Source organism: Nocardia sp. NPDC051981, assembly GCF_040680715.1.
Taxonomy (GTDB): domain Bacteria; phylum Actinomycetota; class Actinomycetes; order Mycobacteriales; family Mycobacteriaceae; genus Nocardia.
The window spans coordinates 57,224-169,841 of the sequence record NZ_JBFAXK010000006.1; the positions used below are offsets into that span (position 1 = coordinate 57,224).

Consider the following 112,618-nt stretch of genomic DNA (forward strand, 5'->3'; position numbering starts at 1 on the left):
GCCCTGCGCGAACGAGCGTGGACTCTAGAACAGGTCGCCGCGCATTCTCTCAGGGATTACTGGCAGACTGTGTGGGAAACGCACCCAACCGACCACTTACTAGGGGCTGACTTCGACGATGGACCTTCTGCTGCCGCTACTGCTGGTTGCCCTGCTCATCCCGATGTTCCTCGGTGTCCGCCGTCAGAAGCGGGAGATGTCGAAGGTCACCGAGATGCAGGACAGCCTGAAGGTCGGCGACCGGGTCGTCACCACGTCGGGGCTCTTCGGCACCGTGGTCGAGCTCGATGACACCACCGTCGATCTGGAGATCGCCGAGGAAGTCGTCACCACCTGGCTGCGGCAATCGATCCGCGAGGTGCGCAACGACGACGACGCCACCGAGGACACCACCGCCGAGACCACCGAAGCCGCGTCTTCGAACGGCGTCGCCGACGATCACGTCGCCGCCCCCGAAGCCGCCGACGACGCGCCGCGGCTGACCAAGGACTGACATACTCCGCGCCATCGGCCGCACCGGATTCCCGGCGGCCGGTGGCGCTGCGGTGTGTGCCCTGCTCGTTCCACCTTCGAATCCGCCTAGGAGATAAGTACTGTGCCACCTTCTCAGGGAACGGCGCACCCGTTGCGTCTGCTCGGCATCTACGCCGCGCTGGTGGCTCTGATGTTCGGCCTGATCTTCTTCACCGGGGACAAGCACCACACCCCGAAGCTCGGCATCGACCTGCAGGGCGGTACCCGCGTCACCCTGACGCCTCGCACCCCGGATGGCGGTAAGCCGAGCCAGGACAGCCTCAAGCAGGCACAGAACATTATCGAGCAGCGCGTGAACGGTCTGGGCGTGGCGGGCTCCGAGGTCGTCATCGAGGGCGACAATCTGGTGATCACCGTCCCCGGTGCCGATGGCGCACAGGCGAAATCGCTGGCGACCACCGCCAAGATGTACTTCCGTCCGGTGGTGCAGAGCGCCCCCGCGCAGGCGGGTAAGCAGGCCCAGCAGCCGCAGCAGACCCAGCCGCAGCAGCCGCCGAGCGCGACGCCGACCGAGACCACTCCGGCCACGGCCGAGGCTCCGGCCCCCACGACGACCGGCGAGGCCCCGCAGAACCGGGTGTTCCCGGCACAGGCTCCGACCACCCCGTCCGCGCCGCCGTCGACGCCCGCGCAGCCGGGCGGCCAGCAGCAGACCGCGCAGGAGATCGCGGCCGCCAAGGCGGCCCGCCAGAGCACCGACCAGAACGCCCAGCTGCAGGCCATGGCCACGCTGGACTGCTCCAAGCCGGATCCGTTGCAGGGCAACGACGATCCGAACCTGCCCCTGGTGACCTGCAGCACCGACGGCACCACCGTCTACCTGCTCGACAAGTCCGTGATGGACGGTACCGAGATCAAGGACGCCTCCGGCGTGCTGCAGCAGGCCCAGTGGGTGGTCAGCCTGCAGTTCAAGTCCAGCGGCACCGACCAGTGGGGCAACCTCACCAACAAGTACGTGGGCAAGCAGATCGCCTTCACCCTGGACTCCCGCGTGGTCTCCGCGCCGGTGATCAAGGAGGGCGGCCAGTTCAGCGGTAGCACCGCGATCTCGGGTCCGGGCATCAATGCCAAGACCTCCAAGGAGCTGGCGAACACCCTGAAGTACGGTTCGCTGCCGCTGTCGTTCGGTACCTCCGAGGCCGAGACGGTCTCGGCGACCCTCGGCATCTCGTCGCTGCACGCCGGTCTGATCGCGGGTGCCATCGGCCTGGTGGCGGTGCTGCTGTACTGCCTGCTCTACTACCGCATGCTCGGCTTCCTGGCCGGTTTCTCGCTGCTCGCGGCGGGTGTGGCGGTGTACGCGCTGATCGTGTTGCTCGGCCGCTGGATCGGCTTTACCCTCGACCTGGCCGGTATCGCGGGTCTGATCATCGGTATCGGTATGACGGCCGACTCGTTCGTCGTCTTCTTCGAACGCATCAAGGACCAGATGCGGGAGGGTCGCAGCTTCCGGTCCGCGGTCCCGCGCGGCTGGCAGCGCGCGCAGCGCACCAACCTGTCCGGCAAGACGGTCTCGCTCATCGCCTCCGCCGTGCTGTACGTGCTGGCCGCGGGCCAGGTGAAGGGCTTCGCCTTCACCCTCGGTGTCACCACCGTGCTCGACGTCGTCGTCCTGTACCTGGTGACGTCGCCGCTGATGATGCTGGTCTCGCGCTCGCCGTTCTGGGCGAAGCCGTCGGTGAACGGCCTGGGCGCTATTACAGAGCTTGCACAGGAACGCAAGGCTACCGCCGGCGTCCTGGTGAAGGAGGCGTGATCATGGCCAAGTCCTCTCCCGTCGTCGTGGATTCCGACTCCGAGCTCGACTACGAGGCCGTGCCGACAGGCAAGCGGCACAGCCTGTTCGAGCGGCTCTACACCGGTACCGGTGGTTTCGAGATCGTCGGCAAGCGCAAGGTGTACTACGGCATCGCGGCCGCGCTGATCGCCATCGCGGTGGCCAGCATGGTGTTCAAGGGCTTCACCCTGGGCATCGACTTCGCGGGCGGCTCCCGGATCCAGCTGCCCGCCTCCGACAGCGTCACCACCTCGAAGGTGGAGGATGTCTACCGGTCCACGCTCGGCCACGACCCGGTCACCGTGCAGAAGGCGGGCTCGGGGTCCTCGGCGACCATCCAGATCCGTTCCGACACACTGAGTGCCGAGCAGGCCGACAAGCTGCAGACCGCGCTGTTCGACACCTTCCATCCGAAGGACTCCAACGGCCAGGCCAGCCGCAATGCCATCAGCGTCGCCGAGATCAGCGGGACCTGGGGTGGCCAGGTCACCAAGAAGGCGCTGCTGGCGCTGGTGGTGTTCGTCGGATTGACCACGCTGTACATCGCGATTCGCTTCGAACGCGACATGGCGTTCGCGGCGATCGGCTCGCTGTTCTTCAACCTGATCGTCACCGCGGGCATCTACTCGCTGGTCGGTTTCGAGGTGACACCGGCGGCGGTCATCGGTCTGCTCACCATCCTGGGCTATGTGCTCTACGACAACGTGGTCGTCTTCGACAAGGTCGAGGAGAACACCCGCGGTGTCCTGCACCTGACCAAGCACACGTACGCGGAGAAGGCGAACCTGGCGGCCAACCAGACGCTGATGCGCTCGATCAACACCACCGTCATCGGCATCCTGCCGATCATCGGCATGCTGGTGGTCGCGGTGTGGCTGCTGGGTGTCGGCACCCTCAAGGACCTGGCCCTGGTGCAGCTGGTCGGCATGATCGTGGGTGGTTACTCGTCCATCTTCTTCGCGGTGCCGGTGCTGGTGACGCTCAAGGAGACCTGGGGTCCGGTGGCCGCGCACACCAAGAAGGTGCTCAACCGCCGCTCCGGCGGCGCGAAGGCGCGGGTGGGCGCGGCGGCCGCCGAGCGGGCCGTCGCCGCGGGCCGCGGCGCCGACGCCAATGGTTTCGGACGCGATCACGCGCCGCGCAGTCAGAGTGCCGGGGCGCCGCGTCCCGGAGCCCGGCCGACTGGGAAACGACAGCAGCGACGGCACTGAGCGCAGGGGGTGCGACCGTGAAGCAAGACCACAGGGTTATGCGCCGGACCGCCGTCTCGCTGGTGGCGGGTGCCCTCGCCGCCGGTGCGCTGGCCGGGTGCTCCAGCAAGAATCAGGTCCCCTCGATCGGGTACGGCGTGGACGCGGTCGTCGCCAGCTACAACGGCGGCAGCACGCTGGGCGCGAACAGCGGTGCGGCCGCGGTGTTCTCGCGGGTGCTGACCGGGTTCTTCTATACCGGGCCGGACGGGCAGCCGGTGGCCGACACCGACACCGGCACCGCCAAGGAGGTCCCGGGCGACGCGCAGACCATCCAGTACCGCCTCGCTCCGGAGGGCGTCTACTCCGATGGCGTGGCGACCTCCTGCGATGACCTGGTGCTGACCTGGGCCGCGCGCAGCGGACGATTCACCAAGGCCGGTCCTGGCGGGCCGGTGCCACTGTTCGACGCCGCGAGCACCGACGGCTACCGCGATATCGAGCGGGTGGACTGCCAACCCGGATCCAAGGACGCCACCGTGGTGTTCCGGCCGGGCAAGCACTATTCGGCGTGGAAGACGCTGTTCAATGCCACCGAGCTGATGCCCGCGCACGTGATCGCCGCGCAGGTGAAGATCCCGAGCGTGGTGACGCCGGTGCAGATCGGGGATCAACCCACCCTCGAGCGCATCGCCGACTTCTGGAACAACGGCTGGAAGCTCGCCCCGGGCAAGGTGGACCTGACACTGCTGCCGTCCTCGGGGCCGTACCGGATCGACTCGTTCGGTGACAAGGACGGTCTGGTGCTGGTCAAGAACGAGAAGTGGTGGGGCAATCAGCCCCGGACGCCGCGGATCGTGGTGTGGGACCGGCACTCCGACCTGAAGTCGAAGGTGTCGGACAAGTCGATCGGCGTGCTCGATGTGGGCGCCGGGTCGCTGGGCGATCTGAGCCTGGGTGGGTTCCACAAGCAGAATCTGCCCGGCCGCGGGGTCGAGCAGCTGGTGCTGGGCACCGGCGGGGTGTTCGGATCGGCGGACGCACGCCGGGCGTTCGCGCTGTGCGTGCCGCGGCAGGCGCTGTTCGACAAGTTCGGGCACCCGGGCTACGACGTCAAGCTGGGGCTGGGTGCGAGCCTGCTGAATTCCCGGACGGTGCAACAGGATTCGGTGTACTACTCGGCGATCTCGGGTGCGGGTGACAAGTACAAGGGCGGTGACGGCACCGCCACCCAGGCCGCGGCCACCTCGGGTGTCCAGAACCAGACCGTGCGCATCGGCTACGTCAAGCCGGACGAGCGGCGCGCGGCCACGGTGACCGCCATCGCCGACGCCTGCAAGGCCGCGGGCATCACCGTGGTCGACGCGGGCGCACCGGATTTCACCGCGTCGCAGCTCACCGACGGCAAGGTGGACGCCATCCTGGGCGGCACCGCCGGCATGCCGGGCCCGTCGGGTTCGCTGACCGGCACCGACGCCATCGCGTCGCTGCGCACCGGCGCGGGGCTGAATTTCGGCCGGTTCGGCAACGGCCGCTACGATGCCATCGCGGATCAGCTTGCGGCCGAGGACAACTCGGGCACCGTGCTGAACCTGCTGACCGAGCAGGAGAACCTGCTCTGGAGCGAGATGCCGTCGGTTCCGCTGTTCGCCGCCCCCCGCACCATCGGGTTCGGTGACGGTATGGAGAACGGCATCGCCAGTCCCACCGAGGCGGGAGCGGGCTGGAACATGGATCGCTGGGTGCTGAAACGGTGAGAGCCGTGGTGGCGTGGTGAACGAGGAGTGGGTGCGGATGAGCAAGCACGAGATGCTGGAGACGGCCGAGGTGGCGGGAGAGCGGGCCGCCCGCGCGGAGGCCGCGGTGCAGCGGCTGACCCGCTGGCGTGACGACTTCCCGACGCCGGGAGTGCGTTTCGCGGATCTGTCCCCGGTGTTCGCCGACTCCGAGGGCTTCCGCGCGGTGCTGGACTGCTTGGCGGCCTGCGCCCCCGACGCCGACCTGGTGGCGGGTGTCGACGCGCGCGGCTTCCTGCTGGGCGCGGGCGTGGCCGCCACGCTGGGCACCGGCGTGATCGCGGTCCGCAAGGCGGGCAAGCTGCCGCCGCCGGTCATCTCGCGCGAGTACACCCTCGAATACGGTTCGGCGGCACTGGAGATCCCGGCCGACGGCATCGATCTGAAGGGCCGTAAGGTCCTGCTGCTCGACGACGTGCTCGCCACCGGCGGCACCCTCGCCGCGGCGGCCGAGCTGTTCGCCGCCGCCGGGGCCGAGGTGGTCGCGGCGGCGGTGGTGCTGGAGCTCGGCTTCCTCAAAGGCCGTGAGCGCCAGGGTGATTACCCGCTGACGTCCATCGTCGAGCTATGACCGGTCACCTCCCCGCCCCGATGGCCTGACCGATCAGGGCCTGCACCGCGGTGGGGAGGGATCTTCCTTCTGTGCCACGACAATGTCGGCCGAACCGTCCCGGAGAAGGGTGGTCGCGGTCTCTGTGCGCGGGCTCAGGGTTGATCGGCCGGATTTGGCGGAATGACAGGCCGGTCCGGTGGTGGCGGCTATTCGCTCTGCTGGATTCATTTGCCCCGCGAAGGGATTCGGTCGCGGCAACAATGTACCGGTGAGTAACCCACCCGAGGATCAGGCCGCGTTCGCGGAATTCCTGGCGACCCACCTGTCCGAGGCCGCGCGGCAGATCCTGGCGGCGGTGGTGCGCAGCGTCCCGGATTACGAGCAGTTGCCACGGGATCTGCTGGAGCGGGACGTGATCCATCGTGCCGAGGACAATCTGCGGCTGTTCGCGCGACTGCTGGGGGACGGGCGCGAACCCCAGGCGGGCGATCTGGACGACATGATCGCGGCCGCGGTGCGCCGGGCGCGCGAGGGCATCCCGCTGGACGCGGTGCTGGCGGTGTATCACCAAGGGGCGCTGGCGGCCTGGAACTTCCTCACCGCACAGGCGCGGACCGAACACGAGCGGGAGGAACTGCTGCGGGCCGTGCCGCAGTTGCTGCGGTACCTGGGCGTCGTCATTCCGGGCGTGGCCGGGTCCTATCTGCATGAACGGCAGGACCTGCACTGGGAAGAGCGGGAAGCCAAACGCGCTCTGGCGCAAGCATTGTTGCAGGGCAAACCGGCCGAACTGCTGGCCGATCGATTCGGGATCGCGCTCGGCGGCTACCACGTGCTGGCGCTGCGGACCGCCGGCCCGGCCGCCCCGGTGGGCGAGATGCGGCCCGCCGCAGGGGACGGCGCGCGGCTCGCCATGCGCGTGATCCACGGGGAGGTCGACGCGCTGTCACCGCTGGCACTGACCGTGCTGGAGCGGGCCGGGGGCTGGGTGCTGGTGCCGGTGAGCGAACCGGCCGCCCGGGTCGATGCCGCGGTCGCCCGGATCGCCGCCGCCGCGGGTGGCCCGGTGATAGCCGGGACAGCCACCGCCGCAACGGTTTCCGAGATCCCCGGGCGCGCCGAGGAGGCCGGGGAGATCGCCCGGCTCGCCCTGGGACTGGGACGGCCGACCGGTGTGTACCGCATGGCCGACCTCGCCCTGCAGTACCAGTTCGCCCGCCCCGGCCCCGCCCGCGCCTGGCTGCTCGGCCTGCTCGCGCCCCTGGCCGAGCATCAGCACCTGATGGCGGCCCTGCGTGCGTATCTGGCCTGCGACCACAATCGCGTCGCGGCCGCCGAGTCGCTGGTCGTGCACCGGAACACCCTGAACTACCGCCTGAACCGCATCGCCGCCCTTACCGGATACGATCCCGGCCGCTCCGAGCACACACCCCTGTTCTCCGCGGCTCTCACCGCGTTCGATCTGTCGGCCGCAGGCCTCTAGCGGGCAACGACCCGGGCGACGAAACCGGTGACCACCAGCCAGAAGACCGCGGCCAGGCCGTAATTCAGGATGGTGTCGACGTTCGGGCTACCGGTGTGGAACAGGCCCGGGAAGAATAACGCGAGAGGTTCGGCGAGCCCCTTGATGAAGACGAAGAACTTGTTGGACTGATCCGCGTTGAGGATCAGCATCAGGATGTAGACGCCCTCGACGAGGGCGAACAACGTGCCGACGCCGCTGATGATACGAGCGGCGTGGACTTCATTGCGGGCGACGTACGGCATATCAGGGGGATGCCCGCTGTATGCCTGTTGAAACAGACACGCAGATCCGTGAAACCGTGTGTCCGCCATGGCATGATGTCCGGGTGATCACCGCGGCGGCCGGGAGCGTTCGGGCGTGAAGCCCAAAGTCCTCGTAGGTGGGGCGGTCGCCCTGGTGCTGGGTCTGCTGACCCTCGTCCTCGTCATCATCCTGCCCGCCAGCGAGACCAGTTGCGGCCCGGGCACACCCAGCGTTCCGGCCGTCACCTCGGCCCGCACCGAACCCAACTGCCCCAGCACCGGCGCGCCCGTCGAGGCCGGTCTGCAGGAGGGTGCGCTGCGCGTGCTGCGCTGCACGGTGGCCCACTTCGGCATGATGGACATGCGCGGCGTCGTGAACGACGATTCCGTCCCGGACCTGAAGGCCGGGCGCTCGGTGGAATTCATCGTCGGCGCGGACTCGGGCAAGGGCGACGCCATCGTCTCGTTCCTGCAGCAGAACGCCGCCGCCTTCCGGGTCGACTACCTGATCTGGAAGCAGCGCAGCTGGACTCCGGGCGCGGCCGCCGGCACCGAGTGGAGCCCGCTCGGCGACCGCGGGGACGTCGCCCGCAATCACCTGGACCGGGTCCAGGTCACCATCAAGGACGCCGCCCCCACCTCCACCGAGCTCGCGCCGGCCAATGCCTCCATGGCGGCGGCGCCCGGCACGGTGAACGAGGCGGGCAGCCTCATCGGGGCCGGGCGGCACCAATATCCGCTCGCCGCAGGCGCATTCACCGTCAGCGACGTATTCGGCGCGCGCGGCGGCACCCATATGGGCGTCGACCTGGCGGCCCCCGCGGGCACGCCGATCTACGCCGCCGCCGACGGGCTGGTGGTGGCCGCGGGCGCGGCGTCCGGCTTCGGCGACTGGGTGGTCATCGACTCCCTCGACGGCAGCGGCCGCCGGTACTCCACCGTGTACGGGCACATGTACCAGAACGGCATCTTCGTGCACACCGGCGACATCGTGCAGATGGGCCAGCACATCGCCGATGTCGGCAGCAATGGCGAATCCTCCGGCCCGCACCTGCATTTCGAGCTGGTGCCGGGCGGGCGGCTGACCGGCGGCCATCAGGTCGATCCCATGCCATGGCTGGCCGGCGGCGGCATCCCCGCACCCAGTACGCCCTACTGCGAGAACGGATTCGGCACGCCGGGCGGCAATCTCGCCTCCGGGAAGGTGCCGCCCGAACTCGAGATCTGGTACCGCCGCGCGGGTTCGCTGTGCCCGGAGATCGGCGCCTCGCTGCTGGCCGCCCAGGGCCAGGCCGAATCCGGGTTCCGCACCGACGCGGTGTCTCCGGACGGCGCGCAGGGCATCGCCCAGTTCATGCCCGGCACCGCCAAGGCCCTCGCACCCGACGGACAGCCGTACGTCATCGACGCCGACGGCAAAGGCTATGCCAGCGTGCTGGATCCGGCCGACGCCATCATCGGGCAGGGGCGCTACATGTGCGCCATCGCCAAGACCATCGAGGGCTGGATGTCGGAGGGCAGGGTCTCCGGCGACCTGACCGCGCTCACCATCGCCGCCTACAACGCCGGTGAGGGTGCGGTGCTCGCCTCCGGCGGCATGCCCAACCAGATCTCCCGGCACTACACCGAGACCCGGCCGTACGTGGCGCGGATCCTGGCCGCCGAGCCCGGATTCCGCAGCCTCGGCAGCGAGGGCCGGTTCCAGGCCGACCCGAATGCCGATCTGGGAGCGCAGATCGTGGCGGCGGGACAGCAATGGGTCGGCACCCCTTACGTTTTCGGCGGTGGCGGTCCGGGCGGGCCCAGCGACGGCGGGTTCGACCAGGCGGGCTTCACCGCGGCCGCGGTATTCGCCGCCAGCGGCGGCACCATCAGCCTGCCGCGCACGGCCGAACAGCAGTGGGAACAGGGCGTGGAGGTCCAGCTGCTCAATGCCAAGCCCGGCGATCTGGTGTTCGGGTCCTTCGGCCCGCGCGGGCCCTCGGATGTCGGCGTCTACACCGGCAGCGGCCGCATGCTGCACGCCGAATCCGGCGGCAAGGTGACCGAGGTGCCGCTCTCGAACGGCATGAAGGCCCGCCGCATCAGCCGCTGAATCGGGGTTGGCCCGGGTATCCGGGACATGTATTATCCCTATTCATGATGATGGGTGAAGGCGTCGAATGGGGACTGCACTGCTGCACGGTGCTGGCCTGGCTCGACGATCACGCGCCGATCGCCACCGCCCGCCTGGCCGAGATCTTCGAGCTACCGCCCGAATACCTGAAGAAGCGGCTGCAGCCGCTGGTGCGCGAGGGAATCCTCGACTCCACGCCCGGCGCGCGCGGGGGCTACCGGCTGGCGCGCGCACCCGAGCGCATCACGCTCATGGACGTGGTGTCCGCGGTCGAGGGGCGCACGGAAGCCTTCCGCTGTACCGAGATTCGCCGCCGTGGGGCCGGAGCCACCCGGGCGGCTACGGAATTCGCCAAGCCGTGCGGCATCGCCCGGGCCATGGGGCGCGCCGAGCTGGCCTGGCGGCGCGAGCTGGCCGCGCAGACCGTGGCCGACCTGATGGCCGCCGCTCCGTCCAATGCCTCGGCCCACACACGCAGCTTCTATGAACATGTGACCGCCTGAGTGGTCGCGCCGCTCGCGAGAAACCGACCCGGCCCCGCGCCGGGTTTTTTCGGAAGGAGATTCGGGATGCCTAATATCCCGGTTGCTGCCCGGCCGTCGACGGCCGAGGCCACCGTCGCGCCGAACGGGTTGCGGCGCACCCTGATCCTGGCGCTGGGCACCTTCGCCGTCGGCACCGACTCGTTCATCCTGGCCGGGTTCCTGCCGGACCTGGCCGGATCGCTGCGGGTGTCCACGGCGACCGCGGGCGCGGCGGTGACGGTGTTCGCGGCGGCCTATGCGCTAGGGTCACCGGTGCTGGCCACGATGACCGCGCGGCTGCCACGCCGGGCGCTGCTGGTGTCGGCGCTACTGGTGCTCGTGCTGGCGAATCTCGGATCGGCGCTCGCGCCGACGTTCGCGATCCTGCTGGCCACCCGGATCGTGGCCGCGCTGGGAGCGGCGGCCTTCACGCCCAACGCGGGCGCGGTGGCCGCGGCGCTGGTGCCGCCGCAGGCGCGCGGGCGGGCGCTGGCGGTGGTCGTCGGCGGGCTGACCATCGCGACCGCGCTGGGTGTGCCGCTGGGTGATCTGCTGGGGCACTGGCTGGGCTGGCGGTCGGCGCTGACCGGGGTCGCGATCGGGTGCCTGCTGGCGGCGGCCGGTGTCGCGGCCTGGGTGCCCGCGCTGCCCGGCAATCCCGCGGTCCCGCTGGCGAAACGGCTGGCGGTGCTGCGCAATCGGTCGGTCGCGGCCGTGCTGCCGCTGACGGTGCTCGGCATGGGGGCGGCGTATGTCGTGTACGCGTATGCCGTTCCGGCGTTGGGGGCCTTGGGAATCGGGGCCCCCACGACCGCGTGGATGCTGATGCTGTACGGCGTGGGCGCGGTGGCGGGCAACCTGTCGTCCGGCTACGCCACCGACCGCTTCGGCGCCGCCCGGGTGCTGACCGCCGGATACGCGGTGATGGCGGCGACCCTGGCGAGCATGGGTGTGCTGGCGGCGACGGACACCCGTGTTCCCGCCCTGGTCGGGCTGCTGACCGTGGGCTGGGGTGCGGCCAGCTGGTGCCAGACGCCGGCGCAGCAGCACCGGCTCATCGCGGCCGCGCCGCAGGAGTCCGGGCTGGTGGTCGCGTTGAACGCCTCCTGCATCTACATCGGCATCGGCGCGGGGACCGCGCTCGGCGGCATCACGCTGGGGCACGGCGCGACGGTCATGTACGGCCTGGCCGCCCTGCTGGCCGTGATCGCGCTCGGCTACCTGCGGTGCACGGCGCGAGCCGCGCGCTGACCGGCGGTGAGACTCGGCTCACGAAATACGTTCTTGCACGGGCTCGTTGATCTCGGTTACCGTAGTCGAGTTCGTTTCCCGTCCGATCGGAGACATGCCGTTGCTCTTCTGAGGTGATCGCCGAGTGGCCCGCCAATCGCGCGCCGCATTCGCTCACTCTCGGGGAGGCCCGCATGTCAATGCCTGTTATTTCCATTTTCGATCTCACCTTCGCGTGGCCGGACGGCACCGGGGTCTTCGACGGCCTCGACGCCCAGCTCGGACCCGGTCACCTCGGCCTGGTCGGCAGCAATGGCGCGGGGAAATCCACTCTCTTCCGCCTGATCACCGGCGAACTGCGCCCCGCGCGCGGTTCGGTGAGCATTCCGGGGCGGTTCGGGTACCTGCGTCAGGACCTCGGATTGGTCGCGGGGCAGCGGGTCGACGCGGTGCTCGGGCTGGCCGCGATCCGGAAAGCCCTGCACCGCATCGAATCCGGATCCGGCACCGACGCCGACTTCGAAACCGTGGGCACCGCCTGGGATATCGAGGAACGCGCCGTGGCGCTGCTCGGACGGCTCGGATTGCATTACGTCGCAGGGGATGTCGCGCAGCTCGACCGCCGGCTCGACACCCTCTCCGGCGGTGAGACCGTACTGCTGGGCCTGGTCGCCGAGCTGCTGCGCGAACCCGACGTCCTGCTGCTGGACGAACCGACCAACAACCTCGATCAGGTGGCGCGGCAACGCCTCTACGAGGTCGTCGGCCAATTCCCCGGCACCGTGCTCACCGTCAGCCACGACCGTGAACTGCTCGACCGCGTGGACGCCGTCGCCGAGTTGCGGCAGGGCGAGATCCGGCTCTTCGGCGGCAATTTCAGCGAGTACGAGCGGATCATCGAGCTCGAGCAGGATGCCGCCCGCGCGGCGATCCGGGAGGCCCGCAGCGATGTTCGCAAACAGGCGCGCGAACTCGTAGAGGCCCGCATCAAACTCGACCGGCGGCAACGCTACGGGCAGAAGATGTGGGACCAGAAGCGCGAACCCAAGATCGTCATGGGGGAGCGCAAACGCCAGGCCCAGGTCTCGGCGGGCAAGCTGCGCAACCACCACATCGGCAAGGTCGAGGAGGCCAGGGATCATCTGACCGACATGCAGGACCGGCTGCGCGACGACCGCGAGATCCGCGTCGACCTGCCGGACACCCGGCTCTACCCGGGCCAGGACGTGCTCCAGCTGACCGAGGCGCGGCTCCCGTGCGGGCCGACGGTGACGCTGAAAGTCAGTGGCCCCGAACGCATCGCGCTCACCGGCCGCAACGGCATCGGCAAAACCACGCTGCTGCACCGCATCCGGGAGGAGTCGCCCAGGGTGCCGTGGCGCATGCTACCGCAGCGCCTGGACGTCTTCGACGAATCCAGGTCGGTGTTCGAGAACGTGGCGGCCACCGCGCCGCACGCCTCGGCCGAACAGATCCGGGCCCAGCTGGCCCGGTTCCTGTTCCGCGGCACCGACGCCGATGTCGCGGCCGGCGCCCTCTCGGGCGGTGAGCGGTTGCGCGCGGCCCTGGCCATGCTGCTGCTGGCCGAACCCGCGCCCAAACTGCTGCTGCTCGACGAGCCGACCAACAACCTGGACCTGCCCAGCCTCGCCCACCTCACCGAGGCGCTGGCGAGCTTCCAGGGCGCGCTGCTCGTGGTCAGTCACGACCCGCGCTTCCTCGCCGAGATCGGGGTGACCAGGCGGCTGGAACTGACCCCGGAGGGCCTGGTCGAGAGCGCGGGCGAACAATGAGCAGGGAGGCCCGGCCGACACCGGAACAATCCGGGTCCCATGCGGGCGCGAAACCGAGCCCCGACCGGGTATCGTTCATCGCTCCGGAGCTGTTCGGACCGGCGGTGGTCGCTGTCCGGTCGGGATCCGATTCCAGGACTAAAGTGGATGATCTGGGTGGTTGAACGGTCCGATATGGTTTTCCGATCGAGGCCGCGAGCGGAGGTGGCATGACACAGCATCTGGAGCAGGCGAACTCGGGGCAATCGCCCGAGGGTGAGTCCGCCACCCCATCGGCCAACGGGCAGTCCGCCGCTCGCAACACCACCGCCGTTCCCACCTCCGCATCACGTCGCGTCCGCGCGCGCCTGGCCCGCCGCATGACCGGGCAGCGCGGCATCGCCGCCGTCAAGCCGGTGCTCGAGCCCCTCGCCAGCGTGCACCGGGAGCTGTACCCGAAGGCGAATCTCGCTCTGCTGCAACGGGCTTTCGACGTCGCCGACGAGAAGCACGCCCACCAGTTCCGCAAGTCCGGCGACCCCTACATCACGCACCCGCTGGCGGTGGCCAACATCCTGGCCGAGCTGGGCATGGACACCACCACGCTGGTGGCCGCGCTGCTGCACGACACCGTCGAGGACACCGGGTACTCGCTCGACGAACTGACCGCCGAATTCGGCACCGAGGTCGCCCATCTGGTCGACGGCGTCACCAAGCTGGACAAGGTCAACCTGGGCGCGGCCGCCGAGGCCGAGACCATCCGCAAGATGATCATCGCCATGGCCCGCGACCCCCGCGTGCTGGTGATCAAGGTCGCCGACCGGCTGCACAACATGCGCACCATGCGTTTCCTGCCGCCGGAGAAGCAGGCCAAGAAGGCCCGCGAGACCCTCGAGGTGATAGCGCCGCTGGCGCACCGCCTCGGTATGGCCACCGTCAAGTGGGAGCTGGAGGACCTCGCCTTCGCGATCCTGCACCCCAAGAAGTACGACGAGATCGTGCGGCTGGTCGCCGACCGCGCGCCATCACGTGACACCTACCTGGCCAAGGTGCGCGCGGAGATCGTGAACACCCTGGCGTCGAGCCGGATCAATGCCGTGGTCGAGGGCCGTCCGAAGCACTACTGGTCGATTTATCAGAAGATGATCGTCAAGGGTAAGGACTTCGACGACATCCACGACCTGGTCGGCATCCGCATCCTCTGCGACGAGGTGCGCGACTGCTACGCCGCGGTCGGTGTCGTGCACTCGCTGTGGCAGCCCATGGCCGGGCGGTTCAAGGACTACATCGCCCAGCCGCGCTACGGCGTCTACCAGTCGCTGCACACCACCGTGGTCGGCCCGGACGGCAAGCCCCTGGAGGTGCAGATCCGCACCCAGGACATGCACCGGACCGCCGAGTTCGGCATCGCCGCGCACTGGCGGTACAAGGAGACCAAGGGCAAGCACTCCAACGACTCCACCGAAGTCGACGACATGGCGTGGATGCGTCAGCTGCTCGACTGGCAGCGGGAGGCGGCCGACCCGGCCGAGTTCCTGGAGTCGTTGCGCTTCGACCTCAAATCGCCCGAGATCTTCGTGTTCACGCCCAAGGGTGACGTGATCACCCTGCCGCAGAAGTCCACCCCGGTGGACTTCGCCTACGCCGTGCACACCGAGGTCGGCCACCGGTGCATCGGCGCGCGCGTGAACGGGCGGCTGGTCGCACTGGAACGGCAGCTGGAGAACGGTGAGGTCGTCGAGATCTTCACCTCCAAGGCCCAGAACGCCGGACCCTCCCGGGACTGGCAGAACTTCGTGGTGTCCCCGCGCGCCAAGGCCAAGATCCGGCAGTGGTTCGCCAAGGAACGCCGCGAGGAGGCCCTCGAGGCGGGCAAGGACGCCATCAGCAAGGAGGTCCGGCGCTCGGGCCTGCCGCTGCAGCGCCTGATGAGCGTCGACGCCATGAGCGCGCTCGCCCACGAGCTGCACTACACCGACATCTCGGCGCTGTACGCGGCGGTCGGCGAGAACCAGGTGTCCGCGCACCATGTGGTGCAGCGGCTCATGGCCCAGCTCGGCGGTGTCAGCGATGTCGAGAACGAACTGGCCGAGCGGTCCACGCCGTCCACCGTGCCGGCTCGTCAGCGCACCACAGGTGATGCGGGCGTGGAGATTCCGGGCGCGCCCGGGACGGTCTCCAAGCTGGCCAAGTGCTGCACCCCGGTGCCCGGCGACGAGATCATGGGCTTCGTGACCCGCGGCGGCGCGGTCAGCGTGCATCGCACCGACTGCACCAACGCCGATTCGCTGCGCGCGGAACCGGAACGGATCATCGAGGTCAAGTGGGCGCCGTCGCCGTCGTCGGTGTTCCTGGTGGCCATCCAGATCGAGGCCCTGGACCGTACCCGCCTGCTGTCGGACGTGACCAAGGTGCTGGCCGACGAGAAGGTCAACATCCTCTCGGCCGCGGTCACCACCTCCGGTGACCGGGTCGCCATCTCCAAGTTCACCTTCGAGATGGGCGACCCCAAGCACCTCGGCCACCTGCTCAACGTGGTCCGCAATGTGGAAGGCGTCTACGACGTCTACCGCGTGACCTCGGCCGCCTGATCCCGTCCCGCCCCGGCGAAAGCCGGTGGGGCAGGTCAGTCCGCGCGGCGCACGCGGATACGCGCGCATCGGCGTGATCGCCGAGCTCCAGGAGCGTGGATCGTCGGTGTGGCCGGATCGTCGATGGGGGCACTCGTCGGCGGGCTGTTCGCCGCCGGGCGGGTCGAGGAGGTGCCGGCGCAGCCCCCGGCGCTGAGCAGCATCCGCGCCACCGATGTCGCCCAGCGGGCCATCGATCTCACCCGCCAGCATCTGGCCGCCCACCCGCCGGACCTGGTGATCGAGGTGCCGCAGAACATCTGCGGCACCATGGATTTCCCTCGCACGACCCCGATCATCGAGCAGGGGCAGGCATTGACGGCTCGGGCTCTCGACGCCCTGCCCGACCGCGCCCTCGACGCGCTGCCCGACTGAACGATTGCTTGGCGGTCGCGGGTACGATCGGCGCGAACCGGACCGGCCCGCACGGCCGGTCGTCACCCGTAGAAAGGGCCCCGTACCAGCATGAAGTTCGAGAATGTCACCGTCACCAAGCGCGCCAACGTCTACTTCGATGGCAAGTGTGTGAGCCACAACATCGAACTGGCCGACGGCACCAGCAAGTCGATCGGTGTCATCCTCCCCGCCACCCTGACCTTCAACACGGGTGCGCCGGAGATCATGGAGCTGCTCGAGGGCCAGTGCAACGTCACCCTCGCCGGCGAGTCCGAGGCCGTCACCTACAAGGGCGGCGAGTCGTTCTCCGTGCCGGGCAACTCCAGCTTCCAGATCGAGGTCGTCGAGCCGGTCCACTACGTCTGCCACTTCGGCTGAGCTCCGAACCCTGTGGCCCGGTCGCGAATGTGACCGGGCCACAGCCATTTCCGGCTCCGGCGTGGTACGCATGGGGTATGACGACCCTGGGAGTGGTGTTCCGGCCGCAGCAACCGCCCGAGCGGCTGCGGGACGTGGTGCGAGCGGCGGACGAGTCGGGACTCGACGAGCTGTGGCTGTGGGAGGACTGCTTCCTGGAGGGCGGGATCGCCACGGCCGCAGCGGCGCTCGCGTGGAGTGAACGGGTGCGGGTCGGGGTGGGTGTGCTGCCGGTGCCGCTACGCAATGTCGCGGTCACCGCGATGGAGCTGGCGACGCTGGAGCGGATGTTCCCCGGGCGGGGGATCTGGGGTGTGGGACACGGGGTTCAGGACTGGATGGGGCAGGTGGGGGAGCGGGTCGCCTCGCCGATCACCCTGCTGCGCGAATATCTCGACGCGCTGCGGACGCTGCTGGCCGGGCAGCGAATCACGGTGAAGGGCAGGTACGTCCGGCTCGACGACGTCGCGCTGGACTGGCCGCCGGCCGCCGCACCGCCGATCCTGGCCGCCGCGACCGGGCCGCGGACGCTGAGTCTGGTGGGGGAGGCCGCCGACGGGGTGATCCTCACCAGCTCCACACCCGCCGACGGGATCCGGACGGCCGCCGGGATCGTGCGGGCCGCGCGGCCCGAAGCGCTTGCGGCGCAGCCGTATCCGATCGTCGTGTACCTGCTGGCGGCGACCGGTCCCGGGGCCGCCGAACGGGTGGCCGCGGAGCTGCGCGCCGAGGGACGCGACACCATTCCCGATATCGGTGTGGCGGGAGATGCCCAGGCCATCGCCGACACCGTGCTCCGCTGGATCGAGGCCGGCGCCACCAGTGTGGTCCTGCAACCCACCGGCGACGAACCGGACCCGGTGGGTTTCGTCCGGTTCGCCGCCGAGCAGATCGCGCCCCTGGTGCCCTGACCCGACGGGCTAACGCAGGTCGCGGAAGAACTCGCGGATGTCGGTGACCAGCAGCTCGGGTTCTTCCATGGCCGCGAAGTGCCCGCCGCGATCCACGTCGACCCAGCGGGTGATGGTGTTGGACTGCTCGCAGTAGCGGCGGATGCAGACGTCGTGGGCGAAGGCGATGACGGCGGTCGGCACACCGGAATTCACGCCGGGCACACCCCACTCCCCGGTGTGGGCGTACCCGACATAGGCCGCGGAACCCGCGGTGCCGGTGAGCCAGTAGAGCATGACGGTGGTAAGCAGGCGATCGCGGTCGATGATCTTGTCCGGGTCCACGCCGCGCGGATGCGTCCACTCCCGGAACTTGTCCATGATCCAGGCCAGCTGTCCCACCGGCGAATCCACGAGCCCGTACGCCAGGGCCTGGGGCCGGGTGGACTGAATCGCGACGTACCCGAACTCCTCTCGCATGAACGCCTGGATGCGCCGCACCCGGTCCCGCTCGAGCTCGGTGAGTTCGTCGATGTCGTCCGCGGCCGAGGGCGGCGGCAGGTTCGGGCCACCATTGACGTGCACGCCGATCACCCGATCCGGTGCCGCGCGGGCCACTTCGGGGCTGACCGCGCCGCCGATGTCGCCGCCCTGCACGGCGTAGCGCTCGTAGCCGAGCCGGTTCATCAGCTCCGCCCAGACCCGGCCGATACGGGCCCGGGTCCAACCGGAGTCGCCGACCGGTCCCGAGAATCCGAACCCGGGCAGCGAGGGAATGATCAGGTGGAAGGCGTCGGCCGAATCGCCGCCGTGGGCGCGCGGATCGCTCAGGGGGCCGATCACGTCGAGGAAGTCGGCGATCGAACCAGGCCAGCCGTGGGTGAGCAGCAGCGGCACCGCGCCCGGTTCGGCGGAGCGGATGTGCAGGAAGTGGATGCGCTGCCCGTCGATCTCGGTGACGAATTGCGGATACCGGTTGAGCTCGGCTTCGGCTGTGCGCCAGTCGTATCCGGTACGCCAGTGGTCGACCAGCGCACGCAGCCAGTGCACCGGAACGCCGGTGTCCCAGTCGTCGCCGGGCAGCGGGGCGGGCAGACGGGCGGCATCCAGTCGCCGGCGCAGGTCGTCGAGCTGCTCGGCGGGGATGTCGATGCGGAAGGGCGTGATCTGTTCGCTCATGAGAACCACGATAGAAAGCAGTTAGGACAGTTTCTGCCCTAGCTGTGCGGCAGAATCGAATTCATGTTGGAAACTTCCGCCCGGCTGCTGCGCCTGCTGTCGCTGCTGCAGACTCCGCGCGAGTGGAGCGGCGCGGAGCTGGCCGCCCAGCTCGAGGTGGATGTGCGCACCGTGCGCCGCGACATCGGCAAGCTGCGTGCCCTCGGCTATCCCGTCGACGCCACCGCCGGCGCGGCCGGGTATCGGCTGGGCGCGGGCGCACAGCTGCCACCGCTGCTGCTCGACGACGAGGAGGCCGTCGCCGTGGCCATGGGATTGCGCACGGCGGCGGGCGGGACCATTGCGGGCATCGAGGAGAGTTCACTGCGCGCACTGGCCAAACTCGAACAGGTGCTGCCCTCGCGGCTACGGCATCGGGTGACGGCCTTGCAGGCCGCGACCGTGGCCGTCCCCGATGGCGGCCCGCGCGTCGACCCGGACACCCTGACCACCATCGCCGCGGCCATCCGTGACCAGCATCGCCTCCGATTCGACTACCGCACCCACAATGGCGACTCCTCGCGCCGGACAACCGAACCGCACCGCCTGGTGCACGTCGGCCGCCGCTGGTACCTGACCGGCTGGGACGTGGACCGCGAGGACTGGCGCACCTACCGCGTCGACCGCCTCACCCCGCGCGTCCCCACCGGCCCCCGCTTCACACCACGCGAGGCCCCCGACGCCGCCGCCCAGGTCTCCCGCGGCGTCACCACAGCGCCCTACCGCTATCAGGCCCGCATCACCCTGCTGACCTCCGCCGAACGGGCCGCCGAGCTGATCGCCCCGACCGTCGGCGTCCTCGAGGCCGTCGACCCGGACACCTGCATCCTGCACACCGGCGCGGATTCACTCGACGCCATCGCCGTCCACGTGGCGGGTTTCGGTTTCGACTTCCGGATCCTCGAGCCGCCGGAACTGGCGGCGCACCTGCGTGAGCTCGCTACCCGACTGCACCGGGCGGCGGGCTGACCTGAGTTGCCGGCGGGCAACTGTTCTTTCGAGACGCCGGGTTCGGCCGATGCACCGGGCGTCCGTGGCGGAGAGGGGGCTGGGTGCTGGGCGAGTTCAGCCCGCCAGGGCTGTGCGGGTGGCGGAACGGATGGCGGCCGTGACGGTTTCGGGCTGCTCCAGCATGACGAGGTGACCGCAGTCGGGGAGTTCGATGGCCTCGGACGGGCACAGCGTCGCATTGAGGCGGGCGCCGGCGGCGGCGGACAGGATGTGGTTCTTGGCGCCCCAGACGGTGGTGATGGGCGGGAAGCCGGGGGCGGGACGGAAGTCGTCGAGGACGGCCAGCTTCGGGAGGTCGCGGGCGATGGCGGCGGGTGGGAGCAGGCGGCGAGGTTCGCTCCAGCGGCGGCGCAGGCCGGTGAAGGGGGAGGAGCCCATGCCTCGGCCGCGCGGGCCGAGCTGTTCTCGGACGACGAGATTCGCGGCGAAACCGGGCAGCCTGATCGCGCCCGCGACCGAGTCGAGCGGGAACTGGGCGGCCGCGCGCGCGGTCCATCCGGTCGGTGTGGGACGCAGGGTGGCGGCGGTCAGTGGGCTGCACAGCACCAGCGCGCGCACATTCTGCGGGTTGCGGTGTGCGTACAGCAGGGACAGCGCGCTGCCGAAGCAGTTGCCGACCATCGTGACATTGCTGAGCCCGTGGGAGTCGATGAACTCCGACACCATGCGTACATAGTTGTCGACGGTGTAGCCGTCCGCGGGTGAGTCGGAGTCGCCGTAGCCGAACAGGTCCAGCGCGTACACGGTGTTGGTGGCCGCCAGCGCGCGCGTCTGGTTCACCCAGATGCGCCGGTCGCCGCCGATATTGTGCAGGAACAGGATCGGATCCCCGGACCCGGCGCGATCGTAGGCGACGGATACGCCGTGATAGTCGAACTCCGGCATCGGGCGCTCTCCTCATTGAGTAGCGGTGCTGCACTGCGTCTGCGGCCTCGAGGGCCGTCAGCACCGACTCACCCTCGCGCGGTACCAGCCATGTTAGCCGGTACCGCGCGTAACACAAGTTCTTGAGGGGAGCGTCCGAGCGCTGGTCAGCGGGTGGACCCTGCGATCACCTCCCCGCTGCGGATCCAGGATTTCAGTTCGGTCATGCCGGTGTCGCGATCCATTACGGGCCGATATCCGAAATCACGGGTCGCCGCGGAGGTGTCGTAGGTGCCCGAGCGGGTCATCACCGCAACCGAGTACCGCGACAGCGGCGGCGTCCAGTGTTCGGCGAGATACGGTACCCGCCTGAGGTTTTCGATCACCGACACCACCAGCGCCACCACGCGCGGATCGAGCCGGCGGCCGGGCCGCGGATAGCCGAGGTCCGCGGCGACGTCACCGAGGAACCCCCACACGTCGGTCCGCTCCGCATCGGCGATGAAATACGGCTTGCCGCCGACATTCTCGCTGGCAGCGGCCCTGACCGCGGCCTCGGCGATATTGTCGACGTGGCACAGCGAGGCGTACACCTCGCGCCCGGCCGACAGATCCGGCAGGGTCCCGGCCGCCGCCCGTTCGAGCAGTCGCACAATGGGCCCGGATCGGTCGCCCGCACCCCAGATGGCCCGCGGCCGCAGCGCGCAGGTGGTGAATCCGGGCGAATTCGCCTTCAGCACCAGGCGTTCGGCGGCGGCCTTGGTCTCGCAGTAGTGGTTGAGGTAGCGGCGGGGATACGGAACCGACTCGTCGATATCGATCTGATCGCCGCCGTCACGGTCCATGAGCGCGCTCGGGCTCGAGATGAACACGAACCGCTGCGCGCCCGCTGCCCGGGCAGCGGCCAGCAATCGCGCGGTGGCGGCGACGTTCTCGGCCCAGAAGCGGGCGCGGGTGCCGCGCTCGTCCACGCGGGCGGCGCTGTGGAACACGACATCGACACCGGCGACGGCGCGTTCCAGCGAGTCGGGGTCGCCGAGATCGCCCACCACCCGCTCCACCCGGTCGAGCACCGGGGTCAGGTCTCGCAGATTGCTGGTGCGCCGCACCAGAATCGCCACCTCGTGGTCCCCGTCGCGCACCAGCCGGCGCGTGAGCGCGCCGCCCAGGAAGCCGGAGGCCCCCGTCACCAATGCCTTCACGATGCTGCTGCTTTCACGATGCCTCCAGAAGTGTGTGGTCGCGTCGCCGGGCGCGGCCGAGGAGCGGCGCCAGCGCCGCGGTGTCCCAGCCGATCCGGCTGGCCAGTTCGTCGGCGGCCATGCTGACCGGTATGCGGGTGGCCGGATCCGCGGCGCACAGTGCCGCGTCGGCCCACCACAGCAGCCGCAGCGCCGGATTCGACGGGGCACGCCCGGCCACCGCGGCGATCAGTCCGGCCAGCAGATACAACCGGGCCGCGATCCCGGTCAGGAAGTACAACCGCGTGACCAGCGGAACCACCCGCGGCGCCGGGCTTCTCATGCCGCGGCCCTATCCGTCGAGCTGCTTGGCCGCCCAGACCGCCAGCTTCTCGCGGCCGATCTTGGCATTGTGGCGGATATCGACCGGGAATCGCGGATGGAACAGGAACTCCGCCACCGGCTTGGTGATGTCGAATTCGTCGCGCCGCCCGCGCAATCGGTCCTCGACCGCGGCCCGGTCGGCCCCCGGTGTCAGCTCCACGCACAGCACCGGCTGCTGGTCCCCGCGCGCACCCACGCCCACCAGCGCGGTGCGGGCCACGCCCTCGACGGTGTTGAACACCTGCTCGACCTGCACGGTGAACATCGGCCCGCTCGCCGTCTCCAGCCGCTGACTCTTGCGCCCGCAGAAGCGGATTCGCCCGGCGTCGTCGATCCAGGCCAGGTCTCCGGTGCGGTGCCAGATCACCTCGCCGTCGATGATCTTGCCGGTCCGGTCGGCCGCCTGCGGCCAGAAGTAGCGGGGGCTGACATTCGGCCCGGATACCACCAGCTCGCCGATTCCGCGCGACGCCGCCAGATCGGCTGCCCGCGCCTCCGCATCCGCCCAGTCCGGTAGTGGATCGTCGGTGATGGCGATGATGCGCGCCCGCACGTGGAGCGCGGGCGCGCCCACGCACACCCCGTACCCGGTGTGCGCCTGCTCCACCAGATCGCCCAGCAGCTCACGGGATTCGATGGTCGCCATGGGCAGCGCCTCGGTCGCGCCGTAGCCGGAGTACACCTTCGCCGGCTCGGGCAGCACCTGCCGCAGCGCCGCGATGCACCAGTCCGGGACGGGCGCTCCGCCGGAGTAGATGCTCTCGATGCTCGGCAGCGCTGCCCCGGTCTGCTCGATGTGCCGCAGCAGCGGGATCAGCACGGCGGGGGAGGCGAACATGGTCTTCACCTCGTACCGCTGCACCGCGTCGACCACGTGCGCCGGATCGGTCGCCCCGACCTTGGAGGGAATCAGCGGCGGTAGCACGCACCGGGATCCGAGCAGCAGCTCCAGGATGCCCGCCACCGGCGCGGTGATGAGCGAGGTGCCCGGCGCGACGTGCTCGCGCGCGGCGTCCACCTGGTCGATCATGGCGCTGAGATTGCCGTGGGTGAGCACCACCGCCTTGGCGGGCCCGGTGCTGCCGGTGGTGTACGCGATGAGCAGCGGTTCGTCATCGGGCGCGGGCTCGCGTTCGGGCAGCGCGGAAGCCGGTGTGCGGCCCCAGCTTTCGAGGGTGGGTCCCTGCCACCACGAGCGCCCGACCGTGACCGCCATCCGCACCTTGCGGAAGTAGGCGCGGAACACGATGCGCAGCGCCTGCGCCTCGGTGACGCCGACGAAGGCTTCGGCGTCGGCGGCCTGCAGGCAGCGCAGCATCTTGAACATGCCCATGCCCGGGTCGATTACCACCGGCACCGCGCCGATCTTGAACAGCCCGTAGAGGACGGCGTACAGCTCGGGTCCCGGCCGCACCAGCACGATGGTGCGCACGCCGCGGGTGACGCCGGCCTCGGCGAACCGCTCGGCAATCGTGTCCGACCACGCGTCGAGTTCGGCGTAGGTGAGGTGACGGTAATCGGGCAGGCCGTCCCGATTCCTGCCGTCGGCATAGATCACCGCCTCCCGTTCGGGATGGGCGGCGACGATATCGCTGAAACGATCGAGAGCGCGCCAATAAATGGTGGGCAAGGAATGCGACACACTTCCCCCAGTGAATTGTCGAGGAATGCGAGGAATGTATCGGTGAGGCTACACGGGGTGATGTCGGACCGCTAGACGTGGCGCTCCGTATTCGTTTGATATACAACAGTTTTAGTGTGTCCCCGGGTACCGACACGGGTTCTTCGCAACCCCCTATTCCACCCCTACGGGGCGACTCGGCGGCCATTCGCCGATCGGCGTGCGCACCACTTCCTTCCAGCGATTACGCCGCGAAAATCGCTTGAGCGCACTGTGATTGGTGAGGTGCGTGGGACACTCGTCTACCGGTGGGTACGGTAGCGTTTCACTTGGCATCGGGGCTACGGGATATCAGCGGGGCCGGCTCGGGGGACACCGAATTGCGGCCGCCGCAGCCACATTCGACCGGACGCACTCAGTCCAGAGAGCAGGGGGCCACATGCGTACACGCTTCGAATCGATCGGTGCGTACACACCCACGACCATCCGTTCCACCGAGGACGTGATCAACAGCCTTTCGGTACCCAGGGCATTGGACCTGGAACGAATTACCGGAATCAAGAACCGGCGCGTGCACAACAGCGATCCGGAGAATTACGAATCGTCGTTCGCGCTGGCGCGCCACGCCATCGAGGACTGCCTGGCCCGCTCCGGCTACGACGCCGCGGACCTGGACGTCATCATCTCGGTGTCGATCACCCGCTTCACCGCGCCCGGGCAGTACTGCTTCGCACCGTCTTTCGCCGCCCAGCTGGGTGCGGCCATCGGCGCGGGCGGGGCGCTGCATTTCGACCTGTCCAATGCCTGCGCGGGCATGATCACCGGCGTGCTGGTGCTGGACCGCATGATCAAGTCCGGTGTGGTGCGCCGCGGTCTGGTGGTCAGCGGCGAGCAGATCACCCCCATCGCCGAGACCGCCACCCGCGAGATCTCCCAGCCCTACGACCCGCAGTTCGCCGCCCTCACCGTGGGCGACGCGGCCGTGGCCGTGGTGGTCGACGACCAGGGCGACGACGCGGACGAGATCCACTACATCGAGCTCATGACCACCTCGGCCGGCGCCGAGCACTGCATCGGCATGCCCAGCGACAAGACCACCGGCATCGCCATGTACACCGACAACCGGGCGCTGGCCAGCGAATCCCGCTTCCTGCAGGGCATTTCGCGCATGGCCGACTTCCTGCTGGAGACCGGCCGGGCCTGGGAGAGCGAGAAGTACGACTACTGGATCCACCACCAGTTCAGCGGCCCGGCCATCGACTACATCAGTTCGCTCACCGAGCGGCACTTCGACACCCCGATGCCGCAGGCCCTCAATGTCTACGCCGAATATGGCAATACCGCGTCCACCTCACACTTCCTGGTGCTGCGCGAACACCTGGCGCAGGGCCGGATTCCGCGCGGCTCCAAGGTGCTGCTGATCCCCGAGGCGTCCGGCGTGGTCTCCGGGCACCTCGCCGCGACCATCTCCCGGCTGGAGGCCTGAATCCATGAGCACCGCAATCGTTTCCGCGGCCGTCTGCACCGACGCCGATACCGGCAGCTACTTCGAGCTGGCCGCCCGCGCCGGCGCGCAGGCACTGGCGGCGGCGGAGGTCTCCGCCGGCCGGGTCGGCCTGGTGGTCAATGCCGGGGTGTTCCGGGACAGCAATATCGCCGAACCCGCGGTGGCCGCGCTGATTCAGAAGCGCCTCGAGGTGGGCCTGGAGTACGCGACCGGGCGGGTGCCCGCGTTCTCCTTCGACCTGCTCAACGGCGGCACCGGGGTGGTGCACGCGCTCATGGCCGCCCAGTGCTTCACCGGTCTCGGCGATGTCGAGTACGCGCTCATCGTGGCCGGCGACACCCACCCGTCCACCGAGCGCGACCGGGAGGACTTCCCGTACGCCGCCAGCGGTGCGGCCATCCTGCTGCATTCCTCCGACAGCGCGGGCGGTTTCGGCCGCATCTACACCACCGAGACCCCGGGCGCCCTCGCCCCGACCGCATGGGCCGACCTGGAGGCGGCGGGCACCGGCGGCCGCACCGCACTGACCGTGCGCGCCGAGAGCGGGGACCCGCTCGCGCTGGCCGAGGCCGCGCTGCGCGAATGCCTGGCCGGTGAAGGACTGGAGTCCGGTGACTTCGCCACCGGCGGCGCGGTACTGCTGGCCCCGGCCCCCGTCCCCGGCTTCCGCGAGCGGGTGGCCTACCGGATCGGGGTGCCCTCGGCCGCGGTCGCCGGGATCGACCCGTTCGTCGGCGACCCATATTCCGCGGGCCCGGTGCACGCGTATCTGAGCGCGGCCACCCAGGGCATGCTCGACGAGGCGCGCGCGGTGGTGTTCCTGGCGGTGGACGACACGTCGGCGGCCGCCCTGGTCTATCGCCCGCACGCGCTCGTCCTTACCTCCTAGGCGGATGTGAAATACACTGTTTGGCAGTACATTTCGAAACCGTTGTGCCCCGGCTGATCCTGGGCGCCCACGCGCCCTCGCTGCAATGATGCCGCTCCAGCACACCGAAGCTCGCCGTGCCACGCCTGTCAGTCGGGCGCATCCCGATCGGTGAAAGGGACGTCAGATGGCACGGTCGGTCGCTCGGGACCGAGGGGAGATGCCGGTGGGGGCCGGCGCCAGGACGAGCTGGGCGGTCGCCACCCAGGTGAGCGCGGCGGACGCGGAGCGGCTGCGGGTCGCGCGCGCGGTGGCGGTGCTGGGAGCCGCCGCGGGGGTGGGCCGGGTCGCGGCGCTATTGGACACGGAACTCGACGAGACCCGTGCGGTGGTCACGGAATTGGCGGCGGCCGGGCTGATCGTGGGGGAGTGCCGCCCGCACCCGGAGCTGGCGGCCCCGGTGCTGCGGGGCCTGCCCGACGAGGATCGGCGCGCCCTGCACACCGGGGCGGCCGAACTGCTGTTCCGGGAGGGCCTGCCCGCGGCGACGGTGGCCCGGCACCTGGTCGAGGCGGGCGACGCCCGCGGCTCGTGGGTGGCGCAGGTGCTCCTGGAGGTCGCCGACCGCGCCTTCGACGCCGATGAATTGGACAGCGCCGGAACCTATCTGGAGCTGGCCTATCGGGCCAGCAGACGCGCCGACGAGCGGGCCGCCATCGCGACCCGGCTGGTGGCGGTGGAGTGGCGGATCAACCCGTCATGCCGCACCCGCAATTTCGGCCGGCTCAAGGCGGCCCTGCGCACCGGGCGGGTGCCGTATCCGGAGCTGCCCATGACCGTGCTGCAGATGCTGTGGCACGGTCATGTCCTGCACGCCGATCACGCGCTGGTCCAGCTGCGTCGCAGCACGGACGCGGTGGCGGCCGATCGGCTCGAATTCGTCGGGGCGTGGCTGCGCTACACGCATCCGGTGCAGGCGCAACGGCATCCGTGGCCGGCCCGCGCCCGCTCCGGCCCGGAATCGCCGTCGCCGGACCGGGATTCACCCCACCGGCAGGCCGCCGCACTGCTGACGGGACTGTGGGAGCCGCGCTCGCCCGCCGAGACCGCCGCCGCGGCCCAGCGCATCCTGGCACACCACCGGCTGACCCCCGCCACCGTCGAGGTGCTGGTGGCGGCGGTCGACTGCCTGCTGCACACCGATCGCCTCGACGCCGCCGACGCCTGGTGTACCGCCCTGCTGGCCGAGGCCACCGCGCGCCGCGCCCCGACCTGGCAGGCACTGTTCGCCTCGGCGCGGGCGGAGACGCTGCTGCGCAAGGGAAATCCGGTCGAGGCAGCCGGGCACGCCCTGGCGGCACTCAATCTGCTACCCGCCGAACAGCTCGGGGTGTGGCTGGGCCGGACGGTCGCGGTGCTGGTGCGCGCGCTCACCGCACAGGGCAGGCACGCCGAGGCCGCCGCGCAGCTGGAGCGGCCGATGCCGCGCGCCATGTTCGAATCCCGTTTCGCGCTGGGCTATCTGCGCGCCTGCGGCGAGCACTGCCTGGCCACCGGCCGGCCCGAGGAGGCGCTGCGGCACTTCCGCCGGTGCGGGCGGCTGATGGACGAGTGGGACATGGACTTCGCCTGGCTGGCGCCGTGGCGCAATGACCTGGCCGCGGCCGGCCTGGTATCCGGGCAGCAGCGGCAGGTGCGGAATCTGGTGACCCGGCACCTCGACCTGATCGGCGGAGCCGAGCAGCACCACACCGGCGGGGTGTCGCTACGCCTGCTCGCCGCGACCAGCGATCCGCTGCGGCGGGTGACGCTGCTGCGCCGCTCGGCGGCGCTGGCCCGCTCGGGTGGCGACGAACTCGAATTGGCCACGGTGCTCGCCGATCTCGGGAACGCCTACCGGGCGCTGGGGGAGTCGGACCGGGCCCGGCCCCCGCTGCGGGAGGCGGCGCGACTCGCCGAGCTCTGCGGGGCCGAACCGCTCCTGGCCCGGCTGCAGGTCGACCCGGCGCCGGCCGCGCGAGAAACCCTGGTCGACACCGGTTTCGACGCCTTGAGCCCGGCCGAGCGGCGGGTCGCCGAACTGGCCGCGCTCGGTCAGCGCAATCGCGATATCGCCGAGGCCCTGAACATCACCACCAGTACGGTGGAGCAGCACCTGACGCGGGTGTACCGCAAACTCGCGGTCGCCCGCCGCAGCGAACTGCGGTTCGCGCTGGCGCCCCGGACCGAGACGAGCGCGCGGACCGCTACCGGATAACCGTCGGCCGAAGGGGGATTGGCATGATCGCGTATCCAACCGGGGCGGCGCAGCAGCCGCGGGACGACCATCCGCACCCGCGCTCCGCGGCTACCTGGGCCTGGCGTCGATCCTGGCGAGGGCGGTGGCGGCCCGGCCGATGCGCGCCGCACCACCAGCGTGGACCGCCGCGCAGCCGGGTACCCCGGAGTCGGACATCGCGCCCGCACTGCCGGTCACGTGATGCGCACGCCGCCGCCCGACGAGGTCAAGGTCGGGCATCGATTCCCCTGAACCCCCGCGACCAGCCGATTCGGCTCCTACGAGGCGCTACCGCAGCGAATCGGCCTTGCTGATCCACCCCACCACCGCCCGGGTCACGAAGGGCGGGGACAGGCGGGTGGCGAGGGCGGTGAGTTTGGTCTGCAAGCCGACCAGGACGTGCGGGCCCGACAGCGGGCGGCGTCCGATCGCGGTGTGCCACACCGCTTCCGCGACATCGCCGGGGGTGAGGTGGACGCCCAGCATGGTCGCGGATTTCGAGCCGCGGCTCACCTCGGTCATCATGTCGGTCGCGACGAACAGGGGCAGCAGGTCGCTGACCGTGATGCCGTAGTGCCGCCATTCGAGGTCGAGGGCCTCGGTCAGGCTGCGCACCGCGGCCTTGGTCGCGCCGTAGGTCGCCAGGCCGGGCTGACCGTAGAGCGCCGAGGCCGAGGCCAGGTTGATGACGCGGCTGCCGGGGGTGCGGCGCAGATAGGGGAGGGCGGCGTGACAGCCGTTGAGCACGCCCTTGACGTTCACGTCCACGAGACGATGCTGGCGTTCCACCGGGATCTCGCCGAAGGGCCCGGAGACCAGAATGCCCGCATTGTTGACCAGCAGGTCCAGCCGGCCGGTCGCGTCGTCGAAGTCCTTCAGGGCCCGATCCCAGCCCGCCGGGTCGGTGACATCGAAGGCACCCGTCACGGTCCGCCCGCCGATCTCGGCGGCGGTGCGGGCGACCGCATCGGCGTCGATGTCGTACAGGCCGACGGTCCAGCCCGCCCGGGCGAATCGCGCGGCGATGGCGCGGCCGATACCGGCGGCCGCCCCGGTAACGAGGATCGCGGGCTGAGAAGAATTGGCGGGCTGGGACATCGGAGCCTCTCGGATCGGAGGGTCGGAACCGCCGGTGCGGATCAGGCGGCGCTGCGGCCGAGGCGACCTGGATCGATCATCGCACGGTGGAAATCGGCCGCGTCACGGGCGGCGTCCCGGCCGTCCGCGAGCAGGTCCGCACCCAGGTGGATGAGGGTGTGCGGTGCGCTCGGCCGCACCTGCAGGCGCAGCGGGACCCCCGCCGCCTCGGCGCGTTTCGCTACCGCCAGCGCGTCGGCGAGCAGCATCTCGCGGGAGCCGACCTGCAGCAGAATCGGTGGCAGACCGGTGAAATCGTGATTCACCACCGACCAGCTCGGATCCAGCTCGCCGTCCACGGCGATACCGCGGCGCACCACCATGTCCGGGCCGACCGCGGGCAGCACCGCGTCGTAGCGGGCATTGGGATGCGCGAGGCGGGCGGCGGAGTCGAAATCCGCCCACGGCGAGGTCACCGACAGTGCCACGGGCAGCGGCAGACCCAGCTCGCGCAGTGTCAGCGCCAGCCGCAGCGCCAGTCCGCCGCCCGCGGAATCGCCCGCGACGACGATCTTCTCGGGCGGGAACCCCTCGGCCAGCAGGTGCCGGTAGGCGGTGAGGGCGTCGTCGAGGCTCTCGTTGGGGTGGGCGTCGGGCAGCTGCCGATAGTCGACGGTCAGCACGGGCAGCTCGCTCAGCGCGGCCAGGCGGGCGGTGTGGCGGCGGTAGCTGTTGAGCCCGCCCGCGATGAACGCGCCGCCGTGCAGGTACAGGATCGCGGCGTCGCGGTCCACCCGCGGATCGGGAACCGGTGCGCTCCACAGCCATTCGGCGTCGCAGTGCTCGAACCGCACTGGTTCGCGGCGGGTGCCGCGCGGGGTGCCGAGCACCCGGGCGGGCTGCTCGGACAGCCGCGTCATCCGGAATACCAGGTGCGCGGGGCGCGGGCCCAGGTCGGCGACCCAGGCTCCGGCACGCAGGAACTGCTGCACCGTGGTGCGCAGCACCGGATGGGCGAGCCTGGTTCCGATGCGCGCCGGCCGGATCGTCTCCACGATCACCGATGAGACGGGGTCCGAGGTCTGCGGCGTCGCCACGGGCGCTCCTGTCCGCGCCGCGAAACACCGGGCGCTGCTGAGACAACGATGTCAGTTCTGGCCGAGGGCCGTTGATCATCTTGACGGTGAATGCGCGGATTGTCATGTCCGAGAACGAAATTCCCACGTAAGAGGCGGTGCCGGGCCACCCGTCCGGCCGGTCGCGGCGGTAGGGCGTTGACTTATGCAGGTAAATGCCTGCATAATTTTCCCGTGCAACCCGAACCCGAGATGGACGCGGTCTTCAAGGCCCTGGCCGACTCCACCCGCCGCCTGCTGCTGGACCGGCTGCGGGAGAACAATGGCCAGACCCTGCGTGAGCTGTGCGAACGGGTCGAGATGGCCCGCCAGTCGGTGACCCAGCACCTCGACATCCTGGAGCGGGCCGGCCTCGTCACCGTGCTGCGGCGCGGTCGCGAACGGGTGCACTACATCAATCCGACCCCGATTCACGACATCGAACAGCGCTGGATCTCCGTCTTCGATCGCCCCCGGCTGGATGTCCTGCGCGCCGTCAAAAACCAGGCAGAGGAGTACGCCATGACCGCCACCGTGCCGAACTACGTCTACGTCACCTACATCCACGCCAGCGCCGAGCAGGTGTGGAAGGCCCTCACCGACGCCGACCTGACCGCGCAGTACTGGGGGCACGCGAATGTGTCCGACTGGCAGCCCGGTTCGGAATGGGAGCACCGCCGCGTCGACGGCTCGGACAAGATCGATGTCGTCGGCAAGGTCCTCGAGGTCGACGAGCCCCGCCGCCTCGTCCTCACCTTCGAGGATTCGATCGGAGCGGACCGCGCCCCGTCGGTGGTGACCTTCCTCATCGAGTCACACCAGGACATCGTCCGGCTCACCGTCACCCACGAGAACCTGCCGAATCAGGAAATGCTACAGGGCATTTCGAGCGGCTGGCCCGCCGTGCTGGCCAATCTCAAGTCGCTGCTGGAGACCGGCGCCGTACTGCCGCAGGCGCCCTGGGAAATGTCGCAGGCCCACGCCTGATGTTCGACGCCACCGCGCTGCGCGAGGTATACGACACCCTGCTGGAAGCCGCTGCCGCCGTGGCGGATTCGGGCCCGCCGCTGCCGCCTCCGCCGGGGGAGTGGAACGTCGAGCGGATCCTGGCCCACGTCTCCCTCGTCACCGCCGCCACCATGGCCGCCGCGTCGGCGGTGGCGGCGGGGGAGCACGCCACCTACGACAATCGCCTCGCCCTCGACACCTGGACCATCGATCGCGTCGTCGATATCGCGGGCGGATTCCCCGGCCTGCGCGAACGCCTGCGCCGCCAGGCCGAGATGCTCTGCGGTTTCGGCGGGCCCGCGCTCAGCGACGCGGAACTGGACAGCCCGGTGCCGACCCGCCTGCTCTCCGCGGGCGCACTGCTGCTGGATCAGGCCCTGCCCCTGCGGAATCTGTTCATCGGCCTGATCGATGTCGAAATCCCAGGCCACACTCGGCAGTTGCTCGCGCTGCGCGGAAACGGTGACGGCACCGGGCGGGCGAGTGCCCGCGCCGGTGCCGTCACCAGGTGATCGCCGCGGTGATCACCGCGTGGCCCTGCTGATTACCGCGGGGCCATGCGGATCGCGCCGTCGAGGCGGATGACCTCACCGTTGAGCATCGGGTTCTCCACGATGTGGCGGACCAGCGCCGCGTACTCGGCCGGGTCGCCCAGGCGCGACGGGTGCGGCACCTGCGCGCCGAGGGCGTCGATGGCCTGCTGCGGCAGGGTCGCGAACAGCGGGGTGTGGAACAGGCCCGGCGCGATGGTCATCACGCGGATCTTGTACGAGGCCAGGTCCCGGGCGACCGGCAGGGTCAGGCCCACGATGCCGCCCTTGGAGGCGGAGTACGCGGCCTGGCCGATCTGGCCGTCGTAGGCGGCGACCGACGCGGTGTTGACGATGACGCCGCGCTCGCCGTCGGCCTCCTCGACTGCCGAGATGCGCTCGGCGGCCAGGCGGATGACGTTGAACGTTCCGATCAGGTTAACGTTGATGATCTTGGAGAAGGACTCCAGCGGGAACGCGCCCTGCTTGCCGACCGTCTTGATGGCATTGCCGATTCCCGCGCAGTTCACCGCGATTCGCAGCGTGCCGAGCTCCTGGGCGGCGTCCAACGCGGCGGTCACATCCGCTTCGCTGGTCACGTCACCGGGCGAGAACACCACGCGCTCACCGAGTTCCTCGGCGATGGCCTTGCCGTCGGACGAGGGAAGATCGAGGATAACGACCTTCGCGCCGGCCGCGTGCAGTTCCCGCACGGTGGCCAGTCCGAGTCCCGACGCACCACCGGTCACAACCGCGGCAATGTCTGCTGTCTTCACAAAACCTCCAAAACTCTTGGTCTTGTTAATGTAGATTCTGCTCCGCCCACAGGGAAGACCGCCCCGTCGGCGTGGCGTTCACACGATGTCGCGAACCCTGCTACTCGCACGCGCGCGCGGATTGAACGGAGTGTCGTCCGGCGCGTCGAGTCGTTGGAATCCTGTTCATGCGAGAGAATTTCCGATCGGGACCGTTTCGTGCGCGACGCCCGTGGCGACGCGACGACGGCGGGCTGCACAGTACCGACGATCACCGACGACAACACACCGTCAGCCACGACCGACCGCCGAGAGGGTCAGACGATGCCGAGCGACGTGCCCCCAGCGGGAATGTTGAAGTCGTACAAAAAAGTGTCGCGCTGGTACCCCGCCCTGGAACTCGACGTACAGGCCCCGGCCCCCGAACGGCCCGATGCCGACTCGGCGTTCGCCGACGAGCAGGGCCCGGCCCGCTACCCGCACTACATCCACGACGAACCCGAGCTCGAGATTCCGCCGGTGCCCGAATCGGTGCTGCGGCGCAACCACTTCGACGGGGCCTGGTCGGACTGGATGAGCGAATCCGGCGAGAGTGCCTCCTACGCACCGCCGCTGCGCTACCGCGGCAGCACGGTCGTCGAATTCCCCACGGGGAGTGGTGAAGCCGGTGCGGGATCGACCGGCGAGCGCGCCCCGAGAGCGGTCGACCGGGCCTCGCAACTGCTCGACGCGGTCGCCGACCGCGCGGCCGTGCCGGGCGGGCGCATCACGGGGCGGCGGTTTTTCGCCGTCGCGTTCCTGATCGTTGCCATTGTTTTGCTAGCCATTGCCGGTGGAGTTGCTCTATATGTGCTGAATTCCCACGGCGGCACTGCGCAATCCATCGGCACACTCGAGGCGGGACCCCGTTCCGGCCCGATCGCCGTCACGGCGGCGTACAACGAAATGACGGCCCCCGCGATCATCGGCGACCATGGACCCGCCGCGGGCATTCCGGCCGGATAAGAGGAGAGCGGAGACAATGGATCAGGACTGGAGCCGCTGGCTCGACGAGAAACCCGAAGAGGGCGAATCGACGGGCCGTGCCGCGCGTTCCAAGGCTCCGGTGATGCGCTTGCGCAAGCGCCGCGGCGACTCCGGCGAGGCCGGTCCCGCGCCGCGCCCGATTCTGGTGGTGGGTGGTTGCGGCGGCGCGGGCACCACCACGACAACGCTCGGCATCGCGGGGGAGATGAGCGCCGCCGGCGCCGAAACCGTTGCTGTGGACGGCACTTTCGCGGGCAGCGATCTCGCGTTGCGGGGCGCCGACGAGCACCTGAGCCCGATCAGTCTGCAGGCCTGGCTCTACGGCCGCGGCGACGACGAGGCCGCGCCGCTCAAGGATTGTCTCTCCCGCGCCACCTCCGGCATCGGCCTGCTGTGGCGCGATCCCGCCCCGCTGCGCCGGCGCGCCACCTACCTGACCGTCGCCCGCGCGCTCGGCGAGACCGGGTACACCCCGGTTTACGACGGCGGCAATCCGATCGCGAGCCGGCATCTGCGCCCGCTGCTCGAGGACGCCGATATCGCGCTGGTGCTGTCGATTCCGGCGCGCGTGGATGCGGCCAACCGCTTGCGCGTGACGCTGGAGTGGCTCGACGATCAGTTCGGCGGGCAGGGCGAGGGTCAGGGCGACGGCATTGTCGGCGACACCACCATTGTCGTGTCACATCAGTTGCCGGGCAGTGATTCTCGGGTCGCTGAGCATTTGCGAGAGCATCTGGACGGCTGGGTCCGTGAGATCGTCGAGATACCCTATGACGCACACCTCGCACGCGGAGAGTTGGTGCGGCACAGCAACCTGGCCGCAGAGACACGCCGCGCGTATCGCCGCCTGCTTGCTGGAGTGGCATCATGACCGCAGCCATGAAGGAACGCCGATCCGCCTCCGAGGCCGCTCTGGCGGCCGGTGTGGTGCCGCCGCCGGAATCGCGCCGCGCACCGATCTGGGACCGACCCGTACCCGGCGATGGCCGAGCGCCCCTGGTGTGGTTGCTCGGTGTGCACGGGGGCGCGGGCGCGACGACGCTCTCGCACGTGCTTGCGCCGGCGGCGGATTCGTATCGGCGCTGGCCGGGCGTGTTCGACCGGGAGTCCCCGTTCGTGGTGCTGGTGGCGCGCGAGACCATCGCCGGGCTCACCCGCGCCCACGATCTGCTGCGCCAGCATCACGCCGGGCTGGCCGGTTCGTGTGAGGTGCTGGGCCTGATCACCGTGGCCGCGCGGCCAGGCCGGCTGCCCGCCGAGATCCGCCGCTACCGCGACGTGGTCGGTTCGCTGGCGGGTCAGGTGTGGAAGTTGCCGTGGCACGAGGAATGGACCCTGGTCGAGGCCGATGAGCTGCCGGTGTGGTCGCCCGGCGACCCGGTGCCGCAGCAGCGCAAGCGCAAATCCGATCCGCTGGAAGAGATTACGCCCGACGTGCGCGAGCTCGGCGCCGGCATCGTGGCCGCCGTGCAGGACGCGCTCGACGCCCCCCGCCCCGCGTTCCCGGACCGGGAGGAGTGATCATGTACGCCGACGGATTGTGTTGTGCGGGAATGAGTTCCCGGTTGCGGGGACCTGCCCGGTCCCCAGGGAAGATGGCAGGGCAGTCAGTAGAAGGAGTTGTCGTCGCCGGTTGGACGGCCGGGCCGTGCATCGGCGAGATTGTTACTAGCAGTTCGCTTTTGGATAAGGACAGACAATGAGCATGCTCCTCGCCGTACACGACGCGTACGGCCAGATCCTCTCCCAGGTCGGGAATCCGACCCCCGAGGCACCGCCCGCGTCGGACAAATTGCTGAAACTGGTTCGGTATTTCACCTGGTTCGTTCTGTTGTCGGGAATCCTGGGCATCACCTACGCCGGTGGCCGGTTCGCCTGGGAGAAATGGACAGGAGGCGGTTTGGAGTCGCCGAAGATGGTGGCAGGGGCCATGATCGGAGGAATCGTCGCCACGAGCGCGGGCACGATCATGAATGCAGTGATCACCTAATGTCCGCCGCGCTGGTTGCGCCAGCGATGGACGCCGTGCTGGCCTACAAGCAGATGCCGCCGGATGTGATCCGGCCGATCATGCAGCTCATCGACTGGCTGCTGTGGTGTGTGCTGCTGTTCTGCCTGGCCTGGATGATCCTGGCCGCGGGCCGGCTCTGGTATGCCTTCCGCGACGACCTGGCCGCCAACGACGCGACGCACGGGGTGGTGATGAGCCTGCTGGGCGCGATCATGGCGACCTCGGCCAGCGGGATCGCGCTGGCCCTGCTGCCGACCTGACGGGCACGGGCAGCTGAATTGTCCACTGGCACACATACTTCGGAGGCCATGCGATGAGCGAGAAGGAGTCGCCCGAGCGTGACCGCGTCTCGTTCGGCGTCATCGCCTCGGCCGCCCTGGTCGCGGTCATCCTGATCGCCGGCCTGGTGGTCTACTTCGGTCACGGCGACAGCAAGCCGAGCGCCAAGCCCGACGGGACCGTCCCGGCGGCCTCCGACTCCGGCGCCACCGGATTCGCCTCGCCCGAGGTGGATCTGTTCGGCCGCCGCGTCGACGTCCCCAACAACACGGCCGGCCAGCCGCTGCCGCAGGATCCGTCCAAGCAGCGCAAGGCCACCGACGCCGACTGGCTCACCGCCGCCCCGCTGGGGACCACCGATCCCCACGGCTGGCAGCGGGTCTACGGCGCGTCCGTGCCCTTCTCCACCTCCGACGGTCCGGCGCGCCTGGAAAACGGCCTGGCCGTCGGCTATTCGCACACCCCGCAGGGCGCGGCGCTGGCCGCGGCCCAGATCACCTACCGGCTCAACGCCCGCCCGGCCGACCGGGAGCTCTACGTCCGGCAGGTGCGAGTGCCCGCCGAACAGCTCACCGCCTACGACCAGGCGCTGGCCGATCAACGGCTGCCGAAACAGCAGCCCGAGAAGGTGACTCGCTATCTGGTGGCCCCCGACGGCTTCCAGATCGAGAACTACGCCGACGACATGGCCATCGTGCGGCTGGCCGCGCGCGGGCCGGTGGTCGACAACCGGCAGCTGTGGGCGGCGGTGCGCCTGATCATGGTCTGGGACGCCGGCGACTGGCGGCTCAAACCTTCGACTTCCAAGACCGCGCAAACCGAATACGTCGATTCGCTTGCGGGATGGACCCGATGGTGACAACAACAGAAATGGCATCGCGACCCATCGAGAGGTGGACCACATGCTGAGGCGGCTAGTCACGATCCTTGCGGTCGTCTTCACCGTCATGATCGCAACCCCGACGGTGGCCTACGGCCAGACGTACGGTTTCGATCAGGCCTGCAACGAATTACACGACTCCCTTGACGGGCTGGGCGTACCCGGCATCTCGCTCGGCGACGCGGCCTCGGCCGCGTGCAAGGCGGGCAATGTCGCGACCCACCCGACCGACGCCGCCGCCACCGTGCGCGACAAGGCGTGGGACTCCACCTTCGGCAAGGTGGTGGACTCGCTGATGAACGGTCTGGGCGAGGCGTTGATCCTGGCGTTGACGTTCTGGATGAAGATCCCGAACGAACGCGTCAGTGACGCGGGCGCGCTCTTCACGAAGATCAACGACTACACCTATCAGGTCCAGATTTTGTTACTGATGGCGTCGGTGATCCTCTCCGGCCTGAAACTGGCGCAGGCCAGACGCGGAGCCGCGGTCAGCGAGGCCACGGAATCGTTCTGGATGTTCGCGCGCGTGGTGTTCAGTTCCTGGATGCTGGGCGCGGTGATCGTGGCCGCCACCCAGGCCTCGGACAAGTTCTCCGAGTGGATCATCAACGACTCCACCGGCGGCAATGCCAAGAACATCGCCGAGCTGATGGTGAAAACCTCGAAGCTGCAGGCGTTCTCGCCGGGTCTGGTGCTGATCATCGCGATCGTCGGCCTGCTCGGGGCGCTGGCCCAGATCGTGCTCGCCATCGTCCGCCAGGGTCTGCTGGTGGTGGCCGCGGGCGTGCTGCCGCTGGCCGCGGCCGCGTCGGGCACCCAGATCGGGCGCACCTCGTACTCGAAGCTGCTGGGCTGGATCATCGCGTTCATGCTCTACAAGCCGGTGGCGGCGATCGTGTACATGATCGCGTTCACCACCGCAGGCAATACCGACGATCTGACCGGCACCGTGAACCTGCCCGACGCCGACGAGGCCCAGCGCATGCTGGTCGCCATCGTGCTGCTGTGCACGGTCGCGTTCGTGCTGCCGGCGCTCATGCGCCTGGTGACCCCGGCGGTGGCCATCGTCGGTTCCGGCGGTTCGGGTCTGGCCGCCACCACCGGCACCCTGGTCGGCATCGCCGCGCTCGGTGCGGTCGGTTCGCGTGCGGTGGCCCCGCGCGGTGCCGCCGGACCCGGTGCCGCCGGATTCGTCGGACCGGGTCGCGGCGGGCGTCCCCGTCCCGGCCCCGGGGGCGGCGGTCCCGGCGGCGCGCCACGCCCGACACCCTCGCCACGCCCGGCGGGTGGTGGCGGCGGTGCGCCCGCCGCGAGTCCTGCCGCCCAAGGCGGTGGCGGCGCAGTACCGTCAGGCGCGTCCCGCGTCGCCAACCGGGTCGCGCAGGCGCGCGCGGCGACCGCCTCGCTGAGCAAGGCCGAGTCCACCGCTGGCGACCTGGCCGGTGACCGCTGGGCCAACCGTTCACCCGATCTCGGCAGGAGCACCATCCCACGATGACGATGACCGAGACCTACGAGCGCCGCTCGTACGGACTGTGGCAGAAGCCCCGCAGTGCCGGCCTTTTCGGCCTGCGCTGGGGTGAGACCGTGGTCGGTTTCGCTGTCGTGATCACCGCGCTGCTGACGGCGCTGGCGGCCGGGCCGAAACCGGCCGCCGTGGTGGCGGGCATCGGCACGGTCGTGATGGTTCCACTGGTGTGGCGGACGGGGGGCCGCTCCGGCTACGAGAACGGATTGATGATGTTCCATTGGTTGCGCGGCCGTTCCAAGGGTGAGCACGTGTACCGGGGCGGGCGGTTCTCCCGGATCCCGGGCGGCGTCACCCGCCTGCCCGGACTGATGGCCCCGTCACGGCTCTACGAGGGCATCGACGCCGGCGGCTACAGCTTCGGCATGATCCACCTACCGCAATTCGCCCAGTACACAGTGGTTCTGCGCGCTTGGCCGCAGGGTCACGAGGCCGTCGACCAGCCGGTCATCGACCGCTGGGTGGGCGCCTGGGGCACGTTCCTGGCCTCGCTGGGGCAGACCTCCGACATCGTGGCCGTGGTCCCGGTCATCGACACCGTGCCCGAGACCGGAAACCGTTTGCTCACCGAGGTTTCCACCATCACCCGGCCCGAGGCCCCCGATCTCGCGCAGCAGGTCATGTACGAGCTGGCCACCGAACTGCCGCAGGAGCGGGTGCAGCTGCTGCCGCGGGTCGCCATCACCTTCAAGGCGACCACCGCGGAGCGCCGCAAGAATCCGGCGGAGGAGGCGGTCGAGATCGGCCGCCGCCTGCCCGGCATCTGTGCGGCCCTGGCGGAGGCCGGCGTTCGCGCCCAGCCCATGGCCGCCGACGAGATCATCTCGTTCATCCGCCGCAGCTACGACCCGGCCGCCCAGGCCGATCTCGAGGTGGCCGCGGGCGAACCCGGTGGGCACGGCCTGGATTGGGCCGACGCGGGCCCGGTCTCGCACGAGGAGCGCTGGGACCACTTCATTCACGACGGTGGCCGCTCGGTCACCTGGGAGATGGACACCGCCCCCGAGGGCGCGGTCGACGAGCGGGTGCTGCAGCGGCTGCTCGCGCCGAATCCGGAGGTGCCGCGCAAGCGCATCACCATCGTCTACCGCCCGCACTCGGCCGGCGACGCCGCCCAGATCGTGGACGACGACTACAAGAACGCCCTGGTGGCACAGCAATCCGAGCGCGGCGTCGTGTCCGCCGCCGCCACCCTGCGCGTCGGCGCCACCCAGCAGGCCCGCGAGGAGCAGGCCCGCGGGCACGGTGTCACCCGCTTCGGCGCCCTGGTCACCATCACCGAACCCCTGCGCGGCGACCTGCCGCGCATCGAGGCCATCACCCGCGACCTGTCGACCCAGGCCCGCCTCAAGATCCGCCGCTGCTATCGCTACCAGGCGGCGGCGTTCGCGGCCTCGCTCGGCTGCGGGGTGATCCTCCCCGAACACGCCACCATTCCGAAAGCGCTTGCGGGGTAACCCATGCCACGTGACTTCGACCCCTCGGTCCGCGAACGCGATGCCGCGCCGCCCACCCGGCGCGGCTCCCGCCGCGACCCGGCTCCCGTCGACCCCTACGTCGAGCCGGACCCGTACCCGCCCCCGTCCTCCCGCGTCATGCGCGACGAGCACCGGCCCCGGCGCGGCACCCTTCCGGACCGCCGCATGCTCCGTCGCGACCCCATCGAGCCGCCCGACCAGGATCGGCCGGCCGAGGTTGTGACCGAGCATGAGGGCGAAGCGGTGCGCGCCGAGCCCGAGATCATCACGGATCCCGTTGCGCCCCGGCATGATCCGCAGGCGATAGCACGGCCGGAACCGCCGGTCGGTGAGCGGCCGGTGGAGGAGTGCGCCGCCTCGGTTCCGATGCCCGGGGCCGCGCCCGAGCGGGCCGAGACGCGCGCGGAGGTCACGAGCCGGGAGCCGGTCGAGGTCGGCATGGCGCCGCAGCTCAACGAGACGGTGGCCGAGCCGATCGGAGTTCCCGAAGCGGACACTGGTGCGGAGCCGGTCAAGAAGGCAGCCCGGCGACGGCTTCCGGCGGTGCCCGCCCTCGAACCCACCGGTGGCACAGGCGAATCGGGCACGGCGCGGGGTGTCGCCGCCGCCGAGGTGCTGGCGACCGGGCGAGAGCCGGCGGTACGCGCGGAGGCCGATTCGGGCGATGCACTGCGGGCGGCGGCCGATGTGCTGGGGGAGCCCACGGCGGGATCGGCCGGGCGTCCCGGTGGCACCGAGCGGTCGGAACGCGTGCTGGACAAGAGATCCGGCCGGAGCGGCGCGGGGGCGCGGTCCGGCGGTGTGCGCGAGGGCGAGGCTCGGTCACGGGCGAGCGGGCCGGAGCGGACCGAGGGGGATCGCATGGAGCGCAAGCGGAGTCGCGAGACCACACCCGAGGCGGATGCGGTACGCCGCGGGGAACCTGGTGAACGGCGCCGCGAACGACCGCGCGCCGAGGGCGAATCCGGACGTGAGCGGCGCGGTGACGGTGAATCCGGGCGCGAACGGCGTGCGGCCGAACGCGGGCGTGAGCGCCGTGCCGACCCGGAGCGGGATGCCCGGCGCGGCAATGGCTCCGAGGGCCGCGGGCGGTCCACGGACGCGGATCGGGTGCATCTGAGCGGACGGGCCGGCGCACCCGGCCGGACCCGTGCGGCGCGGCCGGAGGGCGAGGCGGGGGAGCGGCCGGTGCGCAACCGGCCCGCGCGCGACGGGCGGCCCGAGCGGGCCGGCACCGAGGAGCGTGGCCGCGGCGCCCGTAAGGACAAGCGGGACAAGGTCGCCGACCAGGCCGAGCGCGCCGCGGCCGCCAAGCGTGCCGCCGCGCGCCAGGCCGCGGCCAAGAAGAAGCAGTCCGGTCCCAAGCTGCTCGACGACACCATGCGGGCCAAGCTCGAGGTCACCGCGCGCGAGGGCAATGGCATCAGGGCGGCCTGGGCCACCTTCCGCCTGCACACCGACGATCTGCGCCGGCGCAACTTCGCGGCGCGCGCCGAGCGCATGGAGTACGGCAGCTTCGACGAATTCGACCGCACCACAGCACAACTCACCGATCGCGGCTACATCGGCGCGGGCGGCGGGCGGATGAACGTGGTCGGCCGCCCGGTCGAGTACCGCGCCACCACCGCGCAGGTAGCGGGCCTGTGGCCATGGTCGGTCGGCGCGGGTGCGCCGCTCATCGGAACCCCGCTGGGCTCGCACCTGCACACCGGCGCTCCGGTCTGCTTCGACCCGATGAACTGGTTCATGCGCGGCAGCTTCATCACCGCGCCCAGCCTGTTCGTGCTGGGCCTCAATGGTTTCGGCAAGTCCTCGCTGGTGCGCCGGATCGTGCTGGGCGGTGTCGCGCAGGGCATCACCCCGCTGATCCTGGCCGACGTCAAGCCCGACTACCGCAAGCTGGTGGAACTGGTCGGCGGCCAGGTCATCGACCTGGGTTACGGCCACGGCAAGCTCAATCCGCTCGCCGCCGGTGTGCTGGGTTCGATCGTGCCGATGCTGGCCGAGTTCCCCGAACTGCAGACCCAGGTCATACAGGAGATGCGTGCCCGCCAGGTCACTTTGGTGGCCGGTCTGGTGGAGCTGGTGCGCGGTGCGCGCGTGCGCGACTTCGAGGAGACCCTCATCTCGACCGCGCTGCGGATCCTCTATCGCGAGGGCAGCGCGTTCACCCCGGACCACCCGCCGATCATCGAGGACCTGCTCGATGTGGTCGTGGCGGGTGGCGACGAACTGCAACTAGATGCGGGCGCGGACAATCCGGACGAATACCAGGAGGCCATCAAGGGTCTGCGCCGCTCCCTGCGCGCCCTCACCCAGGGCCCGTTCGGCGCGGTCTTCAACGGCCACACCACCACTCCCATCGACACCACCGCCACCGCCGTCTGCATCGACGTCTCCCATATCCCCAACGGCGACAAGAAACTCAAGGCCGCCGTCATGCTGGCCTGCTGGGCCGACGGTTTCGCCTCCGTCGAGGCCGCGCACGTGCTGGCCGACGCGGATCTGGGCCCGCAGCGCTACTTCCAGGTGGTGATGGACGAGCTGTGGCAGGTGCTGGGCCTGGGCGACTTCATGGTCGACCGCGTCGACGAGCTCACCCGTCTGCAGCGCGGCATCGCCACCTCGCTGATCATGATCAGCCACACCATCAAGGACCTGCAGTCCCTGGGCTCCGAGGCGGCCATCGCCAAGGCCCTCGGCTTCCTGGAACGCGCCCGCGCCAAGATCTTCGGCGCGCTCCCGGCCGAGGAGATCGCGCGCCTGGATTCCACCGTGCCGTTCACCGCCGCCGAGGAGGAGATGGTGACCAGCTGGTCCGCGCCGCAGGCGCTCACCGGTGAGGCGCTCAAACCGGGCCAGCAGCGGCCGCCCGCGCCCGGCACCGGTAAGTTCCTGCTCAAGATCGGCGAGGACCGCCGGCCCGGCATCCCGTTCCAGATGGAGTTCACGCTCTCGGAGCGGGAGAGCGGAATCCACGACACCAACCAGCGTTTCAGCGAATTCACCGAGACCACCGCGAGCCGCGGCTCGGACGAGGGGAGCGCCGCATGATGCCGCACCGGTCGTATCGAAGAGTGTCGCCGGAGGTCCGGCAGGCCGCCGTCGAGCAGGTCATCGCCCTCACCGGCAAACTACGCTCGGAATCCGAGGCCTGCCGGGTGGTCGCCGAACAGATCGGCGTGCACACCAATTCGGTGCGCAACTGGGTGCGTGCCGCCGAGAGCCCCGGCCTGGAACGCATGGATGCGATCGCGTTGCGCCGCAAGGTGGCCCTGCTGCAGCAGCAGCTCGCGGCCGCCGCCGAAATGAACCGCACGCTGGTGGAAACCCTCCACGACGCCAAGCGCGGCACATGAGCCGCTGCCGCGAGAGCGAACACGCCGACTCGGGAAACCCGCTGGTATGGCCCGGGTATAGCGCTCAGCGACTAGCCTGGAAGGGTAGTCCGGTGCTGCGCCGCCGGCGCGGGCCGGTGAGCGCGAGCACGGGTGTGCACGGTGCGAACGCAGGCATGCGTCCCGCGATGGGGGTGGTGATGCTGGTAGTGAGCGTCGCAGTGCTGGCCACCGCATGCGGCGGCGGCAGCTCGACCGGCGGCGGCTCGAATCCGTCTGCCGGGCAACCGCCCACGTCCACCACCCGGTTGCTGGAAAATGCCCCCGCCCCCGACCCGACCACGCCCGACGGTGTCGCGGTGACCGCGCTGGAGCAGATCTACACCTGGTACCCGGCCACCGAGTCCGAGGGTGACGCGCTGCGCCGGGCCCGGAAATGGCTGGGGCCCAGCCTGATCCGTACACTGGACAACCCGTCCACCGGCGTGGAAACCCCGAGGCCGTCACTGCGCTGGGCCGACTGGGCCAAGGCGGGCGCTCACGTTGAGGCGTTCGCGTTCGCCTCCGGTGAGAAGGCCCCCGCCGGCGCCGACCCGAACCGGCAGCAGTACAAGATCGGCATCGAGCAGACGGTCGTCTATCCGGACGGCCGGCGGGAATCGCTACCCCCGGCCACGATCGTCGCCACCGTCGTGCGTGGACCTGCCGGTGGCTGGTTGCTGGACGAATTCCGTTGAGCGGTAACGACTCACAGGTCATCCCAGGAGGTTAGAGATGGCGAAGAAACCGATTGCGGACCCGGCCGACCCGGGTCCGGATCGTGTCCTGCACCTCGTCTACGCGGGTTTCTACTTCTTCGGAACCGTGTGGCTGGCCGTGCAATTGGGCAACCTGCTGAGCTCGCCGCGCCAGCACGTGCCGATCAACCCGATCGCCATCGTGGTCAATCTGCTCAAGGGCGAGCTGCGCTGGCCGGCCGCCGCCACCGTGATCATCGTGCTCGTCTTCGGGGGGACGCTGGGCTGGGTGCTGTACCGGCGCCGCCGCGAGCTGAACGCCAAGAAGGGCCGACTGGCGATCGACGACAAGGCCGATCACATGGGCACCGGCGGGGCCATCAAGGCGCTTACGCTGTCCGGTGTCCGGGAGAAGGCCGGCCAGATCGGTGTGCCGCTGCACAAACACCTCACCGGGGACATGCTCATTCCCGGTTCGCTGATGCGGCCCGGGGACATGCTGGTTCCGGGCATTCCGATCGGCATGTCAGTCGCCGACGGCGAAATGATGTACGGCTCCTACGAGGATCTGCAGGTCGACATCTGGGGACCGCGGCAGGGCAAGACCACCTCCCGGGTGATCCCGGCAGTGCTCGCCGCCATCGGCCCGGTGGTCGTCACCTCCAACAAGCGTGACGTCGTCGACGCCACCCGGGATGTGCGCGCGGGCAAGGGCAGTCAGATCTTCGTCTTCGATCCGCAAGGCGTGGCCCCGGATTCGCACGACCTGCAGGCGCAGCAGGAACCCGGCTGGTACTGGGATCCGCTGGCATGGGTCGACGTGCACCGGCCCGGCTGCGAGGTGCGGGCGGTCAGCCTGGCGGGTCATTTCTCCGACGCTGAGGGCAGCCCCTCGGCCGGCCAGGGCGCTGACTCGTACTTCGACCCCGAGGCCGAGGATCTGCTCGCGGCGCTGTTCCTGGCCGCGGGTTTCGAGGGCAGCAACATCCTGCGCGCCTGGGAATGGGTGAACAACCCGATGGACACCACCCCCATCGAGATCCTGCGCGCGCACTCGAAGCACTACATGGCCGAGGGTCTCGCCGGCCAGTACAACCTCGACATCCGCACGCGCGACGGCATCTTCGGTGGCGCGAAGGCGATGATCAGGTGCCTGAAGTTCCCGCACATCCAGCCGTGGATCATCCCCAACGGCGGCCGGTCGGCCTTCGACGAACTGGAATTCCTCGAGCGCAACGGCACCCTCTACTGCCTGTCGCTGGAGGGCCGGGGTTCGGCGGCGCCGCTGGTGAGCGCCCTGACCGCGGCGGTCATCGACGTGGCCTCCCGCGAGGCGTCACGGTCGCCGGGCGGGCGGCTGCCGGTGCCGCTGCTGGCCGCCCTCGACGAGGCCGCCAATGTCGTGCGCTGGAAGGATCTGCCGAAGCAGTACAGCCACTTCGGTTCTCGCGGCATCGTGGTGATGACGGTGCTGCAGTCCTGGGCGCAGGGCGCGCGCTGCTGGGGACCCGATGGCATGGAGGCGCTCTGGGGCGCCGCGAACATCAAGGTCATCGGCAGCGGCATCGACGACATGACCTTCCTGCAACAGCGCTCCGAGGCCATCGGCGACTACGACAGCATCTCGCAGTCGGTGTCGGAATCGAAGGGCGGCAAGAGCTATTCGCGCTCCCTGAGCTCATCGCGGACCTTCAACGCCCATGCCCTGGCGACCCTGCCGCGCGGCCGTGCCATCCTGTTCGCCTCGGGTACACCGGCCGTGCTGCTGCGCACGGTGCCGTGGTGGGAGGGCCCCGACGCCGCCGCGGTCGAGCGGTCGATCGAAGCCCACGACCCGTCACCGACGCGCAAGACCGAGATTTCCGATCTGATCAGTCCCGCCCTGATCAAAGAGACACTGCCGGATGTTTCGGCGCCCAAGGAGGTTCGACCGCTGTGAGCGAAGAGTCAACACCCATGGTCTACGCGAGCGTGGTCGAGTTCGTGGAGAACTACCTCAGCCTCGTGTACCGCCGGCAGGTGACCGATATCAGCGACACCGTGTGGTGCCCCGAATGGTGGAAGCACGCTGAGGCGGTCGCGCGACTGGATGCCATGTGGCGGGCGTGGGAGCACTTCCGCCACGACGGCAAGACCGGGCTGAGCGTCTGGTTCCTCGACCACGCCGACCCGCACATGGCGAAACTGTTCGATCCCAAGGGCCCGTTCAAGTACTGCAGCGTGCGCAACGGCCACAAGGACATGCTCACGCCGCTGCCGTTGAAGTCCCCCCAGCAGGGCTTGTTCAGCAATCCCACGATGGGGGAGTTCCCGCTCTGAGATGACCCGTGGGCGCCGGTACGGTGCCGGCGCCGAAACGGAAAGTGGCGGATCGGGTTGCGATCCGCCACGGTTCGAAGTTATTGCTGCTCAGACTCGTTCACGCGAGCGAGCGCGTTCGCGCTCCCGCTCGTGCGCTTCCTGCTCCCGCACCCGCCGCTGCGCCGCCTCCTGCTCCCGGAGCCGCACGGCGTCCTGTGCCGACTGGGCCTGTCCGACCTCCATCAGCAGCCGTACCGATTGCAGTTCGGGCGAGATACCCATGCGCGAAAGGTGTTGCGCCAGAGCGGTTCGCCGCTCCACCGAGTCGTATCGCACGGAGCCGCGGCCAGCTTGCTGCGCGGCCATTCGAGATGCCTCCGCCTGCGCGGAGAATCGATCCTTTTCGAGAGATACGCCCCGTTCACGCGTCGGGCGCTCCAAGATTCGCGAGAGTTCGCGGTTACGCGGATCACGTGCCTTGGCATCCGCTGCCTCACGCAGCCGACGCTCGCGGCCCTCCTTCTGGCGGGCCTCGGTGACCCTGACGCGTGCTTCCGCTTCCTTCTGGCCACGTTCCCGGGTGCGCAGCGCGACAAGTGTCGCGAGCTGCAACATTTGCCTCATCATCGCCGCTGTTTCGCGGCCGATGTCGTCGAGTTCCTCGGCCATTGCCTGCTCCCCGATGCTGCAGTTAGATCACTATGGATGATTGTGGTGCTTCGTCACGGACATCGCCACACGAACGGTGGTTGCGCGTAGCCATATCCCGCCTGCAAACGTGGACACCCGGAGCCCATCAGGCGTCGCAACGGCCCGGTGGGGATTGCCCGGTGGGCTTTACTACGCCTTGGTACTCCGTTCTACGAGGTTACCAGCGAAAACTCCGAAACCACCGTGCGCGCGCGTCGCGATCCAGCATATATCGCACAATTCCGGCAGGTCGTGGAAAAGTCAGGATTTTCTTTGGTTAGGGAAGCCTTACGCAAGAGGTTCAACGGGACCTTCCTGAGACCTTCGCCGGAAAAGAATCGGGCCCGGCGCGGGAAGCGCCGGGCCCGAAAAACCATGCTGGTCAGTTGATTTGGACTGATTGGATGTTCACGTCCGCGGCCGGCTTTCCGTCCTGGCCGCCGCCCTGGACACCCGCCTTGGCGATCTTGTCGAGGGTGGCGAGACCGGCGTCGTCGACCGTGCCGAAGATGGTGTACTGCGGCGGCAGTTGGGAATCGCCGTAGACCAGGAAGAACTGGCTGCCATTGGTGCCCGGGCCGGCGTTGGCCATGGCGAGCACGCCGCGCTTGTAGGCGACCGGGTACTGGGCGGCTTGATCATTCGGGTCGTACTGGTCGGTCGGGTACTCGTTGTCGAATTCGTAACCGGGACCGCCCATTCCGCTACCGGTAGGGTCGCCGCACTGCAGCACCTCCAGGCCCTTGCCCGTGGTGATGCGATGGCAGCTGGTGTTGTCGAAGAACTTCTGCTTGGCCAGGCTCTCGAAACTGTTGACCGTGCAGGGGGATTCACTCGGGGTCAGGGTCATGGAGATCGGACCCTGGCTGGTGTCCATGGTCGCCTTGACATCACCGGCGGTGGAGATATTGGCCGTGCTCGGCGGATTCACCGGCTTGTCGGCCGGCTTCTGCGACGGACGGTACGTACAGCTGACCGAGGCCGGCTTGGCCTTGGCGGCCGGCGGGGGAGCGGCGGTCAGCGAGGCGTCCGGAGTCTCCGAGGCCTTGGCGCTGGTGCTGTTGTCATCGCCCTTGGTGAGGAAGTAGATGCCGACACCGGCCGCGACCGCGACCACAACACCCAGGGCCGAGGCCGCGATGGTGAGTTGCTTGCGCTTACGCGCCCGCTGGGCCCGATTCTCCAGTTGACGCTCCAGCTTCCGCTTCGCCGCAGCGCGTCGCTGTTCATTGCTCGGCACTAACTGTCCCTCCGTGAACGGTCGGTATCTGATGTCTGTACAGACTGCGGCCGTCAGCCCAGCGGCCGCGGCAGACATTACCTGCATTCGCTGAGAAAAACCTACATATGGCAGGCCCTGGTGGCCGTCGGCCGGTAACCGGTTGGACTTGGCGGACGGGCGTGGTGAAAACTGGGCAGCGTGACCAAGACCAGCAGCTTCCGTGCCCCGAGGGGGGTCCCCGACTATCTGCCACCCACGTCCGCCGAGTTCGTCGCCGTCCGCGACGCCCTCGTCGGGACGGCGCGATTGGCCGGATACGGGCATGTCGAGCTGCCGATCTTCGAAGAGACCGCCCTGTTCGCGCGGGGTGTGGGCGAGTCCACCGACGTCGTCACCAAGGAGATGTGGACCTTCGCCGACCGCAATGGCGAGAGCTTCACCCTGCGCCCCGAAGGCACCGCCGGCGTCATGCGGGCGGTCATCGAGAACGGCCTCGACCGCGGGGCGCTGCCCGTCAAACTCTGCTACGCCGGGCCGTTCTTCCGGTACGAGCGCCCGCAGAAGGGCCGCTACCGGCAGCTGCAGCAGGTCGGCGTGGAGGCCATCGGCGTCGACGATCCGGCGCTGGACGCCGAGGTGATCGCCATCGCCGACGCCGGATTCCGGGGGCTCGGACTGGAGGGTTTCCGGCTCGAGATCACCTCGCTCGGCGACGAGACCTGCCGGCCGCAGTATCGAGAACTGTTGCAGGACTTCCTGTTCAAGCTGCCGCTGGACGAGGAGACCAAGCGCCGGGCGGCGATCAACCCGCTGCGGGTGCTCGACGACAAGCGTCCCGAGGTCAAGGAGATGACCGTCGACGCGCCGCTCATGATCGACCACCTGTCGGAGTCGGCCAAGGCGCACTTCGAGCAGGTGCTCGGCCTCCTCGACGCGCTGGGCGTGCCGTATGTGGTCAACCCGCGCATGGTGCGCGGGCTCGACTACTACACGAAGACCACCTTCGAATTCGTGCACGACGGGCTGGGCGCGCAGTCCGGCATCGGCGGCGGCGGCCGTTACGACGGGCTGATGGCCGAGCTCGGCGGGCAGCCGCTGTCGGGCATCGGCTTCGGCATCGGCGTCGACCGGACGGTGCTGGCGCTCGAAGCCGAGGGCAAGTCCGCCGTCGACGGTCCCCGCGTCCAGGTGTTCGGCGTCCCGCTCGGTGAAGTGGCCAAGCAGCGCCTGGTGGTGCTCGCGGCCGAGTTGCGCCGGGCCGGCATTCGCGTCGACCTCGCCTACGGCGGCCGCGGGATGAAGGGCGCGATGAAGGCGGCCGACAAGTCCGGCGCGCAGCTGGCCCTGGTGCTCGGTGACCGCGAGGTCGCCGAGGGCCAGATCGGGCTCAAGGATCTGAGCACCGGCGAACAGCGCGAGATCCCCCTGGACGAGGCCGTCGCCCAGGTCGCGGCCGCACTCGCGGGCGAGCAGAACTGACCCGTCGGCCGAGCCGGACAGCGCCGCTGTCCGGCCCGGCCGGCAGCCGCCGCGCCGATGGGGGCTTGGGGTGGGGCAAATCGGGGTATGGGGTCAGGACCTGCTGGTACCGTGCGGTGCGTCCCGCGGGGGCGGTGCGTGCCGCCGGCAGGCCCGACCCATCGAGACTTGGACGAATGCGCTGCTGTGACTGATGAATCGAAACCGGGGTCCGACGGCGAAATCGGCCTCGACCTGGTCGCCCCCGAACTGCTGGCCCCGGCCCTGCGCAGGCTCACCCTGGCCGCGCTCGGCATCGGCATCGGGGTCGGACTGCTGATGGCGCTGTTCGTGCACTGGCCGATCGCCCTCGCCACCGGCCTCGTGCTCGGCGCACCCACCGCCCTCTACGCCGTGGCCGTGCAGCGGCGGCGAATCACGGTGTCCGGCACCGTTATCCGTGCCCGCACCTGGCGCGGCGAACGCCGCCTCGACCTGGCCGGCGCCACCGCCGCCGAAATCCTGGTCTACCCGGGCAAGATCAGCCGCATCGTGCTGCGCGTCACCGCGGGCGCCGACACCCAGGTCGTGCCGCTGGCCATCTACAGCGACTCCGGCAGCGGCCGCGAACTGCACATTCTGGGCCTGCGCAAACTCGCCGACGCCCTGGCCGGTTGCCCCCTCGCGTCCGCCCTCGCCATCTCCGGACTGCTCGTCCAGCAACTGCGCGCCGAGGCCCGCGACGCCGTCGCCGAGCAACGGCCCCTCTACCGGGCCGTCCGCATGGTCCGCGACCGCGACCAGGTCGCCCCGGTCGTCCTCAGCGACTCCGACATCGCCGACCTCGCCCACTGAGCGGTCAATTCACCGATCCCCGAGCCGGATTCGCCGGCCGGTGCCGGTGTCTGTTTGCTCACGTGCTGCTCACGGGGCGGGACGCGGGGGAGTGAGCCTGGCTAGGGTGAAGACGGACCTACCCGCCATCGCGAGGAGATCGTCGTGAGCACCACCGCGCCAGTGACCGTCACCGTGACCGGAGCCGCCGGGCAGATCGCCTACGGATTGCTCTTCCGCATCGCGTCGGGGGCGCTACTCGGGTCCGAGACGCCGGTGCGGTTGCGGCTGCTGGAGATTCCGGCCGCCGTCGGATCGCTCGAGGGCGTGGCGATGGAACTCGAGGACGGGGCGTTCCCGCTGCTGGCGGGCATCGATATCGCCGATGACCCGTGGATCGGATTCGACGGGGCCAATATCGCGATCCTGGTGGGGGCGCGGCCGCGGACCGCGGGCATGGAACGGTCGGATCTGCTGGCGGCCAACGGGCCGATCTTCACCGATCAGGGCGCGGCCATCAATGCCAATGCGGCCGAGGACATCCGGGTGCTGGTGGTCGGGAATCCGGCCAATACCAACGCCTTCATCGCCATGAGCAATGCGCCCGACGTGCCCGCCGGGCGGTTCACCGCGCTCACCCGGCTCGACCACAATCGCGCGATCGCGCAGGTGGCGAAGAAGACCGGGGCGGCAGCCGCCGACATCGCGCGGATCACGGTGTGGGGCAATCACTCCGCGACGCAGTACCCGGACCTCGCTCACGCGACGGTCGGCGGGCGGGGCGCGCTCGAGCTGATCGCCGACGATGCCTGGGTGACCGGCGATTTCATCCCGACCGTGCAGCAGCGCGGCACCGCCATCATCAAGGCGCGCGGCGCGTCCTCGGCGGCGAGCGCGGCCAGCGCCGCCATCGACCACATCCACGACTGGGTGCTGGGTACCGCGCCCGGCGACTGGACCTCGATGGCGGTGCCCTCGGACGGCTCCTACGGCGTGCCCGAGGGACTGATCAGCTCGTTCCCGGTGACCTGCGCCGATGGCGAGTACACCATCGTGCCGGACCTGGAGATCGGCGAGTTCGCCCGCACTCGGATCGACCACAGCGTCGCGGAGCTGGTGAGCGAGCGCGACGCCGTGGTCGACCTGGGGTACGCCAAGCGGTCCTGATCAGCCCCGGCGAGTGGAGGTGATCAGCTCAGCTTGCTGATCACGTTCTCGCCGTACCACTTGATCTTGACGATCTTCTCCTCCAGCGACTCCGTGTCGGGCTCCATCGCGTACGAGTTGCGGAAGCCGACGATCAGATCGGTGATGCCCTTCTCCTCGAGGCGCTTCACCCCGTCGGTGGTGTAGCCGTCGCGGGAGACCGCGTGGATCTCGAACTCGCCCGGATTGTCGCGCTCGCTGCGCAATTCGTTGATCCGCGCCAGGTACTTGTCCAGGTCGTCGCCCTTGCCGCCGGCGTGCATCCAGCCGTCGCACAGCCGCACCGCGCGGCGCAGCGCGGCATCGCTGTGCCCGCCGACCAGGATCGGCAGCGGCTGGGTCGGGGCGGGGGTGAGCTTGATCTTCGGGATGTCGTAGAACTCGCCGTGGTACTCGAAGTACTCACCGGTGGACAGGCCGCGCACGATCTCGATGCACTCGTCCAGGCGCTTGCCGCGCTTCTCGAACGGGACGCCCATCATCTGGAAGTCCTCCGGCCACGGGCTGATGCCCACGCCCAGGGCGAAGCGGTTGTTGCTCAGGCGGGCCAGCGAACTGGCCTGCTTGGCCACCAGCACCGGCGGGCGGATGGGCAGCTTGAGCACGAACGGGGTCATGCGCAGCGTGGTGGTGGCCGCGGCGAGGGCGGCCGACAGCACGAAGGTCTCGATGAACGGCTTGCCGTCCAGGAACTCGCGATTGCCGTCGGCGGTGTACGGGTACTTGGAATCCGACTCGGCCGGGTAGGCGATGCTGTCGGCCACGGTGATGCTGTGGAACCCGGCGGCCTCGGCGGCCTGCGCGAGGGGGATGTAGTAATCCGGGTTGGTCATCGCCTCCGCGTAGGTGAAGCGCATCGATCGTCCTCTCGACAGTGAGCCAGTACAAAAACTAGAACCGATTCTAGTTCTGTGAGTGATGCTAGCGGGAGGCTCGCGGGAAAGGCAGTCGAACGAGCGATCCGCACCCTTCGCACCCGATCCTGCTGGAGGTGCTCACCTGTCGTATCGCAGCAGCAGACCGCCCGGTCGTAGCCGTCCCGGTGGCTGAGATGCCCGTCCCGGTGGGCTTGTCCGGATTCCTGGATCTTGTTCTAATCGCGTCATGACGATCGCCATCACCGGCTCCGGCTCGGGCATCGGCGCGGCCACAGCCGCCGCCCTGCGCGCCGCCGGGCACGACATCATCGGGATCGACCTGCGCAACGCCGACATCACCGTCGACCTCACCGACGCCGCGGCGCGCGCGGCCGCGGTCGAGGAGATCGTGGAGCGATCCGGGGGAGTGCTGGACGGCGTGGTGCTGTGTGCCGGTGTCGGCCCGCAGGTGCCCGACCCGAACCTGGTGGTGGAGATCAACTACCGGGCCACCGTGGCCCTGCTCGACGCCCTGCTGCCCGCACTGCGCAAGGGTGAAAACCCTGCGGCCGTGGTGGTTTCGTCGGTGGCCTCCACCCAGATCAAATGGGAGGACAACCCGATCCGCACGGGCACCGAGGCCGAGGCCTTCGCCCAGGCCGGGGATTTCGCGGGCCACTACGCCTACGCGTCCTCCAAGAACGCCGTCACCGTGGCCGTGCGCGAACGCGCCGTGGAGTGGGGCGCCGCCGGCGTGCGCCTGAACACCGTCGCCCCCGGCAGCGTCGAAACCCCGCTGCTGCAGGCCGGTCTGGACGATCCGCGCTACGGTGACGCCATCCGCAACTTCGTGGCCCCCATCGGCCGCAATGGCAAGCCCGAGGAGATCGCCTCCCTCATCGCCTATCTGGTCGGCCCGCAGGCCGGCTTCATCCACGGCGCCCAGTTCGTCATCGACGGCGGAATCGACGCGCAGACGCGGCCGACCGCGGTGTAATCCACCGCGGCGCGCCGACCGCGCGCCCTGAACGGTGGCCGAGCCCGCGGGGTGTACAGCCGCATTTCGGCCTCCACCGATGCCGCGGTGACCGGGGTACCCGACCCGATCACCGCGGCATTCTGCTGTCCGGAGACGACCGTGCCGCCGCGAAAGCGGCTGTGCCGCACTCGGATCAGGCGGGATCGGTCTCGGCCACGTCCGTGCTTTCGGCCGGCTCGCCGATGACACCGGGGGCGAAGGTGCCCAGGTTGCCGGTGAGTTCGCTTTCGGCGGTGTGGCTTCGGTGCGGTCGCACGGTGCGGCCGTGCTCGGCATCGGCCGCACCGCCCTTGCCCGTGGTGGCGGGGGAGCCCATGAAGCCCGTACCGGCCGGGCCGCCGAGGCCGGTGATGTCGGCCGCTCCCGCGCCGAATGGATCGGCGGGGTTGGTGACCTTGCCACCGGGGATCGAGGACCCGGGGCCGCCAGGGGTTGACGGCAGGTCGCCGCCGAGACCGCCACCGCCGACTCCGATCCCGCCGGCCCCAGCGGCAGTGGTGTTCGGGAGACCACTGACCGGATCGGCCTCGAGCGGTGCGCCGGGCGTGCGGGTGGCTGCCTGCAGGCCGCTTCCGAACAGGTCCTCGGCCTGCTCCAGGATCGGCCTGCCGACATTCTGTGCCAGCGACCGCGCGACCTCGGCCGGGTTCGGGCCGCCGCCCTGACCGAGCAGCTGACCGATGATGCCGTGCACCTGCGCGGTGTAGACCGAGAGTTCGCCGTGCGTGGCGTTCACGACCGCGACGGCCTCGCCGAGATGCCGGGTGGCCGAGGCGATCAGCGCGGTCTGGCCGATCGGGGTCAGGATCAGCGGGGCCAGCGCCGTGGCCTCGGCGGCGAATGCCTCCGCGATGGCGGTGAGCTGGATATTGCCCCGCTGCACCACGGCCGCGGCCCGAGTGGTGATCGACGACAGGTCGAAGCCGCGCTGGGCGGTCTCCCGGCCGTGGTTCCCGGCCTGCCGGCCCGACTCCTGCGCACGCTGGGAAGCCTGCCCCTGCCACAGGGATTCGACGGTCTCGAGCGCGCCCCCGCCGATCCGGACCGCGGCCCCGATGACCTTCGACCCGGTGCCGAGCAGGGTCGCCGGATTCAGCCGGCCGAGGATGCCGGTGCCGAAGCTCTGCAACAGGTCCAGGAACGGCTCGAACAGCGCGTCCAGTCCGGGAATCGCGGGAAGCGCCAGGCCCTTCATGAGATCGCCGACCGGATCGGCGGGCAGCGGCGGCAACGCGGCCGCGGGATCGGCGGCGGCCCGGGCCAGCGCGGCCTGCGCGGCATCGAGCGCGGCGGGCACCGTGTTCAGGGCGGCGTCCGCGGAACCGAGCACGGCCTCGGCAGTGCCGAGTGCGTCCTGCGCGCCCGAGAGCGCATCGTGGGCGCCATCCAGCGCGAGTGCGACCGTGTCGCCGAGCGTGCCGGTCCGTGACTCTGCGGCAGCACCGCCTGGGACTCTTCCGGCGAGCGGCGAGCTGACCTGCTCGAATTCCTGACGCGCGAGCGCGAATTCCGGCGGTTCGAATGGCGGCATGTCGGTGGGCGGTGTGTCCAGCGGCAGATCCGGGATCGGACCGGTGACGCTCACGCGGTCGGCTCCCCTCGCGCTGGTGTCCGGATCCGCCGGGCGGAGGGCATCGATGACGCCGGAGTCGATCGGCCTCATGGCCGTTCGCCGATCTGCCCGGCGGCCGTGCCGAGGCCCCCGGCGAATTCGGCGTCGGTGGTGTCGTAGGTGGCGGCCGATCCGAAGGCAGCCCGGCCGAGGGCGCCGAAGCGGGCGGAGAGGGCGGCGATGTCGCGATCGTGCAGGAGTTCGGCGACCGCGAAGCCGGCCAGGAAGTTAGCGCCGATGAGCCCGAAGACCGGTGTCATGGCCGCGACGTGGGACACCGTGTCGAGGCCGCCCTGGGCGGCGATGTCGGCGGCGACGCCGTCCTGTGCGGCGGCGAATGTGCGGACCGCACCGGTGTCGACCCAGAGATCGGCCATGGCAGTACCCCCTGATCGTCATGGACATGCGGATGGCGAATATATCCCGTTCCATCGTCCAGACCGGCGTGGCGTGCGCGGCCACACCGCAACCACACCGTTGTTGCAAATTAGAACAAGTTCTATATTCTCGTCACCATGAAGGTCGCAGTCACCGGCGCTGCCGGGTTCCTTGGCACCAATTTGCTTCGCCTGCTTACCGATCGCGGTCACGAAGTGACTGCCATCGACCGGGTCGCGGGCGCGAGCCAGCCCGGTGTCACCTGGGTCAACGGTGACGTGCTGGACCCGGCATCCATGCGCGTGGCGCTGGACGGGGCCGAGGTGGTCTACCACCTGGTCGCGCTCATCACCCTGGCCCACAAGAACGACGTGGCCTGGCGGGTCAACACCGAGGGCGTGCGTATCGTCGCGGACGCCGCCCGCGAGGTCGGCGTGCGGCGGATGGTGCACACCAGCTCCATTCACGCGTTCAACCAGTACAGCTGTGGCGGCCGGATCAACGAGCGCTCGCCGCGGTCCATCGATCCCGGGCTGCCGGTGTACGACCGCTCCAAGTGGCAGGGCGAGATCGAGCTGCGCAAGATCATCGACAAGGGCCTGGACGCGGTGGTGTGCAACCCGACCGGTGTGTACGGCCCGATCGACAACACCGCCTCGCGCATCAACACCACGCTGTGGGACGCCGCGCGCGGGCGGGTGCCGGTCATGATCAGCGGCGGCTTCGACCTGGTCGACGTGCGCGACGTGGCCCAGGGCCTGGTGCTCGCGAGCGAGCGCGGCCGCACCGGTGAGAACTACCTGCTGGGCGGGCACTTCACCGACATGTTCCAGGCCACCCGCACCGCCGCCGAGGTCAACGGGAAGATGAAGCCCGCCTTCGCGATTCCGGCCAAGGTCATCAACGCGTGCATGCCGGTCATGGAGCCCGTCGCCCGTGCGCTGGGCAGTGACCGCATCTCCAAGGCGGCCATGGGAGCGCTGCTGTCGGCGCCGATCGTCGAGCGCACCAAGGCCACCGAGGAACTCGGTTACCGGCCGCGGCCCGCCGAGCAGACCATTCGGGATCTGGTCGCCTTCTACAACGGGCAGCCGATCGAGTCCGACACGCAGAAGATTGCTTGACAGTCGTTAGAACGCATGTTCGACTGGGGTGGTGCGTTGGCAAAGGCAAACCCTCGGCGCCGATGACGGCGCGCTACCCGGGCTCGAACGTGCGGGTTTCGTACGCAGCGTACAGACGCCCGAGTTCGAGGGCATCACGTTTCACGAGGTGCTCTGCAAGAGTGCCCTGAACCGGGTGCCCGACAGCAATCTGCCCTTCAGCTGGACCATCAATCCCATGCGGGGCTGCTCGCACGCGTGCCGCTACTGCTTCGCCCGCGGCACACACGAGTACCTCGACCTGGATGCGGGGGCCGATTTCGACTCCCAGATCGTGGTCAAGACCAATGTGGTCCCGGTGCTGCGGCGCGAACTGCACAAGCGGTCGTGGCGGCGGGAATCGGTTGCGCTGGGCACGAATACCGATCCCTATCAGCGCGCCGAGGGCCGCTACCGGCTCATGCCCGGCATCATCTCCGCGCTCGCCGACTCCGGCACCGGGTTCTCCATTCTCACCAAGGGCACGCTGCTACGGCGGGATCTGCCGCTGCTGGTCCAAGCCGCTGGGCAGGTGCCGGTGCACCTCGCCGTCTCCATCGCCATTCTGGATCCGGAGCTGCATCGCGGCCTCGAGCCCGGCACGCCCTCGCCGCGGGCGCGACTGGAACTGGTGCGCGCCCTGGCCGACGCCGGATTCGCGGTGAATGTCATGGTGGCGCCGGTCATTCCATACCTCACCGACTCCCAGGCGCATCTCGACGCGCTCTTCGCCGCCATCGCCGAGGCCGGGGCCGCCGGTGTCACGGCGTTCCCCATGCATCTGCGCGGCTCCACGCGCGGCTGGTTCCTCAATTGGCTGGCCGAAGCCCACCCGGCGCTGCTACGGCGCTACCGGCAACTGTATGGTCGGGGTGCTTCGGTGACACCGGAGTATTCTGCGTGGCTACGCGGCCGAATCGAGCCGTTGCTGGAGAAACACCGTTTGAACCGCGATCGGCCGGCCGAACCCGAGGTCCGCGTCGCCGAATCGCACACGCCCGATCCGCAGCTGGCGTTGTTCGCCTGATGGCGGTTCTTTGATCGAAACCATTGCGCTTCACGGGTGTGTCGCGAATATTGCGGAGTAGTTTGGCGTTGGTACCTCACACCTGACGAGGAAGTGATGCACGCGCATGGTTTCGCAGCATGACGACCCTGCGGCGCTGCCGCACAAAGATACTGTGGCTCCGCTGCACAACAGCACTGTGAAAGCTCCGTCCGACGGCGGCATTGCGGCGGCCGGAAACGGCCGCGCCACAGCCAAATCGGCGGTCGAGAAATTGGAAAGAGTCGTCATCCGCTTCGCGGGTGACTCCGGTGACGGTATGCAGCTCACCGGTGACCGTTTCACCCACGAGGCCGCCGCCTTCGGCAATGACCTTGCCACCCAACCGAACTTCCCCGCCGAGATCCGCGCGCCCCAGGGCACGCTACCGGGCGTGTCGTCGTTCCAGATCCAGATCGCGGACTACGACATCCTCACCGCCGGCGACCAGCCCGACGTATTGGTCGCCATGAATCCTGCTGCGCTGAAGGCGAATCTGGAGGATTTGGCCCGCGGGGCGACGGTGATCGTGAATACTGACGAATTCACCAAGCGGAATCTGACCAAGGTCGGCTATGCCGGTGATCCGCTCACCGATGACACACTGACCGATTTCGTAGTGCACCGGGTGCCCATGACATCCCTGACACTCGGGGCAACCGAACCGACCGGTGTGGGCAAGAAAGATGGGCAGCGCGCGAAGAATATGTTCGCGCTCGGCTTGCTGTCGTGGATGTACGGGCGGCCCATCGGCGGCACCGAACAGTTCATGCGGGAGAAATTCGCGGCCACACCGGATGTCGCCGAAGCGAATATTCTCGCATTCCGGGCAGGCTGGAATTACGGCGAAACCACCGAGGCCTTCGCCACCACCTACGAGATAGCCCCCGCGACGCTGCCGCCCGGCACCTACCGGCAGATCACCGGCAACACCGCGCTCGCCTACGGCATCGTCACCGCCGGGCAGCTGTCCGGGCTGCCGGTCTTCCTGGGCACCTACCCGATCACCCCGGCCTCGGACATCCTGCACGAACTGAGCAAGCACAAGAACTTCGGCGTCACCACCTTCCAGGCCGAGGACGAGATCGCCGGCATCGGCGCGGCGCTGGGCGCCGCACTCGGCGGTGCGCTCGGGGTGACCAGTACCTCCGGGCCGGGGCTGGCGCTCAAGAGCGAGACCATCGGCCTGGCCGTCATGACCGAGCTGCCGCTGGTGATCATCGACGTGCAACGTGGCGGGCCCTCCACCGGCCTGCCCACCAAGACCGAACAGGCCGACCTGCTGCAGGCGCTCTACGGGCGCAACGGCGAGTCGCCGGTGGCCATCGTCGCGCCGCGCTCACCGGCGGACTGCTTCGACGCCGCGGTCGACGCCGCCCGCATCGCGCTGACCTACCGCACGCCCGTACTGCTGCTGTCCGACGGCGCCATCGCCAACGGTTCCGAGCCGTGGGCGATTCCACAGGTCACCGAGCTGGCCCCGATCGATCCGGGCTTCGAACCCGAGGGCGCGGAGGGCGATTCGTTCCAGCCCTACGCGCGCGATCCGGAGACCCTGGCCCGGCCGCTGGCGGTGCCCGGCACCGTGGGCCGCGCCCACCGCATCGGCGGGCTCGAAAAGGCCGACGGCAGCGGCAATATCTCCTACGACCCGGCCAATCACGAGCTGATGGTGCGGATTCGGCAGGCCAAGATCGACGGCATCGCGGTGCCCGATCTCGAGGTGGACGATCCGGGGGACCGCGCCGAACTGCTGCTCATCGGCTGGGGCAGCTCCTACGGGCCGATCGGCGAGGCGTGCCGGCGGGCGCGGCGGCGCGGGGTGCCGGTGGCGCAGGCGCATCTGCGGAACCTGAACCCCTTCCCGCCCAACCTCGGTGACGTGCTGCGCCGCTACCGCACCGTGGTCTGCCCGGAGATGAACGGCGGCCAGCTGGCCATGCTGCTGCGCGCCCGCTACCTGGTCGACGTGCAGCCGTGGACCAAGATCGCCGGCACCGCCTTCCAAGCACAGGAACTGGTCGGCGTCATCGACGCGGCCCTGGACGGTTCCATCGCGGAGATGGAACAGGCCAAGGCCTTCGCCGCACGCGCGCGGGCGACCTACCGCACCCCAGGGGGCAACTGATGACCATTCTCGAAAACGCGCTCGTGGGTACCGATCTCGGCCTCACCGGACTGTCCGGCGTGCCGCGGGCCGACCGGCCGCAGAAGGCGAAGGACTTCACCTCCGATCAGGAGGTGCGCTGGTGCCCCGGGTGCGGCGACTACGTCATTCTGGCCACCGTGCGCGGCTTCCTGGCCGATCTGGGTCTCGAGCGCGAGAACCTCATGTTCGTATCCGGCATCGGCTGCTCGAGCCGGTTCCCGTACTACCTGGAGGCGTACGGGATCCACTCGATCCACGGCCGCGCGCCGGCCATTGCCACGGGCATGGCGGTGACCCGGCCCGATCTGTCGGTCTGGGTGGTGACCGGTGACGGCGACGCGCTGTCCATCGGCGGCAACCACCTCATCCACGCGCTGCGCCGCAATGTGAACATGACGATCCTGTTGTTCAACAACCGGATCTACGGCCTCACCAAGGGCCAGTACTCACCGACCTCGGAGACCGGCAAGGTCACCAAGTCCACCCCGATGGGCTCGGTCGACCATCCGTTCAACACCCTGTCGGTGGCACTGGGCGCCGAGGCCACCTTCGCCGCCCGCGCGCTGGACTCGGATCGGACCGGGCTCACCGAGGTGCTGCGCGCCGCCGCCGAACACCGCGGCACCTCGTTCGTGGAGATCCTGCAGGACTGCCCGATCTTCAACGACGGCTCCTTCGACGCGCTGCGCCGGGAGAACGCCGAATCCCATCTGGTCCGGTTGCGGCACGGCGAGCCCATCCGCTTCGGCGCGGACGGTGAATTCGCCGTGGTCCGTGCTGGTTTCGGCCTGCGGGTGGCGCGCGCCGACAGTGTCGCCGAAGCGGAGATCGTGGTCCACGACGCCTATACCGACCACCCCGAATACGCCTACGCCCTGTCCCGCCTGTCCGACCAGGACCTCACCCACGTGGTAACCGGCATCTTCCGCAGCGTCTCCCGCCCCACCTACGACGACGGTGTCCGCGCCCAGCTGAACACCGCCGTCGAACGCAAACCGGTGAGCGAGAACTCGCTGCAGGAGCTGCTCACCGGCCGCGAAACCTGGACGGTCGGCTGATCTTTCGCCGCTAGGCCGGAACGAAGGCGTTCAGCAAGCGCTGGAACAGATCGTCGAAGCGCTTGTGGGACGCCTTCTGGTCATCGCTGAGCCCGTCGCCGAGCTCGGGCGCGTACACGATCAGTCCTGCCGCCCTGGCTGTCCGCATCGCATTCCTCCGAATTCCCTTGCGGGCAAGCACCCGCCGGCGCCGATTCTGCCGCCAACCGCACCCGCGCTGCCCCGCCGATCCCACCCGGATACCGCCATCGCCCTGAGCGAAAACGGGTGGAAGGCCGGAAATGGCAAGGTCCCCAGCCTGTTCGAGGCTGGGGACCGTAGGGAGGTCGGGTCAGCGGAGAGCGGGCGGGTTGTTCAGGTCCTGGGCCGAATAGGTGTCGCAGGCCTTGACCTGGCCGGTCTTGTAGCCGGTCAGGAACCACTTCTGGCGTTCCTCCGACGAGCCGTGGGTCCAGGCTTCCGGGTTGACGCGGCCGGTGGCGGCCTTCTGGATCCGGTCGTCGCCGACGGCGGACGCGGCGGAGAGCGCGTCGCGGATGTCGTTGTCGGTCAACGGCTTCAGGAAGGGTGTGTTGGAACCGGGCGCGGGGAGCTTGTCGGCGTAGTTGGCCCAGACCCCGGCGTAGCAGTCGGCCTGGAGTTCGGTGCGGACAGCGCCGGAGGTGGCGCCCTGGGGGTCGCGCTGGGCGCGGTTGATGTCGCCGAGCAGGTTCTGGATGTGGTGGCCGAACTCGTGGGCGACCACGTACTCCTGGGCGAGCGGCCCGCCGCTGGAGCCGAAGCGGTCGACCAGTTCCTGGAAGAAGCTGGTGTCGAAGTAGGCGGTCTGATCGGCGGGGCAGTAGAACGGGCCCACCGCCGAGGAGGCACGGCCGCAGCCGGTGCTGACCGCGCCGGAGAAGAGGTTGAGCTTCGGGACCACGTACTTGCGGTTGGTCTGCTTGGGCAGTTCGGTGCCCCAGATCGCGTCGAGGCTCTGGGCGGTGAGGATGACGCGGCAGTCGACGTACTTGTTGGCGTCGGCGCCGGTCTTGCAGTGCGTGGGCAGGGTCGCGGTGCCCGGCTTGGCATTGCTGTCCGCGCCCGTGAACTGGCCGAGAATGCTGCCCGGGTCGCCGCCGAAGATCAGTGCCGCGATCACCGCGATGATGCCGATCGCACCGCCGCCGAGAGCCAATCCCCCGCCCATACCCGGTCCGCCGCCGCCACCACTCGCCCGGTTCGGGTCGATTTGCAGGCCCTCGTTGAAGGTCATGGCTATCACTGTGACACGGGCGAGTCGATATCGGTTTCCACTCGCTGAACGTGTCTCTCTACGATGGGTCTGCACCTGGTCACATCTCACCGGTGCTTCGAGCCCGTCGAAAGGAATCCCGTGCTGCGCACCCACTTGGCTGGTTCGCTGCGAAGCGAGCACGCCGGTCAGACCGTCACCCTCACCGGCTGGGTGGCCCGGCGGCGAGACCACGGTGGCGTGATCTTCATCGATCTGCGCGATGCGTCGGGTGTTGCCCAGGCCGTCTTCCGTGAAGGCGAACCCGCGGCGGCCGCCCACAAGCTGCGCAACGAGTTCGTGGTGAAGGTCGTCGGCGTGGTCGAGAACCGCCCGGCCGGTAGCGAGAACCCGAACCTGCCGACCGGCGCCATCGAGGTCAACGTGACCGAGCTCGAGGTGCTGAACGAGGCCGCGCCGCTGCCGTTCCAGCTCGACGACGAGCCGGGCGAGGAAGCCCGCCTCAAGTACCGCTACCTGGACCTGCGCCGCGAAGGCCCGGCGCACACGATCCGCCTGCGCTCGAAGGTGAACGCCGCCGCCCGCGCCGTGCTGGCCAAGCACGCGTTCGTCGAGGTCGAGACCCCGACCATGACCCGCTCCACCCCCGAGGGCGCGCGCGACTTCCTGGTTCCGGCCCGCCTGCAGCCCGGCAAGTTCTACGCCCTGCCGCAGTCGCCGCAGCTGTTCAAGCAGCTGCTCATGGTCGGCGGCATCGAGCGCTACTACCAGATCGCGCGCTGCTACCGCGACGAGGACTTCCGCGCCGACCGCCAGCCCGAGTTCACCCAGCTCGACATCGAGATGAGCTTCGTCGAGCAGGAGGACGTCATCCTGCTGGCCGAGGACGTCCTGGCCGCGCTGTGGCAGCTGGTCGGCTACGAGATCCCGACCCCGATCCCGCACATGACCTATGCCGAGGCCATGCGCCGCTACGGCTCGGACAAGCCGGACCTGCGCTTCGAGGTCGAGATCACCGAGATGATGGAGTACTTCGAGGACACGCAGTTCCGCGTGTTCCAGGCTCCCTATGTCGGCGCGGTCGTCATGCCGGGCGGCGCGTCGCAGCCCCGCCGCCAGTTCGACGCCTGGCAGGAGTGGGCCAAGCAGCGCGGCTCCAAGGGCCTGGCCTACATCACCTTCAACGAGGACGGCACCCTCGGCGGCCCGGTCGCCAAGAACCTCACCGACGCCGAGCGCGAGGGTCTGGCCAAGCAGGTCGGCGCCGAGCCCGGTGACTGCGTGTTCTTCGCGGCCGGCGACGTGAAGTCCAGCCGTGCGCTGCTGGGCGCGGCCCGCGGCGAGATCGCCCGCAAGTGCGGTCTCATCGACGAGAACGCCTGGGCCTTCGTATGGATCGTGGACGCCCCGATGTTCGAGCCCACCGCCGACGCCACCGCGAGCGGCGATGTGGCCCTGGGTCATTCGGCCTGGACCGCCGTGCACCACGCCTTCACCTCGCCCATGCCCGAGCACCTGGACACCTTCGACGCCGATCCGGGCTCGGCGCTGGCCTACGCCTACGACATCGTCTGCAACGGCAACGAGATCGGCGGCGGCTCCATCCGTATCCACCGCCGGGACGTGCAGGAGCGGGTGTTCCAGGTGATGGGCATCAGTGAGGAGGAGGCCCAGGAGAAGTTCGGGTTCCTGCTCGACGCCTTCTCCTACGGCGCGCCGCCCATGGGCGGCATCGCCTTCGGCTGGGACCGCATCACCGCGCTGCTGGCCGGCGTGGACTCGATCCGCGAGGTCATCGCCTTCCCGAAGTCGGGTGGCGGCGTCGACCCGCTCACCGACGCGCCCACCCCGATCACCCTGCAGCAGCGGCAGGAAGCGGGCCTCAACGCCAAGCTCGACGCGAACGGCAACCCGGTCAAGGACGACGCCAAGTAAGGGCGCGCCCGGACCGTCGAGAGCCCGCCGGTATCAGCGATACCGGCGGGCTCCGTCGTCGACAGCGGCTCGCGGGTGCGGGCGGATCGCGCTCAGACCACCAGTCCGTTGGTGAGTGAGCGGTAGGCGTAGGTGGTGGCGATGGCGGTGACCGGTCCGGCCACCAGCAGGCCCAATCCGCACAGCAGCGTGCCGATCACGGTCATGATCAGCACCCCCAGCGCCAGCAGGGTCACCTGCAGGGCATTGGCGACCACCAGCCGCACGCTGGATTGGATTGCGGCGATCGGGTTCTGATCCTGGTCGATCACGAAGTGCAGCGCGAACATGCACAGCACGCCCACGATGATCGCCGGGAACACGCACGCGATCGAGGCCACGAGGCACAGCGCGAACACGATGAGCGCGGTGATCAGCACATTCCCGGCATTCACGAAGCCGAAGAAGGCCGGGAAATCCGGTGGCGTCCCGTCGGTTTCGTACAGTGCGCCGCGGATCATGGCGGCCTGCAGCAGCCACACCACCAGCGACGCGACCGCGAACAGCAGGACGACGGCCGACAGCGACTGCACGTCAACCATATTCACCAGCAAGGTGACCACCAGCCAGGCGATCATGCCGATCAATACCATGCCCACCCAGGGAATGGGATTGAGCCGGAACCGATCCCACCCGTAGGTGAGGGCCGCGCCGACGTCGAGGGTCTCGCGCGGGGGTGTATAGCCCTGTTTCGGCGCCAGCTCGGCGGGCGGGGCACCGGCGGGCGGCGGCATCGCACCCGGCGGGAGTCCGCCCGGTGGAGGCGGATTCGCGCCGGGCGGCATGCCTGCAGGCGGCAACTGCTGCGGCGTGCCCGGGCCGTAGCCGGCCGGCGGCTGCGGCGCGCCCGGCTGCGGGGTGAAGGCCAGCGGGGGTTCCACGGGCTCGCTGCCGTACTGTGCGGCGCCGGGGCCGTCGAATTGCGGGTACCCGGCGAGGCCGGGAAGCTGGTGGCGGCCGGGCACGGGGCCCGGCTCAGGCGCGCCGGAAACCGGTGCGGGCTCGGGGTTTTGGTGCTGCCCGGCGTGGGACGGATACTGCTCGCCGCCCCCTGCGACGGGACGGTCGCCGGAGGGCTCGTACGGTGCTGAGGGCGGCGTGCCAGTCATGGTCGCAAGCCTTTCACATTTCCCGGTTTACGGTGTGGCGCACAGCAAGTGACCATGAGACAACTAGACGGTCCTGGTTGTGTCAAGCAACCAGCGCCGCGTGGGCAAACCATCACAAAGACACGCCGTCCGACGCGCGAAAGGTTGCGCAACCGCTCGCTGAAAGTGACCTGACGGGAGTAACTTGGGTTCCGATGACCGCACTATTGGCCGAACGCGCCGCCGAAGTCGTGTCCGCGGCACAACAGTTGCTCACGAAGCGAATGGGTGCTCCGGTAAAGCTGAGCGATCCGATGGAACTCAGCGGCAGTGGTAGGACGACGGTACTCCGTGTCCGCGTTGCAGAGAACGCCTTTTCGCTACCTCGCACACTGATTGTGAAGCAGGTAGCGGGCACGGCGACGCAGCGGCGCACCGGCGGCATGGCCCCCGGCGTCGCCAGCATCGACTCCGCATTCCTGCGCGAGGCGGTTTCCTACCAATTCACCACCGCCCTCGGCCGTGACCACCGGCCCGGCGCCTACCTGCTCGGCTACAGCCTGCCGGACCGCCTGCTCATACTCAGCGACCTCGGTGAGAACACCTCCCTGACCGCGGTCCTGCGGTCCGGTGTGGAACCGAGCGGGCGCAATGCGCTCATGGCATTCGCCCAGGCACTGGGCCGCATGCACGCCGCGACCGTGGGCCGCGAGGCGGACTTCGTGGCCCTGCTGCGGCGCGTCGATGTGGTGCACCGCGTGGACGGCATTGCGCAGCAAGCCGAATCCGCGGTCGCCGAGGTGCCGATCATGTTGCAGCGCGACCTGGGCATCGAGGTGCCGGGCGAGATCGCCGAGCGGATCGTGCGCGGCAACCGGCTCTTCTCCGCCGGGCGCTACCGCGCCTTCAGCCCCTCGGACCTGTGTCCCGACAATGTCATCCTCAATGACGAGGGCGCGCGGTTCCTGGACTACGAGTGGGGCGGCTTCCGCGACGCCACCCTCGACATCGCCTACGCTCTGGTCTCCTTCCCGGGCTGCCTGTGCGATTTCGAGCTGTCGCGCGAACGCGCCCGCCAGATGGTGGAGGCGTGGCGCTCCGAGGTGGTGGCGGTGTGGCCGGCCCTCGCCGATGACGAGGTGCTCGCCGAACGCATCCTCGAGGCGCGCCTCATCTGGGTGTGGCTGTCCACCTACTGGTTCCTGCCCGCCGACCACGCCCGCATCGCCGCCGCTCGCGAGCACGGTCTGTCCATCCCGCGTTCGGCCGCCCTGATCAACCGCTGGGCCGCCCTCGCCGAGGACGCCCGCTGCACCGGCGACGACACCCTCGGCGACTTCGCCGAACACGTCTCGGCCACGCTGGAAGAGCACTGGGAGGAGTGATCCGCCGCGCGCGGTCCGGGGATGGCGTCGCGGTCGGCGAGTGTGTCGGAGCCGGTCGGTAGGGTCGGGGCCGTGAGTGATGGGCTGTTCGATGCGCCAGGGACGCAGGCCGTAGTCGACGACTTCGAGGCGGGAGCCGCGCGCATTCCCAGCGGGGACGACCGATTCGCGCCACTGGCCGTGCGGATGCGACCGCGCACCCTCGACGAGGTGGTCGGGCAGCAGCATCTGCTCGGGCCCGGGTCGCCGCTGCGGCGGTTGATCGAGGGGTCCGGGGCGGCTTCGGTGCTGCTGTACGGACCGCCCGGCACGGGCAAGACCACCCTCGCCTCGCTGCTGTCGCAGGCCACCGGACGGCGGTTCGAAGCGCTGTCGGCGCTGTCGGCGGGCGTCAAGGAGGTGCGGGCGGTCATCGATCTGGCCCGCCGCCGCCTCACCGTGGGTGAACAGACCGTGCTGTTCATCGACGAGGTGCACCGGTTTTCGAAGACCCAGCAGGACGCGCTGCTGGCGGCGGTGGAGAACCGGATCGTGCTGCTGGTCGCGGCGACCACGGAGAATCCGTCGTTCTCGGTGGTGTCGCCGCTGCTGTCCCGCTCGCTGGTGCTGCAGCTGCAGTCCCTGTCGGAGGCCGACATCCGCACGGTGCTCACCCGGGCCATCGCCGACCCGCGCGGGCTGGCGGGGGAGTACACCGTCACGGATGCGGCGCTCGACCACATCGTGCGGATCGCGGGCGGTGATGCGCGGCGCTCGCTCACCGCGTTGGAGGCGTCGGCCGAATCCTCCCTGGACGGCACCGTCGATGTGGAGTTGGTCGAGGCCAGCGTCGACAAGGCGGCGGTGCGCTACGACCGTGCCGGGGACCAGCACTACGACGTCATCAGCGCCTTCATCAAATCCCTGCGCGGCTCCGATGTCGATGCCGCGCTGCACTACCTGGCCCGCATGATCAGCGCGGGCGAGGATCCGCGATTCATCGCCCGCCGCTTGATGATCCAGGCCAGCGAGGAGGTCGGCATGGCCGACCCCACCGCCCTGCAGACCGCGGTCGCGGCCGCCCAGGTCGTCCAGCTGGTCGGTATGCCGGAGGCCCAATTGGCGTTGACCCAGGCCACGATTCACATCGCCACGGCCCCGAAGTCGGGCGGGGTGGTCAAGAGCCTCGCGGCCGCCATGGCCGACGTGCGCGCGGGCAAGGCGGGCGCGGTGCCCGCCCACCTGCGCGACGGCCACTACGCCGGCGCCGCCGCGCTCGGCAACGCCCAGGGCTACAAATACCCGCACGACCATCCGGATGGCGTTCTCGCCCAGCAATATCCACCGGACGAGCTGGTCGGCGTCGACTACTACCGGCCGACCGATCACGGCTACGAACGTGAAGTCGGTCCTCGCGTCACCAAGCTGCGCCGCATCGTCCGGGGTAAATAGCGCCGAGTGCGCGGATGCGTCACGCGCCGAATTGCAGCGGCTGCCGGAAACAGTCGCTGGGCGCGCCGCGAATGCGCTTGCGGCGCTGGTCAGTCCGCCAGCAGTCCCTCGTGGATGGCGATGCGTTCGATGTCGGCGGGGGTGCCGGCCATGATCACGCGCACATGCTCGGTGACCAGTTCGAGCGGCCAGTTCCACCAGGCGGCGCGCAGCAGGCGCGCCACGTCCTGGTCCGGGAAACGCTGTTTGACCACCTGCGCCGGGTTGCCCCCGACGATCGTGTACGGCGGCACGTCGGAGGTCACGACCGCGCCGGTGGCGATGATCGCGCCGTCGCCGATGTGCACGCCCGGCATGATCAGCGAGTTGTAGCCGATCCACACGTCGTTGCCGACCACGGTGTCGCCCCTGGACGGAATCGAGGTGATGATGTCCATCGTCTCCTCGGCCCAGGTGCCGCCGAAGATGGTGAACGGAAAGGTCGACACGCCCGAGGTGGCGTGGTTGGCGCCGGCCATGATGAAGCGGGTGTTGCTCGCGATGGCGCAGTATTTGCCGATGATCAGCTTCTCGGGGCCGAAGGCGTAGAGCACATTGTTGGTCTCGAAGGCGGTCGCCGCGTCCGGATCGTCGAAGTAGGTGAAGTCGCCGACCTCGATGTTCGGCGAGGTGACGTGCGGTTTCAGGAAGACGGTGCGGCGCGCGTGGGGGAGGGGGAAGCGCTGGGATGGGTCCGGGATCACAGTCACCCCGGCGATGGTAGCTATCGCCCGGTGGTGGGTGGAAACTCCCTGGACCCGGACCGGTAGGCTGGATGGTTGTGCAGACCCACGAGATTCGACGGCGCTTCCTGGAGCATTTCGTAAAGGCCGGACATACCGAGGTACCGAGTGCCTCGCTGATCCTGGCCGACCCCAACCTGCTGTTCGTCAACGCAGGCATGGTCCAGTTCGTGCCGTATTTCCTCGGTCAGCAGACCCCGCCCTTCGACACCGCGACCAGCGTGCAGAAGTGCGTCCGTACCGGCGATATCGAGAACGTCGGCGTCACCACCCGCCACAACACCTTCTTCCAGATGGCGGGCAACTTCTCCTTCGGCGACTACTTCAAGCGCGGGGCCATGGAGCTGGCCTGGTCGCTGCTCACCAACCCCGTCGAGGACGGCGGCTACGGCTTCGATCCGGAAAAGCTCTGGGTCACCGTGTACCTCGACGACGACGAGGCCGAACAGATCTGGCGTGAACTCGGTGTGCCGGACGAGCGCATCCAGCGCCGCGGCATGGCCGACAACTACTGGTCCATGGGCATCCCCGGCCCGTGCGGCCCGTGCTCGGAGATCTACTTCGACCGCGGCCCCGAATACGGCGTCGAGGGCGGCCCCGAGGCCGACGAGGACCGCTACCTCGAAATCTGGAACCTCGTGTTCATGCAGAACGAGCGCGGCGCCGGGCGCGGCAAGGACGACTTCGAGATCCTCGGCCCGCTGCCCAAGAAGAACATCGACACCGGCATGGGCATCGAGCGTGTCGCGTTCCTGCTGCAGGGTGTCGACAATGTCTACGAGACCGATCTGCTGCGCCCGATCATCAACAAGGCCGAGGAGCTGACCGGCCGCTCCTACGGTGTCGAGCACGCCGACGACGTGCGCTTCCGCGTCATCGCCGACCACGCCCGCACCGCGGCCATGCTGATCGGCGACGGCGTGAACCCCGGCAACGACGGCCGTGGCTACGTGCTGCGCCGCCTGCTGCGCCGCATCGTGCGCTCGGCCCGCCTGCTGGGCGCCGAGCAGCCGGTGATGGGTGAGTTCATCAAGGTCGTCGCCGACCTGATGTCGCCGTCCTATCCGGAACTCACCACCGACTTCAAGCGCATCGAGACGGTCGCCGTCGGTGAGGAGGCCGCGTTCCTCAAGACGCTGAGCACCGGCACCAAGCTGTTCGACGAGACCGTCGACGAGGTGAAGGCCCAGGGCAGCAAGAAGATCAGCGGCACCGACGCGTTCACCCTGCACGACACCTACGGTTTCCCGATCGACCTGACCCTCGAGATGGCTTCCGAGGCCGGCCTGCAGGTCGACGAGGAGGGCTTCCGCGCGCTCATGGCCGAGCAGCGCAAGCGGGCCAAGGAGGACGCGCTCTCGCGCAAGCACGCGCACGCCGACCTCACCGTCTACAAGGAGTTCGTGGACCGCGGCGCGACTGAGTTCACCGGCTTCGACGAACTGTCGACCGAGGCGACGGTGCTGGCCCTGATCAAGGACGGCGTCCGGGTGCCGGTCGCCGAGGCGGGGCAGGACGTCGAGGTGATCCTGGACCGCAGCCCGCTCTATGCCGAGTCCGGTGGCCAGATCGCCGACCGTGGGTCGCTGGTCTCGTCGCACGGCCTCAAGGTGAAGGTCAACGACGTGCAGAAGATCGCCAAGAAGGTGTGGGTGCACAAGTCCACCGTCGAGGCCGGTCAGCTCACCGAGGGCGACACCGTGCTGGCCCAGGTCGATCCGGCCTGGCGGCGTGGCGCCACCCAGGGCCACTCGGGCACCCACATGGTGCACGCCGCGCTGCGACAGGTGCTGGGCCCCAACGCGGTTCAGGCCGGTTCGCTCAACAAGCCGGGATACCTGCGCTTCGACTTCAATTGGCAGGGCGCGCTGTCCGAGCAGCAGAAGGCCGATATCGAGGCCGTCTCCAATGACGCGGTGGCCGACGACTTCCAGGTCAACACCTTCGTCACCGACCTGACCTCCGCCAAGAAAATGGGCGCCATGGCCCTGTTCGGCGAGAACTACGGCGACGAGGTGCGGGTCGTGGAGATCGGCGGACCGTTCTCCATGGAGCTCTGCGGTGGCACCCACGTGCAGCACTCCTCGCAGATCGGCCCGATCACCGTGCTCGGCGAGTCGTCGGTCGGTTCCGGCATCCGCCGCGTGGAGGCCTTCGTGGGCCTGGACTCCTACAAGTACCTGGCCAAGGAGCGGGCGCTGCTGGCCGGTGTCGCCTCGTCGCTGAAGGTGCCCTCCGAGGATGTGCCGGGGCGCGTCGAGCAGCTGGTCGAGCGGCTCAAGACCGCCGAGAAGGAGCTGGAGCGCACCAAGATGGCGGCCGTGCTGTCGAGCGCGGGCACCTTCGTCGAGCAGGCCCAGCGGGTCGGCAAGGTGCTGCTGGTCGCCGCCGCCGCGCCCGAGGGCGTAAGCGCGGGCGACCTGCGCACCCTGGTGCAGGACATCAAGGGCCGCTTCGGTTCCGAGCCCGCCATCGTGGTGCTGCTCGGCCATGCCGACGGCAAGGTGCCGTTCGTCGCCGCGGTCACCAAGGCTGCCCAGGATCTCGGCGTCAAGGCCGGGGATCTGGTGTCCGCCTTCGGTCCGGCCATCTCCGGCCGGGGCGGCGGCAAGCCCGAGATGGCCCAGGGCGCGGGTTCGGACCCGTCGGGCATCGAGGCGGGTCTGGCCGCCCTGCGTGCGCGGGTCGCCGAGCTCGCCGGATAAATGGGCGACGCGGACACATCTGACACGCCGGGTCCCGCAGACGGGACCCGGCCCGTACCCGAAGCAGGCCCGGTGCGGCCGGATTCGGGACATTCCTCCGGATTTGCTCGCACGCCGACCGAGGCCTCCGGGGTCTCGGCCGGCGGGCGGGGCTTCGCGTCGGAGCGGCCCTCCCTGGAACGGGACCCGGGCCGCGGCCGGCGCATCGGCATCGACGTGGGGTCGGTGCGCATCGGTGTCGCCTCCAGCGATCCGGACGGATTGCTGGCCACCCCGGTCGAGACCGTGCCGCGCGCGAAGAAGGTCGCGCCCGGCACCCTCGCCTCCGATCTATCCAGAATTGCCGACATTGTGCGGGAGTACGAGGCCGTCGAGGTGATCGTCGGCCTGCCGCGCACATTGCGCGGGGAGAGCGGCGCGTCGGCTAAGCTGGCGGCCACCTTCGCGGGGCGTTTGCGGACCCTGATCGCGCCGGTGCCGGTGCGACTTTCCGACGAACGTTTGACTACGGTGTCTGCTGCACGTGCGTTGCGAGACAGTGGAGTTCGCGCACGCGGGCAGCGGCGGGTCATCGATCAGGCCGCCGCCGTGTCGATCCTGCAAGGATGGTTGGACGAACGGAGTGCCCTTTTGAAGCCGCGCGGTGATGACGCATGACCGACCGCTGGACGCGGGCCGAGGAACGCTACCGCCAGAACGCCGAACGGCGTTACCGCCGCGACGATCTGGATTGGTCCGAGGCGGACGATTACGAAGACGACACCACCGTCATTCCCCGCTACGAGGATGAGCTTTACGACGACGAGCACTACCGGGGAGAGGACTACGACGAGGAGCTCCCGCACGAGCCGGAACCCCCGCGCCACAGCGCGCCCCAGCGCACCGAGCGCGGCCGCCGCGGCGACCGGGGCCAGCGCGCCGAGCCGGGCCGCCGGGCCACCCGATCGCAGTCGCGTGCGGGGTCGCGGGGCAGCCAGCGCCCCAAGCGATCCCGGATGGCTTCGCGGAAAGCGGCCGAGCGCAAGCGGCGCCGCCGCAATCTGTTCGTCATCGCGGGTGTGTTCGCCGTATTGTTCGTCGGCGCAGTCGGATTCGCGGGCTGGAAGTTCGTCGGCAAGCTGAGCCCGCCCCCTGACTTCTCGGGCCCGCAGGGCCCGCTGGTCGTCATCCAGATCAAGCCGGGTGACACCGCCACGCAGATCGCGCAGACCATGGCCGACAAGGGCGTGGTGGCCAGCAGCGGCGCGTTCTACGAAGCGGCCGTGCGCAATACGAACATGAACTCCATCCAGCCCGGCTACTACGCCATTCCGGGCCACAGCAAGGGCTCCGAAGCGGTGACCGCGCTGTTCAGCAAGGAAGCCCGGGTCGGCAATGTGGTCATCTCCGAGGGCCGCCAGCTGCACGACTCCAGCGACGTCACCACCGGCGCGCGCAAGGACGGCATCTACCGCAAGATCGCCGAGGCCAGCTGCGTCGGCACCGGCACCGCCGCCAAGTGCGTCACCTACGAGCAGCTCGACCAGGCCGGGGCCACCGCCGATCCGGCCGCGCTGGGCGTGCCGGTGTGGGCGCTGGACCGGGTGCGGTCGGTGCCGGACCGTTCCCGCCAGCTCGAGGGCCTGATCGCCGGTGGCACCTGGGATTTCGACCCCAGCGCCAACGCGCTGGACATCCTCAAGCAGATGGTGACCGCGAGCGCGGCGAGCTACGACGCCACCGGGGTGGCGCAGTCCGGCGCGGCGAACGGCCTGAGCCCCTACGACACGCTGATCGCGGCGTCGCTGGTGGAGCGGGAGGCGCTGCCGCAGGACATGTCGAAGGTGGCGCGGGTCATCGTGAACCGGCTCGCCGCCCAGCAGCCGCTGCAGTTCGACTCCACCGTCAACTACACCCTCGACAAGACCGAGGTCGCCACCACCGACTCCGACCGTGCGCACAAGACCCCGTGGAACACCTACGCCATGGCCGGTCTGCCCGCCACGCCGATCTCCGCGCCGTCGCTGGATGCCATGCGCGCCATGGAGAATCCGGCGCCCGGCCCGTGGCTGTACTTCGTGACCGTCGACAAGCAGGGCACCACGTTGTTCACCGACAGCTATCAGGAGCACCTGCGCAATATCGAAAAGGCCAGGCAGAGTGGAATTCTCGACAGTGGACGCTAGCCGGAGGGCCGCCGTGCTTGGCAGCCCGATCTCGCATTCCCGGTCGCCGCAACTGCATCTGGCGGCCTACCGGGCACTGGGCTTGGACTGGAGCTACGAGCGCATCGAGTGCACCGCCGAGCAGCTGCCCGGCCTGGTGGACGGGCTCGGACCGGAATGGGTCGGGCTGTCGGTGACCATGCCGGGCAAGGTCGCCGCGCTCGGCTACGCCGACGAGCGCACCGAGCGCGCGGTCCTGGTCGGCTCGGCGAACACCCTGGTGCGCACCGATTCCGGCTGGCGTGCGGACTGCACCGACGTGGACGGTGTGCGCGGCGCGCTGGAAGGCGCCGGCGTGCAGGAGATCTCCCGCGCCGTCGTGCTGGGCGCGGGCGGCACCGCCCGCCCGGCCCTGCTGGCGCTGTCCGACCTGGGCGCGCACACCGTCACCATCGTGGCCCGCGATCGCGGCCGCGCCGCCGGAACCCTGGAACTGGCCGAGCAGCTGGGCATGTCGGCCGAGGTGCTCGATTTCGACCCCGAGGGCCTGCTGTTCGTCTGTTCCGACGTGGACGCGGTCGTCAGTACCGTGCCCGCCGCGGCGGCCGCGGCCGTGGCGGATTCGGTGGCGGCGGCCCCGGTGGTGCTCGACGCCATCTACAACCCGTGGCCCACGCCGCTCGCGGAAGCGGTTGCCCGCGTGGGCAATACCGTGGTCAGCGGCCTGGAGATGCTGCTCAACCAGGCCTACGGGCAGGTCGAGCAGTTCACCGGCAAGCCCGCCCCACGCGCCGAAATGGCTGCGGCCCTTCGGGATTGATCACGGATGTGACCCGCTGATCGAGGACGGCCGCGGATATTTCCGCGGCCGTTTCCGGTTCGAAGGCCTGCCGGAAGGTGAAAGCGTAAGGCGTCGGCCCGTTCTCACGCAGGTGGTCCAGTCGCGCCATGGCGTCGGCGAGCCTGGGCAGCATGCCCTCCGGCACCCACCACAGCACCGTGAAGACCTCGCGCAGCGGGGTGAACCATTCCCGGCGGCGGCGCACGTAGTCCATGTGGCCGCTGCGATAGACGTAGTCGAACAACGCTTCCCGCGATTCCCACACGCTCATGTTCACCAGCATGTCCGGCTCGCCGTGGTACGGGCGCAGCGAGGTGGCGTTGTTGGATTCGCCGTCCACCATGCGCCAGACGAAGCCGGGCGAGGATTCGGCGACGGCATTGATCTCGTCGAGGGCCGAGAAGAATTCGGCGACCCGGGGATCGCCTTCCGGGGCGACCATGCGCCCGATGTTCAGCTGTGCGAGGTGCATTCCTCGACTATAACTAGTCATCATTGGTTTTAGAAAACCTCACGCAGCATCGGCCCGGTGCCGGATCCATCCGCGCGGTCCAGCCGGCCTCGGCCGCCGGAGCTGCCAGCAGCGCCAGATTCATGCCGCAGACCAGCGGCGGGAAGTCCACGGCGAGGCGGTGGAAAGGGCAGTTGCGCAGGCGGATCGCGTCGCCGTCGAGGCAGGGCTCGTAGCCGCGCTCACGCAGCACCTCGAACAGATCACGGCCCGCGAGGGCCGGCCCGTGCGCGGCGGCGGCCTTGGCGATGGCGTCCTCGAAGCCCTCGTGCTCGACCACCTCGGCGAGAATCGTTGCGACCGTGCGATAGTCGCGGGCCGGCAGCGTGATCGCGAACTCCGCGTCGGCGCGGCGATAGAACTTGGCGGGCCGGCCCGAACCGGGCCCGGTGCGGCCTTCCGGGCGGCGGAACACCGCGTCCAGCAGTCCCGCCTCGGTGAGCTTGTCGAGATGGAAGGCGGCCAGCGGCCGTTTGATCTCGACGGCCGCGGCCGCTTCGTCCCGGCTCACGTCGTGGTCGGCGGCCGCGACATGGTCGTAGAGCCGCTTGCGGATCGGATCCTGAAGCAGGGCGACGGCTTCGATGCTCACGCTGTCTTTGTAGCAGCGTGGCGGGCCCGGGTGTGTCCCGCGGCCCCGCTCCGGCTATGGTTCTGGAACAAGTTTCAGTTCATTCGGTTCGGCCGGGCGGCCGCGCAGGTTAAGGTGATCGTCATGAATGCGTGGGTGTTGCGCGCCGTGGGCTTGGGGGCGTTGACCGTTGTGCTGGAGGCCCTGCTCGGTTTCGGCATGAGGTACTGGCCGACCACGGGCGCCTGGATGCGGATCCTGTGCCTGATCGTGCTGGTCGGCTCGGTGGTCGCGTGGGGCGTACTGGACGGCCGCGCCGATCGGCGCGCCAATGCCGATCCCGAGCGCGGCACCGATCTGACCATGCGCTGGCTCAAGGCCGCGCTCGCCGGTGGCCTGGGCTCCGGCCTGGCCGCCTGGTTCCTCGACTTCGTTCCGGGCTTCGACCTGGGTGATCAGGGTCTGGTCTTCAACATCACCTCGGCCGCGTCCTTCATCGTGCTGCTGATCTTCATCCCGGGCGTGCTCGGCGTCGCCCTCGGCCGCTGGCTGGCCGGCCGGAACGGCAAGAAGCAGTCCGGCACCCCTGCCGGCTCCGCACCCAACCCACAGCCCGCCGGCGTCTGAGGCTCCCATCCGCGCTCGACCCCGCGCCACCGATCGGTGACGCGGGGTTTTTCGTATCCGGGGGCACCGACGGCAGCGCCCGCCGCCGGAGTCCGGCGACGGGCGCTGAGATGAAAGCCGCTGTGCCCTACAGCAGAATCGCGCCGCCGGTCGGGCCGTCCTCGCGGGCGATGGCCGAGTAGGCCGCGGCCAGCAGGCTCGGATCCGGGCCCTCCAGCCGACCCGGCTTGGCCAGGCCGTCGAGCACCACGAAACGCAGCACGCCCGAACGGGTCTTCTTGTCGGTCTGCATGGCGTCCATCAGCTGCGGCAGCGCATCGGCGTCGTAGGTGGTGGGCAGGCCGATGCTGTCCAGGATGGTGCGGTGCCGCTCGGCGGTGGCGTCGTCGAGACGGCCTGCCAGGCGGCCCAATTCGGCCGCGAAGACCAGGCCCACCGAGACGGCCGCGCCGTGCCGCCAGCGGTACCGCTCCCGGCGCTCGATGGCGTGGCCCAGGGTGTGGCCGTAGTTGAGGATCTCGCGCAGATTCGATTCCTTGAGGTCGGCGGCCACCACATCGGCCTTGACCTGGATGGCGCGGCGGATGAGCTCGGGCAGCACGTCGCCGGTCGGGTCCAGGGCGGCCTGCGGGTCGCGTTCCACCAGGTCCAGGATCACCGGGTCGGCGATGAAACCGGCCTTGATGATCTCGGCCATGCCCGCCACGATCTCGTTGCGCGGCACCGTCTCCAGCGTGGCCAGGTCCACCATGACGGCGGCCGGCTCGTGGAAACTGCCGACCAGGTTCTTGCCCGCCTCGGTATTGATGCCGGTCTTGCCGCCCACCGCGGCGTCCACCATGGCCAGCAGCGTGGTCGGCACGTGCACGATGTCCACGCCTCGCATCCAGGTGGCGGCCACGAAACCGGCCAGGTCGGTGGCCGCGCCGCCGCCCAGGCTCACGATCACGTCCTTGCGGGTCAGCCCGATACGGCCGAGCACCTCCCAGCAGAAGCCCGCGACCTGCAGGTCCTTACCGGCCTCGGCGTCGGGGATCTCCACCCGGTGCGCGTCGATGCCCTTGTCGGCGAGGGCCTTCCGCACCACCTCGGCGGTCTCGGCCAGCGGCGGCTGGTAGAAGATCGCCACGGTCCGCACGCCGGACCGGCCGGTCACCTGGTCGACCAGGTCGCCCAGCAGCCCCCGGCCGATGATCACCGGGTACGGGTCGGCCGTGCGGACCTCGATGCGAGTCGGCTCGCTCATAGGACTCCTCCGTGAATGGTCCCGCCCAGCGGCGGGGAATAGCGTGACCCCGTGGTGCGGGGAAGTTGTCGATCGGATCGGCGGCGCGTGCCCGTGGCGCGCGATGGTGCGCTCAGGATCACGAACCTCCCTCCACCGCAGGGGAAGTGGCACCGGGAACCGGGCCGTCGGCGCGCGTGTGCTCCTGCTCACGGGCGCGGGCCCGCGCCCGTCGGGCCCGGGCGCGACGCGAGCGTCCGCTGCCGGGCGCGGCGACGGCGCCGGGTACGCGGGCCGCATCCGATGGTGCGGCAGGTGTGTTCGGGGCGGCCGCGTCGGCCGCTCCGGCCGGAGCGGCGGTGCGGGGCGAATCCTGGCCACCGGCAGCGGAACTCGAGGGCGCACCGGCGATGCGGGAGGCGCGGCGACGACGTCCGCCGGTACGCGCATCCACGGCGCCGGATCCACCACCTACCGCGTCGGCCACCGCGGGCGCGCTGGACCGGTCGGGGGACGCGTTCCCCGGCACAGCGGCCGGCGGCGCGACCGCCTCGCCGACGGTGGTCTCCGCGTTCGGCGGGAGCGGAGCGGCCGCGGTGGTGCGGCCGCCGCGGCGGCGCGAACGCCGGTTGCGCCGAGAGCGTTTCGCGCCCCCGGCGGCCTCGGCCGGGTCGGCGGGCGAGGCAGGGGAGCCCTGGCCGTTGCGCGCCTCGGTGGCCGGGGCCGAATCGGCTTCGGCGGCAGTCGTATTCGTGCCGTCGCCCGGCCTGTTCTCGCCGCGGCCGCGGCCGCCGCGGCGGCGTTTGCGACGGGCGCGCGAGCGGGAGCTGACGCCGGGTTCGACAGTGGCGGTCTCGGTGCCCGAATCCTCCTGGCGCGCAATCGGTTCCAGGCCGAGCTTGGCGAGGATCATGCGGACGACGCGGCCGGGGCTGCGGCCGTCGGTGCGCACTCGCACGGTCGCCACCTCGCGGTAGAGGGGGCGCCGGATCTTCATCAGCTCGCGGTACTTCTTGGCCGGGTCGTCGCCGTTGAGCAGCGGGCGGTTGGTGCTGGCGCCGGTGCGGCGCAGCCCTTCGCCCACACTGATTTCCAGGTAGACGACGGTACGGTCGTGCAGCAGGGCGCGGGTCGCGGCCGAGAGCACCGAGCCGCCGCCGAGGGAGACCACGCCGTGCCCGGCGAGGACGGCGTCGCGGACGACCTCCTCCTCCATGCGGCGGAACTCCGGCTCGCCGTCCTCGGCGAAGATCTCCGGAATCGTGCGCCCGGCGCGCTCCTCGATCCCGGCGTCGGTGTCGTAGAGGTCCACGCCGAGTTCCCGGGCCAGCTTGCGCCCGATGGTGGACTTGCCCGCGCCCGGCGGGCCGACCAGCACCAGACTGATTGCGGGCCGGTCGGTTTCACCGGCCGCCGCGGTGGGTTCGTGCTCGCCGGACACCGCGCTGTCGTCAGCGGTCACTGCCCGGCGTGGCCCGGGATGTGCGGGCGGGCGTTGATCCGCTTCAGGTAGGCGTGGATGTTGTCGACGGTCTCGGGCAGCGAGTCGCCGCCGAACTTGTCCAGCACGGCCTGCGCCACGACCAGCGCCACCATCGCCTCGGCGACCACACCGGCCGCGGGCACCGCGCACACATCCGAGCGCTGGTGGATGGCGACGGCCTCCTCGCCGGAGGACATGTCGACCGTCGACAGCGCCCGCGGCACGGTCGAGATCGGCTTCATGGCCGCGCGCACGCGCAGCGCCTCGCCATTGGTCATGCCGCCCTCCAGGCCGCCCGCGCGGTTGGTGGAGCGCAGCACGCCGTCGGGGCCCGGCCGCATCTCGTCGTGGGCCTGGCTGCCGCGGCGGCGGGCGGTCTCGAAACCGTCGCCCACCTCGACGCCCTTGATGGCCTGGATGCCCATGAGCGCGGCCGCCAGTCGCGAATCCAGGCGCGCCTCACCGGAGGTGAACGAGCCCAGGCCCACCGGCAGGCCCTCGATCACGACCTCGACCACACCGCCCAGGGTGTCGCCGTCCTTCTTGGCCGCCTCGATCTCGGCGATCATGGCCGCCTCGGCGTCCTTGTCGAACGCGCGCACCGGCGATTCGTCGATGGCGTCCAGATCCGCGGCGGTCGGGACCACGCCGGTGGTGTTCGCGGCGGTGCCGATGGACACCACGTGCGAGATCACCTCGACGCCCAGCGCCTGGCGCAGGAAGTTCTTGGCCACGGTGCCCGCCGCGACCCGCGCCGCGGTCTCGCGGGCGCTGGCCCGCTCCAGGACATTGCGGGCGTCGTCGAAGCCGTACTTGAGCATGCCCGAGTAGTCGGCGTGGCCTGGACGGGGACGGGTGAGGGGGGCGTTGCGGGCGAGGTCCGCGAGCTCGGCCTCGTCCACCGGATCGGCGGACATGACCTGGGTCCACTTGGGCCACTCCGAGTTCGCCACCTCGATGGCGACCGGGCCGCCCATGGTCCGGCCGTGGCGCACGCCGCCGACCATGGTGACCACGTCGGCCTCGAACTTCATCCGCGCGCCGCGCCCGTACCCGAGCCGTCGCCGGGCCAGCTGCGCGCCGATCTCGGCGGAGGTCACCTCGACACCGGCCACCATCCCCTCGAGGATGGTGACGAGAGCAGGACCATGGGATTCTCCGGCAGTTATCCAGCGCAACACGAGTGACATCTTTCCATGACAACGGGGGTGCTCGAACACACGGCCCGTGCATAGCCCGATGTCAGCGCACGGCCACCACCGCCACCATGCTCGCGGCACACATCGCGGGCCCGTGCGCGAGTGTCCCGGCGACGACCGCGCGCTCGCCCGCGCCCGGGATCGGCAGTCGATGCCCGAGCATGCCGCCCAGGCCGGCGGCGGCGGTGAGCATCGGCGCGGCCAACGCCGCCCAGGACCAGGTCTGGGCGCCGCAGAGGGCGGTCGCCGCCCCTAGACCGACGGCGAGTTTGACGTCGCCCGCGCCGAGGGCGCGCGGGCAGCAGAGGTGGACGAACAGGTAGGGAACGGCCAGCAGCAGGGCGCCGGAGACCGCGAGTGCCAGCCTGCCCGTGGCGAATCCGTAGCCGAGCACGAGCGCGGCGCCGGGCAGGGTGAGGACGTTCGGTAGCCGCCGGCTGCGCAGATCGCAGACGCTCAGGGCGACACACCACAGGGTCAGCAGCAGGACCGGCAACGGAGACATGGATCGAGGATCGCGCGGCGGCGGCCGGTGCGGGGGGCGTGATCGCGAAATGTGGAGAACCGCTTGCGATGTGAATGGCCTGGGTTCCATCACCAGGTCATTCACGTGTTGCGTGTCGGTGTTGCGGCGTGTCGGCGGTAGCTTTGACGCATGTCTGCTGATCACGATCCGGTCCGGCGCCCCGACTACGCGCTGCGCAGGGCCAGCCTGCGCAATCTGCTGGTGGAGAACCGCGTCGATGCCCTGCTGGTCACGGACCTGATCAATATCCGGTACCTGACCGGTTTCACCGGCTCCAACGCCGCGCTGCTGGTGTACGCCTGGGATTCCAGCGAGGACCGCACCATCATCTGCACCGACGGCCGCTACCTCACCCAGGTCGGCGTGCAGGTGCCCGATCTGCGCGCCGAGATCAACCGGGCCAGTGCCCGCCGCGTCATGGAGATCGCGGGGGAGTGGCAGACCGGCCGGGTCGGTTTCGAGAGCCACGTGGTCACCGTCGAACAGCATCGCGGCCTGTCCGCGCTGGGCACCGGCCTGGACCTGGTCGCGGTCTCGGGGCTGGTCGAGCAGCTGCGCATGGTGAAGGACGACTTCGAGGTCGAGCAGCTGCGCGCGGCCTGCGACGCCGCCGACGCGGCCCTGGCCACCCTGCTCGAGCGCGGCGGCCTGCGTCCCGGGCGCACCGAGCGGGAGGTGGCCCGGGAGCTGGAGTGGCTCATGTTCGAGCACGGCGCGGAGGCGGTCGCCTTCGAGACCATCGTGGCCGCGGGCGCGAATTCGGCTGTCCCGCATCATCGCCCGACCGGGTCGGTGCTGGCCACCGGTGATTTCGTGAAGCTCGACTTCGGCGCGGTGGTCGGCGGCTACCACTCCGACATGACCCGCACCTTCGTGCTGGGTGCGCCGACGGACTGGCAGCGCGAGGTCTACGACCTGGTCCAGCGGGCGCAGCAGGCCGGCCGCGAGGCCCTGACCCCGGGCGTCTCGACCAAGGCGGTGGACGCGGCGTCGCGCGCGGTGATCGAGGCCGCTGGGCACGGTGAGCTGTTCGTGCACGGCCTCGGGCACGGTGTGGGCCTGCAGATTCACGAAGCGCCCGGAATAGCCAAAACCGGCACGGGTACACTGCTGGATGGCGTGGCGGTGACCGTCGAGCCAGGTGTGTACTTCCCCGGCCGCGGTGGTGTCCGGATCGAGGACACACTCGTGGTTCGCCAGGGGGGCCCGGAGCTGCTCACCCGCACCAGCAAAGACCTGACCGTCGTCGACTGACGCGCGGTTTGACCGACTAGTAGGAGATCCGAGGACAGTGGCGGACACCAGCGACTTCAAGAACGGCCTCGTGCTGAAGATCGACAATCAGCTGCAGCAGATCGTCGAGTTCCAGCATGTGAAGCCGGGTAAGGGTCCCGCCTTCGTGCGCACCAAGCTGAAGAACGTGGTCTCGGGCAAGGTTGTCGACAAGACCTTCAATGCCGGCGTCAAGGTGGAGACCGCGACCGTCGACCGTCGCGACATGACGTACCTGTACCACGATGGTCAGGACTACATCTTCATGGACGGCGACACCTACGACCAGATCCACCTGAGCGAGCAGCTGCTGGGCCGCAACGCGGGCTTCCTGCTGGAGAACATGGCGGTGCAGATCGCCATGCACGAGGGCGAGGCGCTGTTCGTCGAGCTCCCGGTCGCCATCGACGTGATCGTCACCCACACCGAGCCGGGCCTGCAGGGCGACCGCTCCTCGGCCGGCACCAAGCCCGCCACCGTGGAGACCGGCGCCGAGGTGCAGGTGCCGCTGTTCATCAACCAGGGTGACAAGCTGCGCATCGACACCCGGGACGGCAGCTACATCAGCCGCGTCAACAACTGACGCGACGGATAATGTCTTCCGTGGCCGATCAATCGGACAAGAAGTCGTTCAAGAAGCTCGGCGCACGGCACAAGGCGCGCCGGCGCGCGGTGGATCTGCTCTTCGAGGCGGAGGCCCGCGATATCGATCCCGCGGATCTGCTGTCCGAGCGTGTCTCGCTGGCGGTGCGTGAGGAGTCGGTGGCGCCGGTGAACCCCTACACCCGGGTCCTGGTCGAAGGCGTCGCCGACGATCTGGACCGGGTGGACGGCACCATCGAGTCGTACCTGCAGGACTGGACGCTGGGACGGCTGCCCGCCGTGGACCGCGCCATCCTGCGGGTGGCGGTGTGGGAGTTGTTCCACGGCAACGACGTTCCGCCGGTGGTGGCGGTCGACGAGGCGGTGGAGCTGGCCAAGGAGCTCTCCACCGACGATTCGCCGTCGTTCATCAATGGTGTGCTCGGGCAGGTGGTCCAGGTGGCCCCCCAGGTGCGGGCGGCCGCGGCCGCGACCCGCGCCACCGCCGTCGCCGACGACGAGAAGTAGTTCGAAGGAGAAGCGCAGGGTGCGCAAGTATCTCGTGATGGCCATGCGCACCCCGCGCTTCGACGACTCCGTCATCGTCCCGCACCGGGACTGGCTGACGGCCGTCCGCGAGCGCGGACAGCTGGTGGAAACCGGCAGATTCACCGACGGCAGCGGCGGCGCGTACGTGATCACCGCCGAAAACCTAGCTGCCGCACAGGAACTGATCCGCACCGACCCGATTCACACGACGGGCGCTTCGGAACTCACCGTCCACGAGTGGGAAATCACCGGCTGACCCGGACTTTCGTCACGCCCCGGCGGGACGCAGCACGATCGTGCCCTTGGCCGCCCGGTCGGCCAGCAGCTGGTGGGCGTGGGCGGCCTGGCCGAGCGGTAGCACGCGGTCGACGAGCGGGGTCAGTGATCCCGTCGCGGCGCGATTCAGTGCCGCGGCGCGCGCGGCGGCGACCCCCGCCAGCCAGTCCGGTCCGGAGCAGCCGATCAGGGTGAGGCCGCGCATGATCAGGTCCATGGCGCCGACCTGCGTGGGCGCGCCGGACAGGAAGCCGTAGCTGAGCATGCGGCCGCGCAGCGGCGTCATGAGATCCAGCAGGGCCAGGGCGGATTCGCCGCCGATCGAGTCGAACACCACGTCCAGCGTTGTGCCGCCGAGCATCTCGCGCAGTTGCTCGGTCCAGCCGGGAATGTGATGGTCGACGACGATGTCCGCACCGAATTCGTGGGCCTGCGCGGCCTTTTCGGCCCCGCCCGCGGTGGCGATCACTCGCGCGGCGCCGTATTCCTTGGCCAGCTGGGTGAGATAGGCGCCGACGCCGGTCGCGGCCGCTTCGATCAGGACGGTCTCGGTGCCGGTGAGCCGCGCGGTCTCCAGCAGCGGGATCGCGACCGACCCGCTCATGGCGACCGCCGCCGCCTCGATGGCGCCCAGACCGTCCGGAATCGCGGTCGCCGTCTCCACCGGAACGCAGACCTGCTCGGCATAGGTACCGAAACTGTTGCTGCTCACCAGTGCTCGCTGCCCGATCAGCGCCGGGTCCACGCCCGCGCCGACCGCGGCGATGACGCCGGCGGCCTGGGTGCCGAAGACGATCGGGAACTCCACCGGCAGTGGGAACGCGCCCGACCGCAGCATGGTCTCGGGGAACAGCACCGGAATCGCCTCGGTGTGCACCAGGATCTCCCCGGCCTGCGGGCGCGGCGCGGGTACCTCGCTCGCCACCAGGACGTCGGGTGCGCCGGTACCGGTCAATAGGATTGCGTGCATTGAGAACCTCTCATAAGTTGACTGACGGTCAAGATGTGTCTGCGAAGATATTGACCGTCGGTCAAGTTGTCAATGAAAGTGGTGATATGGTCCGGCCCAAGGAACGCGCCGACGCAGCGCGCAACCGGCAGGCAATCCTGGCGGCGGCGCGGAAGCTGTTCGCCGAGGAGGGGGCCGAAGCCGCCACGATGGAACGGATCGCGGCAGCGGCCGGGGTGGCCAAGGGCACGCTCTTCCACCGCTTCGGCAGCCGGGCCGGCCTGCTGCACGAATTGATGGCCGAGGGTGCGTTCGACCTGATGGAGGCCGTGCGGTCGGGTCCGCCGCCGCTCGGTCCGGGCGCTCCGGCCGGGGAGCGCCTACTGGCCTACTTCGATGCCATGACCCGTCTGGTCGCCGACGACATCGAGATCTCGGTCGCCTATCGGGCAATACCTCCGCATCCACGTGCCGAGGAACTCCACGCCTTCTGGGCCGCCCACATCAGCACCCTGCTCCGCGAGGTCCGCCCCGATCTCGACGCCGACGTGGTCGGCGGACTGCTGCTCGCGCCCCTGGGCGGTGACCTGGTGCCCTACCTGGTCCGCAACGGCCAGAAGGACCGGCTTCTCGAAGCCGTCCGGCAGCTGGTTCAGTCGGTCCTCCACGGCTCTGCGTGAGACTACGGCCCTGCCTGATCGGGGATTCGCCCGAGTCGCAACGAATCCGCCAGAGCCGCAGCGAATTCACCCGAGTCGAAGTGGATGTGCCTGAGCCGCAACCGATCTGCCCGAGTTGTGACGGATATGCCCGGGTCGCAACGGATATGCCTGCGGGGCGACGGATTTGCTTGAGCGGTAACGGTCCAGGTCAGTTCGGGTTACTGTCGTAGCGTTCGCGGGCGGCGAGGACGTCCTCGATGTGGGTCTCGGCCCAGCCCTTGATCGCCTGCATAACCGGGAGCAGGCTGCGGCCGAGTTCGGTGAGCTCGTAGTCGACCCGGACCGGCACCGAGGCGGTGACCGCGCGGCTGACCAGCCCGTCGCGTTCCATGGTGCGCAGGGTCTGGGTGAGCATCTTCTGGCTGACGCCCGCGACGATGCGGGACAGGTCGCTGTAGCGGCGGGGTCCGCCGGCGAGCGCGGTGAGCAGCAGGCTCACCCATTTGTCGCTGATGCGGTCGAGCAGGTGCCGGGTGGGGCATTCCTGGACGTAGGCGTCATAGGCGCGGCGGGCCTCCGTGCGCTGCTGGGCCGCGGTCTTGGTCGCCATGGCTCTCCCTCGCGTACGGTACGCACTCCGAAGTGCGTACTTCCCGACGGAGAGTAACACTCCGTACGTTTGCTGCTGGGTGGGAAAACCGTTCAGCAGAGGAGATTTCGCATGCGTGCCGTGGTGATTCGTTCGTTCGGAGGTCCCGAGGTGCTGGAGCGGGCCGACGTGCCGGTGCCGTCGCCGGGTCCCGGGCAGGTGCGGATTCGGGTGACCGCCGCCGGGGTGAATCCGGTGGATCTGCACACCCGCTCGGGCGGTCTGGCACAGGCGGGCCTGATGGTGCCGCGCGACGTGATCGGCCTCGGCTGGGACGTCGCCGGCACGATCGACGAGATCGGTTCCGGCGTACAGGATTTCGCGCTCGGCGACCAGGTGTACGGGCTGTCGGACCGCCTGGACATGCCACTGGGCGCGCAGGCGGATTTCGTCGTCCTGGACGCGGCGGCCGTCGCGCTCGCCCCGCGCCGTGCTTCCGCGGTCGAGGCGGCGACGATACCCCTGAATGCCCTGACCGCCGTGCAGTCCCTGGACGCGCTCGCACTCACCGCCGGGCAGACCGTGCTGATCACCGGAGCCGCCGGCGCGGTCGGCGGCTTCGCGGTGGAACTGGCTGTGGCCCAGGGCCTTCGGGTGGTGGCGACGGCCGCCGCGTCGGACGAGGACCTGGTCCGCAAACTCGGCGCGGAATTCTTCGTCCCGCGCGGCGCACGCTTGGGCGAGGCGGTGCGCGCCCTGATCCCGGGCGGTGCCGACGGTGCGGTGGACGCCGCGTCCCTGGGCGCCGAGACGCTCGACGCGGTCCGCTCCGGGGGTGCGTTCGCGGCCGTGGTGGGTGGCGCGGAACCGGCGGGTCTGCGCGGAATCCGCGTCGCCAACACCTGGATTCGCGCCGACGGTCCCCGTCTGGCCGAGCTGGCCGCCCTGGTGGACGCGGGCCGCCTGACCCCGCGCGTCGCCGGCACCCTGCCCCTGGACCGGGTCGCCGACGCTCACCACCGGCTCGCCGCAGGCGGCCTGCGCGGCCGTCTCGTACTGGTGCCGTGAACCGACGGGTTCCCGGGGCATGCGCGAATTGTTCGGCGTGCCGCCAGACCAGGAGGAGCCCGCGTCGAGGGCGGCCTCGGCACTGATGCAGGCCCGCGTCGGCCACTCTGCGCGGGCAAGCAGGAGGCCGCTGCTCTGGCCAATGTGTCCCGCGCCGTACGGGTTCCGGACCGGTTCAGGCCGGGTGGGTGACCTGGTCGGCTAGGTGAAGGACCAGACGGCAGCGGGGCGGCCGGTGGCCTTGACGCGAACGCGTTCGCCGGTGCGGGAGAGTCCGGGGATGGCGGCGAGGGTCCGGTTGAGGTTGCCGGGGTCGGGTTTCGCGCCGTGCAGGGCGGTGGTGAGGTCGACGGCTCTGGTGGCGGTGAACTGGTCGCCGGTCAGGGCGCGGGTGAATGTCAGGTCTTTCCAGAGCATCTCGGCCAGCCGGGCGCGGGCGGCGGTGACGATCTGGTTGTGGTCGAAGGCCAGGTGCGGGACGGCGTCGAACGGGACCCAGGTCGCGCTGTCGGTCCCGTGCGGGCCGACCACGGCCCACATGGCGATGGACAGTGTCGGCCCGCGTGGATCGCGGTGCGGCTCATCGAAGGTGGCGACCTGCCCGACAGCGAGGATGGCGTCGGCCGGTACCCCGAGTTTGGTGTGGACCGCGCGGCGGGCGGCCTCGGCCAGGCGTTCGCCGAGGCCGAGCAGCACACCCGGCAGCGCGAGTTCACCCGCGAAGGGCTCCCACCGCCGGGGCGCGATGCCGAGGGCGGCGGTGGGGTCGTCGGGTCCGTAGCGCAGGGTGATCACGTCGATGGACACTGCGGATTGTTGCTCCACAAATGGACAATCATGCCTGAGCCGGGATCCGGAGCGTGCGATCGGCTCGGTCCGGCCCGCACGCGGTGAGCACCACGGGCGCGCCGAGTTCGGCCTCCAGGTAGCCAGGCACGTCGGCGGGCAGGTCGGCCAGGGCCGGGGTGGCGGCGGCGAGGAGATCGGTGAGCCGCCGCTGGTGGCCGAGGTCCTGCCAGACTCCGCACGTCAGCCGGTCGACGCAGCCGTCGGGGGTGAGATAGCCGGTGGCGGTACGGATGTCGCCGAGGGCGTCGAGGTGGTTGACGACCACGCCGTCGATTCCGCCGCAGGCTTCGACGGCATAGCGGAGCAGCAGCGGATCGAGGTGCCCGCGCCGGAACGCGCCCTGGTATTCGCCGGTGCCATTGTGCGGCTCCGCAATCGCGAGCGCCGGGTCCTCGGTCGGGAAGGGTCCGGCCCCGTGCCTGGTCATGTACGCGCGGGTCACGCCGAGCACGCAGCCGGGCGCGCCGAGGCGCGCCAGCATGGCGCGCGCGTGCCGGGGTTCGACGGTGGACCAGGTGGTATACGGGTGGGTGCCGCGCCACTCGTCGAGCAGCACCCCCTGCGCGCCTTCGAACACGAGCCGGCCCTGACGCGCGAACGCGGCGAGCTGCTCGCCCGGCAGGATGGCCACGGCCCGGGCGAAAGCGGTGTACGCCGCGACCAGATCGTCGATCGGGTCGTAGCGGTGCCGTCCGCCCGCGAGCAGCGGCCCGTAGTGTTCTTCGAGCGCGATCAGTTTGCGCCGCAACACCTCCGGTCGCCGGCAGTCGGCGACCCGGGGTGCGTCGTGGCCGAGCGCGTAACTCGCCGTTTCGCCGATGCCGATGCCGCACGAACCGTGCCGGGCGGTACCCCTCGTATCCTCCCGGCAACGGTTGGCGGCTCCGTGGATAGGCGTGGTGAGCAGGGCCCGCTCGTCCACGTAGAGCAGGGACAGCGGATCGGCGACGCCGAGCGCGGCGAGTTCGCGCGCCTCGGCGGCCAGGGCCAGCGGTTCCACCAGCATGTGCCGCGACAGCAGGGTCGGCACCCGCGACAGGGTGCCGGACCCGAACTGGTGGAAGGTGTGGTGGCGGCCGTCGGCGATCACATTGTGGGCGGCCTGCGCCCCGCCGTTGAACCGCACCACCGCGGCCACGTCGAGCCCGGCTTGCCGTGAGCACAGCCAGTCCACGGTGGCACCCTTGCCGGCATCGCCGAAGCCCAGGTCCACCACGATCAGGTGGCTGTCGCCGAACATGTTGTGTCCCTTCGTCTATCGGATCCGATCAGAGATCCACGTCGTCGGTCCCGGTGGCGGCCGGCAGCGGCCCGACGCTGCGTCCGCGCCGGGCGCCGCCCAGCGGTTCGAGGGCCTTGCCCACCGCGTCGGCCTCGCTGGTCGATCCGACATCGCGCAGATCGGCCAGCCCCGCCCCGAGATCGATGCGGTCCTCGGCGATGCCGATGGTCAGGGCGATGAGCTCGCACACCGCGGCGGGATCGTCGAGCCGCAGGAACCGCTCACCCAGCAGCCCCTGCCAGTGCTCGGCGATCTCCGGATCCCGGTAGTAGCTGGACTGATTGGGCAGGATGTAGTGCACGTGCCAGCGGTCGGCCAGCTCGCGGTAGATCGACTCGACCGAGATGTCGTGGTCGACGTCGTCGCCGATGACGGTGCGCAGATGGCGGGCGGCCAGCCGCTTCTTGTTCAACTCGTCGCCGACGATGAACAGGTAGCCCTTGCGGCCCCGCTTGTCCCACGCGTCGGTGCCGGTGTGCCGGGCGATGAAATATGCTGCCAGCTCGTAACTTTCGGACTTCTGCCCGCCGCCGCCACCCTCCAGCAGGATGAGCCGCAGCTGCTCGTCCATCCGGTTGTCGGATTCGAACTGCCCGACCTGCAGCGGCACCCGGTCGCTGTCGGCGTCGCCGATGGCCCCGAACAGGATCTGCGGATCCTCCGCATAACCCTTGCGCTGCAACAGCCCGTGCAGTTTGGCCAGCTTCTCCTGCATGATGCGGGGCACCCTGCCCATGGATCCGGTGACGTCGAACAGCACCGCGATGGGCAGCGAGTTGCCGTGGTCGTCCGAGTCCCGCGACTCCCGCTTGTCCACCCCGAACGGGTCCAGGGTGGGGTGCGCCTTCCACTGATCCCACGGCACCGACCGCATATCCGCGGTGTAGCCGAAGTCGTCGAGCCCCTTCGCCGCGCGGAAGGTCCGCGCCGCGTCGTAGGCACTGTCGTCCCAGCGTCCGTAACCCATTGCTATCACTTACCTTTCGTGAGCTCGAAGGGCCGGAAGCGGCGCTTCCCGTAGAGCCGGTCGAGCAGATCGTCGAATTCCCCGAGCAGGTCCGCGGCGTCGGGCCGCAGCCGTGGATCGGATTGCAGGCACCCCGTGGCGTAGGACCGCAGGGCAGCGGGTGCGCGGTCGCCGAGCATGGTGAGCATCAGGCGATGCGCGAGGTGGACATCGGTGGCAGGGGAGACCGCGTCCCGGATCTCCGGCGGATAGTCGAGCGACTTCAGTGTGGCCGCCGCCGGATTCCCGGGCCGGGTGGCGAAAGACCAGCCCGCCAGCACGATTCCGTGCAGGCGCGGATGCACCAGCACATTGGCCGGGCTGATGGCGGTGTGCACCCACCCCGCCAGCTGTGCGCCGGCCAGGCAGCGCAGCAGCCGGCGATGCATCCAGGCGTAGTCGCGCGGATCCAGGCCACCCGGGTAGGCGGCCCGGACCTCCTCGAGCGTCACGAACTCCCCGGTGAGCGCGCCGAGCACGTTCACCGTGCGCTGCTCGCCGGTCGCGGAGTCCAGCTGGTCGACCGTATCGATCAGCTCCGGGAAGTACGGCGCCGGCCATTCGTGCTCCACGGCCACGATCGCGATGTCGCGCAAGGCATTTCGCTCCCCGGACAGCAGCCGGTTGGCCGCTGCCCGGCGCGGGATCTTCACTACCCGGTCCGAGCCGCTGCGGTACACATTCGCGACCGAGCCCGACGCGTGCAGCGCACCCACCGGGTACGTCCCGTGTGCGCCGGTCACCTCGAAGGCGGCCTCGTTCAGTTCCAGCCACTGCCGGTACAGCTCGGCCAGCCGTGCGAACGCGGCCCCTGCGATGCCGGCGTCGATGGCCTCCACCCGATCGGGATGCACGATCCCCGCCAGCCGGTGGTAGCGCCGCCGGGCGTCCTGCCGGGCCGCGGAATCCGTTGCGGCAGTACCGAACAGATCCTCGGGCCGCCGGGCCGCCCGAATGCTCTCGGCGGTCTCTCGTGCTGTCGTCATGGTTTTAGGCTAGATGACTAAAACAAGGCGCACCAGAGGTTCGAGCCAACTTTTTGTAGGTTTGACAAAAAGCCCGGCGGGCGGGCCTTGCCGTCAGCGACCGGGGTGCGCGACCCATCCGGCGACCACGGCCAGTCCGGTGGGCCGGTGCACGGCCAGGAATCCGAACGGGCGGTCGAATGTCACCGTGGTGTGCAGCACGGTGTGCGCGGGTCTCGGGAACCGGGCGCTGCCCAGGTTCATCGACAGCGCGGTGACCGCGGCGGCATCGAACCCGGTCTCGGTGAAGCGTGCGAACACGTCCTGCGCGGCCTGGTCGACATAGAGCGGGCGCGCCGACATCGCCGGGAAATGGCCGCGCGCACTGTCGGTCACCGTGGTCAGGCCGAACAGTGCCGACTGGTCGGTCAGGTTGTGCAGGCTGCGAATCTCGAAGGGCGGCAACAGGGTTTCCAGGCTGTTGCCCTGTCCGTGATCGGGGACGGCCCGCACCCTCAGTCCGGGTGCTTCGGTGCCTGCGGGCAGGTCCGTCCGAATCGGGATGGTGCCCTCCAGCGCGTCGAGGCCGGTCGTCAGAACCGTGCCCGGCGTGCCCTCGCCCAGGAGCAGGTGAACGTCGAGATCTTCGGTGCCGTAGACGATTACGCGGGTCATCGCCGTACCCGCGCCGAGTACGCTCGCGTGCTGCGGGCGCGACGAGAACCGGCGCAGAGCGGGACCGCTGTGCCCGCGCCACGGTCCGTCGGTGACCTCCATGGTGGTCCGGCGGAAGGGGGCCTCCCATCGGGTGCGGGCGACCAGCGCGGTGGCGAGCACCAGGACCGTCGCGGCGTCGATCGGGAGCGGGAACTTCTCGATCAGGCCGCCGGTGTGGCCGCTCGCCCAGGTGTCGAGCGCGGCCTGATCGGTGAGGGTCTCCACGGTTCCCGCCGGCAGTCGCTGCGACCACTCCGGGCGCAGCGGCAGGTCCTGCCGGACCCAGAGACCGAGTGCCGCCGAGACCGAGTCGGCCTCGGCCAGTGTGCGCAGCAGATCCAGCGCCCGGTCGTGGCCGTCGGCGGCGGAAATGCCGGTGGCCGTGGCGAGTTCGCTGCGTCCGGGCTCGTCGGCGGCGGAGGCCAGCAGGGCGAGCAATGGCCAGACGCCGCAGCCGGACAGTGCGAAGTCCCCGGTCCCGGCGGCGGCGCACCAGCGGGCGGTGAGGCGGTTGGCGGCGGCGATGTGGGCGGGCAGCGGGGTCGGCATGACGCCAGCCTAGGTGTGGTGTGAGCACGGGTCGCCGGATACAGTGAGAGAAATTATGTCGTTTGCTCTCATCGAGGAGATCATGATGGTTGCCGCCGAGTCGGCCACGGATGGCGCGCTGCGGCTGCGGGCACTGATGGCAGGGGACGGCACGGCCGCACGGGCCTGGGAGTTGTTCGACAGTCTGCCGGCGGTACGGGTCGAGGAGATCACCACCGGGCGGTGGCGCGGGGCCGAGGTGGCGACCGGGCATCCCTGGGACGGGATGCTGGTGGAAAGCGGCTGGTACGGCAAGCAATTCGACAGTGCCGACAGCGTGCAGCCGCTGCTGTTCTCCGATCCGGCCGGGGGCATCTTCCCGGTGGATCCGCGACGGGTGCCCCTTTTCCTGGCGGGAAAGGTGCCGGTCGACACGCTGAAACCAGTGCGCCGGTCACTCGGGGTGCTGCGGCCGATGCTGCGGACCCGAACTCCGCGCGCCCGCCTGCGGAATCTGGAATTCCGCGGAAAGACAAGCGCCGCAATGATCTACGACGATCTGCCGATCATCGACATCTTCCGCGGGGTCGACGACGACACCCTGCTGGGTGTGATGGACAAGCGTGGATCGACCGAACCCTACTTCTTCGTGCTCTACCGCGACCGCTAGCTCGGCGCGGCGAAGCGACTGTGCCCGAGACGCACTCGGCCTACCATCGAGAATGACGGTGGTCAACGGCTCGAGAGGTCCCGATGGAACGTACGACCTGTCTGATCGTCGGCGGGGGACCGGCGGGAATGTTCCTGGGGCTGCTGCTGGCCCGCGGCGGCATCGAGGTCACCGTGCTGGAGAAACACGGTGACTTCCTGCGCGACTTCCGCGGCGACACCGTGCACCCGACCACCCTGGACCTCATCGACGCCCTGGGCCTGGGCGAGGACTTCGCGAAACTGCCGCAACGGCGGCTGGACACCGTGCAGATCCCGATCGGCGGCCGCATGGAGCCGCTGGCGAGCTTCTCCCACCTTCCGGGCCGGCACAAATACGTGGCCATGGTGCCGCAGTGGGACCTGCTGGATCTGCTGGCCCGCGTCGGCGATGCCGAACCGGCCTTCCGGCTGCGGATGAACACCGAGGCGGTCGATCTGGTGCGCGAGAACAGCGTGGTGGCCGGTGTCCGCTATCGCACGAAAGACGGTGCGACCGGCGAGATTCGGGCCGATCTGACGGTGGCCTGCGACGGCCGCTCGTCGGTGTTGCGCGCGGCCGCGGGCCTGAGCGTGCGGGACTGGCCGACGCCGTTCGATGCCTGGTGGTTCCGGATCCCTCGCAACACTACCGACCCGGCCGGACTCGTTCCGGTGGTCAGCGCCCATCGCATGGTGGTGATGTTCGATCGCGGCGACTTCTGGCAGAGCGCCACCCTCATCGCCAAGGGCAGCGACGCGGAACTGCGTGCGCGGCACCCGGTCGCGGAGATCATGCGCAGCCTGGCCGCGGTGGTGCCGTGGCTGGCCGACCGGACCGACGCGCTCGGGAGCTGGGGCGAGGTGAAACTGCTGAACGTCAAGCTGGATCGGCTCGACCGCTGGTACACCGACGGACTGCTGTGCATCGGCGACGCCGCCCACGCCATGTCGCCGATCGGCGGGGTCGGCATCAACCTGGCGGTCCAGGACGCGATCGCGACGGCCCGCATACTCGCCCCGAAACTGTTGTCGCACACCGTGACCACCGCGGATCTGGCCCGCGTGCAGCATCGCCGGATGCTGCCGACCGTCGTCATCCAGGGCATGCAGCGCCTCGCCCACACGCAGATCGTGCGCCCGGCGGTCGGGGGCCGGCTGAACGTCTCGAATTCGCGCGAAACGCCCGTGGCATTGAAGATCTTCCGCCGAATCCCGGTGATCCGCAGCCTCCCGGCCTTCCTGGTGGCCCGGGGTGTCATTCCCGAACCGGTCCCGGACTTCGCTCGCCGCGCCTGACCGTAGCCGCCGCCCGGAATGCCGGCTACGCCCCTCGGGTGCGGGAAAGTGCGCGCGGCGTCCGGACCCCTCGTCATCGGACGCCGCGCGGGCGGAATTGAATGCTGATGCGCGGCCCCACCGGCCGTCTGGTCTTGGGTATCGCGTGCTCCCAGGTGCGCTGGCAGGAGCCGCCCATGACGATGAGATCCCCGTGCCCGAGGGGATACCGCACGCTCGCCCCGCCGCCGCGCGGGCGCAGCAGCAGGGCGCGCGCCGCGCCCACCGAGACGATGGCCACCATGGTGTCGTCGGTCGCCCCGCGCCCGGAGGTGTCCCCGTGCCAGGCGACGCTGTCGTTTCCGTCGCGGTAGTAGCACAGGCCCGCGGTCGTGAACGGCTCGCCCAGCTCAGTTGAGTAGTGCGCGCTCAACGCCTCCCGTGCCTCGACCAGCACCGGATCCGGTAGCTCCCGCTCCGCCTCGTAGAAGCACAGCAGCCGCGGCACATCCACCATCCGGTCGTACATGGCGCGCCGATCCGTGCGCCAGGGCACCTCCGTCACGAGCCGTTCGAACAGCACGTCCGCGCCGCTCAACCAGCCCGGCAGCACATCCACCCAGGCGCCGTCGCCGAGCTCGGTGCGCTGTATCCCCTGCAGCGCACCGAGCCCCACCTCCCCGAAGCCATCCAGAAGTGATCCCTGCCAAGGCGTCGACATATCGAAGAACCTACCACAGTTCCGAACGTATGTTCGATAAAGCTGTTCAGATGTCGAGTCCTTCGTCGATCTTGCGGAGCTGGTGACGGGCCAGGGCCAGGTTGCCGCGGATGCGGTCGAGGGCGAGATAGAGGAACAGGCGACTCGCCGGGTGCGCGCTCAGCGGGCGCAGCAGATGGTACTGACCGGTCAGGGTGATCAGGATGTCCTCGATCCCTTCGTCGAGGCCGAGCTGCTCGATGGTGCGCATCTTGGCGCGGACCACCTCGGTATTGCCGGCCGCGCCGAGCTGTAGGTCCAGGGATCGGGATCCGCCGGCGGTGCCGAGGGTCATCCCGCTGCTGTAGTCGACGATCGCGGCGCCGAGCGCCCCGTCGATGGTCATCATGTCCTTCAGTGCCACATCCAGATTCGACATGTGTCTCCCTTTCCGTGTGATGTCATCGATCGGTGGAATTCGGGTGCCGTCAGTCGTGCTGCGCCGGCGCCAGGGTCGCGGCGATGGCGCGGACCACCGGGCGGGCTTCCAGATGAACACGCGCCAGCGTGGCGTCGGTGCCGGTTAGCAGAGCCAGGCAGGCGATGGGGCCGGCGCGGTAGACCACCACATGACCGCCGTCGCTGTCGAGGACGACCTCGTGCAGGTCGGCGCCATGGGTGGTGGCCGCGAAGGTCAGCGACACCGACAGCAGCGCCGCGGTCAGTGCCGCAATGCCGGTGGCTTCTATGGCATCCGGGAGGTCGTCGGCCAGCAGCAGGCCGTCGCTCGAGGCCACTGCGGATCCGATCAGATGCGGAACACGTCGCCGTAGCGTGCGTAGATGGACGTCCAGATCGTTGTCCGCCGACTCCGTCCGCGGTGAATTGATACGAACCCCGCTTCCTGGACCGGTGAGGGCGATGGCTTCCGGCGTGATCGTCATGGCTCGTCTCCTGTTTCGGCTGGAACCTCTTCGCTCATACCCGTGTCGATCGATCTCGGGCCGAACGCGGTGTGTCACTGCGCGATCTGTGAGAGCTCTGCATGTGCCGCGTGACTGCGCTTCGATTCCGGACCCGCCGCAACTTGGACATACGAACACAATGGCCACGACGTGCGTGCGTCAACGCCTCCGATCCTCTTGGGGCGCTGATGGTTTCACAAGCTCACCTTCGGCTCCATCCAGAATAGCGATCCAACGGCGAATGCGCAGCAACAATGTGCACTCCTGCGCTGGGCCACCTTTCGGCGCAGGCGCTTCGTCATGCCCGAACCATGCGACTCCGCATGGCTTGCGCGCCTGGGCATTTCGAAACCGACCGACCAGTCGCGCCCGGGTCCGGTGCGCATGGGACAGATCTCCTTGAGATATACATACGTGCGGGCGTATTGTTTTCTGCATGGAACAACACGTCTTCACCGAGGCGACCGATCCGTTCTGTCTGGACCGAGCGGATGCCGTCGCACTGCTGGCCGGGGCTCCCTGGGGGAGGTATGCCGTTGTGGGAGACAGCCTTTCGGCGGGAATCGGCGATCCCACACCGGGCTACCGGGACGAGGGCTGGCCGGACCGGGTGGCCGGTATCCTGCGGACGGTCCGGCCGGACCTGGACTACCTCAATGCCTCCGAGGTCGGGGCGACGACCGCGCGGACGCTCGAGAATCAGGCCGCCCGGCTGCTCGAGTTCTCCCCGGACCTGGTCCACCTGCCCTGCGGGGCCAACGACATCGCGCGGCGCACACCGGACTTCGACGAGATCGAGCGGACACTGCGCCAGATGTACGACCTGGCCAAGCAGACCGGCGCCCTGCTCACCACATTCACGCTCGGCCGGGCCTACGTCGTCCCGGTCTTCCCGGACTGGCCGGAGCGGGTCGCCGCGGTCAACGAGATCGTGCGCGGGCTGGCGGCCGAGTACGACGCCGTCGTGATCGACATGTGGGACCACCCGGTCAACGACCGCGCCAACCTGCTCAGCGCGGACCGGATCCACTTCTCGACCTCCGGTCAGGCCGTGATGGCGGCCGAGGTGGTCAAGAAACTGGCGAATTCGCTCGGGCGCAACTGAAAGCGCCGAACCCCGACAAATGAAGAGGTTCTCATCGTGGCAGTCGCTCGGCACGCAGCCGGTCGGCCGCGGTCGGCAGGGTCGCCGCCGGGCACGCCTTTGCCGTCGCGTCCTTCGCGACGTTCGGCGTCGCGGTCATCGCGGGCGTTGTCGTCTTTCTGCTGCCGAGGCGGCCGGCGGCCGCGGACTGAGCAGGTCGAGGTGCCCACGCCGGGTCTGCAGCTCAGCGAGGAGCAGCAGGCATTGACATTGAGCGCCATCAAGTTCCGCATCGCCGTGCCGTGGGAACGGCCGCTCACCGATGAGCAGCTGGCGGCCGTCACCGCGCCGCTGATGGTCCGGGTTCGACCAGGATCAGACTTGCGATCCGCCCGGATCCGTTGACGCCCGCCATGAATGCCCGCCACGTCGGAATATCCCAGGACATGCGTGCCCGGCAGGTCGAGTGCCGCGAGGGTTTCGTCCAGCCATGCCGCCACGTTCCAGTCCGTGGCGGCGGAGGCGGGGATCTCGGTGCGCCTGATCCAGTACTACTTCGGCGCCAAGCGTGATCTCATGCTCGCTACGCATCGTGCGGTAATGGAGGACTGGGGGAGGGGGTTCGCGGAGGCGCTGGGTGCGCTGGGGCCCGATGCCGCACCGCGCGAGGTCATCCGGGCTGTCTCGCTCGGGTTGATTCCCCTCGATGATGTTCGGCACCAGGACAATCTGGTGTTCGCGGCTTTCCATGCGGCGAATCTGACCGGCAATACCGTCACCTCGGAGGAGATGATGGGCGCGCCGCGGTATCTGATCACCAGCTTCACCGAGCAGCTGCGGCGGGAGCGTCCGGGCGAAACCGGCGCGCGTGCGCTGGAACTCGACGCGGAGCTGATCGTGCTCGCGGTCACCGGGATCAGTCAGGCGGTCCTGGCCGGCGGGACCACCCGGGAGACGGCGGTCGAACTGCTCGACCACCTGCTCGACCGGGTGTTCACCGGTGAATAGCGGCTAGCGGCCCTCATCGCCGATCTGGGCGCGCACGAAATCGACCACCGCGTCGGTGAATTCGTCATTGGCGTCGCTGGCGGCGGTGTGCGCCGCGGTGCCGATCTCGGTGTAGTCGGCGTGCGGGACCAGGGCTCGGAACGCGGCGACGCCCTCCTCGCTGACGACGTCGGACAGCGCGCCGCGCACCAGCAGCGCCGGGATGGTCAGCTGCCGCGCCGCGTTCTCCAGCTGCTCGGTGTGCACGTCGATCTCTTCGCCGCGCCCGTCGCGCGGGCCGCCCATCATGGCGGGATCCCAGTGCCAGTACCAGCGGCCGTCGGCACGCTGGCGCAGATTGCGTTGCAGCCCTTCGGGATTGCGCGGACGGCGGCGGTGGGGAAGGTAGGCGGCGACGGCGTCGGCGGCCTCCTCGAGACTGGCGAAGCCCTCCGGGTTGCTGCTCAGGAAGTTGATGACGCGCTCGACGCCCTTGCGCTCGGGACGCGGCACCACATCGACCAGGACGAGACCGGTGATGCGCTCACGCTCCGGGTGGGTGGTGGCCATGAGCCCGGTCAGGCCGCCCATGCTGGCGCCGACGATGAAGGCGGGCTGGTCCAGTTCGCGCAGCACCGCCATGAGGTCCTCGACCATGGCCTCGCGCGTGTAGTTGCCGTCCGGGTCCCAGTCGCTGTCGCCGTGCCCGCGCGCGTCGAGCAGGACGGCGTGCATCCCGGCCTTGGCCAGGGCGAGTCCGGAATCCTTCCACGAACCGCGGGTCTGCCCGCCGCCGTGCAGGAACACCACCAGCGGGCCGTCCTGGGGTCCCCAGCTGTCGCCGGCGATGGTGATACCGCCGTGCCCGCGGAAGCTCACCCGGGCGGGTTCGGTGAATTCAGCGTCGTTGCTCACCCTTCGAGCATTGCATACGCGTGTTTACGGTGTATGAAGACTGGCCGGTAGCTAGGACAGCCGGCGGTGGGGGCCGGCTGTCGCGCTGGTCGCCGCTGGTCACAGCGAGCGGTCGATCACCGCCAGGACCAGGCACAATGCCGCCGCCGTCAGCATGAACGCGGCCAGATTGTGCAGTCCCGCGACGCCGGAACCCGGGGTGAGGAATGCGCCACTGACCGCCGCGGACCCGATCGCGCCGACATAGGAGAAGGTCCGGATCAGGCCCGCCGAGGAACCGATGCGCTCTGGCTCGGCCTGGTGGTAGAGGGCGTTCTGGTTGGCCAGATTATTGAGCCCCTGCGGGATGCCGTTGATGACGGCCGCGCCGACCAGCAACCACAGGGCGGTGCCGGAGTGCAGGGTCAGGAGCAACACCGTCATGATCGCCTGGCGGGTGCAGCGTCGAGATCATTGCGGCTCGAGTCTTTCCAGCAGCTCCAGCGCCGCCAGCAGCGTCTGCCGCTCGGCCTCGGTGTACTTCTCCTCGAGCGCGGTGGTGAGCCATTCCTGCCCCGCCCGGCTACGGCCCGCAATCAGCTCCCGTCCGGCCGGGCTCAGCGAAACCAGTTGCCGCCGGCCGTCTTTGGGATCGGGCCGCCGCAGCACGAAGCCGCGGTCGCTGAGAATGGCGAGGTGGGTGGCGATGGCCTGCGGGCGGACCCGCTCCGCGGCGGCGATTTCGCTGGCGGTGGCTTCACCGTTCTTCAACCGGCTCAGCACCGACAGCTGCGAGGGCGTCAGCTCCACATTGTCCGACGCCTCGAGGAACGGCCGCCGCAGGCGGCTCACCAGCACGCGCAGTTCCCGGGCCGCCTGGGCCGAGGACGCGGACAGGATCGCGGGGGCATCGGTCATGCCTCGACTTAGATAGACAATCCAGATTGCGCAATTGAAATTGAACAATCTGAATTGTCTATCTCGCCACGGTCGGCCGGTCAGGCGGCTGCGGGCTCCGCGTCGAGGTACTCCTCACGGATCTGCTTCGGCCCGAACGGCCAGGTCTTCTCCACCCGCGACCAGAGCAGGAAGGCCGCGATACCCAGGGCGGTCCACGCCAGCGACCACTCGATCGGGTGCACGCCCGGATTCGCCTTGTCGGCGTACCCGTAGATGACCGCCCAGCCGATCGCCGCCACGACTGCCGGTAGCGGATACAGCAGCATCCGGTAGGGCCTCGCGAGCCCAGGCTGTCGTCGCCGCAGGACGGCTACGGCCGCGATCTGCGCGAAGGCCTGCACGATCACCATGACCGTGGTCAGCAGTGAGATCAGCACCGCCAGTGGGGGATGGGTGGCCGAGACGCCCACATGCCGGGCGAAGACGAACCCGGCCGCGGTGATCGCACCCATCACGATCAGCCCGAGCACCGGGAACTCGTGTTCGGGGTGCAGCCGTCCGAAGGATCGGAAGAACACCCCGTCGCGGGCGGCGTCGAACGGTACCCGCGAGCCGCCGAGCAATCCGGCGAAGACCGAGGCGAAGGCGGTGACGAGAATCAGCACGGTCACCACATCGGCGGCACCCTTTCCGAAGGTCTTCTCCAGCACCGCCGACGCAACCGATTGTGAGGCAACGTTGTTCGGGTCGAGCATGTCGTGCCAGTCGATGACGCCGAGCACACCGATCTGCATGCCGAGATAGATGACCATGACCGCGAGCACCGCGTAGATGATCGAGCGGGGGAGGACCCGCCCCGGACTCTTCAGCTCCGCACCGATGTACGCGGTGGTGTTGTAGCCCAGGTAGTCGTAGATGCCGATGGTGAGCCCGGAGGCGAAACCCAGCCAGAAGCCGCCGCGACCGAAATCGATGGCATGGTCGGGCCAGGTGAACGCCATGCTCGGATGAAAGTGGGTGAACGCGGCCAGGATCACCGCGGCCACCGACACGATCATGACCGCCCACATCGCCACGGTGATGCGGCCGATGGAATCCACCCGCCGCCACAGCAGCACCACGACCAGCGCCACCACCGCGAGCCCGACGATGTCACCCTGCCCGGTGGTCATGGACGGCCACAGATAGGTCAGGTACTGCACCAGTCCCTGCACGCCGGTCGACATGATCAGCGGAATGAAAAGGATTGCGGTCCAGACGAACAGGAACGGCATGAGCCGTCCCGTACGGTACTGGAACGCCTCGCGCAGATACACATAGGTGCCGCCCGCGCCGGGCATGGCCGCGCCGAGTTCGGCCCAGATCAGGCCGTCGGCCAGCGCCAGCACCGCGCCGGCGACGAATCCGATGACGGCGTGCGGACCGCCGAAGGCCGCGACCATGAGGGGGATGGTGACGAAGGGTCCGATGCCGACCATCTGGCTCATATTGATGGTCGTGGCCTGGAACAGGCCGATTCTTCGGGGGAGGGTGCGGGGGCCGGTCATGGCTGCCTCCGGGTCGCGCAGGGGAGGGCGTATGGGTTTTGTAAAGTTAAATTCCTTTACTATCGGAGTCAAGGGCCGCGGCCGATTGTTTACAGTCGGCTCGATGACGCATCAGGATCGGACGGTCATGGACGAACTCCCTTGGAACAGGCAGCGTCTGCGCAGCAACAACGAGTGGTTGCTGCTCGAGCAGCTGCGCACCGCCGGACCCAGCTCGCGCGCCCAGCTCGCCCGTGACACCGGCCTGTCCAAGCCCACCGTGTCCAGCGCCCTTGCCACGCTGCAGGAGCATGGACTCGTGCGGGAGGTCGGGACGGTCGTCCCCGAGCGTGGGCGGACGGCGGTGCTCTACGAACCGGATCCGACCGCGGGCTACGTGCTCGGCATCGATGTCGGCCGCGCGTTCCTACGGACCGCCGTGGCCGATCTGTCGGGAAAAGTACTGTCCCGCACCGACATTCCGAACCGTGCGCGCACCGCCACCGCCCTCGCCCAGACGACGGCCGGGGCCGTGCGCGAAACCCTGAGCGCCGCCGCGATTCCCGTGGACCGCATCGTCCACACCGTCCTCGGCAGCCCGGGCGTCTTCGATCCCCAGGACGGCCGGATGCACTACGCCGTCAACCTGCCCGGCTGGGGCCGCGCGGGCTTGCTCGACGAATTACGCGATGCTCTCGGCGTTTCCGAGCTGTCCGTCCACAATGACGCCAACCTCGCCGCGCTCGGCGAGTACGCCCACGGTGGCGGCCGCGGCAGCCGCCTGTTCGTCTACGTCCTCATCGGCACCGGCCTCGGCGTCGGAATCGTCTCCCAGGGCGAGCTTTTCACCGGCGCCCATGGTGCGGCCGGCGAAGTCGGCTTCCTTCCCGCCGCTTTCGGCGACACCGCCGCCGGTGCCTCCCGGCGTGGCGCCCTCGAGGAGGCCGTCACCGCCGACGCTGTCGTCCGCGCCGCCCGCGCCCGCGGCATGACCGGCCGCCTCACCGCCAAACGCGTCTTCGATGCCGCTCGCGCCGGCGACGCCATCGCCACCGAGGTGGTCCGCCAGGAAGGCGAACGCATCGCCCTGGTGGTGGCCGCCGTCACCGCGGTCCTCGACCCCGATGTCATCGTGGTCGGCGGCGGCCTCGGCCGCAGCGCCGACCTACTGCTCGACCAGGTGCGCGCGGCGCTGCAACGGACGACCCCGCTGCGCCCCACCGTCCGTCCGAGCGAACTGGGCGACGACGCCGTGCTGCTCGGCGCCATCGCCACCGCCCTGCGCACCGCCCGCCCCCTGGTCTTCGACCGCAGGACCCCGAGCAGCCACTGACGCCGGACTGCTCCGGCGGCTGGATCGTGAACCTGGCCACAGGGCGACCGGGCTCGCATAGCTGCGGGCTTGCCGGTTGGTCTGGACGTTTCGGGTTCGGGCTGGTCGCGGCGTGTCGCGAAGGGCACGCCGACGCCGGTTGCGGAGGGGGTGCGCGGTCAACGGCGGGTAAGCGCGCTGGTAGGGTGACCGCTCGAAAGACATCCTTTAACGGACCGTCCGGTGAGGCGGGGAAGGAGGTCGGCATGGCTGTGCCCGAAGACCGGGCGGCCAAGTCGAGCGCTGCCGAGTTCTCGCAGCGGCACGACCCGGACCGGGTCCAGACCGGACGCGAGCTGCTCTCGGATTCGGATGTGGGCCGGACCATCGCGCGTATGGCGCACCAGATCATCGAGAAGACGGCTCTGGACTCCGGCGACCCCCAGGTTGCTCGCGTGGTGCTGATCGGAATCCCCACCCGCGGAACCACTCTCGCCCATCGCCTGGCCGGCCGGATCGAGGAATTCTCCGGCGTCCGCCCCGCGATCGGCTCCCTGGACATCACCCTGTACCGCGACGACCTGCGCTCCAAGCCGCACCGTCCGCTCGAGCGCACCTCGGTGCCCGAGGGCGGCATCGAGGACGCGCTGGTGGTGCTGGTCGACGATGTGCTGTTCTCCGGCCGCACCGTGCGCTCCGCGCTGGACGGCCTGCGCGATCTGGGCCGCCCCCGCGCGGTGCAGCTGGCGGTGCTCATCGATCGCGGCCACCGCGAACTTCCCATCCGCGCCGACTACGTCGGCAAGAACGTTCCCACCGCCCGCACCGAGGACATCTCGGTGCTGCTGCGCGAGCACGACGGACGCGACGGTGTCTACCTGCGTCAGGAAGGTGACAACCAGTGAAGCATCTGCTGTCGGTCACCGACCTGGACCGGGACGCCGCCACCGGCCTGCTCGACGAGGCCGAGCGGTTCGAGCAGGCGCTGCTGGGCCGGGAGGTCAAGAAGCTGCCGACGCTGCGCGGGCGCACGGTCATGACCGTGTTCTTCGAGAACTCCACCCGCACCCGTGTGTCCTTCGAGGTCGCGGGCAAGTGGATGAGCGCCGACGTCATCAATGTCAGCGCGTCGAGTTCCTCGGTCTCCAAGGGCGAGTCGCTGCGCGACACCGCGCTGACCCTGCACGCGGCCGGCGCGGACGCGCTCATCGTGCGGCACCCGGCGTCTGGCGCGGCCCATCAGATCGCGCGCTGGTTCGCCGAGATGAACGAGGCCGCAAGCGGTTACGCCGGTCCCGGCCCCGCGATCATCAATGCCGGTGACGGCATGCACGAGCACCCGACCCAGGCGCTGCTGGACGCGCTGACCCTGCGCCAGCGCCTCGGCGACCTGGAGGGCAGGCGGGTCGTGCTGGTCGGCGACATCCTGCACAGCCGGGTCGCGCGCTCGAACGCGTTCCTGCTCGACACGCTCGGTGCGGAGGTCGTGCTGGTCGCGCCGCGCACGCTGCTGCCGGTGGGCGTGGAAACCTGGCCGGTGCGGGTCTCGGACTCGCTCGACGCCGAACTGCCGGGCGCGGACGCGGTCATGATGCTGCGCGTGCAGGCCGAGCGCATGAACGGCGGCTTCTTCCCGTCGGCACGCGAGTACTCGATCCGGTACGGCCTCAGCGAGCGCCGGATGAAGATGCTCGACGAGCACGCGGTGGTGCTGCACCCCGGACCCATGCTGCGCGGCATGGAGATCGGCTTCTCCGTGGCCGATTCCCCGAAAGCGGCTGTGCTGCAACAGGTCAACAACGGAGTCCATATGCGCATGGCGGTGCTGTTCCGCCTGCTGGTCGGAACCGACGAGGTGGTGGCATGAGCGTCCTGATCAAGAATGTCCTTCTCTACGGCGAAGGCGACCCGGTCGACGTGTTGCTGGCCGACGGTGAGATCCGCGAGATCGGCGCGGGCCTGAAGGCGCCCGACGCGGAGATCGTCGAGGGCAAGGGTCAGTTCCTGCTGCCCGGCTTCATCGACCTGCACACCCACCTGCGCGAGCCGGGCCGCGAGGACACCGAGACCATCGAATCCGGTTCCGCCGCAGCGGCTCTGGGCGGCTACACCGCCGTGTTCGCGATGGCCAACACCAGCCCGGTCGCCGACACCGCGGTCATCACCGACCACGTGTGGAAGCGCGGCCAGGAGGTCGGCCTGGTCGACGTGCACCCGGTGGGCGCGGTCACCGTCGGGCTCGAGGGCAAGCAGCTCGCCGAAATGGGCACCATGGCCGCCGGAGTCGGCGGGGTGCGCATGTTCTCCGACGACGGCCACTGCGTCTACGACCCGCTGATCATGCGCCGCGCCCTCGAATACGCGAACTCGCTGGGCGTGCTCATCGCCCAGCACGCCGAGGAGCCGCGTCTGACCAAGGGCGCGGTCGCGCACGAGGGTCCGACCGCCTCCCGCCTGGGCCTGGCCGGCTGGCCGCGCGCCGCCGAGGAGTCCATCGTGGCCCGCGACGCGCTGCTGGCCCGCGATGCCGGCGCCCGCGTGCACATCTGCCACGCCTCCACCGCCGGCACCGTCGAATTGCTGAAATGGGCCAAGGCCCAGGGTATTTCGATTACCGCCGAGGTGACCCCGCACCACCTGCTGCTCGACGACTCGCGCCTGGAGACCTACGACGCGGTGAACCGGGTGAACCCGCCGCTGCGCGAGGCCTCCGATGTGGCCGCGCTGCGGCAGGCCCTCGCCGAGGGCGTCATCGACTGCGTCGCCACCGACCACGCCCCGCACGCCGATCAGGACAAGTGCTGCGAGTTCGCGGCCGCCCGTCCCGGCATGCTGGGCCTGGAGACGGCGCTGTCGATCATCGTGGAGACCATGGTCGAGCCCGGACTGCTCGACTGGCGCGGTGTCGCGCAGGTGATGAGCGAGAACCCGGCGCGGATCGTGGGCCTGGACGATCAGGGCCGGCCGCTCGCGGTCGGCGAACCCGCCAACCTGGCGCTGATCGACCCGGCCGCCGAATGGACGGTGGAGGCGGACGAACTCGCCTCGATCGCCCGCAACACGCCCTTCCAGGCGATGACCCTGCCCGCGAAGGTGACCGCCACCTTCCTGCGCGGCCGGCTCACCGCCCGGGACGGCCAGATCGTCGCCGGTTAGCGGCGGGTGGGGAACCGAGGAGGACCGTAATGGAGCGCACACTGCAGGTGCTGGTTTTGCTGGTGCTGTTCGCGCTGTGCCTGTGGCTGATGTACCGGGCGTGGACCCGGCGGGCCAAGAAGCAGGCTTCGGCGATCGGCGACCTGCCGCCGGTGCCCGCCGACTGCGGCGCGCAGCTGCTGGAGCCGACCACGGGGCTCTACCTCGGCAGCACCCTCGCCCCCAGCTGGATTCAGCGAATCACGGTGGGCGACCTGGGTTTCCGCGCCACGGCGGAACTCACGCGATTCGAGCGCGGCATCCTGCTGGAGCGGGACGGCGCGGCGGCGATCTGGATTCCTCAGGAATCCATTACCGCGGTGCGCGCCGAGCGCGGGCACGCGGGCAAGGTAATGACGGAAGACGGTGTGCTGGTGATTCGCTGGACATTGCCGACCGGGACCGAGGTGGATACCGGTTTCCGCGGTGATGACAAAGCGGTGTACCCGGCATGGACCGCAGCAGCTACGAAGACGGGAGACGAGGCATGAGCAGCGGAAATACTGCCGTGATGGTGCTCGAGGACGGCCGCGTGTTCCGCGGGACGACCTTCGGCGCCGTCGGGCAGACATTGGGTGAGGCGGTGTTCTGTACCGCCATGACTGGCTACCAGGAGACCCTCACCGACCCCAGCTACGACCGCCAGATCGTGGTGGCCACCGCGCCGCAGATCGGCAACACCGGCTGGAACGACGAGGACGACGAGTCCTCGAAGATCTGGGTCGCCGGGTACGCCGTGCGCGACCCCGCGCGCCGCGCCTCCAACTGGCGCGCCACCCGCACCCTGCAGGACGAACTGGAGAACCAGAACGTCGTCGGCATCGCGGGCATCGACACCCGGGCCCTGGTGCGGCACCTGCGCACCCGCGGTTCCATGAAGGCGGGCATCTTCTCCGGTGAGTCGCTCACCGAATACGAGGACATGCTCGACAAGGTCAACGGCCAGCAGTCCATGCTGGGCGCGGACCTGGCCGGCGAGGTCTCCACCGACGAGATGTACACCGTCGAGCCGATCGGCGAGCACCGCTTCACGGTGGTCGCGGTGGACCTGGGCATCAAGTCCAACACCCCGCGCATGTTCGCCCAGCGCGGCATGCGGGTGCACGTGGTGCCGTCCAACGTCACCTTCGACCAGATCAAGGAACTGAACCCGAACGGTGTGTTCCTGTCCAACGGCCCGGGCGACCCGGCCACCCAGGACGCTATGGTGGCGCTCACCCAGCAGGTGCTGGGCGAGGACATCCCGCTGTTCGGCATCTGCTTCGGCAACCAGATCCTGGGCCGCGCCTTCGGGCGCAAGACCTACAAGATGAAGTTCGGCCACCGCGGCATCAATGTGCCGGTCGTCGAGCATCATTCGGGCCGCATCTCGATCACCGCGCAGAACCACGGCTTCGCCCTCGAAGGCGAGCGCGGCGAGGTGTTCGACACCCCGTTCGGCAAGGCCGAGGTCAGCCACGTCTGCGCCAACGACGGTGTCGTCGAGGGCGTGCAGCTGGTGAGCGGCCGCGCCTTCTCCGTCCAGTACCACCCCGAGGCCGCGGCCGGACCCCACGACGCCGCCTACCTGTTCGACCGTTTCGCCATGCTGATGGAAGGAGCCTGATGCCACGCCGCACCGATCTCAACCACATCCTGGTGATCGGCTCGGGCCCGATCGTCATCGGCCAGGCTTGCGAGTTCGACTACTCGGGCACCCAGGCGTGTCGCGTCCTCAAGTCCGAGGGCCTGCGCGTGTCGCTGGTGAACTCCAACCCGGCGACCATCATGACCGACCCGGAGTTCGCCGACTCGACCTATGTCGAGCCGATCACCTGGGAATTCGTCGAGAAGGTCATCGCCAAGGAGCGCCCGGACGCGATCCTGGCGACCCTGGGCGGCCAGACCGCGCTCAATTGCGCTGTCGCCCTGCACGAGAACGGCATCCTCGACAAGTACGACGTCGAGCTGATCGGCGCCGACTTCGAGGCCATCCAGCGCGGTGAGGACCGCCAGAAGTTCAAGGACATCGTCGCCAAGGTCGGCGGCGAGTCGGCGCGTTCCAAGGTCTGCTACACCATGGACGAGGTCCGCGAAACCGTTGCGGAACTGGGCTTTCCGGTGGTCGTGCGCCCGTCGTTCACCATGGGTGGCCTGGGCTCGGGCATGGCCTACAACCACGACGACCTCGATCGCATCGCCGGCGGCGGCCTGGCCGCCTCGCCCACCGCGAACGTGCTCATCGAGGAATCCATCCTGGGCTGGAAGGAATTCGAGCTCGAGCTCATGCGTGACGGCAAGGACAATGTCGTCATCGTCTGCTCGATCGAGAACGTGGACCCGATGGGCGTGCACACCGGTGACTCGGTCACCGTCGCCCCGGCCATGACCCTCACCGACCGCGAATACCAGAAGATGCGCGATCTGGGCATCGCCATCCTGCGCGAGGTCGGCGTCGACACCGGCGGCTGCAATATCCAGTTCGCGGTGGACCCGCGCGACGGCCGCCTGATCGTCATCGAGATGAACCCGCGTGTGTCGCGCTCGTCCGCGCTGGCCTCCAAGGCGACGGGTTTCCCGATCGCCAAGATCGCCGCCAAGCTGGCCATCGGCTACACCCTCGACGAGATCCTCAACGACATCACCGGCGAGACCCCGGCCTGCTTCGAGCCGACCCTCGACTATGTCGTGGTCAAGGCCCCGCGCTTCGCCTTCGAGAAGTTCCCGGGCGCCGACCCGACGCTGACCACCACCATGAAGTCGGTCGGCGAGGCGATGTCCATGGGCCGCAACTTCTCCGAGGCCCTGGGCAAGGTGCTGCGCTCGCTGGAGACCAAGGCCGCGGGCTTCTGGACCCAGCCCGACGGCGAGTGGACCGACGTGCAGGCCATCCTGGACGACCTGAAGGTTCCGACCGAGGGCCGCATCTACCAGGTGGAGCGGGCGCTGCGCCTGGGCGCGAGCATCGAGGACGTGGCCGCCGCCTCCGGCATCGACCCGTGGTTCGTGGCCGAGGTCGCGGGCCTGGTGGAGCTGCGCCAGGAGATCATCGACGCCCCCGTGCTGGACGAGCCGCTGCTGCGCACGGCCAAGCACTACGGTCTCTCCGATCGCCAGATCGCTTCGCTGCGACCGGAACTCGCCGGTGAGGGCGGCGTGCGCGAGCTGCGCCACCGCCTCGGCATCCGCCCGGTGTTCAAGACCGTCGACACCTGCGCGGCCGAGTTCGAGGCCAAGACCCCGTACCACTACTCGGCCTACGAGCTGGATCCCGCCGCGGAATCCGAAGTGGCGCCGCAGAAGGAACGCGAGAAGGTCATCATCCTCGGCTCGGGTCCGAACCGCATCGGTCAGGGCATCGAGTTCGACTACTCGTGTGTGCACGCCGCGCAGACGCTGTCGGCCGCCGGGTTCGAGACCATCATGGTCAACTGCAACCCGGAGACCGTGTCGACCGACTACGACACCGCCGACCGCCTCTACTTCGAGCCGCTCACCTTCGAGGACGTGCTCGAGGTGTACCACGCCGAGACCGAGTCGGGCACCGTCGCGGGCGTCATCTGCCAGCTCGGCGGCCAGACCCCGCTGAGCCTGGCCCAGCGCCTCACCGACGCGGGCGTGCCCGTGGTCGGCACCTCGGCCGCGGCCATCGACCTGGCCGAGGACCGCGGCGAGTTCGGCGATGTCCTGGTGGCAGCCGGTCTTCCGGCTCCCAAGTACGGCACCGCCACCACGTTCCCGCAGGCCAAGAAGATCGCCAACGAGATCGGCTACCCGGTGCTGGTGCGCCCGTCCTACGTGCTGGGCGGCCGCGGCATGGAGATCGTCTACGACGAGAAGTCCCTCGAGGACTACATCTCCCGCGCCACCGAGATCACCCCGGACCACCCGGTGCTGGTCGACCGGTTCCTGGAGGACGCCATCGAGATCGACGTCGACGCCCTGTGCGACGGCGAGGAGGTCTACCTGGGCGGCGTCATGGAGCACATCGAGGAGGCCGGTATCCACTCCGGTGACTCGGCGTGCGCCCTGCCCCCGATCACCCTGGGCCGCAGCGATATCGAGGCCGTGCGCAGCTCCACCGCCGCGCTCGCCAAGGGCATCGGCGTGAAGGGCCTGCTGAACGTGCAGTACGCGCTCAAGGACGACGTGCTCTACGTCCTCGAGGCCAACCCGCGCGCCAGCCGCACCGTGCCGTTCGTCTCCAAGGCCACCGCGGTGCCACTGGCCAAGGCCGCGGCGCGAATCGCACTGGGCGCCAGCATCGCCGAGCTGCGCAAGGAGGGCCTGCTCCCGGCCGAGGGCGACGGCGGCTACGCGCCGATCGACGCCCCGGTCGCGGTCAAGGAGGCCGTGCTGCCGTTCCACCGCTTCCGCCGCCCCGACGGCACCGGCGTGGATTCGCTGCTCTCCCCGGAGATGAAGTCCACCGGCGAGGTCATGGGCATCGATGCCGACTTCGGCACCGCGTTCGCCAAGTCGCAGTCGGCCGCCTACGGTTCACTGCCGACCGAGGGCACCGCGTTCGTGTCCATCGCCAACCGCGACAAGCGCGCCATGGTGTTCCCGGTCAAGCGCCTGCACGACCTGGGCTTCCGCATCCTCGCCACCGAGGGCACCGCGGAAATGCTGCGCCGCAACGGCATTCCCTGCGATCAGGTGCGCAAGCACTCCGACGAGGTGGCCGACCAGCCCAGCATCGTGGACATGATCAAGGACGGCGACGTCGACATCGTGTTCAACACCCCGTACGGCAACAACGGCCCGCGCGTGGACGGCTACGAGATCCGCACCGCGGCGGTGGGCGCGAACATCCCGTGCATCACCACCGTGCAGGGCGCGGCCGCGGCCGTGCAGGGCATCGAGGCCACCATTCGCGGCGGCATCGGCGTGCGGTCCCTGCAGGAACTCCACGCGGTGCTGCGCGGATGACGACCTTCGGTGCGCGGCTGCGGGAGTCGATGCGCGAGCACGGCCCGCTGTGCGTCGGCATCGACCCGCATCCGCCGCTGCTGCGGGCCTGGGGCCTGAGCGAGGACGCCGCGGGCGTGGCGAAGTTCGCCGACGCCTGCGTGCGCGCCTTCGCGGGCCGGGTGGCGCTGGTCAAACCGCAGGTGGCGTTCTTCGAGACCTACGGTTCGGCCGGAATCCTGGTGCTGGAGGAGACGATCGCCGCACTGCGGGCGGCGGGCACCCTGGTGCTGGCCGACGCCAAGCGCGGCGATATCGGCTCCACCATGGACGCCTACGCCCACGCCTGGCTCGGCGACGGCCCGCTCGGCACGGACGCGGTCACCGTCTCCCCGTACCTCGGATTCGGTTCCCTCACACCGGCTCTGGACCTCGCCGAGGCCAATGACCGCGGGGTGTTCGTGCTGGCCGCCACCTCCAACCCGGAGGCGGTGGAACTGCAGAACATCACTGGCTCCGACGGCCGCAGCATCGCCCAGCGCATGGTGGACGACGCCGCGGCCGCCAATGCCGGAGCCGAATTCGGTTCCGTCGGTGTGGTGGTCGGCGCGACCCTGGACGAGGCTCCGGACCTGAGCGCGCTCAACGGCCCCATCCTCATGCCCGGCGTCGGCGCGCAGGGCGGGGGAGCGGACTCGATCCGCAAGCTGGTCCCCGCGAGCAGCCTCGGCGCGGTCCTGCCGAACGTCTCCCGCGAGGTCCTCAAGGCGGGTCCGTCGGTCGCCGCGCTGAAGCAGCGGGTCGCCGAGCTCGCAGCGGAATTCGCCTTCCTGCAGGACTGAATACGGTAGCGCCGCAACGCCCTGCCCGACACGGAATCGCCCCGGCCGCCCCAGCGTGACCGGGGCCGATTCCCGTTCAGGCCCGAGCCGAATTTCGGCGGGCATCCCTCCGGTTCCTGTCGCTCGGATACAGTGGCAGCATGTCCGCCGCGGTGCCGCCCAGCGAAATTCGTCATGCGCTCGTGCTCGGAGGGGGTGGCGCGGTCGGCCTGAGCTGGATGGCGGGCGTGGTCATCGCGCTGCGTGCGGCCGGTATCGACCCGGCCCTGGCCGAGCGGATCGTCGGCACCTCCGCCGGTGCGGTCGTCGGTGCCGCGCTCGCCGCCGAGGTCGACCTGAGCCTGCTGCTGCGGCGGCCCGCCCCGGACTCCGACCTGCCGCCGATCCGGTTCGACCCGAACGGTTTCGGTGAGATCATGGGCATCCTCGCCACCCCCGGACTGGACCCGGACGAGGCGCGCCGACGCGCCGGCGCCCGCGCGCTGGAGATGGCGGTCGACAAGCCGGCCGACCATATCGCCCGCATCGGCGGGTTCGTCGGCAACGCGTCCTGGCCGCAGCGCGATCTGCGGATCACCGCCATCAGTGTCACCACCGGCGCACTCCAGGTATGGACTCCCGAGGGCAAGGCCACCCTGCCCGAGGCGCTGGCCTCGAGCACGTCGGTGCCCGGCGTCTTCCCGCCCATCCCGATCGACGGCGCCTACTACTTCGACGGCGGCATGCGCTCGCCGATCAATGCCGACCTGGCCGCCGGCGCCGAACGCATGCTGATCATCGAACCGCTGGCCCACCTGTTCCCGCACAGCCCCACCGATCGCGAACTGGGTGGTGCGGCAACGGCATTCATCGTCCCCGACTCCGGCGCCATCGCCGCCTACGGCCCCGACCTGTTCGACGCCGCGGCCCTGCAGCCCGCCTACGAGGCGGGCCTGCGCCAGGGCGCGGAGGCGGCTCCCGGCCTGAAGGACTTCTGGCCCGCCGCCTGAATCGGGGCCGGAACCGGCACCGGGCCGCCGCGTAGGCTGGCCGGGTGCTGTCGCTCACCGAGATTCTCACGC

108 protein-coding genes and 1 pseudogene (1 of these 109 only partly in view) are annotated in these 112,618 nt (G+C 69.6%); 70 read left to right on the forward strand and 39 right to left on the reverse strand.

Annotated elements, in window-relative coordinates:
- The first annotated feature begins 118 nt into the window (after positions 1-118).
- The 6 genes from yajC to AB0L60_RS13565 all read left to right on the forward strand — a co-directional run bounded on the left by yajC (position 119) and on the right by AB0L60_RS13565 (position 7,333).
- Entirely contained in the window at positions 119-493 is a 375-nt protein-coding gene (gene yajC, locus AB0L60_RS13540; RefSeq protein WP_364612206.1) for a preprotein translocase subunit YajC, read from the forward strand.
- A 102-nt stretch (positions 494-595) separates the two neighbouring features.
- Positions 596-2,290, forward strand: coding sequence for a protein translocase subunit SecD (gene secD / locus AB0L60_RS13545; protein ID WP_364612209.1), 1,695 nt, complete (start codon positions 596-598; stop codon positions 2,288-2,290).
- 2 nt (positions 2,291-2,292) lie between these two features.
- Positions 2,293-3,522: a protein translocase subunit SecF gene (secF, locus tag AB0L60_RS13550; RefSeq protein ID WP_364612212.1), complete on the forward strand. Its 1,230-nt coding sequence runs from the start codon at positions 2,293-2,295 to the stop codon at positions 3,520-3,522.
- A gap of 38 nt (positions 3,523-3,560) precedes the next feature.
- Entirely contained in the window at positions 3,561-5,258 is a 1,698-nt protein-coding gene (locus tag AB0L60_RS13555) for an ABC transporter substrate-binding protein (protein ID WP_364613083.1), read from the forward strand.
- A gap of 37 nt (positions 5,259-5,295) precedes the next feature.
- Positions 5,296-5,868, forward strand: a complete 573-nt coding sequence (locus AB0L60_RS13560) for an adenine phosphoribosyltransferase (RefSeq protein WP_364612215.1) — start codon at positions 5,296-5,298, stop codon at positions 5,866-5,868.
- A 250-nt stretch (positions 5,869-6,118) separates the two neighbouring features.
- Complete coding sequence (locus AB0L60_RS13565) at positions 6,119-7,333, forward strand: helix-turn-helix domain-containing protein (protein WP_364612218.1); 1,215 nt, start codon at positions 6,119-6,121, stop codon at positions 7,331-7,333.
- Here the strand turns inward: AB0L60_RS13565 and AB0L60_RS13570 are convergent.
- A complete protein-coding gene (locus tag AB0L60_RS13570; RefSeq protein WP_364612221.1) occupies positions 7,330-7,617 on the reverse strand; it encodes a hypothetical protein in 288 nt (95 codons plus the stop codon). The two genes, AB0L60_RS13565 and AB0L60_RS13570, sit on opposite strands and share 4 nt — an antisense overlap.
- Positions 7,618-7,732: 115 nt before the next feature.
- Here AB0L60_RS13570 and AB0L60_RS13575 point away from each other — a divergent pair, with 115 nt between their 5' ends.
- The 8 genes from AB0L60_RS13575 to AB0L60_RS13610 all read left to right on the forward strand — a co-directional run bounded on the left by AB0L60_RS13575 (position 7,733) and on the right by AB0L60_RS13610 (position 17,613).
- Positions 7,733-9,712 carry a peptidoglycan DD-metalloendopeptidase family protein gene (locus AB0L60_RS13575; protein WP_364612224.1) on the forward strand — a complete coding sequence of 660 codons (1,980 nt, stop codon included), beginning with the start codon at positions 7,733-7,735 and terminating at the stop codon, positions 9,710-9,712.
- A gap of 44 nt (positions 9,713-9,756) precedes the next feature.
- The gene (locus tag AB0L60_RS13580) at positions 9,757-10,236 is read left to right on the forward strand and encodes an Rrf2 family transcriptional regulator (protein WP_364612227.1); all 480 of its coding nucleotides are present in this window, start codon (positions 9,757-9,759) and stop codon (positions 10,234-10,236) included.
- Between the two features lie 66 nt (positions 10,237-10,302).
- Positions 10,303-11,508 (forward strand): MFS transporter, encoded by a 1,206-nt coding sequence (locus tag AB0L60_RS13585; RefSeq protein WP_364612230.1) that lies wholly within the window; start codon positions 10,303-10,305, stop codon positions 11,506-11,508.
- Between the two features lie 173 nt (positions 11,509-11,681).
- Entirely contained in the window at positions 11,682-13,280 is a 1,599-nt protein-coding gene (locus tag AB0L60_RS13590) for an ATP-binding cassette domain-containing protein (protein ID WP_364612233.1), read from the forward strand.
- Between the two features lie 209 nt (positions 13,281-13,489).
- On the forward strand, positions 13,490-15,850 hold the full coding sequence (locus AB0L60_RS13595) for a RelA/SpoT family protein (RefSeq protein ID WP_364612235.1): 2,361 nt from the start codon (positions 13,490-13,492) through the stop codon (positions 15,848-15,850).
- 123 nt (positions 15,851-15,973) lie between these two features.
- A complete protein-coding gene (locus tag AB0L60_RS13600; protein WP_364612237.1) occupies positions 15,974-16,264 on the forward strand; it encodes a hypothetical protein in 291 nt (96 codons plus the stop codon).
- A 90-nt stretch (positions 16,265-16,354) separates the two neighbouring features.
- Positions 16,355-16,663, forward strand: a complete 309-nt coding sequence (locus AB0L60_RS13605) for a pyrimidine/purine nucleoside phosphorylase (protein ID WP_354837226.1) — start codon at positions 16,355-16,357, stop codon at positions 16,661-16,663.
- 77 nt (positions 16,664-16,740) lie between these two features.
- Positions 16,741-17,613, forward strand: a complete 873-nt coding sequence (locus AB0L60_RS13610) for an LLM class flavin-dependent oxidoreductase (protein ID WP_364612242.1) — start codon at positions 16,741-16,743, stop codon at positions 17,611-17,613.
- A gap of 9 nt (positions 17,614-17,622) precedes the next feature.
- Here the strand turns inward: AB0L60_RS13610 and AB0L60_RS13615 are convergent, their stop codons facing one another.
- A complete protein-coding gene (locus AB0L60_RS13615) occupies positions 17,623-18,771 on the reverse strand; it encodes an epoxide hydrolase family protein (RefSeq protein ID WP_364612245.1) in 1,149 nt (382 codons plus the stop codon).
- A gap of 63 nt (positions 18,772-18,834) precedes the next feature.
- On the opposite strand from AB0L60_RS13615, the gene AB0L60_RS13620 reads away from it, so the two are divergent.
- Positions 18,835-19,779 (forward strand): YafY family protein, encoded by a 945-nt coding sequence (locus AB0L60_RS13620; protein ID WP_364612248.1) that lies wholly within the window; start codon positions 18,835-18,837, stop codon positions 19,777-19,779.
- Positions 19,780-19,875: 96 nt separating this feature from the next.
- Here AB0L60_RS13620 and AB0L60_RS13625 read toward each other — a convergent pair whose 3' ends face one another.
- From AB0L60_RS13625 to AB0L60_RS13640, 4 genes are all read right to left on the reverse strand, one after another.
- Positions 19,876-20,706, reverse strand: coding sequence for an alpha/beta hydrolase (locus tag AB0L60_RS13625; protein WP_364612251.1), 831 nt, complete (start codon positions 20,704-20,706; stop codon positions 19,876-19,878).
- A 146-nt stretch (positions 20,707-20,852) separates the two neighbouring features.
- Complete coding sequence (locus tag AB0L60_RS13630; RefSeq protein WP_364612254.1) at positions 20,853-21,887, reverse strand: NAD-dependent epimerase/dehydratase family protein; 1,035 nt, start codon at positions 21,885-21,887, stop codon at positions 20,853-20,855.
- A gap of 13 nt (positions 21,888-21,900) precedes the next feature.
- The gene (locus tag AB0L60_RS13635) at positions 21,901-22,209 is read right to left on the reverse strand and encodes a hypothetical protein (protein ID WP_364612257.1); all 309 of its coding nucleotides are present in this window, start codon (positions 22,207-22,209) and stop codon (positions 21,901-21,903) included.
- 9 nt (positions 22,210-22,218) lie between these two features.
- On the reverse strand, positions 22,219-23,880 hold the full coding sequence (locus tag AB0L60_RS13640) for a fatty acid CoA ligase family protein (RefSeq protein ID WP_364612260.1): 1,662 nt from the start codon (positions 23,878-23,880) through the stop codon (positions 22,219-22,221).
- A gap of 430 nt (positions 23,881-24,310) precedes the next feature.
- Here AB0L60_RS13640 and AB0L60_RS13645 point away from each other — a divergent pair, with 430 nt between their 5' ends.
- The 3 genes from AB0L60_RS13645 (at position 24,311) to AB0L60_RS13655 (ending at position 28,503) form a co-directional block, all read left to right on the forward strand.
- Positions 24,311-25,357, forward strand: a complete 1,047-nt coding sequence (locus AB0L60_RS13645) for a 3-oxoacyl-[acyl-carrier-protein] synthase III C-terminal domain-containing protein (RefSeq protein WP_364612263.1) — start codon at positions 24,311-24,313, stop codon at positions 25,355-25,357.
- A 4-nt stretch (positions 25,358-25,361) separates the two neighbouring features.
- Positions 25,362-26,267: a hypothetical protein gene (locus AB0L60_RS13650; RefSeq protein WP_364612266.1), complete on the forward strand. Its 906-nt coding sequence runs from the start codon at positions 25,362-25,364 to the stop codon at positions 26,265-26,267.
- Positions 26,268-26,472: 205 nt separating this feature from the next.
- Positions 26,473-28,503: a LuxR C-terminal-related transcriptional regulator gene (locus AB0L60_RS13655; RefSeq protein ID WP_364612269.1), complete on the forward strand. Its 2,031-nt coding sequence runs from the start codon at positions 26,473-26,475 to the stop codon at positions 28,501-28,503.
- Between the two features lie 90 nt (positions 28,504-28,593).
- Here the strand turns inward: AB0L60_RS13655 and AB0L60_RS13660 are convergent, their stop codons facing one another.
- Genes AB0L60_RS13660 through AB0L60_RS13670 form a run of 3 tightly spaced genes read right to left on the reverse strand, consistent with a single transcriptional unit; the run spans position 28,594 to position 30,698 of the window.
- Positions 28,594-28,764, reverse strand: a complete 171-nt coding sequence (locus tag AB0L60_RS13660) for a hypothetical protein (RefSeq protein ID WP_364612272.1) — start codon at positions 28,762-28,764, stop codon at positions 28,594-28,596.
- 48 nt (positions 28,765-28,812) lie between these two features.
- A complete protein-coding gene (locus tag AB0L60_RS13665) occupies positions 28,813-29,622 on the reverse strand; it encodes an SDR family oxidoreductase (RefSeq protein ID WP_364612275.1) in 810 nt (269 codons plus the stop codon).
- Positions 29,623-29,663: 41 nt separating this feature from the next.
- Entirely contained in the window at positions 29,664-30,698 is a 1,035-nt protein-coding gene (locus AB0L60_RS13670; protein ID WP_354837252.1) for an alpha/beta hydrolase fold domain-containing protein, read from the reverse strand.
- Between the two features lie 231 nt (positions 30,699-30,929).
- Between AB0L60_RS13670 and AB0L60_RS13675 the strand changes: the two genes are divergently transcribed.
- A complete protein-coding gene (locus tag AB0L60_RS13675) occupies positions 30,930-31,703 on the forward strand; it encodes a metalloregulator ArsR/SmtB family transcription factor (protein WP_364613085.1) in 774 nt (257 codons plus the stop codon).
- The gene (locus tag AB0L60_RS13680; RefSeq protein WP_364612279.1) at positions 31,703-32,236 is read left to right on the forward strand and encodes a hypothetical protein; all 534 of its coding nucleotides are present in this window, start codon (positions 31,703-31,705) and stop codon (positions 32,234-32,236) included. The genes AB0L60_RS13675 and AB0L60_RS13680 overlap by 1 nt, the downstream gene beginning before the upstream one ends.
- A 32-nt stretch (positions 32,237-32,268) precedes the next feature.
- Here the strand turns inward: AB0L60_RS13680 and AB0L60_RS13685 are convergent, their stop codons facing one another.
- A complete protein-coding gene (locus tag AB0L60_RS13685; protein ID WP_354837256.1) occupies positions 32,269-33,030 on the reverse strand; it encodes a 3-hydroxyacyl-CoA dehydrogenase in 762 nt (253 codons plus the stop codon).
- 330 nt (positions 33,031-33,360) lie between these two features.
- Here AB0L60_RS13685 and AB0L60_RS13690 point away from each other — a divergent pair, with 330 nt between their 5' ends.
- The 13 genes from AB0L60_RS13690 (at position 33,361) to AB0L60_RS13750 (ending at position 46,605) form a co-directional block, all read left to right on the forward strand.
- The gene (locus AB0L60_RS13690; RefSeq protein WP_364612282.1) at positions 33,361-34,014 is read left to right on the forward strand and encodes a hypothetical protein; all 654 of its coding nucleotides are present in this window, start codon (positions 33,361-33,363) and stop codon (positions 34,012-34,014) included.
- Positions 34,015-34,030: 16 nt separating this feature from the next.
- Positions 34,031-34,906, forward strand: coding sequence for a hypothetical protein (locus tag AB0L60_RS13695; protein WP_364612285.1), 876 nt, complete (start codon positions 34,031-34,033; stop codon positions 34,904-34,906).
- Positions 34,903-35,556 carry a hypothetical protein gene (locus AB0L60_RS13700; RefSeq protein ID WP_364612288.1) on the forward strand — a complete coding sequence of 218 codons (654 nt, stop codon included), beginning with the start codon at positions 34,903-34,905 and terminating at the stop codon, positions 35,554-35,556. The genes AB0L60_RS13695 and AB0L60_RS13700 overlap by 4 nt, the downstream gene beginning before the upstream one ends.
- A gap of 178 nt (positions 35,557-35,734) precedes the next feature.
- Positions 35,735-36,025 (forward strand): hypothetical protein, encoded by a 291-nt coding sequence (locus AB0L60_RS13705; protein WP_364612291.1) that lies wholly within the window; start codon positions 35,735-35,737, stop codon positions 36,023-36,025.
- On the forward strand, positions 36,025-36,306 hold the full coding sequence (locus AB0L60_RS13710; protein ID WP_354837264.1) for a hypothetical protein: 282 nt from the start codon (positions 36,025-36,027) through the stop codon (positions 36,304-36,306). Before AB0L60_RS13705 ends, AB0L60_RS13710 begins: the two co-directional genes overlap by 1 nt.
- Positions 36,307-36,359: 53 nt before the next feature.
- Entirely contained in the window at positions 36,360-37,184 is an 825-nt protein-coding gene (locus AB0L60_RS13715) for a hypothetical protein (protein WP_364612294.1), read from the forward strand.
- A 43-nt stretch (positions 37,185-37,227) separates the two neighbouring features.
- Positions 37,228-38,703: a hypothetical protein gene (locus AB0L60_RS13720; RefSeq protein WP_364612297.1), complete on the forward strand. Its 1,476-nt coding sequence runs from the start codon at positions 37,228-37,230 to the stop codon at positions 38,701-38,703.
- Positions 38,700-40,190, forward strand: coding sequence for an SCO6880 family protein (locus AB0L60_RS13725; protein WP_354837270.1), 1,491 nt, complete (start codon positions 38,700-38,702; stop codon positions 40,188-40,190). The genes AB0L60_RS13720 and AB0L60_RS13725 overlap by 4 nt, the downstream gene beginning before the upstream one ends.
- A 3-nt stretch (positions 40,191-40,193) precedes the next feature.
- Positions 40,194-43,265, forward strand: a complete 3,072-nt coding sequence (locus AB0L60_RS13730) for a hypothetical protein (protein WP_364612302.1) — start codon at positions 40,194-40,196, stop codon at positions 43,263-43,265.
- Positions 43,266-43,288: 23 nt separating this feature from the next.
- Entirely contained in the window at positions 43,289-43,570 is a 282-nt protein-coding gene (locus AB0L60_RS13735) for a transposase (protein WP_354837274.1), read from the forward strand.
- Positions 43,571-43,725: 155 nt separating this feature from the next.
- Positions 43,726-44,286 (forward strand): hypothetical protein, encoded by a 561-nt coding sequence (locus tag AB0L60_RS13740; RefSeq protein WP_364612306.1) that lies wholly within the window; start codon positions 43,726-43,728, stop codon positions 44,284-44,286.
- 37 nt (positions 44,287-44,323) lie between these two features.
- On the forward strand, positions 44,324-46,225 hold the full coding sequence (locus AB0L60_RS13745) for a TraM recognition domain-containing protein (RefSeq protein WP_364612309.1): 1,902 nt from the start codon (positions 44,324-44,326) through the stop codon (positions 46,223-46,225).
- Positions 46,222-46,605 (forward strand): DUF4913 domain-containing protein, encoded by a 384-nt coding sequence (locus AB0L60_RS13750; protein ID WP_364612312.1) that lies wholly within the window; start codon positions 46,222-46,224, stop codon positions 46,603-46,605. Before AB0L60_RS13745 ends, AB0L60_RS13750 begins: the two co-directional genes overlap by 4 nt.
- A gap of 90 nt (positions 46,606-46,695) precedes the next feature.
- Here the strand turns inward: AB0L60_RS13750 and AB0L60_RS13755 are convergent, their stop codons facing one another.
- Together AB0L60_RS13755 and AB0L60_RS13760 are read right to left on the reverse strand one after the other, a co-directional pair.
- Positions 46,696-47,256, reverse strand: a complete 561-nt coding sequence (locus AB0L60_RS13755; RefSeq protein ID WP_364612315.1) for a hypothetical protein — start codon at positions 47,254-47,256, stop codon at positions 46,696-46,698.
- Between the two features lie 403 nt (positions 47,257-47,659).
- A complete protein-coding gene (locus AB0L60_RS13760) occupies positions 47,660-48,517 on the reverse strand; it encodes a peptidylprolyl isomerase (RefSeq protein WP_364612318.1) in 858 nt (285 codons plus the stop codon).
- A 180-nt stretch (positions 48,518-48,697) separates the two neighbouring features.
- Here AB0L60_RS13760 and hisS point away from each other — a divergent pair, with 180 nt between their 5' ends.
- From hisS to AB0L60_RS13775, 3 genes are all read left to right on the forward strand, one after another.
- Positions 48,698-49,978 carry a histidine--tRNA ligase gene (gene hisS, locus AB0L60_RS13765; RefSeq protein ID WP_364612321.1) on the forward strand — a complete coding sequence of 427 codons (1,281 nt, stop codon included), beginning with the start codon at positions 48,698-48,700 and terminating at the stop codon, positions 49,976-49,978.
- A gap of 186 nt (positions 49,979-50,164) precedes the next feature.
- The gene (locus tag AB0L60_RS13770; RefSeq protein WP_364612325.1) at positions 50,165-50,812 is read left to right on the forward strand and encodes a hypothetical protein; all 648 of its coding nucleotides are present in this window, start codon (positions 50,165-50,167) and stop codon (positions 50,810-50,812) included.
- A gap of 144 nt (positions 50,813-50,956) precedes the next feature.
- A complete protein-coding gene (locus AB0L60_RS13775; protein ID WP_364612328.1) occupies positions 50,957-51,958 on the forward strand; it encodes a malate dehydrogenase in 1,002 nt (333 codons plus the stop codon).
- 23 nt (positions 51,959-51,981) lie between these two features.
- Here the strand turns inward: AB0L60_RS13775 and AB0L60_RS13780 are convergent, their stop codons facing one another.
- Entirely contained in the window at positions 51,982-52,854 is an 873-nt protein-coding gene (locus AB0L60_RS13780; protein WP_354837292.1) for a TIGR03619 family F420-dependent LLM class oxidoreductase, read from the reverse strand.
- A gap of 247 nt (positions 52,855-53,101) precedes the next feature.
- On the opposite strand from AB0L60_RS13780, the gene AB0L60_RS13785 reads away from it, so the two are divergent.
- The gene (locus tag AB0L60_RS13785; protein WP_354837294.1) at positions 53,102-53,851 is read left to right on the forward strand and encodes an SDR family oxidoreductase; all 750 of its coding nucleotides are present in this window, start codon (positions 53,102-53,104) and stop codon (positions 53,849-53,851) included.
- Positions 53,852-54,026: 175 nt separating this feature from the next.
- On the opposite strand, the gene AB0L60_RS13790 is transcribed toward AB0L60_RS13785, so the two are convergent.
- Positions 54,027-55,556 (reverse strand): hypothetical protein, encoded by a 1,530-nt coding sequence (locus AB0L60_RS13790; protein ID WP_364612333.1) that lies wholly within the window; start codon positions 55,554-55,556, stop codon positions 54,027-54,029.
- Positions 55,553-55,882, reverse strand: coding sequence for a type VII secretion target (locus AB0L60_RS13795; RefSeq protein ID WP_364612336.1), 330 nt, complete (start codon positions 55,880-55,882; stop codon positions 55,553-55,555). Before AB0L60_RS13795 ends, AB0L60_RS13790 begins: the two co-directional genes overlap by 4 nt.
- A gap of 138 nt (positions 55,883-56,020) precedes the next feature.
- On the opposite strand from AB0L60_RS13795, the gene AB0L60_RS13800 reads away from it, so the two are divergent.
- The 4 genes from AB0L60_RS13800 (at position 56,021) to AB0L60_RS13815 (ending at position 61,277) form a co-directional block, all read left to right on the forward strand.
- A complete protein-coding gene (locus AB0L60_RS13800; RefSeq protein WP_364612339.1) occupies positions 56,021-57,007 on the forward strand; it encodes an NAD-dependent epimerase/dehydratase family protein in 987 nt (328 codons plus the stop codon).
- Positions 57,008-57,038: 31 nt separating this feature from the next.
- Positions 57,039-58,052, forward strand: coding sequence for an Rv2578c family radical SAM protein (locus AB0L60_RS13805; protein WP_357008184.1), 1,014 nt, complete (start codon positions 57,039-57,041; stop codon positions 58,050-58,052).
- 202 nt (positions 58,053-58,254) lie between these two features.
- Positions 58,255-60,198: a 2-oxoacid:acceptor oxidoreductase subunit alpha gene (locus AB0L60_RS13810; RefSeq protein ID WP_364613087.1), complete on the forward strand. Its 1,944-nt coding sequence runs from the start codon at positions 58,255-58,257 to the stop codon at positions 60,196-60,198.
- Positions 60,198-61,277: a 2-oxoacid:ferredoxin oxidoreductase subunit beta gene (locus tag AB0L60_RS13815; RefSeq protein WP_364612343.1), complete on the forward strand. Its 1,080-nt coding sequence runs from the start codon at positions 60,198-60,200 to the stop codon at positions 61,275-61,277. The genes AB0L60_RS13810 and AB0L60_RS13815 overlap by 1 nt, the downstream gene beginning before the upstream one ends.
- 10 nt (positions 61,278-61,287) lie before the next feature.
- Here AB0L60_RS13815 and AB0L60_RS13820 read toward each other — a convergent pair whose 3' ends face one another.
- A complete protein-coding gene (locus AB0L60_RS13820; RefSeq protein WP_364612346.1) occupies positions 61,288-61,425 on the reverse strand; it encodes a hypothetical protein in 138 nt (45 codons plus the stop codon).
- A 183-nt stretch (positions 61,426-61,608) separates the two neighbouring features.
- Complete coding sequence (locus AB0L60_RS13825) at positions 61,609-62,532, reverse strand: neutral zinc metallopeptidase (RefSeq protein WP_364612350.1); 924 nt, start codon at positions 62,530-62,532, stop codon at positions 61,609-61,611.
- A 120-nt stretch (positions 62,533-62,652) separates the two neighbouring features.
- Between AB0L60_RS13825 and aspS the strand changes: the two genes are divergently transcribed.
- On the forward strand, positions 62,653-64,446 hold the full coding sequence (gene aspS / locus AB0L60_RS13830) for an aspartate--tRNA ligase (RefSeq protein WP_364612353.1): 1,794 nt from the start codon (positions 62,653-62,655) through the stop codon (positions 64,444-64,446).
- Between the two features lie 92 nt (positions 64,447-64,538).
- Here aspS and AB0L60_RS13835 read toward each other — a convergent pair whose 3' ends face one another.
- On the reverse strand, positions 64,539-65,594 hold the full coding sequence (locus AB0L60_RS13835) for a hypothetical protein (protein WP_364612356.1): 1,056 nt from the start codon (positions 65,592-65,594) through the stop codon (positions 64,539-64,541).
- 194 nt (positions 65,595-65,788) lie between these two features.
- Between AB0L60_RS13835 and AB0L60_RS13840 the strand changes: the two genes are divergently transcribed.
- Both AB0L60_RS13840 and AB0L60_RS13845 read left to right on the forward strand, forming a co-directional pair.
- Complete coding sequence (locus AB0L60_RS13840) at positions 65,789-66,958, forward strand: kinase (RefSeq protein ID WP_364612359.1); 1,170 nt, start codon at positions 65,789-65,791, stop codon at positions 66,956-66,958.
- A 72-nt stretch (positions 66,959-67,030) separates the two neighbouring features.
- Positions 67,031-68,389 carry a replication-associated recombination protein A gene (locus tag AB0L60_RS13845; RefSeq protein ID WP_364612362.1) on the forward strand — a complete coding sequence of 453 codons (1,359 nt, stop codon included), beginning with the start codon at positions 67,031-67,033 and terminating at the stop codon, positions 68,387-68,389.
- An 89-nt stretch (positions 68,390-68,478) separates the two neighbouring features.
- On the opposite strand, the gene AB0L60_RS13850 is transcribed toward AB0L60_RS13845, so the two are convergent.
- Positions 68,479-69,138 carry a CatB-related O-acetyltransferase gene (locus tag AB0L60_RS13850; protein ID WP_364612365.1) on the reverse strand — a complete coding sequence of 220 codons (660 nt, stop codon included), beginning with the start codon at positions 69,136-69,138 and terminating at the stop codon, positions 68,479-68,481.
- Between the two features lie 71 nt (positions 69,139-69,209).
- On the opposite strand from AB0L60_RS13850, the gene alaS reads away from it, so the two are divergent.
- From alaS to AB0L60_RS13870, 4 genes are all read left to right on the forward strand, one after another.
- Positions 69,210-71,876, forward strand: coding sequence for an alanine--tRNA ligase (gene alaS / locus AB0L60_RS13855; RefSeq protein WP_364613090.1), 2,667 nt, complete (start codon positions 69,210-69,212; stop codon positions 71,874-71,876).
- A gap of 174 nt (positions 71,877-72,050) precedes the next feature.
- Positions 72,051-72,533, forward strand: a complete 483-nt coding sequence (ruvX, locus tag AB0L60_RS13860) for a Holliday junction resolvase RuvX (RefSeq protein WP_364613093.1) — start codon at positions 72,051-72,053, stop codon at positions 72,531-72,533.
- A complete protein-coding gene (mltG, locus tag AB0L60_RS13865; RefSeq protein WP_364612368.1) occupies positions 72,530-74,041 on the forward strand; it encodes an endolytic transglycosylase MltG in 1,512 nt (503 codons plus the stop codon). The genes ruvX and mltG overlap by 4 nt, the downstream gene beginning before the upstream one ends.
- Complete coding sequence (locus AB0L60_RS13870) at positions 74,031-74,840, forward strand: shikimate dehydrogenase (protein ID WP_364612371.1); 810 nt, start codon at positions 74,031-74,033, stop codon at positions 74,838-74,840. The genes mltG and AB0L60_RS13870 overlap by 11 nt, the downstream gene beginning before the upstream one ends.
- Here AB0L60_RS13870 and AB0L60_RS13875 read toward each other — a convergent pair.
- Both AB0L60_RS13875 and AB0L60_RS13880 read right to left on the reverse strand, forming a co-directional pair.
- Entirely contained in the window at positions 74,788-75,333 is a 546-nt protein-coding gene (locus tag AB0L60_RS13875) for a DUF3291 domain-containing protein (RefSeq protein WP_364612374.1), read from the reverse strand. The genes AB0L60_RS13870 and AB0L60_RS13875 overlap by 53 nt on opposite strands.
- A gap of 13 nt (positions 75,334-75,346) precedes the next feature.
- Complete coding sequence (locus tag AB0L60_RS13880; protein WP_364612377.1) at positions 75,347-75,964, reverse strand: transcriptional regulator; 618 nt, start codon at positions 75,962-75,964, stop codon at positions 75,347-75,349.
- Positions 75,965-76,087: 123 nt separating this feature from the next.
- Here AB0L60_RS13880 and AB0L60_RS13885 point away from each other — a divergent pair, with 123 nt between their 5' ends.
- Entirely contained in the window at positions 76,088-76,570 is a 483-nt protein-coding gene (locus AB0L60_RS13885) for a B-4DMT family transporter (RefSeq protein ID WP_364612380.1), read from the forward strand.
- 127 nt (positions 76,571-76,697) lie between these two features.
- Here AB0L60_RS13885 and aroB read toward each other — a convergent pair whose 3' ends face one another.
- The 4 genes and pseudogenes from aroB to AB0L60_RS13905 all read right to left on the reverse strand — a co-directional run bounded on the left by aroB (position 76,698) and on the right by AB0L60_RS13905 (position 80,982).
- A complete protein-coding gene (gene aroB, locus AB0L60_RS13890) occupies positions 76,698-77,816 on the reverse strand; it encodes a 3-dehydroquinate synthase (protein WP_364612383.1) in 1,119 nt (372 codons plus the stop codon).
- A gap of 874 nt (positions 77,817-78,690) precedes the next feature.
- A pseudogene (locus tag AB0L60_RS13895) lies at positions 78,691-79,182 on the reverse strand (shikimate kinase); the annotation flags it as partial.
- 71 nt (positions 79,183-79,253) lie between these two features.
- A complete protein-coding gene (gene aroC, locus AB0L60_RS13900; protein ID WP_364612386.1) occupies positions 79,254-80,468 on the reverse strand; it encodes a chorismate synthase in 1,215 nt (404 codons plus the stop codon).
- Positions 80,469-80,520: 52 nt separating this feature from the next.
- The gene (locus AB0L60_RS13905) at positions 80,521-80,982 is read right to left on the reverse strand and encodes an A24 family peptidase (RefSeq protein WP_364612390.1); all 462 of its coding nucleotides are present in this window, start codon (positions 80,980-80,982) and stop codon (positions 80,521-80,523) included.
- A 150-nt stretch (positions 80,983-81,132) separates the two neighbouring features.
- Between AB0L60_RS13905 and AB0L60_RS13910 the strand changes: the two genes are divergently transcribed.
- Genes AB0L60_RS13910 through AB0L60_RS13925 form a run of 4 tightly spaced genes read left to right on the forward strand, consistent with a single transcriptional unit; the run spans position 81,133 to position 83,662 of the window.
- Positions 81,133-82,257, forward strand: a complete 1,125-nt coding sequence (locus tag AB0L60_RS13910) for a Xaa-Pro peptidase family protein (RefSeq protein ID WP_354837341.1) — start codon at positions 81,133-81,135, stop codon at positions 82,255-82,257.
- A gap of 37 nt (positions 82,258-82,294) precedes the next feature.
- Positions 82,295-82,858 (forward strand): elongation factor P, encoded by a 564-nt coding sequence (gene efp, locus AB0L60_RS13915; protein ID WP_354837343.1) that lies wholly within the window; start codon positions 82,295-82,297, stop codon positions 82,856-82,858.
- 20 nt (positions 82,859-82,878) lie between these two features.
- Complete coding sequence (gene nusB, locus AB0L60_RS13920) at positions 82,879-83,385, forward strand: transcription antitermination factor NusB (RefSeq protein WP_364612395.1); 507 nt, start codon at positions 82,879-82,881, stop codon at positions 83,383-83,385.
- A 19-nt stretch (positions 83,386-83,404) separates the two neighbouring features.
- Positions 83,405-83,662 (forward strand): YciI family protein, encoded by a 258-nt coding sequence (locus AB0L60_RS13925; RefSeq protein WP_364612398.1) that lies wholly within the window; start codon positions 83,405-83,407, stop codon positions 83,660-83,662.
- 12 nt (positions 83,663-83,674) lie between these two features.
- On the opposite strand, the gene AB0L60_RS13930 is transcribed toward AB0L60_RS13925, so the two are convergent.
- The gene (locus AB0L60_RS13930) at positions 83,675-84,652 is read right to left on the reverse strand and encodes a zinc-binding dehydrogenase (RefSeq protein WP_364612401.1); all 978 of its coding nucleotides are present in this window, start codon (positions 84,650-84,652) and stop codon (positions 83,675-83,677) included.
- Between the two features lie 86 nt (positions 84,653-84,738).
- Between AB0L60_RS13930 and AB0L60_RS13935 the strand changes: the two genes are divergently transcribed.
- Entirely contained in the window at positions 84,739-85,311 is a 573-nt protein-coding gene (locus AB0L60_RS13935; RefSeq protein ID WP_364612404.1) for a helix-turn-helix domain-containing protein, read from the forward strand.
- A 190-nt stretch (positions 85,312-85,501) separates the two neighbouring features.
- Here AB0L60_RS13935 and AB0L60_RS13940 read toward each other — a convergent pair whose 3' ends face one another.
- Positions 85,502-85,903 carry a helix-turn-helix domain-containing protein gene (locus tag AB0L60_RS13940; RefSeq protein WP_364612407.1) on the reverse strand — a complete coding sequence of 134 codons (402 nt, stop codon included), beginning with the start codon at positions 85,901-85,903 and terminating at the stop codon, positions 85,502-85,504.
- A 111-nt stretch (positions 85,904-86,014) separates the two neighbouring features.
- On the opposite strand from AB0L60_RS13940, the gene AB0L60_RS13945 reads away from it, so the two are divergent.
- Positions 86,015-86,950, forward strand: a complete 936-nt coding sequence (locus AB0L60_RS13945; protein ID WP_364612410.1) for an NADP-dependent oxidoreductase — start codon at positions 86,015-86,017, stop codon at positions 86,948-86,950.
- A gap of 201 nt (positions 86,951-87,151) precedes the next feature.
- Here the strand turns inward: AB0L60_RS13945 and AB0L60_RS13950 are convergent, their stop codons facing one another.
- From AB0L60_RS13950 to AB0L60_RS13970, 5 genes are all read right to left on the reverse strand, one after another.
- Positions 87,152-87,757 (reverse strand): NUDIX domain-containing protein, encoded by a 606-nt coding sequence (locus tag AB0L60_RS13950; protein ID WP_364612413.1) that lies wholly within the window; start codon positions 87,755-87,757, stop codon positions 87,152-87,154.
- Positions 87,758-87,785: 28 nt separating this feature from the next.
- Positions 87,786-89,039 (reverse strand): adenylosuccinate synthetase, encoded by a 1,254-nt coding sequence (locus AB0L60_RS13955; protein WP_364612416.1) that lies wholly within the window; start codon positions 89,037-89,039, stop codon positions 87,786-87,788.
- 28 nt (positions 89,040-89,067) lie between these two features.
- Positions 89,068-90,048: a hypothetical protein gene (locus AB0L60_RS13960; protein WP_364612419.1), complete on the reverse strand. Its 981-nt coding sequence runs from the start codon at positions 90,046-90,048 to the stop codon at positions 89,068-89,070.
- A 5-nt stretch (positions 90,049-90,053) separates the two neighbouring features.
- Positions 90,054-91,073, reverse strand: a complete 1,020-nt coding sequence (locus AB0L60_RS13965; protein ID WP_364612422.1) for a hypothetical protein — start codon at positions 91,071-91,073, stop codon at positions 90,054-90,056.
- A 93-nt stretch (positions 91,074-91,166) separates the two neighbouring features.
- Positions 91,167-92,318: a serpin family protein gene (locus AB0L60_RS13970; protein ID WP_364612425.1), complete on the reverse strand. Its 1,152-nt coding sequence runs from the start codon at positions 92,316-92,318 to the stop codon at positions 91,167-91,169.
- 55 nt (positions 92,319-92,373) lie between these two features.
- On the opposite strand from AB0L60_RS13970, the gene AB0L60_RS13975 reads away from it, so the two are divergent.
- Entirely contained in the window at positions 92,374-92,967 is a 594-nt protein-coding gene (locus AB0L60_RS13975) for a DUF4334 domain-containing protein (protein WP_364612428.1), read from the forward strand.
- Between the two features lie 83 nt (positions 92,968-93,050).
- On the forward strand, positions 93,051-94,283 hold the full coding sequence (locus AB0L60_RS13980; protein WP_364612431.1) for an FAD-dependent oxidoreductase: 1,233 nt from the start codon (positions 93,051-93,053) through the stop codon (positions 94,281-94,283).
- A gap of 73 nt (positions 94,284-94,356) precedes the next feature.
- On the opposite strand, the gene AB0L60_RS13985 is transcribed toward AB0L60_RS13980, so the two are convergent.
- Genes AB0L60_RS13985 through AB0L60_RS13995 form a run of 3 tightly spaced genes read right to left on the reverse strand, consistent with a single transcriptional unit; the run spans position 94,357 to position 95,906 of the window.
- Positions 94,357-94,983, reverse strand: a complete 627-nt coding sequence (locus tag AB0L60_RS13985) for an alpha-ketoglutarate-dependent dioxygenase AlkB (protein ID WP_364612434.1) — start codon at positions 94,981-94,983, stop codon at positions 94,357-94,359.
- Between the two features lie 46 nt (positions 94,984-95,029).
- Positions 95,030-95,401, reverse strand: coding sequence for a hypothetical protein (locus AB0L60_RS13990; RefSeq protein WP_364612437.1), 372 nt, complete (start codon positions 95,399-95,401; stop codon positions 95,030-95,032).
- Between the two features lie 49 nt (positions 95,402-95,450).
- The gene (locus tag AB0L60_RS13995; RefSeq protein ID WP_364612440.1) at positions 95,451-95,906 is read right to left on the reverse strand and encodes a roadblock/LC7 domain-containing protein; all 456 of its coding nucleotides are present in this window, start codon (positions 95,904-95,906) and stop codon (positions 95,451-95,453) included.
- 457 nt (positions 95,907-96,363) lie between these two features.
- On the opposite strand from AB0L60_RS13995, the gene AB0L60_RS14000 reads away from it, so the two are divergent.
- The 3 genes from AB0L60_RS14000 to AB0L60_RS14010 all read left to right on the forward strand — a co-directional run bounded on the left by AB0L60_RS14000 (position 96,364) and on the right by AB0L60_RS14010 (position 98,019).
- A complete protein-coding gene (locus AB0L60_RS14000; protein ID WP_364612443.1) occupies positions 96,364-97,032 on the forward strand; it encodes an SGNH/GDSL hydrolase family protein in 669 nt (222 codons plus the stop codon).
- Between the two features lie 201 nt (positions 97,033-97,233).
- Positions 97,234-97,416 (forward strand): hypothetical protein, encoded by a 183-nt coding sequence (locus AB0L60_RS14005; RefSeq protein WP_364612446.1) that lies wholly within the window; start codon positions 97,234-97,236, stop codon positions 97,414-97,416.
- 12 nt (positions 97,417-97,428) lie between these two features.
- Entirely contained in the window at positions 97,429-98,019 is a 591-nt protein-coding gene (locus tag AB0L60_RS14010; RefSeq protein WP_364612449.1) for a TetR/AcrR family transcriptional regulator, read from the forward strand.
- Positions 98,020-98,022: 3 nt separating this feature from the next.
- Here AB0L60_RS14010 and AB0L60_RS14015 read toward each other — a convergent pair whose 3' ends face one another.
- From AB0L60_RS14015 to AB0L60_RS14030, 4 genes are all read right to left on the reverse strand, one after another.
- A complete protein-coding gene (locus AB0L60_RS14015) occupies positions 98,023-98,913 on the reverse strand; it encodes an alpha/beta hydrolase (protein ID WP_364612452.1) in 891 nt (296 codons plus the stop codon).
- 99 nt (positions 98,914-99,012) lie between these two features.
- Positions 99,013-99,336, reverse strand: coding sequence for a hypothetical protein (locus tag AB0L60_RS14020; protein ID WP_364612455.1), 324 nt, complete (start codon positions 99,334-99,336; stop codon positions 99,013-99,015).
- Between the two features lie 27 nt (positions 99,337-99,363).
- Positions 99,364-99,810, reverse strand: a complete 447-nt coding sequence (locus AB0L60_RS14025) for a MarR family transcriptional regulator (protein ID WP_364612458.1) — start codon at positions 99,808-99,810, stop codon at positions 99,364-99,366.
- Between the two features lie 80 nt (positions 99,811-99,890).
- The gene (locus AB0L60_RS14030) at positions 99,891-101,339 is read right to left on the reverse strand and encodes an APC family permease (RefSeq protein WP_364612461.1); all 1,449 of its coding nucleotides are present in this window, start codon (positions 101,337-101,339) and stop codon (positions 99,891-99,893) included.
- A 103-nt stretch (positions 101,340-101,442) separates the two neighbouring features.
- On the opposite strand from AB0L60_RS14030, the gene AB0L60_RS14035 reads away from it, so the two are divergent.
- The 10 genes from AB0L60_RS14035 to AB0L60_RS14080 all read left to right on the forward strand — a co-directional run.
- Positions 101,443-102,651: an ROK family transcriptional regulator gene (locus AB0L60_RS14035; protein ID WP_364612464.1), complete on the forward strand. Its 1,209-nt coding sequence runs from the start codon at positions 101,443-101,445 to the stop codon at positions 102,649-102,651.
- A 245-nt stretch (positions 102,652-102,896) separates the two neighbouring features.
- Positions 102,897-103,535, forward strand: coding sequence for a bifunctional pyr operon transcriptional regulator/uracil phosphoribosyltransferase PyrR (pyrR, locus tag AB0L60_RS14040; RefSeq protein ID WP_354837398.1), 639 nt, complete (start codon positions 102,897-102,899; stop codon positions 103,533-103,535).
- Positions 103,532-104,497 (forward strand): aspartate carbamoyltransferase catalytic subunit, encoded by a 966-nt coding sequence (locus tag AB0L60_RS14045; protein ID WP_364612468.1) that lies wholly within the window; start codon positions 103,532-103,534, stop codon positions 104,495-104,497. The genes pyrR and AB0L60_RS14045 overlap by 4 nt, the downstream gene beginning before the upstream one ends.
- The gene (locus tag AB0L60_RS14050; protein ID WP_364612471.1) at positions 104,494-105,786 is read left to right on the forward strand and encodes a dihydroorotase; all 1,293 of its coding nucleotides are present in this window, start codon (positions 104,494-104,496) and stop codon (positions 105,784-105,786) included. Before AB0L60_RS14045 ends, AB0L60_RS14050 begins: the two co-directional genes overlap by 4 nt.
- A gap of 29 nt (positions 105,787-105,815) precedes the next feature.
- Entirely contained in the window at positions 105,816-106,316 is a 501-nt protein-coding gene (locus tag AB0L60_RS14055; protein ID WP_364612474.1) for a transporter, read from the forward strand.
- Positions 106,313-107,431, forward strand: coding sequence for a glutamine-hydrolyzing carbamoyl-phosphate synthase small subunit (gene carA, locus AB0L60_RS14060; protein ID WP_364612477.1), 1,119 nt, complete (start codon positions 106,313-106,315; stop codon positions 107,429-107,431). Before AB0L60_RS14055 ends, carA begins: the two co-directional genes overlap by 4 nt.
- A complete protein-coding gene (carB, locus tag AB0L60_RS14065; protein ID WP_364612481.1) occupies positions 107,431-110,736 on the forward strand; it encodes a carbamoyl-phosphate synthase large subunit in 3,306 nt (1,101 codons plus the stop codon). Before carA ends, carB begins: the two co-directional genes overlap by 1 nt.
- Positions 110,733-111,557, forward strand: a complete 825-nt coding sequence (gene pyrF / locus AB0L60_RS14070) for an orotidine-5'-phosphate decarboxylase (RefSeq protein WP_364612484.1) — start codon at positions 110,733-110,735, stop codon at positions 111,555-111,557. The genes carB and pyrF overlap by 4 nt, the downstream gene beginning before the upstream one ends.
- Positions 111,558-111,697: 140 nt before the next feature.
- Positions 111,698-112,546 (forward strand): patatin-like phospholipase family protein, encoded by an 849-nt coding sequence (locus tag AB0L60_RS14075; RefSeq protein ID WP_364612488.1) that lies wholly within the window; start codon positions 111,698-111,700, stop codon positions 112,544-112,546.
- Between the two features lie 44 nt (positions 112,547-112,590).
- Positions 112,591-112,618, forward strand: the 5' end (the start) of a protein-coding gene (locus AB0L60_RS14080; RefSeq protein WP_364612491.1) for a LysE family translocator. It continues 602 nt past the right edge of the window; only the first 28 of its 630 coding nucleotides appear in the window; the start codon lies at positions 112,591-112,593; its stop codon lies beyond the right edge, outside the window.

What these genes read in the sequence shown, in the direction of transcription:
- yajC (WP_364612206.1), top strand. Translation starts at nt 119, where the DNA reads ATGGACCTTCTGCTGCCGCTACTGCTGGTTGCCCTGCTCATCCCGATG.
- secF (WP_364612212.1), top strand. Translation starts at nt 2,293, where the DNA reads ATGGCCAAGTCCTCTCCCGTCGTCGTGGATTCCGACTCCGAGCTCGAC.
- AB0L60_RS13555 (WP_364613083.1), top strand. Translation starts at nt 3,561, where the DNA reads ATGCGCCGGACCGCCGTCTCGCTGGTGGCGGGTGCCCTCGCCGCCGGT.
- AB0L60_RS13560 (WP_364612215.1), top strand. Translation starts at nt 5,296, where the DNA reads ATGAGCAAGCACGAGATGCTGGAGACGGCCGAGGTGGCGGGAGAGCGG.
- AB0L60_RS13570 (WP_364612221.1), bottom strand. Translation starts at nt 7,617, where the DNA reads ATGCCGTACGTCGCCCGCAATGAAGTCCACGCCGCTCGTATCATCAGC.
- AB0L60_RS13580 (WP_364612227.1), top strand. Translation starts at nt 9,757, where the DNA reads ATGATGATGGGTGAAGGCGTCGAATGGGGACTGCACTGCTGCACGGTG.
- AB0L60_RS13585 (WP_364612230.1), top strand. Translation starts at nt 10,303, where the DNA reads ATGCCTAATATCCCGGTTGCTGCCCGGCCGTCGACGGCCGAGGCCACC.
- AB0L60_RS13590 (WP_364612233.1), top strand. Translation starts at nt 11,682, where the DNA reads ATGTCAATGCCTGTTATTTCCATTTTCGATCTCACCTTCGCGTGGCCG.
- AB0L60_RS13595 (WP_364612235.1), top strand. Translation starts at nt 13,490, where the DNA reads ATGACACAGCATCTGGAGCAGGCGAACTCGGGGCAATCGCCCGAGGGT.
- AB0L60_RS13600 (WP_364612237.1), top strand. Translation starts at nt 15,974, where the DNA reads ATGGGGGCACTCGTCGGCGGGCTGTTCGCCGCCGGGCGGGTCGAGGAG.
- AB0L60_RS13605 (WP_354837226.1), top strand. Translation starts at nt 16,355, where the DNA reads ATGAAGTTCGAGAATGTCACCGTCACCAAGCGCGCCAACGTCTACTTC.
- AB0L60_RS13610 (WP_364612242.1), top strand. Translation starts at nt 16,741, where the DNA reads ATGACGACCCTGGGAGTGGTGTTCCGGCCGCAGCAACCGCCCGAGCGG.
- AB0L60_RS13615 (WP_364612245.1), bottom strand. Translation starts at nt 18,771, where the DNA reads ATGAGCGAACAGATCACGCCCTTCCGCATCGACATCCCCGCCGAGCAG.
- AB0L60_RS13620 (WP_364612248.1), top strand. Translation starts at nt 18,835, where the DNA reads ATGTTGGAAACTTCCGCCCGGCTGCTGCGCCTGCTGTCGCTGCTGCAG.
- AB0L60_RS13625 (WP_364612251.1), bottom strand. Translation starts at nt 20,706, where the DNA reads ATGCCGGAGTTCGACTATCACGGCGTATCCGTCGCCTACGATCGCGCC.
- AB0L60_RS13635 (WP_364612257.1), bottom strand. Translation starts at nt 22,209, where the DNA reads ATGAGAAGCCCGGCGCCGCGGGTGGTTCCGCTGGTCACGCGGTTGTAC.
- AB0L60_RS13645 (WP_364612263.1), top strand. Translation starts at nt 24,311, where the DNA reads ATGCGTACACGCTTCGAATCGATCGGTGCGTACACACCCACGACCATC.
- AB0L60_RS13650 (WP_364612266.1), top strand. Translation starts at nt 25,362, where the DNA reads ATGAGCACCGCAATCGTTTCCGCGGCCGTCTGCACCGACGCCGATACC.
- AB0L60_RS13660 (WP_364612272.1), bottom strand. Translation starts at nt 28,764, where the DNA reads ATGCCCGACCTTGACCTCGTCGGGCGGCGGCGTGCGCATCACGTGACC.
- AB0L60_RS13665 (WP_364612275.1), bottom strand. Translation starts at nt 29,622, where the DNA reads ATGTCCCAGCCCGCCAATTCTTCTCAGCCCGCGATCCTCGTTACCGGG.
- AB0L60_RS13675 (WP_364613085.1), top strand. Translation starts at nt 30,930, where the DNA reads ATGGACGCGGTCTTCAAGGCCCTGGCCGACTCCACCCGCCGCCTGCTG.
- AB0L60_RS13680 (WP_364612279.1), top strand. Translation starts at nt 31,703, where the DNA reads ATGTTCGACGCCACCGCGCTGCGCGAGGTATACGACACCCTGCTGGAA.
- AB0L60_RS13690 (WP_364612282.1), top strand. Translation starts at nt 33,361, where the DNA reads ATGTTGAAGTCGTACAAAAAAGTGTCGCGCTGGTACCCCGCCCTGGAA.
- AB0L60_RS13695 (WP_364612285.1), top strand. Translation starts at nt 34,031, where the DNA reads ATGGATCAGGACTGGAGCCGCTGGCTCGACGAGAAACCCGAAGAGGGC.
- AB0L60_RS13700 (WP_364612288.1), top strand. Translation starts at nt 34,903, where the DNA reads ATGACCGCAGCCATGAAGGAACGCCGATCCGCCTCCGAGGCCGCTCTG.
- AB0L60_RS13705 (WP_364612291.1), top strand. Translation starts at nt 35,735, where the DNA reads ATGAGCATGCTCCTCGCCGTACACGACGCGTACGGCCAGATCCTCTCC.
- AB0L60_RS13710 (WP_354837264.1), top strand. Translation starts at nt 36,025, where the DNA reads ATGTCCGCCGCGCTGGTTGCGCCAGCGATGGACGCCGTGCTGGCCTAC.
- AB0L60_RS13715 (WP_364612294.1), top strand. Translation starts at nt 36,360, where the DNA reads ATGAGCGAGAAGGAGTCGCCCGAGCGTGACCGCGTCTCGTTCGGCGTC.
- AB0L60_RS13720 (WP_364612297.1), top strand. Translation starts at nt 37,228, where the DNA reads ATGCTGAGGCGGCTAGTCACGATCCTTGCGGTCGTCTTCACCGTCATG.
- AB0L60_RS13725 (WP_354837270.1), top strand. Translation starts at nt 38,700, where the DNA reads ATGACGATGACCGAGACCTACGAGCGCCGCTCGTACGGACTGTGGCAG.
- AB0L60_RS13730 (WP_364612302.1), top strand. Translation starts at nt 40,194, where the DNA reads ATGCCACGTGACTTCGACCCCTCGGTCCGCGAACGCGATGCCGCGCCG.
- AB0L60_RS13740 (WP_364612306.1), top strand. Translation starts at nt 43,726, where the DNA reads ATGCGTCCCGCGATGGGGGTGGTGATGCTGGTAGTGAGCGTCGCAGTG.
- AB0L60_RS13745 (WP_364612309.1), top strand. Translation starts at nt 44,324, where the DNA reads ATGGCGAAGAAACCGATTGCGGACCCGGCCGACCCGGGTCCGGATCGT.
- AB0L60_RS13755 (WP_364612315.1), bottom strand. Translation starts at nt 47,256, where the DNA reads ATGGCCGAGGAACTCGACGACATCGGCCGCGAAACAGCGGCGATGATG.
- AB0L60_RS13780 (WP_354837292.1), bottom strand. Translation starts at nt 52,854, where the DNA reads ATGCGCTTCACCTACGCGGAGGCGATGACCAACCCGGATTACTACATC.
- AB0L60_RS13785 (WP_354837294.1), top strand. Translation starts at nt 53,102, where the DNA reads ATGACGATCGCCATCACCGGCTCCGGCTCGGGCATCGGCGCGGCCACA.
- AB0L60_RS13790 (WP_364612333.1), bottom strand. Translation starts at nt 55,556, where the DNA reads ATGAGGCCGATCGACTCCGGCGTCATCGATGCCCTCCGCCCGGCGGAT.
- AB0L60_RS13795 (WP_364612336.1), bottom strand. Translation starts at nt 55,882, where the DNA reads ATGGCCGATCTCTGGGTCGACACCGGTGCGGTCCGCACATTCGCCGCC.
- AB0L60_RS13800 (WP_364612339.1), top strand. Translation starts at nt 56,021, where the DNA reads ATGAAGGTCGCAGTCACCGGCGCTGCCGGGTTCCTTGGCACCAATTTG.
- AB0L60_RS13815 (WP_364612343.1), top strand. Translation starts at nt 60,198, where the DNA reads ATGACCATTCTCGAAAACGCGCTCGTGGGTACCGATCTCGGCCTCACC.
- AB0L60_RS13820 (WP_364612346.1), bottom strand. Translation starts at nt 61,425, where the DNA reads ATGCGGACAGCCAGGGCGGCAGGACTGATCGTGTACGCGCCCGAGCTC.
- AB0L60_RS13825 (WP_364612350.1), bottom strand. Translation starts at nt 62,532, where the DNA reads ATGACCTTCAACGAGGGCCTGCAAATCGACCCGAACCGGGCGAGTGGT.
- AB0L60_RS13835 (WP_364612356.1), bottom strand. Translation starts at nt 65,594, where the DNA reads ATGACTGGCACGCCGCCCTCAGCACCGTACGAGCCCTCCGGCGACCGT.
- AB0L60_RS13840 (WP_364612359.1), top strand. Translation starts at nt 65,789, where the DNA reads ATGACCGCACTATTGGCCGAACGCGCCGCCGAAGTCGTGTCCGCGGCA.
- mltG (WP_364612368.1), top strand. Translation starts at nt 72,530, where the DNA reads ATGACCGACCGCTGGACGCGGGCCGAGGAACGCTACCGCCAGAACGCC.
- AB0L60_RS13875 (WP_364612374.1), bottom strand. Translation starts at nt 75,333, where the DNA reads ATGCACCTCGCACAGCTGAACATCGGGCGCATGGTCGCCCCGGAAGGC.
- AB0L60_RS13885 (WP_364612380.1), top strand. Translation starts at nt 76,088, where the DNA reads ATGAATGCGTGGGTGTTGCGCGCCGTGGGCTTGGGGGCGTTGACCGTT.
- aroB (WP_364612383.1), bottom strand. Translation starts at nt 77,816, where the DNA reads ATGAGCGAGCCGACTCGCATCGAGGTCCGCACGGCCGACCCGTACCCG.
- aroC (WP_364612386.1), bottom strand. Translation starts at nt 80,468, where the DNA reads ATGTCACTCGTGTTGCGCTGGATAACTGCCGGAGAATCCCATGGTCCT.
- AB0L60_RS13905 (WP_364612390.1), bottom strand. Translation starts at nt 80,982, where the DNA reads ATGTCTCCGTTGCCGGTCCTGCTGCTGACCCTGTGGTGTGTCGCCCTG.
- AB0L60_RS13910 (WP_354837341.1), top strand. Translation starts at nt 81,133, where the DNA reads ATGTCTGCTGATCACGATCCGGTCCGGCGCCCCGACTACGCGCTGCGC.
- AB0L60_RS13930 (WP_364612401.1), bottom strand. Translation starts at nt 84,652, where the DNA reads ATGCACGCAATCCTATTGACCGGTACCGGCGCACCCGACGTCCTGGTG.
- AB0L60_RS13935 (WP_364612404.1), top strand. Translation starts at nt 84,739, where the DNA reads ATGGTCCGGCCCAAGGAACGCGCCGACGCAGCGCGCAACCGGCAGGCA.
- AB0L60_RS13940 (WP_364612407.1), bottom strand. Translation starts at nt 85,903, where the DNA reads ATGGCGACCAAGACCGCGGCCCAGCAGCGCACGGAGGCCCGCCGCGCC.
- AB0L60_RS13945 (WP_364612410.1), top strand. Translation starts at nt 86,015, where the DNA reads ATGCGTGCCGTGGTGATTCGTTCGTTCGGAGGTCCCGAGGTGCTGGAG.
- AB0L60_RS13955 (WP_364612416.1), bottom strand. Translation starts at nt 89,039, where the DNA reads ATGTTCGGCGACAGCCACCTGATCGTGGTGGACCTGGGCTTCGGCGAT.
- AB0L60_RS13960 (WP_364612419.1), bottom strand. Translation starts at nt 90,048, where the DNA reads ATGGGTTACGGACGCTGGGACGACAGTGCCTACGACGCGGCGCGGACC.
- AB0L60_RS13965 (WP_364612422.1), bottom strand. Translation starts at nt 91,073, where the DNA reads ATGACGACAGCACGAGAGACCGCCGAGAGCATTCGGGCGGCCCGGCGG.
- AB0L60_RS13970 (WP_364612425.1), bottom strand. Translation starts at nt 92,318, where the DNA reads ATGCCGACCCCGCTGCCCGCCCACATCGCCGCCGCCAACCGCCTCACC.
- AB0L60_RS13975 (WP_364612428.1), top strand. Translation starts at nt 92,374, where the DNA reads ATGTCGTTTGCTCTCATCGAGGAGATCATGATGGTTGCCGCCGAGTCG.
- AB0L60_RS13980 (WP_364612431.1), top strand. Translation starts at nt 93,051, where the DNA reads ATGGAACGTACGACCTGTCTGATCGTCGGCGGGGGACCGGCGGGAATG.
- AB0L60_RS13985 (WP_364612434.1), bottom strand. Translation starts at nt 94,983, where the DNA reads ATGTCGACGCCTTGGCAGGGATCACTTCTGGATGGCTTCGGGGAGGTG.
- AB0L60_RS13990 (WP_364612437.1), bottom strand. Translation starts at nt 95,401, where the DNA reads ATGTCGAATCTGGATGTGGCACTGAAGGACATGATGACCATCGACGGG.
- AB0L60_RS13995 (WP_364612440.1), bottom strand. Translation starts at nt 95,906, where the DNA reads ATGACGATCACGCCGGAAGCCATCGCCCTCACCGGTCCAGGAAGCGGG.
- AB0L60_RS14000 (WP_364612443.1), top strand. Translation starts at nt 96,364, where the DNA reads ATGGAACAACACGTCTTCACCGAGGCGACCGATCCGTTCTGTCTGGAC.
- AB0L60_RS14010 (WP_364612449.1), top strand. Translation starts at nt 97,429, where the DNA reads ATGCCCGCCACGTCGGAATATCCCAGGACATGCGTGCCCGGCAGGTCG.
- AB0L60_RS14020 (WP_364612455.1), bottom strand. Translation starts at nt 99,336, where the DNA reads ATGACGGTGTTGCTCCTGACCCTGCACTCCGGCACCGCCCTGTGGTTG.
- AB0L60_RS14025 (WP_364612458.1), bottom strand. Translation starts at nt 99,810, where the DNA reads ATGACCGATGCCCCCGCGATCCTGTCCGCGTCCTCGGCCCAGGCGGCC.
- AB0L60_RS14030 (WP_364612461.1), bottom strand. Translation starts at nt 101,339, where the DNA reads ATGACCGGCCCCCGCACCCTCCCCCGAAGAATCGGCCTGTTCCAGGCC.
- AB0L60_RS14035 (WP_364612464.1), top strand. Translation starts at nt 101,443, where the DNA reads ATGACGCATCAGGATCGGACGGTCATGGACGAACTCCCTTGGAACAGG.
- pyrR (WP_354837398.1), top strand. Translation starts at nt 102,897, where the DNA reads ATGGCTGTGCCCGAAGACCGGGCGGCCAAGTCGAGCGCTGCCGAGTTC.
- AB0L60_RS14050 (WP_364612471.1), top strand. Translation starts at nt 104,494, where the DNA reads ATGAGCGTCCTGATCAAGAATGTCCTTCTCTACGGCGAAGGCGACCCG.
- AB0L60_RS14055 (WP_364612474.1), top strand. Translation starts at nt 105,816, where the DNA reads ATGGAGCGCACACTGCAGGTGCTGGTTTTGCTGGTGCTGTTCGCGCTG.
- carA (WP_364612477.1), top strand. Translation starts at nt 106,313, where the DNA reads ATGAGCAGCGGAAATACTGCCGTGATGGTGCTCGAGGACGGCCGCGTG.
- carB (WP_364612481.1), top strand. Translation starts at nt 107,431, where the DNA reads ATGCCACGCCGCACCGATCTCAACCACATCCTGGTGATCGGCTCGGGC.
- pyrF (WP_364612484.1), top strand. Translation starts at nt 110,733, where the DNA reads ATGACGACCTTCGGTGCGCGGCTGCGGGAGTCGATGCGCGAGCACGGC.
- AB0L60_RS14075 (WP_364612488.1), top strand. Translation starts at nt 111,698, where the DNA reads ATGTCCGCCGCGGTGCCGCCCAGCGAAATTCGTCATGCGCTCGTGCTC.